This window comes from Bradyrhizobium sp. USDA 4503, from assembly GCF_054055815.1.
This window is the reverse complement of sequence record NZ_JBSRXS010000001.1, coordinates 7,008,030-7,119,268: the sequence shown is the minus strand read 5'-3', so window position 1 is coordinate 7,119,268 and position 111,239 is coordinate 7,008,030. Positions and strand designations below refer to the sequence as shown.

Annotated in this window: 105 protein-coding genes and 1 pseudogene (2 of these 106 cut by a window edge); 54 read left to right on the top strand and 52 right to left on the bottom strand. The window is 64.9% G+C overall.

Translation table 11 applies throughout. From position 1 onward, the window contains the following. Positions 1 to 427: the 5' portion of a metallopeptidase TldD-related protein gene (locus tag ACVMIH_RS33930; RefSeq protein WP_168856546.1), read on the bottom strand. 962 nt of this gene lie to the left of the window's left edge; 427 of the gene's 1,389 nt are visible here — the first part of the coding sequence; its start codon is at positions 425 to 427; the stop codon falls past the left edge of the window. 275 nt (positions 428 to 702) lie between these two features. On the opposite strand from ACVMIH_RS33930, the gene ACVMIH_RS33925 reads away from it, so the two are divergent. Then, positions 703 to 1,227 carry a DUF6101 family protein gene (locus ACVMIH_RS33925; protein ID WP_057016649.1) on the top strand — a complete coding sequence of 175 codons (525 nt, stop codon included), beginning with the start codon at positions 703 to 705 and terminating at the stop codon, positions 1,225 to 1,227. A 225-nt stretch (positions 1,228 to 1,452) separates the two neighbouring features. Here ACVMIH_RS33925 and ubiA read toward each other — a convergent pair whose 3' ends face one another. After that, positions 1,453 to 2,385, bottom strand: a complete 933-nt coding sequence (ubiA, locus tag ACVMIH_RS33920; protein ID WP_057016651.1) for a 4-hydroxybenzoate octaprenyltransferase — start codon at positions 2,383 to 2,385, stop codon at positions 1,453 to 1,455. Positions 2,386 to 2,395: 10 nt separating this feature from the next. Further along, a complete protein-coding gene (locus ACVMIH_RS33915) occupies positions 2,396 to 3,130 on the bottom strand; it encodes a hypothetical protein (protein WP_057016652.1) in 735 nt (244 codons plus the stop codon). Between the two features lie 450 nt (positions 3,131 to 3,580). Between ACVMIH_RS33915 and ACVMIH_RS33910 the strand changes: the two genes are divergently transcribed. From ACVMIH_RS33910 to ACVMIH_RS33885, 6 genes are all read left to right on the top strand, one after another. Beyond that, entirely contained in the window at positions 3,581 to 4,357 is a 777-nt protein-coding gene (locus tag ACVMIH_RS33910; protein ID WP_310879645.1) for a 16S rRNA (uracil(1498)-N(3))-methyltransferase, read from the top strand. A gap of 322 nt (positions 4,358 to 4,679) precedes the next feature. Further along, complete coding sequence (locus ACVMIH_RS33905; RefSeq protein WP_316395503.1) at positions 4,680 to 5,846, top strand: ATP phosphoribosyltransferase regulatory subunit; 1,167 nt, start codon at positions 4,680 to 4,682, stop codon at positions 5,844 to 5,846. Beyond that, entirely contained in the window at positions 5,843 to 6,820 is a 978-nt protein-coding gene (hisG, locus tag ACVMIH_RS33900; RefSeq protein ID WP_057016654.1) for an ATP phosphoribosyltransferase, read from the top strand. Before ACVMIH_RS33905 ends, hisG begins: the two co-directional genes overlap by 4 nt. A 141-nt stretch (positions 6,821 to 6,961) precedes the next feature. After that, positions 6,962 to 8,008 carry a glycosyltransferase family 2 protein gene (locus ACVMIH_RS33895; protein ID WP_057016655.1) on the top strand — a complete coding sequence of 349 codons (1,047 nt, stop codon included), beginning with the start codon at positions 6,962 to 6,964 and terminating at the stop codon, positions 8,006 to 8,008. Beyond that, positions 8,005 to 8,847, top strand: coding sequence for a ChbG/HpnK family deacetylase (locus ACVMIH_RS33890; protein WP_456853183.1), 843 nt, complete (start codon positions 8,005 to 8,007; stop codon positions 8,845 to 8,847). The genes ACVMIH_RS33895 and ACVMIH_RS33890 overlap by 4 nt, the downstream gene beginning before the upstream one ends. 129 nt (positions 8,848 to 8,976) lie before the next feature. Beyond that, complete coding sequence (locus ACVMIH_RS33885; protein ID WP_168856542.1) at positions 8,977 to 9,828, top strand: DUF2076 domain-containing protein; 852 nt, start codon at positions 8,977 to 8,979, stop codon at positions 9,826 to 9,828. Positions 9,829 to 10,095: 267 nt separating this feature from the next. Here ACVMIH_RS33885 and ACVMIH_RS33880 read toward each other — a convergent pair whose 3' ends face one another. Further along, positions 10,096 to 10,899: a L,D-transpeptidase gene (locus ACVMIH_RS33880; RefSeq protein ID WP_057018084.1), complete on the bottom strand. Its 804-nt coding sequence runs from the start codon at positions 10,897 to 10,899 to the stop codon at positions 10,096 to 10,098. Between the two features lie 310 nt (positions 10,900 to 11,209). Here ACVMIH_RS33880 and ACVMIH_RS33875 point away from each other — a divergent pair, with 310 nt between their 5' ends. Together ACVMIH_RS33875 and ACVMIH_RS33870 are read left to right on the top strand one after the other, a co-directional pair. Continuing rightward, positions 11,210 to 11,986, top strand: a complete 777-nt coding sequence (locus tag ACVMIH_RS33875) for a protein phosphatase CheZ (RefSeq protein ID WP_076827745.1) — start codon at positions 11,210 to 11,212, stop codon at positions 11,984 to 11,986. A gap of 374 nt (positions 11,987 to 12,360) precedes the next feature. Next, positions 12,361 to 12,675 (top strand): potassium channel family protein, encoded by a 315-nt coding sequence (locus tag ACVMIH_RS33870; RefSeq protein WP_456856683.1) that lies wholly within the window; start codon positions 12,361 to 12,363, stop codon positions 12,673 to 12,675. Between the two features lie 791 nt (positions 12,676 to 13,466). Here ACVMIH_RS33870 and ACVMIH_RS33865 read toward each other — a convergent pair. Then, complete coding sequence (locus ACVMIH_RS33865) at positions 13,467 to 13,910, bottom strand: hypothetical protein (protein WP_456853185.1); 444 nt, start codon at positions 13,908 to 13,910, stop codon at positions 13,467 to 13,469. 314 nt (positions 13,911 to 14,224) lie between these two features. On the opposite strand from ACVMIH_RS33865, the gene ACVMIH_RS33860 reads away from it, so the two are divergent. From ACVMIH_RS33860 to ACVMIH_RS33850, 3 genes are all read left to right on the top strand, one after another. Continuing rightward, positions 14,225 to 14,410, top strand: coding sequence for a hypothetical protein (locus tag ACVMIH_RS33860; protein WP_456853187.1), 186 nt, complete (start codon positions 14,225 to 14,227; stop codon positions 14,408 to 14,410). A 215-nt stretch (positions 14,411 to 14,625) separates the two neighbouring features. Continuing rightward, on the top strand, positions 14,626 to 15,105 hold the full coding sequence (locus tag ACVMIH_RS33855; RefSeq protein ID WP_244558799.1) for a hypothetical protein: 480 nt from the start codon (positions 14,626 to 14,628) through the stop codon (positions 15,103 to 15,105). 189 nt (positions 15,106 to 15,294) lie between these two features. After that, the gene (locus tag ACVMIH_RS33850) at positions 15,295 to 15,573 is read left to right on the top strand and encodes a hypothetical protein (RefSeq protein ID WP_141339615.1); all 279 of its coding nucleotides are present in this window, start codon (positions 15,295 to 15,297) and stop codon (positions 15,571 to 15,573) included. Positions 15,574 to 15,790: 217 nt separating this feature from the next. On the opposite strand, the gene ACVMIH_RS33845 is transcribed toward ACVMIH_RS33850, so the two are convergent. Beyond that, on the bottom strand, positions 15,791 to 16,309 hold the full coding sequence (locus ACVMIH_RS33845; RefSeq protein WP_026192247.1) for a hypothetical protein: 519 nt from the start codon (positions 16,307 to 16,309) through the stop codon (positions 15,791 to 15,793). Between the two features lie 318 nt (positions 16,310 to 16,627). On the opposite strand from ACVMIH_RS33845, the gene ACVMIH_RS33840 reads away from it, so the two are divergent. The 3 genes from ACVMIH_RS33840 to ACVMIH_RS33830 all read left to right on the top strand — a co-directional run bounded on the left by ACVMIH_RS33840 (position 16,628) and on the right by ACVMIH_RS33830 (position 19,127). Then, positions 16,628 to 16,924: a co-chaperone GroES gene (locus ACVMIH_RS33840; protein WP_018269780.1), complete on the top strand. Its 297-nt coding sequence runs from the start codon at positions 16,628 to 16,630 to the stop codon at positions 16,922 to 16,924. Between the two features lie 175 nt (positions 16,925 to 17,099). Beyond that, complete coding sequence (gene groL / locus ACVMIH_RS33835; RefSeq protein ID WP_038388056.1) at positions 17,100 to 18,746, top strand: chaperonin GroEL; 1,647 nt, start codon at positions 17,100 to 17,102, stop codon at positions 18,744 to 18,746. 90 nt (positions 18,747 to 18,836) lie between these two features. After that, a complete protein-coding gene (locus ACVMIH_RS33830) occupies positions 18,837 to 19,127 on the top strand; it encodes a hypothetical protein (RefSeq protein ID WP_456853189.1) in 291 nt (96 codons plus the stop codon). A 31-nt stretch (positions 19,128 to 19,158) separates the two neighbouring features. Here the strand turns inward: ACVMIH_RS33830 and ACVMIH_RS33825 are convergent, their stop codons facing one another. Further along, positions 19,159 to 19,527: an antibiotic biosynthesis monooxygenase family protein gene (locus tag ACVMIH_RS33825; RefSeq protein WP_076827529.1), complete on the bottom strand. Its 369-nt coding sequence runs from the start codon at positions 19,525 to 19,527 to the stop codon at positions 19,159 to 19,161. Between the two features lie 98 nt (positions 19,528 to 19,625). Here ACVMIH_RS33825 and ACVMIH_RS33820 point away from each other — a divergent pair, with 98 nt between their 5' ends. Continuing rightward, entirely contained in the window at positions 19,626 to 20,102 is a 477-nt protein-coding gene (locus tag ACVMIH_RS33820) for a MarR family winged helix-turn-helix transcriptional regulator (RefSeq protein ID WP_057018090.1), read from the top strand. A 108-nt stretch (positions 20,103 to 20,210) separates the two neighbouring features. Further along, entirely contained in the window at positions 20,211 to 21,410 is a 1,200-nt protein-coding gene (locus ACVMIH_RS33815) for a hypothetical protein (protein ID WP_229192773.1), read from the top strand. A gap of 18 nt (positions 21,411 to 21,428) precedes the next feature. On the opposite strand, the gene ACVMIH_RS33810 is transcribed toward ACVMIH_RS33815, so the two are convergent. Then, positions 21,429 to 21,626: a hypothetical protein gene (locus ACVMIH_RS33810; RefSeq protein ID WP_456853193.1), complete on the bottom strand. Its 198-nt coding sequence runs from the start codon at positions 21,624 to 21,626 to the stop codon at positions 21,429 to 21,431. Positions 21,627 to 21,874: 248 nt separating this feature from the next. Between ACVMIH_RS33810 and ACVMIH_RS33805 the strand changes: the two genes are divergently transcribed. Further along, positions 21,875 to 22,402, top strand: coding sequence for an ester cyclase (locus ACVMIH_RS33805; protein WP_456864759.1), 528 nt, complete (start codon positions 21,875 to 21,877; stop codon positions 22,400 to 22,402). Positions 22,403 to 22,606: 204 nt separating this feature from the next. Here ACVMIH_RS33805 and ACVMIH_RS33800 read toward each other — a convergent pair whose 3' ends face one another. Next, positions 22,607 to 23,074, bottom strand: a complete 468-nt coding sequence (locus ACVMIH_RS33800) for a PaaI family thioesterase (protein WP_316395496.1) — start codon at positions 23,072 to 23,074, stop codon at positions 22,607 to 22,609. Further along, entirely contained in the window at positions 23,031 to 23,669 is a 639-nt protein-coding gene (locus ACVMIH_RS33795) for a bifunctional transcriptional activator/DNA repair enzyme AdaA (RefSeq protein ID WP_456856685.1), read from the bottom strand. The genes ACVMIH_RS33800 and ACVMIH_RS33795 overlap by 44 nt, the downstream gene beginning before the upstream one ends. Before the next feature lie 206 nt (positions 23,670 to 23,875). Here ACVMIH_RS33795 and ACVMIH_RS33790 point away from each other — a divergent pair, with 206 nt between their 5' ends. Continuing rightward, entirely contained in the window at positions 23,876 to 24,553 is a 678-nt protein-coding gene (locus tag ACVMIH_RS33790) for a hypothetical protein (protein ID WP_253624925.1), read from the top strand. 58 nt (positions 24,554 to 24,611) lie between these two features. Here the strand turns inward: ACVMIH_RS33790 and ACVMIH_RS33785 are convergent, their stop codons facing one another. Beyond that, positions 24,612 to 25,028: an META domain-containing protein gene (locus tag ACVMIH_RS33785; RefSeq protein ID WP_253624926.1), complete on the bottom strand. Its 417-nt coding sequence runs from the start codon at positions 25,026 to 25,028 to the stop codon at positions 24,612 to 24,614. 156 nt (positions 25,029 to 25,184) lie between these two features. After that, the gene (locus ACVMIH_RS33780) at positions 25,185 to 26,855 is read right to left on the bottom strand and encodes an L-lactate permease (RefSeq protein WP_038380167.1); all 1,671 of its coding nucleotides are present in this window, start codon (positions 26,853 to 26,855) and stop codon (positions 25,185 to 25,187) included. A 310-nt stretch (positions 26,856 to 27,165) separates the two neighbouring features. On the opposite strand from ACVMIH_RS33780, the gene ACVMIH_RS33775 reads away from it, so the two are divergent. Continuing rightward, complete coding sequence (locus tag ACVMIH_RS33775) at positions 27,166 to 28,911, top strand: ABC transporter ATP-binding protein/permease (protein ID WP_456853198.1); 1,746 nt, start codon at positions 27,166 to 27,168, stop codon at positions 28,909 to 28,911. A 172-nt stretch (positions 28,912 to 29,083) separates the two neighbouring features. Here the strand turns inward: ACVMIH_RS33775 and ACVMIH_RS33770 are convergent, their stop codons facing one another. From ACVMIH_RS33770 to ACVMIH_RS33750, 5 genes are all read right to left on the bottom strand, one after another. After that, positions 29,084 to 30,079 (bottom strand): TorF family putative porin, encoded by a 996-nt coding sequence (locus tag ACVMIH_RS33770; RefSeq protein ID WP_057018099.1) that lies wholly within the window; start codon positions 30,077 to 30,079, stop codon positions 29,084 to 29,086. A 498-nt stretch (positions 30,080 to 30,577) separates the two neighbouring features. Continuing rightward, positions 30,578 to 30,976, bottom strand: a complete 399-nt coding sequence (locus tag ACVMIH_RS33765; RefSeq protein WP_456853200.1) for a histone — start codon at positions 30,974 to 30,976, stop codon at positions 30,578 to 30,580. A 214-nt stretch (positions 30,977 to 31,190) separates the two neighbouring features. Further along, positions 31,191 to 32,507, bottom strand: coding sequence for a glycolate oxidase subunit GlcF (glcF, locus tag ACVMIH_RS33760; RefSeq protein ID WP_225162244.1), 1,317 nt, complete (start codon positions 32,505 to 32,507; stop codon positions 31,191 to 31,193). Continuing rightward, entirely contained in the window at positions 32,504 to 33,742 is a 1,239-nt protein-coding gene (locus ACVMIH_RS33755) for an FAD-binding protein (RefSeq protein ID WP_076827749.1), read from the bottom strand. Before ACVMIH_RS33755 ends, glcF begins: the two co-directional genes overlap by 4 nt. Before the next feature lie 32 nt (positions 33,743 to 33,774). Next, entirely contained in the window at positions 33,775 to 34,464 is a 690-nt protein-coding gene (locus ACVMIH_RS33750; protein WP_456853204.1) for an ArsR/SmtB family transcription factor, read from the bottom strand. Positions 34,465 to 34,660: 196 nt separating this feature from the next. On the opposite strand from ACVMIH_RS33750, the gene ACVMIH_RS33745 reads away from it, so the two are divergent. After that, entirely contained in the window at positions 34,661 to 35,143 is a 483-nt protein-coding gene (locus tag ACVMIH_RS33745; protein ID WP_225162242.1) for a putative quinol monooxygenase, read from the top strand. A 143-nt stretch (positions 35,144 to 35,286) separates the two neighbouring features. Here ACVMIH_RS33745 and ACVMIH_RS33740 read toward each other — a convergent pair whose 3' ends face one another. After that, on the bottom strand, positions 35,287 to 36,432 hold the full coding sequence (locus tag ACVMIH_RS33740; RefSeq protein WP_456864756.1) for an acyltransferase family protein: 1,146 nt from the start codon (positions 36,430 to 36,432) through the stop codon (positions 35,287 to 35,289). A 320-nt stretch (positions 36,433 to 36,752) separates the two neighbouring features. On the opposite strand from ACVMIH_RS33740, the gene ACVMIH_RS33735 reads away from it, so the two are divergent. Next, a complete protein-coding gene (locus ACVMIH_RS33735) occupies positions 36,753 to 37,166 on the top strand; it encodes a hypothetical protein (RefSeq protein ID WP_456856687.1) in 414 nt (137 codons plus the stop codon). Between the two features lie 285 nt (positions 37,167 to 37,451). On the opposite strand, the gene ACVMIH_RS33730 is transcribed toward ACVMIH_RS33735, so the two are convergent. Further along, positions 37,452 to 38,945 (bottom strand): FAD-linked oxidase C-terminal domain-containing protein, encoded by a 1,494-nt coding sequence (locus tag ACVMIH_RS33730; RefSeq protein ID WP_057018105.1) that lies wholly within the window; start codon positions 38,943 to 38,945, stop codon positions 37,452 to 37,454. Positions 38,946 to 39,180: 235 nt separating this feature from the next. Between ACVMIH_RS33730 and cycA the strand changes: the two genes are divergently transcribed. Then, positions 39,181 to 39,573 (top strand): cytochrome c-550 CycA, encoded by a 393-nt coding sequence (gene cycA / locus ACVMIH_RS33725; protein WP_456853208.1) that lies wholly within the window; start codon positions 39,181 to 39,183, stop codon positions 39,571 to 39,573. 90 nt (positions 39,574 to 39,663) lie between these two features. Here cycA and poxB read toward each other — a convergent pair whose 3' ends face one another. Together poxB and ACVMIH_RS33715 are read right to left on the bottom strand one after the other, a co-directional pair. Beyond that, positions 39,664 to 41,400 carry a ubiquinone-dependent pyruvate dehydrogenase gene (poxB, locus tag ACVMIH_RS33720; protein ID WP_057018106.1) on the bottom strand — a complete coding sequence of 579 codons (1,737 nt, stop codon included), beginning with the start codon at positions 41,398 to 41,400 and terminating at the stop codon, positions 39,664 to 39,666. A gap of 111 nt (positions 41,401 to 41,511) precedes the next feature. After that, positions 41,512 to 42,474 (bottom strand): annotated as a pseudogene (locus ACVMIH_RS33715) (alpha/beta fold hydrolase). 359 nt (positions 42,475 to 42,833) lie between these two features. Here ACVMIH_RS33715 and ACVMIH_RS33710 point away from each other — a divergent pair. Then, positions 42,834 to 43,010 (top strand): hypothetical protein, encoded by a 177-nt coding sequence (locus tag ACVMIH_RS33710; protein ID WP_018269760.1) that lies wholly within the window; start codon positions 42,834 to 42,836, stop codon positions 43,008 to 43,010. Between the two features lie 97 nt (positions 43,011 to 43,107). Here ACVMIH_RS33710 and ACVMIH_RS33705 read toward each other — a convergent pair whose 3' ends face one another. Next, positions 43,108 to 43,776, bottom strand: coding sequence for a tetratricopeptide repeat protein (locus ACVMIH_RS33705; RefSeq protein WP_253588104.1), 669 nt, complete (start codon positions 43,774 to 43,776; stop codon positions 43,108 to 43,110). Positions 43,777 to 43,899: 123 nt separating this feature from the next. Next, positions 43,900 to 44,025 carry a type B 50S ribosomal protein L36 gene (ykgO, locus tag ACVMIH_RS33700; RefSeq protein WP_002718645.1) on the bottom strand — a complete coding sequence of 42 codons (126 nt, stop codon included), beginning with the start codon at positions 44,023 to 44,025 and terminating at the stop codon, positions 43,900 to 43,902. 465 nt (positions 44,026 to 44,490) lie between these two features. Between ykgO and ACVMIH_RS33695 the strand changes: the two genes are divergently transcribed. Genes ACVMIH_RS33695 through ACVMIH_RS33680 form a run of 4 tightly spaced genes read left to right on the top strand, consistent with a single transcriptional unit; the run spans position 44,491 to position 47,470 of the window. Then, positions 44,491 to 45,375, top strand: a complete 885-nt coding sequence (locus ACVMIH_RS33695; RefSeq protein ID WP_229193054.1) for an amidohydrolase family protein — start codon at positions 44,491 to 44,493, stop codon at positions 45,373 to 45,375. A 36-nt stretch (positions 45,376 to 45,411) separates the two neighbouring features. Next, the gene (locus tag ACVMIH_RS33690) at positions 45,412 to 46,251 is read left to right on the top strand and encodes a dienelactone hydrolase family protein (protein ID WP_253588105.1); all 840 of its coding nucleotides are present in this window, start codon (positions 45,412 to 45,414) and stop codon (positions 46,249 to 46,251) included. Further along, positions 46,248 to 46,991, top strand: coding sequence for a haloacid dehalogenase type II (locus ACVMIH_RS33685; RefSeq protein WP_168856522.1), 744 nt, complete (start codon positions 46,248 to 46,250; stop codon positions 46,989 to 46,991). The genes ACVMIH_RS33690 and ACVMIH_RS33685 overlap by 4 nt, the downstream gene beginning before the upstream one ends. Positions 46,992 to 46,996: 5 nt before the next feature. Further along, on the top strand, positions 46,997 to 47,470 hold the full coding sequence (locus tag ACVMIH_RS33680; protein WP_050384246.1) for a YbaK/EbsC family protein: 474 nt from the start codon (positions 46,997 to 46,999) through the stop codon (positions 47,468 to 47,470). Here ACVMIH_RS33680 and ACVMIH_RS33675 read toward each other — a convergent pair. The 4 genes from ACVMIH_RS33675 to ACVMIH_RS33660 form a co-directional block, all read right to left on the bottom strand. Beyond that, positions 47,467 to 47,847 carry a hypothetical protein gene (locus ACVMIH_RS33675; protein ID WP_168856521.1) on the bottom strand — a complete coding sequence of 127 codons (381 nt, stop codon included), beginning with the start codon at positions 47,845 to 47,847 and terminating at the stop codon, positions 47,467 to 47,469. The genes ACVMIH_RS33680 and ACVMIH_RS33675 overlap by 4 nt on opposite strands. A 141-nt stretch (positions 47,848 to 47,988) precedes the next feature. Continuing rightward, entirely contained in the window at positions 47,989 to 48,978 is a 990-nt protein-coding gene (locus ACVMIH_RS33670; RefSeq protein ID WP_168856520.1) for a tripartite tricarboxylate transporter substrate binding protein, read from the bottom strand. Positions 48,979 to 49,427: 449 nt separating this feature from the next. After that, positions 49,428 to 51,863: a Nal1-like putative serine protease gene (locus ACVMIH_RS33665; protein WP_456864754.1), complete on the bottom strand. Its 2,436-nt coding sequence runs from the start codon at positions 51,861 to 51,863 to the stop codon at positions 49,428 to 49,430. Between the two features lie 172 nt (positions 51,864 to 52,035). After that, on the bottom strand, positions 52,036 to 52,950 hold the full coding sequence (locus ACVMIH_RS33660; RefSeq protein ID WP_016846155.1) for a LysR family transcriptional regulator: 915 nt from the start codon (positions 52,948 to 52,950) through the stop codon (positions 52,036 to 52,038). Between the two features lie 116 nt (positions 52,951 to 53,066). Between ACVMIH_RS33660 and ACVMIH_RS33655 the strand changes: the two genes are divergently transcribed. The 7 genes from ACVMIH_RS33655 to ACVMIH_RS33625 all read left to right on the top strand — a co-directional run bounded on the left by ACVMIH_RS33655 (position 53,067) and on the right by ACVMIH_RS33625 (position 61,387). Further along, positions 53,067 to 53,819, top strand: a complete 753-nt coding sequence (locus tag ACVMIH_RS33655; RefSeq protein WP_253588107.1) for an SDR family NAD(P)-dependent oxidoreductase — start codon at positions 53,067 to 53,069, stop codon at positions 53,817 to 53,819. A gap of 75 nt (positions 53,820 to 53,894) precedes the next feature. Beyond that, entirely contained in the window at positions 53,895 to 54,593 is a 699-nt protein-coding gene (locus ACVMIH_RS33650) for a pirin family protein (RefSeq protein WP_456864752.1), read from the top strand. Positions 54,594 to 54,742: 149 nt separating this feature from the next. Beyond that, positions 54,743 to 55,342 (top strand): NAD(P)H:quinone oxidoreductase, encoded by a 600-nt coding sequence (gene wrbA / locus ACVMIH_RS33645; protein WP_456853212.1) that lies wholly within the window; start codon positions 54,743 to 54,745, stop codon positions 55,340 to 55,342. A gap of 238 nt (positions 55,343 to 55,580) precedes the next feature. After that, positions 55,581 to 57,197 (top strand): B12-binding domain-containing radical SAM protein, encoded by a 1,617-nt coding sequence (locus ACVMIH_RS33640; protein ID WP_168856517.1) that lies wholly within the window; start codon positions 55,581 to 55,583, stop codon positions 57,195 to 57,197. Positions 57,198 to 57,329: 132 nt separating this feature from the next. After that, complete coding sequence (locus ACVMIH_RS33635; RefSeq protein ID WP_456853214.1) at positions 57,330 to 58,277, top strand: DUF5996 family protein; 948 nt, start codon at positions 57,330 to 57,332, stop codon at positions 58,275 to 58,277. Positions 58,278 to 58,508: 231 nt separating this feature from the next. Next, positions 58,509 to 59,615, top strand: coding sequence for a glycoside hydrolase family 5 protein (locus ACVMIH_RS33630; protein WP_057015455.1), 1,107 nt, complete (start codon positions 58,509 to 58,511; stop codon positions 59,613 to 59,615). A 284-nt stretch (positions 59,616 to 59,899) separates the two neighbouring features. Beyond that, complete coding sequence (locus ACVMIH_RS33625) at positions 59,900 to 61,387, top strand: hypothetical protein (protein ID WP_057015456.1); 1,488 nt, start codon at positions 59,900 to 59,902, stop codon at positions 61,385 to 61,387. 48 nt (positions 61,388 to 61,435) lie between these two features. On the opposite strand, the gene ACVMIH_RS33620 is transcribed toward ACVMIH_RS33625, so the two are convergent. Next, positions 61,436 to 62,035: a 3-keto-disaccharide hydrolase gene (locus ACVMIH_RS33620; protein ID WP_057015457.1), complete on the bottom strand. Its 600-nt coding sequence runs from the start codon at positions 62,033 to 62,035 to the stop codon at positions 61,436 to 61,438. Positions 62,036 to 62,287: 252 nt separating this feature from the next. On the opposite strand from ACVMIH_RS33620, the gene ACVMIH_RS33615 reads away from it, so the two are divergent. The 3 genes from ACVMIH_RS33615 to ACVMIH_RS33605 all read left to right on the top strand — a co-directional run bounded on the left by ACVMIH_RS33615 (position 62,288) and on the right by ACVMIH_RS33605 (position 63,435). After that, entirely contained in the window at positions 62,288 to 62,725 is a 438-nt protein-coding gene (locus ACVMIH_RS33615) for a cupin domain-containing protein (RefSeq protein WP_057015484.1), read from the top strand. Between the two features lie 72 nt (positions 62,726 to 62,797). Further along, positions 62,798 to 63,037: a DUF2171 domain-containing protein gene (locus tag ACVMIH_RS33610; RefSeq protein WP_456793727.1), complete on the top strand. Its 240-nt coding sequence runs from the start codon at positions 62,798 to 62,800 to the stop codon at positions 63,035 to 63,037. 56 nt (positions 63,038 to 63,093) lie between these two features. Further along, a complete protein-coding gene (locus ACVMIH_RS33605; RefSeq protein WP_057015459.1) occupies positions 63,094 to 63,435 on the top strand; it encodes a hypothetical protein in 342 nt (113 codons plus the stop codon). On the opposite strand, the gene ACVMIH_RS33600 is transcribed toward ACVMIH_RS33605, so the two are convergent. Then, positions 63,409 to 67,524 carry a bifunctional diguanylate cyclase/phosphodiesterase gene (locus ACVMIH_RS33600; protein WP_057015460.1) on the bottom strand — a complete coding sequence of 1,372 codons (4,116 nt, stop codon included), beginning with the start codon at positions 67,522 to 67,524 and terminating at the stop codon, positions 63,409 to 63,411. The two genes, ACVMIH_RS33605 and ACVMIH_RS33600, sit on opposite strands and share 27 nt — an antisense overlap. A 403-nt stretch (positions 67,525 to 67,927) precedes the next feature. Between ACVMIH_RS33600 and ACVMIH_RS33595 the strand changes: the two genes are divergently transcribed. From ACVMIH_RS33595 to ACVMIH_RS33580, 4 genes are all read left to right on the top strand, one after another. Continuing rightward, entirely contained in the window at positions 67,928 to 68,980 is a 1,053-nt protein-coding gene (locus ACVMIH_RS33595; protein ID WP_057015461.1) for an Ldh family oxidoreductase, read from the top strand. Positions 68,981 to 69,004: 24 nt separating this feature from the next. Beyond that, complete coding sequence (locus tag ACVMIH_RS33590; protein ID WP_253588116.1) at positions 69,005 to 70,369, top strand: LLM class flavin-dependent oxidoreductase; 1,365 nt, start codon at positions 69,005 to 69,007, stop codon at positions 70,367 to 70,369. Positions 70,370 to 70,381: 12 nt separating this feature from the next. After that, positions 70,382 to 71,167, top strand: coding sequence for a fumarylacetoacetate hydrolase family protein (locus ACVMIH_RS33585; protein ID WP_057015462.1), 786 nt, complete (start codon positions 70,382 to 70,384; stop codon positions 71,165 to 71,167). Positions 71,168 to 71,650: 483 nt separating this feature from the next. After that, entirely contained in the window at positions 71,651 to 72,706 is a 1,056-nt protein-coding gene (locus ACVMIH_RS33580) for a serine hydrolase domain-containing protein (protein ID WP_245311279.1), read from the top strand. 54 nt (positions 72,707 to 72,760) lie between these two features. On the opposite strand, the gene ACVMIH_RS33575 is transcribed toward ACVMIH_RS33580, so the two are convergent. Further along, entirely contained in the window at positions 72,761 to 73,681 is a 921-nt protein-coding gene (locus ACVMIH_RS33575) for a LysR family transcriptional regulator (RefSeq protein ID WP_057015464.1), read from the bottom strand. A gap of 191 nt (positions 73,682 to 73,872) precedes the next feature. On the opposite strand from ACVMIH_RS33575, the gene ACVMIH_RS33570 reads away from it, so the two are divergent. After that, positions 73,873 to 74,226: a hypothetical protein gene (locus ACVMIH_RS33570; RefSeq protein WP_456864750.1), complete on the top strand. Its 354-nt coding sequence runs from the start codon at positions 73,873 to 73,875 to the stop codon at positions 74,224 to 74,226. 57 nt (positions 74,227 to 74,283) lie between these two features. Next, positions 74,284 to 74,784 (top strand): hypothetical protein, encoded by a 501-nt coding sequence (locus ACVMIH_RS33565; protein ID WP_456864748.1) that lies wholly within the window; start codon positions 74,284 to 74,286, stop codon positions 74,782 to 74,784. Between the two features lie 309 nt (positions 74,785 to 75,093). On the opposite strand, the gene ACVMIH_RS33560 is transcribed toward ACVMIH_RS33565, so the two are convergent. Continuing rightward, on the bottom strand, positions 75,094 to 75,549 hold the full coding sequence (locus ACVMIH_RS33560) for an Lrp/AsnC family transcriptional regulator (RefSeq protein WP_057015467.1): 456 nt from the start codon (positions 75,547 to 75,549) through the stop codon (positions 75,094 to 75,096). Positions 75,550 to 75,706: 157 nt separating this feature from the next. On the opposite strand from ACVMIH_RS33560, the gene ACVMIH_RS33555 reads away from it, so the two are divergent. Beyond that, entirely contained in the window at positions 75,707 to 79,183 is a 3,477-nt protein-coding gene (locus ACVMIH_RS33555; RefSeq protein WP_057015468.1) for an indolepyruvate ferredoxin oxidoreductase family protein, read from the top strand. On the opposite strand, the gene mctP is transcribed toward ACVMIH_RS33555, so the two are convergent. The 4 genes from mctP to ACVMIH_RS33535 all read right to left on the bottom strand — a co-directional run bounded on the left by mctP (position 79,154) and on the right by ACVMIH_RS33535 (position 83,169). After that, positions 79,154 to 80,644 carry a monocarboxylate uptake permease MctP gene (mctP, locus tag ACVMIH_RS33550; protein WP_057015469.1) on the bottom strand — a complete coding sequence of 497 codons (1,491 nt, stop codon included), beginning with the start codon at positions 80,642 to 80,644 and terminating at the stop codon, positions 79,154 to 79,156. The genes ACVMIH_RS33555 and mctP overlap by 30 nt on opposite strands. Positions 80,645 to 80,654: 10 nt before the next feature. After that, positions 80,655 to 80,840 carry a DUF3311 domain-containing protein gene (locus ACVMIH_RS33545; RefSeq protein WP_057015470.1) on the bottom strand — a complete coding sequence of 62 codons (186 nt, stop codon included), beginning with the start codon at positions 80,838 to 80,840 and terminating at the stop codon, positions 80,655 to 80,657. 144 nt (positions 80,841 to 80,984) lie between these two features. Continuing rightward, positions 80,985 to 81,956: a tripartite tricarboxylate transporter substrate binding protein gene (locus ACVMIH_RS33540; protein WP_456864746.1), complete on the bottom strand. Its 972-nt coding sequence runs from the start codon at positions 81,954 to 81,956 to the stop codon at positions 80,985 to 80,987. Between the two features lie 301 nt (positions 81,957 to 82,257). Continuing rightward, a complete protein-coding gene (locus ACVMIH_RS33535) occupies positions 82,258 to 83,169 on the bottom strand; it encodes a LysR family transcriptional regulator (protein WP_057015472.1) in 912 nt (303 codons plus the stop codon). A 143-nt stretch (positions 83,170 to 83,312) separates the two neighbouring features. Between ACVMIH_RS33535 and ACVMIH_RS33530 the strand changes: the two genes are divergently transcribed. The 3 genes from ACVMIH_RS33530 to ACVMIH_RS33520 all read left to right on the top strand — a co-directional run bounded on the left by ACVMIH_RS33530 (position 83,313) and on the right by ACVMIH_RS33520 (position 86,913). Further along, the gene (locus tag ACVMIH_RS33530; RefSeq protein ID WP_057015485.1) at positions 83,313 to 84,461 is read left to right on the top strand and encodes an HlyD family secretion protein; all 1,149 of its coding nucleotides are present in this window, start codon (positions 83,313 to 83,315) and stop codon (positions 84,459 to 84,461) included. Between the two features lie 349 nt (positions 84,462 to 84,810). Continuing rightward, positions 84,811 to 86,427: an MDR family MFS transporter gene (locus ACVMIH_RS33525; RefSeq protein WP_456864744.1), complete on the top strand. Its 1,617-nt coding sequence runs from the start codon at positions 84,811 to 84,813 to the stop codon at positions 86,425 to 86,427. Positions 86,428 to 86,454: 27 nt separating this feature from the next. Continuing rightward, a complete protein-coding gene (locus tag ACVMIH_RS33520) occupies positions 86,455 to 86,913 on the top strand; it encodes a carboxymuconolactone decarboxylase family protein (RefSeq protein ID WP_057015474.1) in 459 nt (152 codons plus the stop codon). A gap of 242 nt (positions 86,914 to 87,155) precedes the next feature. On the opposite strand, the gene ACVMIH_RS33515 is transcribed toward ACVMIH_RS33520, so the two are convergent. The 7 genes from ACVMIH_RS33515 to ACVMIH_RS33485 form a co-directional block, all read right to left on the bottom strand. Beyond that, positions 87,156 to 88,016: a D-amino-acid transaminase gene (locus tag ACVMIH_RS33515; protein WP_057015475.1), complete on the bottom strand. Its 861-nt coding sequence runs from the start codon at positions 88,014 to 88,016 to the stop codon at positions 87,156 to 87,158. Positions 88,017 to 88,182: 166 nt separating this feature from the next. After that, complete coding sequence (locus ACVMIH_RS33510; RefSeq protein ID WP_057015476.1) at positions 88,183 to 88,914, bottom strand: amino acid ABC transporter ATP-binding protein; 732 nt, start codon at positions 88,912 to 88,914, stop codon at positions 88,183 to 88,185. 191 nt (positions 88,915 to 89,105) lie between these two features. Continuing rightward, positions 89,106 to 89,798, bottom strand: a complete 693-nt coding sequence (locus ACVMIH_RS33505) for an amino acid ABC transporter permease (RefSeq protein WP_057015486.1) — start codon at positions 89,796 to 89,798, stop codon at positions 89,106 to 89,108. Positions 89,799 to 89,800: 2 nt separating this feature from the next. Then, a complete protein-coding gene (locus ACVMIH_RS33500) occupies positions 89,801 to 90,532 on the bottom strand; it encodes an amino acid ABC transporter permease (protein WP_225162204.1) in 732 nt (243 codons plus the stop codon). Between the two features lie 151 nt (positions 90,533 to 90,683). Then, positions 90,684 to 91,601, bottom strand: a complete 918-nt coding sequence (locus ACVMIH_RS33495) for an amino acid ABC transporter substrate-binding protein (protein ID WP_456864742.1) — start codon at positions 91,599 to 91,601, stop codon at positions 90,684 to 90,686. Positions 91,602 to 91,631: 30 nt separating this feature from the next. Continuing rightward, a complete protein-coding gene (locus tag ACVMIH_RS33490) occupies positions 91,632 to 92,495 on the bottom strand; it encodes an alpha/beta fold hydrolase (RefSeq protein WP_456777677.1) in 864 nt (287 codons plus the stop codon). Then, positions 92,492 to 92,908, bottom strand: coding sequence for a hypothetical protein (locus tag ACVMIH_RS33485; protein ID WP_310883303.1), 417 nt, complete (start codon positions 92,906 to 92,908; stop codon positions 92,492 to 92,494). The genes ACVMIH_RS33490 and ACVMIH_RS33485 overlap by 4 nt, the downstream gene beginning before the upstream one ends. Positions 92,909 to 93,295: 387 nt before the next feature. On the opposite strand from ACVMIH_RS33485, the gene ACVMIH_RS33480 reads away from it, so the two are divergent. The 3 genes from ACVMIH_RS33480 to ACVMIH_RS33470 all read left to right on the top strand — a co-directional run bounded on the left by ACVMIH_RS33480 (position 93,296) and on the right by ACVMIH_RS33470 (position 96,417). Continuing rightward, entirely contained in the window at positions 93,296 to 94,261 is a 966-nt protein-coding gene (locus ACVMIH_RS33480) for a Bug family tripartite tricarboxylate transporter substrate binding protein (protein WP_316398419.1), read from the top strand. Between the two features lie 155 nt (positions 94,262 to 94,416). Further along, entirely contained in the window at positions 94,417 to 94,902 is a 486-nt protein-coding gene (locus ACVMIH_RS33475) for a tripartite tricarboxylate transporter TctB family protein (protein ID WP_028332964.1), read from the top strand. A 6-nt stretch (positions 94,903 to 94,908) separates the two neighbouring features. After that, the gene (locus tag ACVMIH_RS33470; protein WP_028341157.1) at positions 94,909 to 96,417 is read left to right on the top strand and encodes a tripartite tricarboxylate transporter permease; all 1,509 of its coding nucleotides are present in this window, start codon (positions 94,909 to 94,911) and stop codon (positions 96,415 to 96,417) included. A gap of 200 nt (positions 96,418 to 96,617) precedes the next feature. Here ACVMIH_RS33470 and ACVMIH_RS33465 read toward each other — a convergent pair whose 3' ends face one another. The 3 genes from ACVMIH_RS33465 to ACVMIH_RS33455 all read right to left on the bottom strand — a co-directional run bounded on the left by ACVMIH_RS33465 (position 96,618) and on the right by ACVMIH_RS33455 (position 100,616). Beyond that, a complete protein-coding gene (locus ACVMIH_RS33465; RefSeq protein ID WP_438077647.1) occupies positions 96,618 to 97,463 on the bottom strand; it encodes an IclR family transcriptional regulator domain-containing protein in 846 nt (281 codons plus the stop codon). A gap of 247 nt (positions 97,464 to 97,710) precedes the next feature. Next, positions 97,711 to 98,997, bottom strand: coding sequence for an MFS transporter (locus ACVMIH_RS33460; protein WP_456864740.1), 1,287 nt, complete (start codon positions 98,995 to 98,997; stop codon positions 97,711 to 97,713). Between the two features lie 233 nt (positions 98,998 to 99,230). After that, positions 99,231 to 100,616 (bottom strand): M20 family metallopeptidase, encoded by a 1,386-nt coding sequence (locus tag ACVMIH_RS33455; RefSeq protein WP_283064702.1) that lies wholly within the window; start codon positions 100,614 to 100,616, stop codon positions 99,231 to 99,233. A gap of 238 nt (positions 100,617 to 100,854) precedes the next feature. On the opposite strand from ACVMIH_RS33455, the gene ACVMIH_RS33450 reads away from it, so the two are divergent. Then, positions 100,855 to 102,240, top strand: coding sequence for an LLM class flavin-dependent oxidoreductase (locus ACVMIH_RS33450; RefSeq protein ID WP_456864737.1), 1,386 nt, complete (start codon positions 100,855 to 100,857; stop codon positions 102,238 to 102,240). Positions 102,241 to 102,485: 245 nt separating this feature from the next. Here ACVMIH_RS33450 and ACVMIH_RS33445 read toward each other — a convergent pair whose 3' ends face one another. The 3 genes from ACVMIH_RS33445 to ACVMIH_RS33435 form a co-directional block, all read right to left on the bottom strand. After that, positions 102,486 to 104,150 (bottom strand): thiamine pyrophosphate-binding protein, encoded by a 1,665-nt coding sequence (locus ACVMIH_RS33445; protein WP_456864735.1) that lies wholly within the window; start codon positions 104,148 to 104,150, stop codon positions 102,486 to 102,488. A gap of 130 nt (positions 104,151 to 104,280) precedes the next feature. Next, positions 104,281 to 104,796 (bottom strand): GFA family protein, encoded by a 516-nt coding sequence (locus ACVMIH_RS33440; protein WP_456864733.1) that lies wholly within the window; start codon positions 104,794 to 104,796, stop codon positions 104,281 to 104,283. 62 nt (positions 104,797 to 104,858) lie between these two features. Beyond that, a complete protein-coding gene (locus tag ACVMIH_RS33435; protein ID WP_456864731.1) occupies positions 104,859 to 105,986 on the bottom strand; it encodes an alkene reductase in 1,128 nt (375 codons plus the stop codon). A gap of 161 nt (positions 105,987 to 106,147) precedes the next feature. Between ACVMIH_RS33435 and ACVMIH_RS33430 the strand changes: the two genes are divergently transcribed. Next, a complete protein-coding gene (locus tag ACVMIH_RS33430) occupies positions 106,148 to 106,531 on the top strand; it encodes a winged helix-turn-helix domain-containing protein (RefSeq protein WP_057017887.1) in 384 nt (127 codons plus the stop codon). A 271-nt stretch (positions 106,532 to 106,802) separates the two neighbouring features. On the opposite strand, the gene ACVMIH_RS33425 is transcribed toward ACVMIH_RS33430, so the two are convergent. After that, entirely contained in the window at positions 106,803 to 108,299 is a 1,497-nt protein-coding gene (locus ACVMIH_RS33425) for an aldehyde dehydrogenase family protein (RefSeq protein ID WP_253590513.1), read from the bottom strand. Between the two features lie 192 nt (positions 108,300 to 108,491). Between ACVMIH_RS33425 and ACVMIH_RS33420 the strand changes: the two genes are divergently transcribed. Next, complete coding sequence (locus ACVMIH_RS33420; RefSeq protein WP_456864729.1) at positions 108,492 to 109,343, top strand: SDR family NAD(P)-dependent oxidoreductase; 852 nt, start codon at positions 108,492 to 108,494, stop codon at positions 109,341 to 109,343. Between the two features lie 277 nt (positions 109,344 to 109,620). Here the strand turns inward: ACVMIH_RS33420 and ACVMIH_RS33415 are convergent, their stop codons facing one another. From ACVMIH_RS33415 to ACVMIH_RS33405, 3 genes are all read right to left on the bottom strand, one after another. Next, positions 109,621 to 109,827, bottom strand: coding sequence for a hypothetical protein (locus ACVMIH_RS33415; RefSeq protein WP_024581255.1), 207 nt, complete (start codon positions 109,825 to 109,827; stop codon positions 109,621 to 109,623). Positions 109,828 to 109,909: 82 nt separating this feature from the next. After that, a complete protein-coding gene (locus tag ACVMIH_RS33410) occupies positions 109,910 to 110,905 on the bottom strand; it encodes a nitroreductase family protein (protein WP_253588138.1) in 996 nt (331 codons plus the stop codon). Continuing rightward, positions 110,902 to 111,239, bottom strand: partial view of a GNAT family N-acetyltransferase gene (locus ACVMIH_RS33405; RefSeq protein ID WP_076827623.1) — the end only. The gene runs 784 nt beyond the window's last position; 338 of the gene's 1,122 nt are visible here — the last part of the coding sequence; its start codon lies off the right edge, out of view; the stop codon is at positions 110,902 to 110,904. The genes ACVMIH_RS33410 and ACVMIH_RS33405 overlap by 4 nt, the downstream gene beginning before the upstream one ends.

The window sequence follows — 111,239 nt, the reverse complement described above, 5'->3', positions numbered from 1 at the left end:
CGAGTTCGGCCGTGCTCGGAACCTTGCGATCGAGCAGATCGAGGTCGGGGAAATCGTGGGCGTGGAGCGCCGGATCGGCGAGACCGACATATTTGTCGTCCGGCGCCACGCGCGCCATCGCGACGGCACGCTCGGCAAGCTTGGCGACCCCGTCGCCGCTGACGTCATTGGTCGACACCACCGCCTGGCGGTGGCCGACGAACACCCGCAGGCCGACGTCATCGCCTTCGGAGCGCTCGGTTTCCTCGACGCGGCCGTCGCGCACCTCGACGCCCTGCGAGACGCCGCGCACCGCGATGGCATCGGCCGCATCGGCGCCCGCGCGCCTGGCGGCATCGACCAGGCGCTGCGCAAGGTCGCTCAGGCCCGATTGGTCGAACAGATCGGAGCTATCGCCGTGTCGCGATGCAGATGGTGAAGAGTTCACGAACGAATTCCTGCGGATTGAGGGGGGGCCCGGAACGAGGTCGACAGACCCACCAGATGTGCCGGTTTCACAGGGATTTCAAGCACTTTGCGCCGGCAGGCAACAAAGATTTGAGTGATCGGGGCAAGGCTTCGTCAATCATGCGGGCCAACCTCTTGTCAATCATGGCACGAGGTGAGGAGGGGTTAACCAGGCTTTTTAAGGGGGAACGGACATCGCTCGGCTAGGCTCTCACCCAACGACCGGGAACAAAATCCCGGCGGGGAGACAGAGCTTTGAGGCGTCAAACACCAACAAGCGGAATCAATTCCGCCGGGTCGAGCTGCGCGTTGCGGCTCGACCCTCTTTCCCTTCCGCTCAGCTTCCACGCGCAGGACGCGCGCGCGGATGGCGGCATGCGGCAGGTCGAGCTTCATCGCGAACACGTCGTGCTGCGCCGTGCCGTTCTCGGCATGCGGATGGCGGTCAATGTTCGCGTCAGCGACTTTCTCGGCGTCGCGGTGCGCGGCATCGACGACGCGCAGATGCTGGTGCTGGTTCACCGCGATCCCGCGCTCAGCGTTCCGCTCGGCTCCAGTTCGGATGCCGAGGAGATCAGCTCCGCCTGGCAGATGTGGAGCGACATCTTCCGTCTCCCGCAACTGACCGAGCCTGCGCCGCGGACGCCCTCCCCGCGCCGCCGTCGCCGCAACGCGATCCGCGCGCGGAGACCGAAATTCCTGGTCCGCCGCCGCGCCGGTGTCAGCCTCAACGGCACCAGCATACATCGCGGCGAACGCGAGATCATCGCGCGGGATTAATCTGACCGTCTCGCTCCATTTGCCTCACAATCGGTGTCGTCCCGGCGAAGGCCGGGACCCATACGCCGCAGCAGATGTCGTTGACGGGACTCGTCGTTCCAGCGTCGCACAACAAGAAGCATTGGTGGTTATGGGTCCCGGCCTTCGCCGGGACGACGGCGAGTTTGTGGCGCGGCCGCCGAATCATGGGTTTGTACGCTTCGCTCCGCCCATCCTGCGAAGTCATCACGCCGCGCGCAGCACCGCGTCGACGACGAGGCTCGCGAACAGGATCAAGCCGGCGTCGCGGTTGGACTTGAAGATGCGCAGGCAGAGCGCGCCATCGCTGATGTCGAGCCGCCGGACCTGCCAGGCGAGATGCAACGCAAACGCCGCCAGCCCGATCCAGGCTGGCCAGCGCGCCCCTGCGAGTGCGAACGCCACGCCGATCAAGAGCACGGCGAGACCATAGAAGATCACGAGCGCACGATGGGTGCGTGCACCGAACAGGCGCGCGGTGGATTTGACGCCGATCAGCGCATCATCCTCGGCGTCCTGATGGGCGTAGATGGTGTCGTAGGCGATCACCCAGGCGATCGATCCGGCGTAGAGCGCAATCGCGGCCAGATCGATGCGCTCGAGCGTCACCGCAAATCCCATCAGCGCGCCGTAGGAGAAGGCAAGGCCGAGCACGACCTGCGGCCACCAGGTGATCCGCTTCATGAACGGGTAGATCGCGACGATCAGAAGCGAGGCGATGCCGGTCATCACCGCGAAGCGGTTGAACTGCAGCAGCACGAGAAGCCCGATCAGCGCCTGCAGGACCATGAAGACCACCGCCTGCGTCACCGTGACCTGCCCGGCCGGGATCGGCCGCGACCGCGTGCGTTCGACCTTGGCGTCGAGATCGCGATCGGTGATGTCGTTCCAGGTGCAGCCGGCACCGCGCATCACAAAGGCGCCGATGAAGAACAGCAGGACCACGAGCGGCAGCGAACGCACATCATGCGCGACGCCGGCGGCAAGCGCCGCCGACCACCAGCACGGCATCAACAATAGCCAGGAGCCGATCGGCCGGTCGTAGCGCGCAAGCCGCAGATAGGGCCGCGTCCAGACCGGCGCATGGGTATCCACCCAGTTGCCTGTGGAGTCGGCAACGCGGGTGGAGACATCGCTCATGGGTGATCCCTCAACGGGTGAGGACGTTGCCGTTCAGCGTATCGAAGGTGCTGCCGCCCTTCTTGGTCGGCGTCGCTTCCGGCAGCGAGGCGGACGAACCGAGTACGTCGCTCAAGCTCGGCCCCGCTGGCCCACGCGGCTGCGCCGCCGCCTGCTCCGCGACATTGCAGACCTTCTTCAGCAGCGCTTCGGTATTCTTGTGTCCGGCCTTGAGCTGGTCGGCGATCTGCGGCGGAATTCCGCACTTCTGTGCGTTGGTGTCGACATATTTGATCATCTTGATCTCGGCCTGGCTGTAATTGCCGATCAGCTTGCAGGCCTCCTGGGGGCTGGCGTGGCGATCGCTCGCCGCCTTGATCGCCTTGCCGCGCTTCTCCGCATCCTCGCGCAGCGGCGTGAAATTCTTCATGCAGGCGTCGGCGGCACCACCACCACCCGCACCCGGCGGGGGCGGCGACGACAGCCCGCCGCCGGCGATGGGGGCCGCGCCACTGCTCGGAAATGCCGACGGCGTGGCACCGACCCTGGCCGCCGGCGCGCCGTTGACCGGCGGGAATGCGGAATCCGAGGCGGTTCCGGCCTGGCTTGGACGCATGCCATTGACCGGCGGAAACGCGGGGTCGGACGCGGTGCCGGCCTTACCGGCCTGATTGGGCAACGGGGCCGGAAAAGCGCTCTGGGCAGCAGCTTGCCCCGCGGACAGGGCGGTCGCAGCAACGGTCAGCACGATCAGACGGCGGATCATCGAGGGTGTTTCTCCGGCAAAAGGTCCAGGCAACCCCAGCGCAACAAAAACGAAGCAACGAATTTTGGGGGCGTTTTACGATTCCTGTGAGGCCTTAACAACCCGTGGATTTGGGCGACAGCGCGGCGTAGGGCCACACCGGCCATATTAAATTGTTCCCCGATTCTAAGCCTTTAGGCTACGAACGGCGGTAAAAATGGACCATCAAATTTGCCTGAACAGGATTTTCGGTAAGGCCCCGGTTTGGATTCATGGGCCGACGCCGCGGGCGACCGAACAGCAAAAGGGACCGCGTGCAAGCGGCCCCTTGGACTAAAGAAATGACTTGGTGACAGAAGCAATATATCGACGCTCAATATTACCTGGCTGGCGAGTTCCTGAGGAGTCCGCGGGATTACGGTGTCGCGCAGTTTGGTAAACTGGCCACACCGCACTGAAGCCGCCTCGGATATGCCTGAACTCGATTTCCGCAGCCCCCGCCTGTTTGTCGACGCCCCGCTCGGCGCCGGCGCAACCGTTCCGCTCGAACGCGATCAGAGCAACTATCTCGGCAACGTGCTGCGGCTCGGCGCCGGCGACAGCGTGCTGGTGTTCAACGGGCGTGACGGCGAATGGCGCGCTGAGATTTCCGGCCGCAAGCGGGCCGACATGCTGACGGTCGCGGCACAGACCCGCGCACAGGACCGCCTGCCCGACGTCACCTATGTGTTCGCGCCGCTGAAGCATGCGCGGCTCGACTACATGGTGCAGAAGGCGGTCGAGATGGGCGCCGCGCGGCTGGTGCCGGTGCTGACACGCTTCACCCAGGTGTCGCGGGTCAACGGCGAGCGGATGCGCGCCAATGCGGTCGAGGCCGCCGAGCAATGCGGGATCATCTCGCTCGCCGAAGTCGCCGATCCCCTGCCCCTCGAACGTTTCCTGGCGGGCCGCGATCCGGCGCGGCTGCTGGTGTTCTGCGACGAGGCGGCCGAGGTCGAAAGCCCGGTGCAGGCGCTGGCGGCGGCAACGGCTGCGAATGCCGGGATCGATGTCCTGATCGGTCCGGAAGGCGGCTTTGCCGAGGAGGAGCGCGCGCTGCTGCTGCGCCAGCCCGCCATCCTCCGCCTCGCCCTCGGCCCGCGCATCCTGCGCGCCGACACCGCCGCGGTCGCCGCGCTGGCGCTGGTACAGGCGGCACTGGGGGACTGGCGAGGAAATGGGCCACGCACTCCCTCCCCGTCATCCTGAGGTGCGAGCCTCTTCGGCGAGCCTCGAAGGATGCACAGCCCGGCTGGTGGCCGTCGATCCTTCGAGGCTCGCTGCGCTCGCGCCTCCAGCGACAAAGGCGAAGCCTTTGCGCCGGGATGACGGAACCTGCAGCTCGCTTACCCGATGAAAGCCGAGGACAACATCTGCCCCTAGCCAAGTCGTCGCAAAATCGTTAACGAACCCAATCATTAAGCCACTTGGCCGATCCCTGTCGAAACCCCGATCCGGCCATGGTAAGGGCTGCCCCGAACCACCCTTGGAACCCGCGCCGGAACCTGGTCCGGACCTATTGGACGTCGAGATGACCGAAGCTGCCGCACCACGATCCGCCGCCGGATCCGCCGTTTGGGCGGATGCGCTGCTGGCCTCGTTCGCGCAGGCCGGCTATCAGAGGTCCGAGCCCGCGATCCTGCAGCCGGCCGAGCCGTTCCTCGATCTCTCCGGCGAGGACATCCGCAAGAGCCTGTATCTGACGACGGACCCGAGCGGCGAGGAGCTCTGCCTGCGCCCGGACCTCACGATCCCGGTGGCGCGCGACTACCTCGCCTCCGCCCGCGCCGGCCAGCCCGCCGGCTTCAGCTATCTCGGCCCCGTGTTCCGCTATCGCGGCGGCGCGCCGAGCCAGTTCCTGCAGGCCGGCATCGAATCGTTCGGGCGGCAGGATCGCGCCGCGGCGGATGCCGAGATGCTGGCGCTGGCACTGGAGGCGACCACGGCGTTCGGGTTGAAGGACGTCGAAATCCGCACCGGCGACGTCGCGCTGTTCAACGCGCTGATCGATGCGCTCGACCTCTATCCGGTGTGGCGGCGCCGGCTGATCAAGGACTTCAACCGCAAGGTCTCGCTGACCGACGACATCGAGCAGCTGACGCTCAAGACCGCGCCGGGCCGCAACGAATATGAGGGCGTGCTCGCCGCGCTGGCCGGCTCCGACCGCAAGGCGGCGCTGGCGCTGGTCACCGATCTGATGTCGATCGCCGGCACCACCAATGTCGGCGGCCGCACGGTGGCCGAGATCGCCGACCGTTTCCTCGAGCAATCGACGCTGAAGGGCGGCGCACTGCCGCGCGATGCGGTCGCGACCATCAAGCGCTTCCTGGCGATTGCGGGCGATCCCGACGACGCGGTCGCGCAATTGCGCGCGCTGGCTGGCGAGGCCAAGCTGAACCTTGCCGCTGCGATCGACCAGCTCGAGAGCCGGATCGGCTTCATGGCCGCGCGCGGCATCGACATCCGAAAGACCCGGTTCTCCACCGCCTTCGGCCGCGGCCTCGACTATTACACCGGCTTCGAGTTCGAGCTGCACGCCAAGGGCAACGGCGCCGAACCGCTGGTCGCCGGCGGGCGCTATGACGGGCTGATGACGCAGCTCGGCTCGGCGGCTCCGATCCCCGCGGTCGGCTTCTCGGTCTGGATCGAGGCGATGACCCGGCATGGCCAGGCCACCTCCTTCGGAGCCGCCCAATGAGCACGCCCTTCGTCGTCGCCGTGCCCTCCAAGGGGCGGCTGCAGGAAAACGCCGAAAGCTTCTTCGCCCGCGCCGGGCTGACCTTGTCGAAGGCCGGCGGCGCCCGCGACTATCGCGGCACCATAGCCGGCGTCGACAATGTCGAGATCGCCTATCTCTCGGCGAGCGAGATCGCGGCCAATCTGGCTCGCGGCTCAGTGCATCTCGGTGTCACCGGCGAGGACCTGGTGCGCGAGAGCATTCCCGATGCCGACAAGCGCGTGCTGATGATCGAAGGCCTCGGCTTCGGCTTTGCCAATGTCGTGGTCGCGGTGCCGCAGGCGTGGATCGACGTCCGCACCATGGCCGATCTCGACGACGTCGCAAGCGGCTTCCGCGAGCAGCACAATCACCGCATGCGGGTGGCGACCAAATACATCAATCTGACGCGCGGCTTCTTTGCCAAACACGGCGTCGGCGACTACCGCATCGTCGAAAGCGCCGGCGCCACCGAGGGCGCGCCCGCCGCCGGAACCGCCGAACTGATCGTCGATATCACGACAACCGGGGCGACGCTTGCCGCCAACGGGCTCAAGGTGCTCGACGACGGCGTCATGCTGCGCAGCCAGGCCAATCTGGTGGCGTCCAAGGATGCCGACTGGTCGAAGGGCGCCCGCGAGACCGCGCGCGTGATCCTCGACCATATCGCTGCGCGCGCCCGCGCCAGCAAGTATCGCGAGGTCCGCACCCGCTTCGCCGGCTGCAACGATGCGCTGCTGTCGGAGGCGCATAACCGCTTCGGCGTGGTCACCCCGTTCGGCGGCCCGACCTCGTCGGGCATGCTTACGCTGCACTGCCCACCGGGCAAGCTTTACGCGCTCGGCAGCTTCCTGCGCGAGCACGGCGCCGAAACCGTGTCGGTGGTGTCGCTGGACTATGTGTTCGACCGCGAGAACCCGCTGTTCGCCAGGCTCGAGGCGTTCCTGCGACAGTGAGGCGGCCACGCCGTTCATGTTGGCGACAGCTACCCTGCGGTACCATATTGTGTTCGAGGGATCTCTCGTTTTGACGCGGTTTCTTCGTGCGAGGCGGAAGGCCATTTCGCTCGAAAACGCTCTAGTTCTGGAACCTGACCGATGATGCTGGGCTCTGACGTTTCCAGCCTGACCACGACCGCCAAGACCGCCGCCGGGCAGGGTCTGTCGATCGTCGTGCCCGTCTACAACGAGGCGGCCGGGCTTGCTGCGTTGCATGAGCGGCTGATCAACCTCGCCAGGACGCTGCGCGCCCGCTATGGCCTCGCCTGCGAGGTGATCTATGTCGATGACGGCAGCGCGGACAACACGCTGATGATCGCGCGCGGCCTGCCCGCCGACGGGCTCGACCTGCAGGTGGTGTCGCTGTCGCGCAATTTCGGCAAGGAGGCGGCGCTGATGGCCGGCCTCGACCACGCCCGCCGCGGCGCGGTGCTGTTCATGGATGGCGACGGCCAGCATCCGCCGACGCTGGTGGAGCAACTGGTCGCGCACTGGATCGATGACGGCTACGACGTGGTCTACACGGCGAAGGCGCATCGCGACAATGAATCGGCCGCGCGGCGGCTGGCCGTGCGCGGCTTCTACGCGCTGATCAACTGGGGCGCCCGGCAGCAGATCCCGGAGGATGCCGGCGACTTCCGTCTGCTGTCGCCGCGCGCGGCCGCGGCGCTGCGGCAATTGCCGGAGCGCAACCGCTTCTTCAAGGGCCTCGCCAGCTGGATCGGCTTCCGGCAGATCCGCGTCGATTACGAGCCGGCGCCGCGCGCGCATGGCGTCACCACCTTCAATGCCGGCCGGCTGATCGGCCTGTCGATCGAGGGCCTGACCTCGTTCTCGGTGGCGCCGCTGCGCTTCGCCAGCCTGCTCGGCGCGCTGCTCGCCGGCGTGGCGTTCCTGTTCGGCCTCTCGATCCTGTGGGAAGTGCTGACCACCGGCAAGCAGGTCCCCGGCTATCCGTCGCTGATGATCGGCATGATGACGATCGGCGGCGTGCAGCTGATCATGATCGGCATCGTCGGCGAATATATCGGCAAGATCCTCTCCGAGCTGAAGGCGCGGCCGATCTACTTCGTCGCCGAGCACACCGAGAAGCACGCCGACGGCGGCGCGGCGCAAAATGCCTCCGAGCGGACCGCCGCGGAATGAACACCGATACGCCGCGCCGGATCTGGCTGTGTGCTGACGATTATGGCTTGAGCGACGGCGTCAACCGCGCGATCCGCGACCTGATCGAGCGCGGCCGCCTCAATGCGACGTCGGTGATGACGGTGACGCCGGCGATCGGCCGGGAGGCGGCGGCCGCGCTCGCGGCATCGGTGGCGGACAGCCCGCGCTGCGCGATCGGGCTGCATGTGACGCTGACCGCGCCGTTCCGGCCGCTGACGATGCATTTCCGCCCGCTCGACGGCGACATGTTCCTGCCCTTCCCGCGGCTGCTGCGCGCCGGGCTGATGCATCGGCTCGACGCCGAACTGGTCCATGCCGAGGTGCTGGCGCAGCTCGACGCCTTCCATGATCTGTTCGGCCGCGCACCCGACTTCGTCGACGGTCACCAGCACGCGCAGCTGTTCCCGCAGGTGCGCGACGGCTTCCTGCGCGCCGTGAAGGAGCGCGCGCCGGGCGCCTGGGTGCGGCAGTGCGGCCGCGAAGGCCCGCTGGCGCGCCAGCTGGCGGCGCCGAAGGCGCTGGTGCTGAACGTGCTCAGCACGCAATTCCGGATCAAGGCGCAGCGAGCAGGCCTGCGGTTCAATCCGGCCTTCGCCGGCGCCTATGATTTTACGCGCGGCAATGATTTCGCGGCGCTGATGCAGGGCTTCCTCGACGGCATGCCGGAGGACGGGCTCGTGATGTGCCATCCCGGTTTCGTCGATGAAACGCTGAAGAGCCTCGACCCGCTGACGACGCAGCGCGAGACCGAACATGCCTATCTGGCAGGCGTCAATTTCCCCGCGCTGCTGGCCCTGAATAAAGTTACACTGGCCTGATAGGGTTCACGAAAAGCGGCCGGTCGTATTGTCGCATACATAAATTTAATTCTGGCCCCCACTCCTTGCGCCACAAACCCCGTCCTACATCTCGGACGCGCCGATTCGATCGACGCGATGGAGAACGCCATGACACCGCAAGAACGCCAACTGATCGACGATCTCTTCGACCGGCTCGCCAAGCTGGAGAATGCCCCGCGCGACGGCGAGGCCATGTCCGCGATCATGCAGGGCCTGCGCAGCGCGCCGAATGCGGTCTACGTGCTGGTGCAGACCGCGCTGGTGCAGGACGAGGCGCTGAAGCGCGCCCACGACCGGATCCAGGAACTCGAGGCCGCGGTCGGCCAGCAGCAGGGAGCCCAGCAGCAGGGCGGCGGTTTCCTCGATTCGATGCGCGATGCGATCTTCGGCGGACAGGGCCAGCAACATGGTTCGGTGCCGCCGGTGCGGGCACCCGACATGGGCGGCCGCGATCCGGGCAGCCGCCCGGTCTGGAACTCGGGCCAGGCGATGCAGCAGGCCGGCGGCGGCTATGGCCAGCCTTACGGCCAGCCCGCGCAACCCTACGGCCAGGGCTATGGCGGCCCGCAGCCGCCGGCGCTCGGCGGCGCGCCGGGTGGCGGTGGCGGCTCGTTCCTCGGCACGGCGGCGGCGGCCGCGGCCGGCGTGGTCGGCGGCGGACTGTTGCTCTCCAGCATCCGCGGCATGATGGGTGGCGGCAGCCACCAGTCGATGGCCGATGCCGGCGGCCTCGGCGGCGGTTCGCGTCCCTGGGGCGGCGACCAGTCGTCGAGCGACCTCGCGCGCGACGCCGGGGTCAACGACATCGGCTCCAACCGCGACAGCGGCTCGCGCGCTGGCGCGTTCGACCAAGCGCAGGCCGACCGGGACAGTGACGATGATCAAGACGCCGACGACTTCGACAATGATGACGACGGCTTCGATGGTGGCGGCGACGGCGACGACAGCAATTACGCGTAAGCGTCTCACCTGAAACACAAACGGCCGCTCCATCGAGCGGCCGTTTTCATTTGATCAGTCGTAGCCTGGGCAGAAGCTGTTCTCCTTCCCCCTGAAAGGGGGAAGGTCGGGATGGGGGTCAGCCACAAACGCCGCTGCTCGTGGAGAGAGATGATCCCCACCCGCTTTGCTCTGTTGAGCAAAGCGACCTCCCCTTTTCAAGGGGAGGTTGACGCATCGTGCGGCTCGCTGTCCCGGATTTCGCTTCGCTCCATCCGGGCTACAACTTCACATCACAACGACCCTGGCCCCGACATTGACGCGGCCGTAGAGGTCGATGACGTCCTCGTTGCGCATCCGGATGCAGCCGGATGAGACGTTGGTGCCGATCGTCCAGGGCTCGTTGGAGCCGTGGATGCGATAGAGCGAGGAGCCAAGATACATCGCGCGGGCGCCGAGCGGATTTTCCGGGCCGCCTTCCATGTGCCGCGGCAGATCGGGACGGCGCGCCAGCATTTCCGGCGGCGGCGTCCAGGCCGGCCACTCCTTCTTCGCCGAGATCGTCTTGACGCCGGCCCAGGTGAAGCCGGGCCGGCCGACGCCGATGCCGTAGCGCAGCGCGCGGCCGTCGCCCTGCACCAGATAGAGAAACTTGTTCGGCGTATCGACGACGATGGTGCCGGCGCTTTCCTTGCCGCTATAGTCGACCAGTTGCTTCTCGTATCTCGGATCGAACGGACGCTGCGCCGGATCGCCCGCGGCCTCTTCCTGCTGCCGGAGCATCTGCTGCTGCGGATCCATCGGCGGCAGCTGACGGTTGCCGTAATAGCCAGGCTGCTGCTGATACGGCTGTGGCGAATAACCCTGCGACGACGGCGCATCGCCGAACAGGAATTCGATGAAGCCGCCGCCCATGTTGGAGCGCTGCGGCTGCACATAGGCGGTGCGCATCGGCGGCTGCGGAGCGCCCTGATTGGCATAGATGACGGCGGGCCCGGCGGGCGCTGCCGCGTCGATCGCCATGGCGCGATGGGGAACGGCAATAAGAGAAGACGCGCCGGCGAGCAGCGCAAGCGTGGTTTTCCTGAACATCGACGTACTCTGTACTGGTTTCGTCGTGACGTGATGCGCGCGGCGCCGACTTTGCGCCGTTGCACGTGGTCAATAAGCAATGAAAACCGCATCGGTTTGGTAAACGGAGCGGTCGTTTCGATTCACCACATCGGCAATGGAGCGCGGTTTTCCCCGACAGCGTTTATTTTGCGTGAACGGCGCGGCAGCATGGTTAATCGCAGGTAGCGCCGCGCTTGCGCGCTATCCGCGCAAACAGTTCCGGCGTGAACCTGACGTTAAATCCGCTCTGTCTAGAACGGACTTCAGTGAAGGGGCGGGAATGAAAATCATGTCAGTGAAGCGCAAGCGTTTTCGTGTCGAGCAGGCGATGGGTGAGGTTGTGATGCCGGAGCCGGATGTTACGGGCGGCGCCGATCTCGGTCCGATGCATCGCGAGATCATGGCCGAGCTTCGCTCGATCCGCGCCCAGATGGCCGCAGCCCCGGCACAGCGCACCGGCGACAGCGTCGATGCGGCGGTCGCCCGCGAAGTCGCCGAGACCCACGCGCTGCTCGAGACCTACCGTGCGCAGGTCGAACAGTGCGAGAAGCTCAAGGTCGAGCTCGACCTGATCCACGACGCGATCAGCCGCACCAAGCGCGAGATCGCCGTGCTGCACGGCAAGAGCTTCAACGGCGAGGAGATGGCCAAGGTCAATGGCGAGCTCGGCGCCGTGGTCGGCGGCACCGAACAGGCCACCCAGCAGATCCTCGAGGCGGTGGAGGCGATCGACCAGGCCGCGTCCGCGCTCGCCAACAACGTCACGCCCGACCAGCAGAAGCGGCTCAGCGAAGATATTCAGGAGCGCGTGGTCTCGATCTTCGAGGCCTGCAACTTCCAGGACCTCACCGGCCAGCGCATCAGCAAGGTGATGCAGACGATGAAGTTCATCGAACAGCACATCAACGAGATGATGAACATCTGGGGCGGCGTCGACGCCATCAAGTCGCACGTCCCGGCGATCGTCGACACCCGCGAGGGCGATGCCCGCCTGCTCAACGGTCCGAAGCTCGACGGCGACGCCGGCCACGCCTCGCAGGACGACATCGACGCGATGTTCAACTGAGGTTCGTCAGATCAACACGAAAAACGCCGGCCCTCGGGCCGGCGTTTTGTTTGAGCGATGGTGCAACTCCCGCGAGGATCGCCGCCTCGCCCTCCGCGCAAGCCGATGGTCGCAACGCGTCGGATCGGTCAAGGCGACTTACCAATCGCAGCATTCTTTATCCTCCGTCGCCATACAACATCGCCATACTGGCTGCCGGCTGGCTCGCCATCTCGCTCACGCTCGGAGCGGTGGTTGCGCACGCCGTATTCCGGCGCGGTCGCGTCGCCTATCATCGGATCATCGGCGCGGCCCTGCTGTATCTGCTGATCGGGCTCGGCTTCGGGACGCTATTCGTCTTCCTCGGGTTGTGGTTTCCGGATGCATTCAAGGGAATGAATTTCGAGGATGACTCAGCCCCTGCGAGCTCGGTCTATTATCTCAGCTTCGTCACGCTCACTTCTACCGGCTACGGGGACATCATCCCTGTGCACCCGCTAGCGCGCATTGTGCAATGTCGAGAGCGTGATCGGCCAGCTTTACCCGGCCACGCTGCTGGCGAGGCTCGTTACGCTCGAACTGAGAGACCAGGGCTCATAAGGCTTGTATTTCACGCTGCGAACCCGGCTCGCGCTACTTCGGGCTTCGGGCGACCGAGCCTCGCTCCCTTGGCACAAACCGCCCTATCGCCTTCAAGTTTTCCGACGTAGATTAGGTGCCCGATAGAAGGGATCGTTCATGGCACCCGGGTGCTTAAAACCGAACCCGTCAAATCACGTCCTCTATGACGAGAAGAGCTTGCTGCGACATCGAGCCGCGGCACCTCCCATCGGCGCTGCAAAAGTCGGATCGGCTCGCCAACCACAACGCGCATTTCAATCGAGCAAATTGCCTCGTCAGCTCAGGCGTCGATGGGTCGAACCATCGAGCGGTGACGTGGTGCTCCGCATCACTCTGGCCGCGAGCGCGCTCTGGCCGATCCTGCTGTTGACCGTCCTGTGGCTCGAAGCTCAGTAAGGCACGGCAGGCCCGACGGATTGTCGCCGCTGATTGTCATGGATGATTTAGAAGCGGCATTCGACCGGATGCACTACAGTACTGGCGCCCAGTCGCGACCTGAACGCCAGTAGAGTCGTTCATTCATACAAGGCGCAGACCCCTCCCTGCCAGCGCACGCATCTGCGAACGGCTCGGCGAGTTTGACGGACGGTCGTCCTTGCTACGCATACACCATTGATACGCGTCCGGCCCGGACCGCAGCCGACGGCCACCGGTATTGCCATTGTTTCCGTCTGGGGGAGCGGCGCGGGTGTCATGGCTTGCGCAGGTGCTCCAACACACAAAGCGAAGATAAAGACAGCAAACAAGCGGATCATTGTGTTCCTCCATTTAATCCTTTGAGGCACCACAGCTCCACTCCATAGCGATGGAAAGGCCCGGCCTTGACTTGCGTCAAGGCTCGCAGGCATGCGTCCCCTCACCGCAGGCATATGCTACCTGATCACCAGATGAAGTTGCCGAACCACCCATATCGCGGACGTCGCTCCGCAAAATGCGCATAAGGTGACGGCGCGTATCTCCTGGCATGGGCATACTTCCGAGGCGGCTTGGCTTCCCTCGCCTTGCGGCCCGACGATTTTGGCCGCTCGATTTCGGATTTCTGCATCTGGGCAAACGCTTCCCGCTCGCGAACGATCGGGGAAGGCCCGACAGTTTCGGCCGCGGCTGGAGCAGGAATTTCCGCGACCTGTTCAGGAACGATAGTCGGGAGACTGGTGTCGTAAACGACAAGGTCAGGCAGCTTTTGCATCGAACGGATGCGAATGGTCGGACGACTCGAGTCGGGCTGCTTTGCCAGTGGAGAATTGGGGATGGTGGCATCCAGAAGGAATAGCAGCGCGAGCAGCACTCCGCCGATATACAGGAAATACCGCGCCACTGGCATGGATCGCTCCATCCGCCATTGTGCACATCGCCAGGCTTCTTTGCCCAAGGGCACGCATCTGCGCTGAAGCATGACTCAGCACAGCGTCAGGCGGCTACCGGCCGACGAGACCGCATTGACGTGCGCGTGGTCGACACCAGCGTCCCATTCAAGAACTTCAGGACCTTTGACATAGATCAACAGTATCGCGACAAGTGATGAATCAGTCCGATCCTCCGTCTCGACAACATGCATCTTGTGCCAGCGTCGACGGTTGCAAATCCGCTGGCAGGTTTGTTGTCGCGGGTGCATATTACTGCGTAAGGGAAATTGTCATGCGTATGCCGGGAGCCAACATTGGGTGCCGGTTGCATGGGACTTCCGGAATCATTCCGGTCGCCCAGCGCGAGGATTCGCATTTTCGTCCAGCGCCGGATCATACATTCGCGGCCGGCTCGCTGCGTGTGACCAACGTGCAGAGCCTCCTATTAAAAATTGGCAAGCAGTTCGTATCGCAATAGCAATCGCCGCAAGTGCAACAAGCGGCGCGTGGTGGAAGCGAGCGTTTGAGCTTGTGGTGAGGACAGCCAACCGCCGGTAAGCACAGCGCGAGGTCGTCTTTGAAGGTGCGACGATGAGCGCCGGGCTTCTTTCAATCGCGCTGATGGCGTGCGCCTTGCTACCGGATCACTGATTGGGGCGGAGCCACTGGAGTACTCAACACTGGAGATTGAACATGACGCAAAGAATTGTCCGAAATACTGCAATTGCGCTTTCGACTATCGCTTGTGCGACACTGTTCTCCATCACCTGGTCCGAGCGGGGCGGTCTTTCGGCGTCGGTCGAAAGTGCCCAGGCGCGTGTGGGCCGGCCGCTGACGCCCGTGAGCGTCGCCGGCGTCGCGCGTCGTCAGACCCGGCGCGCCGCGTACGGGTACGGGGTGGGCGCGGGTGTCGCCGCTACGGCAGCGGTCGCTGCGGCCGCCGCTACCGCGCCGGCCTATTCCGGCTGGGGCACAAACGATTGGACCAATTCGTATGCCGCCCAGACGGATCCCTACTTCGGCCAGCCCTACTATCCGGCACGAGCCTACCAGAGGATCAGTCCGTACTACGGATATGCCGGATGGACGGAGTACAAGGCAGCCAATGGTATCGGCTGCGAGCCCGGCACGATGACCAAGATGGCTGACGGCCGCATGTACGTCTGTCAGTGAAGCCGGCGCAACGGCAGCGAAAGAGGGCGGCTCCCTGAGCCGCCCTCTTTCACGATGAAGCAGATCAATCCCACGCGGCGACGGGTCGCGCGCGGCGTTGATCTACGTCAACATCGCCTCCCCCTTTTGCCACTGACGATACCTTGGGCCGCATCTGAAGCGGGCTCCATCACCTTCAGTTCACGTGCGATGAGGAGGATCACCATGCGTCGGACGAACATTTTTCCAACCAAGTCAGTGACGGTTGCGGGAATAGCGGCGAGCCTGATGTTGGGGTTTGCAGGCGCCGCTCTCAGTCCAGCACCGGCCAACGCCGTGATTTACTGCACGTATGTCGGTTATCCGGCAGGCTGCGTGGCGCGGGCAGGCGTTGTGCTCAGGCCTCGTCCGGTGGCGCGCGCTGCGGTCCGCCACAATGCGGGCGGCAATTTGAATGGCGGCGTCAATCGGGTTGGCGTGCGGCGATAAGGCCGTGTTTGCGGGTCTCCTTCCCTTCTCCCCTTGTGGGAGAAGGTGGCGCGGATGCAATCCGCGCCGGATATGGGGTTCTATCCGCTAGCCAGAAGAGGGGCTCACTCGCGGTGAGAGACCCCTCGCCTGGATTTCATCTGGCGATGCAATCCGGCCTCTCCCACAAGGGGAGAGGCGAACCGGCAAAGATCGGTGGAAAACTGATCGCCGGCCTTTACGCCCTCGGAGCGCAGCGGACGTAGACCATGTTGCCGTAGCGGACCCCGGCGTCCTTGTCGACGAAGCGGGTGATCATGACGCGGCCGTCGAACGAGACGATCTCGCGGTCCTGCTCGCCGGGCGTCGGTCCAGGCGGGCCGATATAGTTCTTGCCACTCGGGGAACCCTTCAGCCGCAGTTCCTGCGGGGTGGCCTGGTCGGCCAGATGCATGATGACGCCGCCGTTCTGGCCGGCGCCGATCACGTAAGGCTGCTTGCACTGGCCGCGCGCGGCGGCCTCGGTGCGGGCGCGATCGGCGGGATTCTGGAACGAGGCGAGACCCCAGCGGCCGACGATCTCATCGGCGCGGATGCTTGCGGGCATTTCGGGGGCGACCCCCGGCTCGGCTGGCGCCGGCTCAGGGTTCGACGACAACGACGGCAGGCTCATGCTGCCGCACGCCCCCAAGAGTGTCGTCAGCGCCGAAACAGCCGCGAACCGTGCGACCAATCGCGCGTTGAATGACCTGATCATATGCATCCCCCGACTATGTCCCGGCCGCACCCGTCCTGCAGCCAAGCGTAAAACTTAAGACGGAGCAATGACGTCTGACAAAATTACGTCATCGCTACGATTTGGTTTCTGGTCCACCATCCTATATTGGCCTCACCAAGGCCTTAACCCGTTTGCTTGACAGAAACTGCGCCAAGCCATATTTCCCGGCCCACAATTAGCACTCTCGCACCACGATTGCTAAGAGCGTCGGGCGTCCTGCCCAGCGCCGACCGGGCCGGCATCCAACACCGGTCCCGATGAACCGGACCTGAAACCGAGCCTCCAAGAGGGAACGTCATGGCTAAATCCACCTTCCGCCCCCTGCACGACCGCGTCGTGGTCAAGCGTATCGATGCCGAGGAGAAATCCAAGGGCGGCATCATCATTCCGGACTCGGCGAAGGAGAAGCCGTCCCAGGGCGAGATCGTCGCCGTCGGCCCGGGTGGCCGCGACGAGGCCGGCAAGCTGATCCCGATCGACCTCAAGGTCGGCGACCGCGTGCTGTTCGGCAAATGGTCGGGCACCGAGGTCAAGCTCGACAACCAGGAGCTCCTGATCATGAAGGAGTCCGACATCATGGGCGTGCTGGCCTGATCGCCATTCAACCGCGCGACCGCACCACTCGCATCGTCATGCCCGGACTTGATCCGGGCATCCATCACGCTTCCCAAGAGTTCTTACCAAGGCGATGGATCGCCGGGTCAAGCCCGGCGATGACGAGCGCGGAAACGGCAAGCGCGTCTCTCAAAACTGACAGGAGTTCAAACCAATGGCTGCCAAGGACGTAAAATTCGCCGGAGAGGCCCGCGACCGCATGCTGCGCGGTGTCGACGTGCTCGCCAACGCCGTGAAGGTGACGCTCGGCCCCAAGGGCCGCAACGTCGTCATCGAGAAGAGCTTCGGCGCTCCCCGCATCACCAAGGACGGCGTCACCGTCGCCAAGGAGATCGAGCTCGACGACAAGTTCGAGAACATGGGCGCGCAGATGCTGCGCGAGGTCGCTTCCAAGACCAACGATACCGCCGGTGACGGCACCACCACCGCGACCGTGCTGGCGCAGGCCATCGTCCGCGAGGGCGCCAAGTCGGTCGCCGCCGGCATGAACCCGATGGACCTCAAGCGCGGTATCGACACCGCGGTCGCGGCCGTGATCAAGGACATCGAGAAGCGCGCCAAGCCGGTCGCCTCCTCGTCCGAAGTCGCCCAGGTCGGCACCATCTCGGCCAATGGCGATGCCGCGATCGGCAAGATGATCGCGCAGGCGATGCAGAAGGTCGGCAACGAGGGCGTGATCACCGTCGAGGAGAACAAGTCGCTCGAGACCGAGGTCGATATCGTCGAGGGGATGAAGTTCGACCGCGGCTACCTCAGCCCCTACTTCATCACCAACGCCGAGAAGATGACCGCCGAGCTCGAGGATGCCTACATCCTGCTGCACGAGAAGAAGCTGTCCGGCCTGCAGTCCATGCTGCCGGTGCTGGAAGCCGTGGTGCAGTCGGGCCGTCCGCTCTTGATCCTCGCCGAGGACGTCGAGGGCGAGGCGCTGGCGACCCTGGTCGTCAACCGCCTGCGCGGCGGGCTCAAGGTCGCCGCCGTCAAGGCGCCGGGCTTCGGCGATCGCCGCAAGGCGATGCTGGAGGACATCGCGATCCTGACCGGCGGTCAGCTGATCTCCGACGACCTCGGCATGAAGCTCGAGAGCGTCACGATCAACATGCTCGGCCGCGCCGGCAAGATCGTGATCGACAAGGAGAACACCACGATCGTCAAGGGCGCCGGCAAGAAGAAGGACATCGACGCCCGCGTTGGCCAGATCAAGGCGCAGATCGAGGAGACCACCTCGGACTACGACCGTGAGAAGCTGCAGGAGCGCCTCGCCAAGCTCGCCGGCGGCGTTGCCGTCATCAAGGTCGGCGGTGCGACCGAGGTCGAGGTCAAGGAGAAGAAGGACCGTGTCGAGGACGCGCTGAACGCGACCCGCGCCGCGGTGCAGGAAGGCATCGTGCCGGGCGGCGGCGTCGCGCTGCTGCGCGCCAAGAAGGCGGTCGGCCGGCTCACCAACCCGAATGCCGACGTCCAGGCCGGCATCAACATCGTGCTCAAGGCGCTCGAAGCTCCGGTCCGCCAGATCTCGGAGAACGCCGGTGTCGAGGGCTCGATCGTGGTCGGCAAGATCCTCGAGAACAAGTCGGAGACCTTCGGCTTCGACGCCCAGACCGAGGACTATGTCGACATGGTCGACAAGGGCATCATCGACCCCGCCAAGGTGGTGCGCACCGCCTTGCAGGACGCCTCCTCCGTGGCCGGTCTGCTCGTGACCACCGAAGCCATGGTCGCCGAACTGCCAAAGGACGCGGCGCCGGCAATGCCGGGCGGCGGCGGCATGGGTGGAATGGGCGGCATGGGCGGCTTCTAAGCCTCCCCCATCCCTATCGAGATCGAAGGCCGCCTCCGGGCGGCCTTCTTTTTTGCAGTTTGATTACGATCGGGATGCAAGGATCATCTGATGTCCCGCGACGCCAAATCACTGACGTCAACGCTCGTGCTGTTCTACGCGATCGGCACGTTGCTCGCGGTCGGCGCCTATGCCCTGGACAGCATCGATGATCTTGCGGTCGTCTTGACGTTCTGGCTCAGGCAAACGCTGACGTTTGTCGTCCTCGGCGCGGGTTATGGCGTCTATTACGTCATTTCGGGTTCTGCCGGTCATCGTCCAAAAGCGCCGTTGCGATTTCTGGACATCTCGTTTCTGGCCGCTGCTTCCACGCTTGGGGTTGGCATCCTCGTGCACAGCTGAGCGATCCTTGACGCGACGGCCTGACAGTCCGTTACGCCACGCAGATGTCCGGCACCGCCACCTTCTGGAACAGGTGCGGCGAGGCTACCGCCGAGGCCGGATAGGCCGAGAGCTTGGCCCTGAACTCGGGGTTCATGAAGGCGGCGCGGAAGGCGGCGGTCGATTCCCAGACCGCGTAGTTCAGATAGGCCGGGCTCTCGCCGAGCGCGCGGTGCAGCTGGGTCGAGATGAAGCCCGGCTGCCGCTTCATGATGGCGGCGTCGTCCTGCCAGGCCTTGAGAAACGTGTCCTCGTCGGCCGCATCGAGCGTGAAGAGGTTGACGAGCACGACGTTGCTGGCATCGACCGCGAGCTGGCGGTCGATCGGGAAAGCGGGGTCCAGGGGGCGCATCTGCGGCATGGTTGGCTCCGTTCGATATGGTGTTATGATGTCATTCCGGACTGACGGATACATACAGAAATTGACATCATGGTGTCAATACGTTTATATGATGACAAATGCCGAATGCAAAACGAACGCCGGCGGGCGAAGCCCTGAGCACCCTGATTCCCGACCTGTTCAGGCTCAACAGCCTGCTGTTCACATCAGGCGACCGGCTGGTGGCCGGGCTCGGGCTGACCAGCGCGCGCTGGCAGATCCTCGGCGCCATCGTCGCCACAGAGCGCCCGCAACCGGTCGCATGGCTGGCGCGCGACCTCGGCGCTGCCCGACAGAACGTGCAGCGGATCGTCAACGACCTCGAACGGGACGGGCTCGTCGCCTTCGAAACCAACCCGCATCACCGCCGCGCCCAGCTCGTCGTGCTGACCGCCAAGGGGCGGCAAAGCTTCGACGCGGCCATGCGCCTGCAGCTGCCTTGGGTGAACGGCCTCGCCGACGGGCTGTCGATGAAGGACCTCGAAACCGTGAGCCGGGTCGTGACGGTGCTGCGCGGCCGACTGGAGGGCGGCGAGGAACCTGACGAACGCACATGACCGCGATCGCGGCGCGCGGCCGCCGTTAGGCGGCCTTCTTTTTTGGCCAATGACATGGAGGTTTGCTAGTTACGACGGAACCGATTCTGCCCTTCGAGGACTTATCGTATGCGCGCGCTCCCGCTCCTGCTGCTCGGTCTTGCCGTCACCTCGGCGCCTGCCCTCGCCCAGATGAAGCTGCAATCGAAGGCGGCTCCCGCCAATGGCCCCGAGACGCGCTATTTCACCTCGATCGACGGCCTGATGGACGGCAATGCCGACGTCGTGCTGAAGGAAACCCGCCAGGGCAAGACCGTGACCGCGGCCGTGCTCGACGTCTGCTATCCCGCCGACAAGAGCTCCGACCGCAAGGACCGCTTCGTCGCCAACCTGACCGTCAGCGGCCAGACGCTTTCCGGCACCGCCCAGAGCGTCGCCGACAAGCAGCCGGTCACCGTCAAACTGAACCGCAAGCAAACCGGCGACGGTTTTGAGTTCCGCGGCCAGATCACGATCGGCCAGACCGTGACCGAGGTCGCCTCGACGGACAATTCCGATCTCAGCGAGAAGGAATTCCAGGACAACCAGGCCACCGAGGACGGCATCACGCCGCAGCCGAAGGATTTCACTGACGTTTCGCCGGAATCGATCGGTGTGCGGGTGAAGCTCGATGCGGCGGCGGATTTCCTCAAGAGCCTGAAAGGCGAGGCCGTCGAGATCGGCACCTCCAGCCTTGCGGTGACCTGCGATGCGATGCGCTCCGGCGAGCAGACCATCAACCTCACCGTCGATCCCGAGCACGCCGGCGCGCTGCTCGCCAAGGCGAAATCCGCGCCCGGCGTGACCGCGGCCGGCTGGACCAGCGGGGTGGTCGAGATGGACCGCACCATCCGCTTTGCTGCCGCCGATTGGCGCGAGGGCGACAAACTCAACCATGACAAGCTGGCAACCGCGATCGCGGGCGTGCTGGCGAAGACGCTTGCCGCAAAGCCCGCCTCGGCGACGTGGAACGCGAACACCGGCAAGCTCAAGCTGGTGCTGAAGCGGCCCAGCGCGATTTACCCGGCACTCGGCCTCACCCAGAATTACGAGATCACTGCCCTGGTCTCGCCCGACAAGCCCGGCAGCTCTGACCGGCTGATGCTGTGGGTCTCGAGCCCCACCGTTTCGACATCGGACGACAGCGCCGGCGCCAAGCTCAATCTGTCCGACGATTCCAGCAGCGACGAGGAAGGCAGCGAGACCAGGGACGACAACGGCGCGATCGACGCGCTGCTCAAGGAGTTCAAGGGCCAGCGCTGGGACGCCGACAAGTCGGTGTGGCGGTAAGGCCGCCGCTGTCCTGAGTTAAGCCGCCTTCGTCTTCAGCGGCACGACGTTGTCGCGCACCGCCTTCGGGGTGGCGTCCGGACCGGACTGAAGCATCCCGTCGCTTCTGGCGAACAATTCGGAACGAGGCTCGATCGCAGCGCGATCGAGCAGCGCCCGCAGCTCGTTACGAAGTCCGTCGCCGCGCAGCGCGGCGATCGCATCGAAGTTGCGCATGATGTTCTCCTGCGTGATCGCAATCAGATTCTCGCATTCGTCTTTCGCGAGCCACCCGCTTCCCGATTCCGCGACGACGCTCGAGAAGCCGTGCTAAGCGCCATATCGACACAGCGGAATCTCGTCTGAAACTCGATCGCTCGCCCGATCTGAAATCGGGTGGTGCGAGACACGCCTCCAAATGTTCACTGCGCGCATCGAGAGAGCGCCGGTCGCGATACTGGCAACGCGCAAATGGAGACGAAGAGATGTCAGAGGAAAACAAGAACGTCGTCGGCCGGTGGTTCAAGGAGTTCTGGGGCAACCCCTGGAATCCGCGCATCATCAACGAGCTCGCCACAGCAGACATTGTCGTGCACTACCCGATGCACGAACCGAAGAAGGGCCGCGCCGCGGTCACGCAGTTCATGACCGAATTTCGCGAAGCCTTTCCGGATCTCAATTTCTGGGGCGTCGGCGATCTCGTCGCGGAAGGTGATCTCGTCGTCGGCCGCTGGGAAGGCGGCGGTACGCACACGGGACCTGCGTTCAGCGACTTCCGCCTCGGCTCGTTGCCCGCGGCCTCCGGCCGCAAGATGACGTTCGCCGGCACCACCGTGCTGCGCGTGCAGGACGGACGGATCGCCGAAGAGTTCGGACAGGAAGATGCGATCACCGCCATGCTGCAGCTCGGCCTCATTCGTTTGCCCGAAAGCGACGGAGCCGCGTCGCGGCCGGGCGGCGAGCTGCCCGCCGGCTGGAGCAACATGCCGGGATATCCGGAAGGGCCGCGCTGAGCACGGCCAGAGTGCATGGCTCCATCGACGATCGCATCATGACTACCCGAACGCGCTTGATGCGCGTTCGGGTAACGCAATCGATCGGCACGGTGAACTTGAAGGTCTCTAAGCCGCAGGCTTGCTGGAGGCATTCCAATATTGCTGCGCCGGCATCGTATCTCCCGATGCAGCGCCGGCGCGGTCTCGCGGCCGCAATTTGCGTCAAGACGGGAAGATCAGGCACGTCGTCGTGCCGTGCGCGAGCAATCTTCCCTGCTCGTCGGTGACCTTGCCTTCGGCGGTGCCGATGCGACGGCCGCAATTGAGCACATTGCCTTCCGCCCTGATCGGACCGGTGTCGGGCGTGATCGGACGCACCAGCGAGATCTTGAACTCGAGCGTGGTCTGGCTGGTGCCGGCATCGAGCGTCGACTGCACCGCAAGCCCCATGCAGCTGTCGAGCAGCGTCGCGGTGAGGCCGCCATGCACGGTGCCCGCCGGATTGAGATGCGCGTCGGTCGGTACCAGCGTGACGACGACGCGGCCGCGCTCGGCTTCGGCGACGTCATAACCGAGTGTCCGCGCGATGGTGTTGAGCGGCAATGCGCCGCTGGCGAGACCCTGCACGAATGCGAGGCCGCTCATCTTAAGCTTCTGTTCCGCACTGACGGTGCCGTAGCTCTTGGCCATTGCCGATCTCCATCGGGGTTGATTGCATCGTGACGGCTGGCCGCTTGCCCCGCAGCGACGCGGCGGAGCGGCCGTAGAGTTTTGCGAATGCGGCATTCATGCGCCGCGCGCTGGAGAAGCCGGCGTGCTGCGCCACCAACGCAAGCGGCAGCTCGCTGCCGTCGATCAGGCGCTTGGCGCGCTGCACGCGCAGCGACAGCGCGACCTGGAGCGGCGAGGCATCGAGATGCTCGGCGAACAGACGCGACAGATGCCGCGCGCCGACGCCGAGCCGCCCCGCCAACGCCTCGACATTGCCGCGGTCGAGCGCGCCCTCCTCGATCAGCGCCAGGGCGCGCTCGACCGTGGTCCTGGTGCCCTTCCAGGCCGGGCAGAACGGCGCCGCCTCGGGACGGCAGCGCAGGCAGGGCCTGAAGCCAGCACGCTCGGCCGACGCCGCGCTGCCATAGAACCGCACGTTGCGCGCGAGCGGCGTGCGCGCCCGGCAGACCGGGCGGCAATACACGCCGGTGGTCTTGACCGCGACGAACACGACGCCGTCCCAGGCCGGGTCGCGGCGCTGAAAGGCTGCATATTGTGCGGCGAAATCGAGCATGCGACCGCTATAGCCCCGCCCGCGCGCCGCGACGACCCGCTTTGCGGGGACGACGTCCGGAAACGACCGCTGGTGCGGAAGATACCCGGGCATCTACGGGGGCCTGCGACCAAAAGACTTCGTGCCGCCGCAGTTCGGTCACCGAAAATTAAGGCTCGATTTAGTTTCGAGGATCATGCTTCGCGCCATCGAACACAGGTCACGCCATGCAAGACCGCGAGCCGATCAACGCTGCGAACATCTGGCCGACGGATGTGCCGGAGGGTCATTCGCCGGCACAGACGGCGGACCTCTGGGATGTCACCGGCGAGAACCACGACGCCGCCCTGCTGCTGCGGGAGCCGTTTGCCGACCGCATCGGCACCGCGCTCTTGGCAGCGACCGCACTCGCTGCAAGCTTCGTGCTGGGATGGACCGGCGGAGCCAACTGGCACGACCTTGCAGCTCCCGCCCCGGTCCCGGTGGCCCAGAAGGAAGCGCCGGCCCCGCACATTGCGGAGGTGGCGCCGAGCCGAAAGAACGAGGGCCCGCGCCGGGCCGCGTCCAACGCCGACCCCGTCGTCACCGGCAGCATTCCCAAAACCACACCGGCCAGCCCGCGCCCGCTCGCCTTGGGCGCCGCGCCGACGACCTTGAATGCACAGGCCGCCGCATTGGGGCCGAAGCAGGCGCCGGCGGCGGCGCCGGAGACGCGGCCGAGCACCATCCCGGGATGGTCGGTGGTCGAAGTCCGCGACGGCACCGCCGTGCTCGAGGGGCCCGAGGGCGTCAAGATGGCCGCGCGCGGCGACGTCGTGCCCGGCCTCGGACGGGTCGATTCCATCGTGCGCTGGGGCAACCGCTGGATCGTCGCCACCGCAAGCGGACTGATCGCAACGCCCTGAGCGTTTTGTCTTGACGCGTTTCCTTGAACGCGAACCGCCGTCCGCTTCGCTTAACGCTTTAGTTGCTGTTGATCACGAAACGCAACGACTTGCTGCCGGTGAAGGTCACCTCGTCACCGTGCCGCCGCCAGCCCGTCATGTCGCCGAGCGCCGCCAGCAGATCCTTGTCCGCCTGCGCCCGCTCCGGCGTGCAGGTGCGGTTCTCCATCGCGCCGGGAACGAAGACGATGGTGTTGCCGGCCACCGAAAACTGGCCCTTGCCGCCGTCGCACCACAGCTCGAGGATCACCTCGCCATTGTCGCCGACCTCGATCGAGGGAATCCGCTTGGAGCCCGGCATGCGCGCGGCGTCGAGCGTCATCACGAAGCCGAACGGGAACTCCTCCTGGGCCCGCGCCGGACCCGCGCCGAGAGCCGCGGCAACCAGCGCCAACGCGGCGATGCCGCCGTTCAAACCTCGCCTCATCGAAACCATGCCAATCCTCGAAATGCGACGCGCAACTGCGGGCCCCTTCTATGGGAGCAGAACGCGATTGGCCAGATTGGCAACGCCGGAAAATGTGCTGGAAAAGCAAATCCCCGCGAGCTGTCCGCTCGCGGGGATTCCTGGTTCGCCAAATGCGTCGTGGCGCTATTTCAGCACCAGCATCGTGAACGGATAGACATAGGCCTGCAGGGTCACGAACAGACCGACCAGACACGCCAGCACGATCGAGTGCAGGAACACGTAGCGCAGGATCGAGCCCTCGTGGCCGTACCAGTTGGTCGCGGTCGAGGCGACCACGATCGATTGCGCGTCGATCATCTTGCCCATCACACCGCCCGAGGAGTTCGCCGCCGCCATCAGGATCGGCGACAGGCCGAGCTGCTCGGAGGTGATCTTCTGCAGATTGCCGAACAGCACGTTCGACGCGGTATCCGATCCGGTCAGCGCCACGCCCAGCCAGCCGAGCAAGGTGCCGAAGAAGGGATAGAGCACGCCGGTCGCCGCGAAGGCGAGGCCGAGCGTGGCGTCGACGCCGGACAGCCGGGTCAGCGTGCCGATCGCCAGCATCGCCGAGATCGTGATCAGCGAGATCGCGCAGATGCGGATGGTGCGGCCATACTCGGCGATCAGCTTGAGCGGCGAGAAGCCCATCAACAGACCCGAGATGATCGCGGCGATCAGCATGCCGGTGCCGGTGAACGACAGGTAGGTGAAGCCGAACACGGCGCCTTCCGGCGTCGGCTTGGCGGCCACCGGCGGCACCTTGAAGATCAGCTTGTCGAGCTCGGGGACCGGATAGTTCCAGACGAAGTTGGCGTTCGCCCAGGCCTTGAAGGCACCGTTGCCCCAGATCAGCATCAGGATGCAGACGATGATCCACGGCAGCAGCGCGCTCCACATTTCGCCCTGGGTCAGCGGCGTCTTGTCGAGCGGAGGTGCGGCGGCCATCGTCGCCGCCGATTCATCGCGGCCGCGCAGCGCCGGCGACAGCCAGAGCTGCCGCGGCTGCCAGACCTTCAGGAACAGGATCAGGGCGCCCATCGAAATCAGCGAGGCGCCGATGTCGACGATCCAGGGATTGATGTAGTTCGAGATCACGAATTGCGGGACCGCAAACGACACGCCGGTGACCAGGATCGCTGGCCATACCTCCTTCATGCCGCGCCAGCCGGCAAACGCCCACACCACCCAGAACGGCACGATCAGCGAGAACAGCGGCAGCTGACGGCCGACCATTGCGCCGAGGATATACGGGTCGAGCCCGGTGACCGAGGCGAGGCCCTGGATCGGCGTGCCGAGCGCACCGTAGGCAACGGGTGCCGTGTTGGCGATCAGCGACAGGCCGGACGCAGCGAGCGGCGAGAAGCCGAGCCCGATCAGCACCGCGCCGGTGATCGCGACCGGCGTGCCGAACCCGGAGGCGCCCTCGAAGAAGGCGCCGAACGAGAACGCGATCAACAGCAGCTGCAACCGCCGGTCCTCGGTGACGCCGCCGACCGCGCGCTTGAGCAGCTCGAACTTCCCGCACCTCACCGTGACCTGGTAGAGGAAGATGACGTTGAGCACGATCCAGCCGATCGGGAAGAACCCGGTGATCACGCCGAGCAGGGTGGCGCGGATCGACATGTTGGCCGGCATGGTGAAGACGAAGATCGTGATCAGGTTGGTCACGATCACGGCGATGATGGCCGCAATGTGCGCCTTCACCTTGCCGCTGGCGATCAGGACCAGCAGCGTGACCACGGGAATGGCGGCCGCGACCGTCGACAGCGCCGCATTGCCCAGCGGGTTGTAAATTTGATTCCAGGTGTTCATCTCGGGATCCTTCCCACATTTTTATGCAGCGCGCCGGCCTGCATGCGGGCAGGCGCGACTGGTGCGATTGCGGGAGTCCGTCGGAAAAGCTGCAGCCCCGGCTCGCGAATGAACGATCGGTAAGGATCGCTCACATCCTCGCGAAAAATCGAAGGTCCCCCGCCCCTCGCCGTTGTCCTCATGCTAGGATTGACTCGATTGCCGGGACAAGCCAACGCTTGCATGCCAGAACTACGACTTTAGTCGAGGACTACCCCGATTGTCCCGATTCTTCAGGCCTTTGCGGCCCCTTCCCCGGAGACGATAATCTGTGAACAACATTCGCTCGACGCTCGCGACGGTGTGGCGCATCGCCTCGCCCTACTTCAACTCCGAGGACAAATGGGCCGGCCGGGGGCTGCTTGCGGCGGTCATCGCGATCGAACTGGCGATCGTGGGCATCAACGTTCTGATCACGCAGTGGAACAACCGCTTCTACAACGCGCTGCAGGAACGCAATTGGGATTCCTTCGTCAGCGAGATCATCTATTTCTGCGTCGTCGTCGCGTTCTTCATCCTGCTGGCGGTCTACCAGCTCTACCTCAATCAATGGCTGCAGATCCGCTGGCGGCAATGGATGACCACACACTATCTCGGGGACTGGCTGCATCAGGCCAATCACTACAGGATGCAGCTGCAGGGCGACGCGGCCGACAACCCCGACCAGCGCATGACCGACGACGTCAAGCTGTTCGTCGACCGCACGCTCACGCTCGGCCTCGGCCTGTTGAGCTCGGTCGTCACGCTGGCGTCTTTTCTCACCCTGCTGTGGGGCCTTTCCAATGAGGCACCGCTGCACCTGTTCGGTACGGAATATTCAATTCCCGGCTACCTTGTCTGGTGCGCGCTGATCTACTCGGTGCTCGGCACCGTGCTGACCCATCTGATCGGCTGGCCGCTGGTCGGCATCGATTTCAAGCAGCAGCAATATGAAGCCGATTTCCGCTTCAACCTGGTGCGCGTGCGGGAAAACTCCGAGCAGATCGCGCTGCTGCAGGGCGAACCGGCCGAGCGCGAGCGCCTGCGCGTTCGCTTCGGACGCGTGGTGGAGAACTGGATCGCCCTCATGAACCGGACCAAGAAGATCACCGCGTTCACGGCGAGCTATAATCAGGCCTCGGTGATCTTCCCCTATGTGCTGGTGGCGCCGGCCTACTTTGCGCAAAAGATCCAGCTCGGCGGCATGATGCAGACCGCATCGGCGTTTTCGAACGTCCAGGGCGCGTTCTCGTACTTCGTCAGCATCTATCGTCAACTGGCCGAATGGCAGGCCGTGGTGAACCGGCTCGATGGATTCGAGGCAGGGATCGCGGCGGCATCGAACCTCGCCAAGCGCGACGACCGAATTCATGTCACGGCGACGCCGGGCGACGGCGCCGTCAGCCTAGAAAACCTAGTGCTGCGGCTGCCGGACGGCACGCCGCTGCTGGACGCGGACCGGTTCGGCTTCCGCAAGGGCGAGCGCACGCTGATGACCGGCCCCTCCGGCGCCGGCAAGTCGACGCTATTCCGCGCGATCGCCGGCATCTGGCCGTTCGGCGACGGCGCGGTCGAGATCCCGGCCAATGCCAGCCTGATGATGCTGCCGCAACGTCCCTATCTGCCGATCGGCTCGCTGCATGACGCCGTCGTCTATCCGGGCGAGGCCAGGCAATTCGATGCGGGACGGGTCCGCGAGGTTCTCACCGCCGTCGGACTGCCGCAGCTTGCGTCGCGGCTCGAGGAACAGGCGCACTGGAACCGGATGCTGTCGCTCGGCGAGCAGCAGCGGCTCGGCATCGCGCGGGCGCTGCTGCATGCGCCGCAGTTCCTGTTCCTCGACGAGGCGACGGCCTCGCTCGACGAACCGGCGGAAGCCGCGCTGTACAGGCTGGTTGCCGAGAAGCTGCCCGGCACCACGGTGGTTTCGATCGGCCACCGCTCGACGCTCGACACCTTCCATCAGCGCAATGTCACGCTGGTCCGCGACGGCGACCGCTTCATCCTGCGCGACGCGGTCAAGGTCGCCGCGTCGTAAACGGCATTAGGGGTCAGCCGCGGCCACGGCTTGCCGCTGACCCCGGCGGGGGCAGCCCACAGGTCTCGCGAGCGCCTTTAGCTATTGTCCGCCTTGTGCCGATCAGACCTGGCCGGCCAAAAACAAAAGGGCGGCAGATTGCTCTGCCGCCCCTCGATCCCCGGAGGAGAGATTACTTCAGGTTGGACATCGCGGTCAGGTCGACCGAGAGCTTGGCGATGCCGGCCGCGCCGCACCAGTTGGAGCTCGTGCCACCCGGATTGATCGGGGTGACGGCAGTGGTTCCGCCCGCGGTAAAGTCGCTGGTGAAGGCGCTGCAATCACCCTTCGACATGTCGGTGTCGGAGTAGCGCAGATCGAGCGTGAACACCTTGTAGGTGAAGCCGATGCCGATGTTCCAGGTGTTGTAGTCGGCATACTTGATGCCGTTCGGAAACGCCGGGACGCCGTAGAAGCTGTCGGAGGTGCCGAGCCACTGCCGGCCGAACTCACCCGACACGTACATGCCGACGCCGCTGCTGCCGAACACGGTGCTCGGCGCAGTGTACTTGCCGATGATCGAGGAGTAGTTGCCCCAGGCGCCGGTGTTGAGGAAGTTCGGCGAGTAGTATTCGTTGATGGTGAACGCCCAGTTGTCGTTGATGGTCCAGGTCGCCTTGCCATAGACTTCGAAGAACGAGACGTCCTTCTTCATGACGGCGAGGTTGGTGAGGGTGTTGGCCTGGCAGTCGGCGCTCAGCGGATTGCCGGCGAAGTCGGCCACCGCACCGCCGCCGTAGTAGCAGGTCCCGCCCGGATACAGGTAACCCCAGACACCGATGTCGAAGGCGAAGGCGCCGAAGGTCGGGCGGATACCGCCGTAGACGTCGACTTCAGCCGCGGCGCGGTTGGCGAAGGAGATGCTTTCGGTCGAAGTACCGACGTAGAGCTGCAGGTCCTTGCTGACGTTGTAGCGCGGCTCGAAATAGGCGGTGACCGACGGATTGTGGTTGGACTGGGTGACGCCGCGGAAGATGTAGTCGCTCATGATGCCGGCGCCAAAGGCGATGTCCCAAGGATCGAAGGGAGCCGGCGGCGGCGCCTTGACGGCCTTCACCGCCATGTCAGCTGCCATTGCCGAGCTCGAAATCATTGCTAGCGCCGTTGCTAACAAAGCCAGTTTCTTCATGACGATCCCCATCTACCTGTTCAGACAGCCCAGCTCCGGTGGCCCCCCAGGGCGCGCGATAACGGACTGCAACTAAATCGCGTGTGGCCAATCTGAGGCTCATGCACGGTACCGTGAAGCCAAAAAGACATGCATGTGCCGCCTTTTTAGGCGTTCTAGCCATCTTGCCGCATGTTGACTTGCGGGTGTTGCATTTGCACCACAATACCGCTGCTCTCGCACCGGTTGAACGTGTCCATCCGGACCGGGAAACGGCAACAGCCGGCTCGGCGGAAGAGCATCGGCGCGAATCGCCGTGCCCGTAAAAGCACGGATTGTCGTCGCACCTACGGAAGAAGCCGCAGCGTGGCGCGCTGCGGCTTCGATCAGTTGAACCTCGGCAATGTGGCAGCGGCCTAGAGCATTTTTGGTTCTGATTGAATCAGAACCGAAGCTCTAGATTCTTGTTTTGACGCGTTTTCTTCACGCGAACCGGTGCCCACTTCGCTCGAAAACGCTCTAGTGGTGCTCGCCCCCGTCGGCCGACCCGGCAATCCAGCCCGGCGCCGGTTCGTGGCTCGGTGTGGCCCAGCTCGGTGCCGGCTGCGGCTCGGGCGCCGGAGGTGCTGCGACCGGAGCGGCCGGCTTCGGCGCGGCAGCCTTCTTCGGAGCAGCGGCCTTCTTCGGCGCGCTCTTCTTGGCAGCGGCCTTCTTCGGCGCAGCCTTCTTGGCGGCTTTCTTTGCCGTTTTCTTTGCAGCTTTCTTGGCCGACTTCTTCGCCGATTTCTTTGCAGCCTTCTTGGCGGATTTCTTCGCAGCCTTCTTGGCCGACTTCTTCGCGGACCTCTTCTTCGCCGCTACCACCTTCTTGGCCTTTTTGGCCTTCTTGCTTTTCTTCGCCTTCTTCGACTTCGCCATCGTGGTCCTCCTGTTGCCGCTATCTGAGTCCACCGGGCGTATTGAAGTGATCGCTTGCCGGACGTTGGCTGCACCTCGAAGAGAGGCACCCTCCACTTCGCTTGTCGGGCATGATGGCCGCGCGATCGCTTCGCGTCTGTGGCAAGGAAGCGCCGGTCCTTCACGTTGCGTCAGGGCAAGGCTGGGGTCCGGATCATGCTCGAGTGGCAGTCGATCAATTCAATCCTGGCCGGGGACCTCCTGTCGCCCAATCGAGAAGCTCAATCGTGTGCACCACAGGAACTGACGTACCGCCGGCAATCTGAACCATGCAGCCGATATTGCCCGCAGCGATCATGTCCGGTTTGACAAGCGCAATATTGGCGACCTTCCGATCGCGCAATCTGCTCGCAATGTCGGGCTGGAGAATGTTGTAGGTCCCCGCCGAACCGCAACACAAATGGCTCTCGGGCACATCTTTCACCACGAATCCATTCTTGGAAAGCAATTCTTTCGGAAGTTGAGTGATTTTCTGTCCATGCTGCAACGAACAAGCGGAGTGATAGGCGACGGTGACGTCGCCTTTCTGTGTTGAAGGCGCGAGCTCGAGGCCAGCGAGATACTCGGTGATATCCTTTGCCAGCGCAGAGATTCGCTTGGCCGGCTCCGCGAATGTTTTGTCCTCGCGCAGCAGGTAGCCGTAGTCTTTGACAACTGTCCCACAGCCCGAGGTCGTCACCAGGATGGCGTCGAGCCCGTTCTGGTCCGCTTCCCTTTGCCACACTGTGATGTTGGCCCGCGCGCGTGCCAGCGCGTCGCCGTCCTGTCCCATGTGATGGGTCAACGCGCCGCAGCATTGCTCGTCCTTGACCAGCACCACCTCGACGCCGTGCCTGGTCAGGACATTGATCGCGGCCTGATTGATGCGTGGCGCCAGCACCTGCTGGGCGCAGCCCTGCAGCAGCGCGACCCGGCCGCGCCGCCGGCCGATCGGCGCAAACACGGTTCCCGCAGCCGGCCCCGGTTGCGGCAGGCCGCGCGGCGCGAGCGCCAGCATCGCCTTGATCCGCCGCAGCAGACCCGGGCTCGACGCACCGACCGATGGCGTCGGCAGCAATGCGGCGAACGGACGGGCGAGCCCGGCCAGGATCATGCTGATCCGGAATAGGCCCGGCCGCGGCAGCACGAGGGCGAGTACCCACCGCAGCAGCCGCTCGGTCAGCGGTCTCTGGTAATCCCGCTCGATCCGGACCCGGGCCTGGTCGACGAGGTGCATGTAGTTCACGCCCGACGGACAGGTGGTCATGCAGGCGAGGCACGACAGGCAGCGGTCGATATGCTTGACCACGTCGGCCGTCGGCGGCTTGTCTTTCTCCAGCATCTCCTTGATCAGGTAGATGCGGCCGCGCGGGCTATCGAGCTCGTCGCCGAGCAGCACATAGGTCGGGCAGGTCGCGGTGCAGAAGCCGCAATGCACGCAGGCGCGCAGGATCTTGTCGGCTTCCTTGATGTCGGGATCGGCAAGCTGCGCCAGTGAAAACTCGGTCTTCATGCAGCCCCGCCTCGCATCATCCGGCCGCGGTTGAGGACGGACCTCGGATCGAAGCTCGCCCGGACCCGTTCACCGAGCGCGGCAAGCCCGGCCGCCTGCGGCTGGAACACATCGACCGCCCGGCGCACATCCTCGGTGGCGCGGATCAGGGTGGCGTGTCCGCCAATCGCCTCGACCTGGCCGCGGACCAGCGTGGCCTGGGCGTCGGCGCCCGGCGGCACCGCGGCCCAGATCAGCCCCCCGCCCCAGTCGTAGATCACGTCGCCGCCGGTGGCGCGCGACAACGCCTGGCCCAGCGCGCCGCCAGAGGCCGGCGGGCAAACGATACGCCACACCGGCCAGGCCCCGAGCGCGCCGTTCGCCGCGAACGGCACCACGTCGCGCAGCGCACTCCAGATTGCGGCCGACCCGTCGTCGGCGAGGCTGTCGACCGTTCCATAGGACGAGAGCGTCTGGCTCAGCGAGGCCGCCCGATGTGCCGCCGACGCCGAAATCCCCTCGAGCCGCACCAGCGTGACCGGCTGGCCGGAGGCTGCGAGGCCGGCGAGCGCACCGCCCCCGGTCCGCAACGCCGAACCCGGCAGATGCGCGGCGCCGGAGACGTCGAAGGGCGAACCCAGCGCCGCCGTCATCGCCTTGTTGGCGGTGACGTCATCCAGCCCGCGCAGCAGCAGCGTCCGTTCGGCTTCCGGCTTCGGCATGACCTTAAGCGTGACCTCGGTCATGACCGCGAGCGTGCCCCAGGAGCCGGTCAGCAGCTTGCACAGATCGTAGCCGGTGACGTTCTTCACCACCCGCCCGCCGGTCTTGAAGCTGTCGCCGAACCCGGACACCGCGTGCGCCCCAAGCAGATGATCCCTGATACCGCCGGCCTTGATGCGGCGGGGACCGGCCAGTCCGGCGCCGATCATGCCGCCGATCGTGCCGGCGCCCGCGGTGCCGAGCAGCACAGAGGTGTCCATCGGCTCGAAGGCGAATTGCTGGTTCTTGGCGTCGATCAGGGATTGCACGTCGGCGAGCGGCGCGCCGGCCTGCACGGTGATGATCAGTTCGTTCGGCTCATAGGAGGTGACCGCATTCAGCGCCGAGACGTCGAGCAGCGCATTGGTCGCCATCGGATGGCCGATGGCGCGCTTCGATCCATGTCCAATGACCTCAAGCGGCTGCTCGCTGGCAACCGCCGCGCGCACCACTTCCTCGACGTCTTTTGCGTCTCTGACCTTGAGCGTATCCACGCCATAGCCGGTAGCCAAATTCGGCTCCGAAATCAAATGCGCGCGCCGAACAAATTTCTGAATGCGAGGAGTCCGGCGTCGGTGATTTCGACGGAGCGGCCCTGCGGCCGGCGCCGGATCCAGTCCCGTTGCAATGCAAGGTCGGCAACCGCAGCCCCCGCCCGCCCGGCCAGATGCGGACGCCGCTCGCTCCAGTCGAGACAGGGCCGGCACAAGATCCGCCGGCTCCGCGCCGGCGAACGCAGGTCGATGCCGAGATCGCCGAGAAAAGCACGGCCGCAAGCAGTCAGCTCGCCGGCCTCATGGTCGAGATTGAGATGGCCACGATCCCGCATCGCGTCGGTGACGGCGACGCCGAGCTCGCCGGCAAGGTGGTCGTAGCAGGTCCGAGCCCGGCGCATCTCGGGATCGATGCGCGGCGGCGGCTGGGACGGGTGCGGATCGATCGCGGCAACCGTCATCATGCCCTCGAGCATCTGCGCAACCAGCGGCGTAGCCAGCCGGTAGAAGCGGCGCGGACCACGCCGCTCGACCTTGAGCAGCGCCCGCTCGACCATGCGCGAAAGGTGCCAGCTCGCGGTCTGGGGCGTCACGCCCGCGACCAGCGCCAGTTCGCTCGCAGTCTGCGGGCGTCCGTCCATCAGCCGCGACAGGATGCTGGCACGGCCGGGATCGGCGATCAGCCCGGCGAGTTCGGCAAGCTCCGGTGCGATGGTCTGCATGGCCGGCTCCGCATCGATCGAAATATGCCCCTTGCGCTTGTCGCACGTCATGCCGCTGCAACGCTTCGATCATGATCGAAATGTTCACGACATCGACAATTCGACCATCACCGAACTGGGACGCCGAACGATCGACTATCTCTCGCGTTGCGGTTCGGCCGGCAGGACGCTTGGCGCGAATCATCTGGAGGCGAACATGAAACGTTCGGAAGTTTCGACCACGACGATGATCCTCACCCGACGATCGGCCATCGGCTCGTTCGCGATCATGGCGATCGCCGGCGTCTCGCCCTGGGCCGGATCGCAAGCTCGATCGGAGCACAGCAACGGAGGAATGCCAATGAAGCACTATGCGATGAGCACGAGAACCATCAGCGACGCGATCAACACGTCAGGCCTTCTGGTTGTGGCGCAATGGGAAGCCAAGGAGGGACAGGCCGACAAGGTGGCGGAAATCCTCGACGGCTTCCTGCCCGAGGCGCAGAAGGACCCCGGCACCAAGCTGTTCCTGATCGGCCGCGGCAAGGATAATCCGGCGCAATTCCTGTTCTACGAATTGTTCCAGGACGAAGCCGCGTTCAAGGCACACCAGGACAGCGCGGCTTTCAAAACCTACATCGCGGAGCAGGCGCTGCCGCTGCTCGCCAAGCGCGAGCGGTCGCAATACGCGCTGCTGTGAAGAAAAGCGCGGCGGGGAGGATGCTAGAGCGTTTTCGAACGAAGTGGACCCGGTTCGCGTGAAGAAAACGCGTCAAAACAAGAAGCGAGAGCTTCGGTTCTGATTCAATCAGAACCGAAGCTCGTCCTTCCCGCCGGCGCGGGTCAGATCGACGCGCCGCTGTTGCCGAGCGTTGCGCGCAAGCCGGCCCGCTCGGGCGGCCTGCGCCAGAAGCCGACGATCGAGATCCGCGACAGCACCGCCGCCTCGAGGCTCTCGACCTGGGTTCGGAGCCGAAGCGCGCGTTTCTCGACGAGATGCCAGGACACGACGGCGACGCCGAAGGCGAGCGGCAGGCTGATCAGGAGGTTCAGATACCAGTGCTGGACCGGCGGGCCGAAGGTGGCGACGCATTGCTGGATGACGAAGCCGTAGAGATAAAGCCCGTAGGAGTAATCGCCTGACGAGACGATCCAGCTCCGCCGCGGATTCATCAGGCCGAGATAGCAGGCGACATAGGCGGCCGGCACGGGAGCCAGCGCGTCACCGCGCCCGGTCGCCATGCCGGCGGCGCACAGCACCAGCGCCAGCAGGCACAGCGTGCGGTTGAACGGCACCTTGTCGCGCCAGAGGTAGAAGCCGACGCCGGCAAGGAAGCAGAACACCAGAAGGTGCGGGCGAAGCTGGATCGGCACCTCGTCCCAGCGCCAGATGTCGTAGGCGATGAGTCCGATCTGGACGATTACCATGAACGCCAGGAACGCCGGCCGGTTGAAGCAGATCGTGAGCACGGCGAGCAGCGCCAGGATGACGTAGCACCACAGCTCGTACGGCACGGTCCAGAGCTGGGCGTTCACCAGATCGGGCAGCGGATTGTGCAGGAACACGCCCGGCAGCTCGTAATGGATGTCGCCGACGATATTGAGAAAATAGGCGTGGAATTTCGGATCGGCGACATATTGCGCCAACGGCAGCTCGGTGAAGACCGAGCCGATGATGATTGCCGATAGCGTGGTTTCGACCGCGAGCGCCGGTCCGATCCGCAGCACGCGCAGGCCGAGGAAGGAAATCAGGCTCTTGCACCGGAGCAGGCTTGCGGTCACCAGGAAGCCGCTCAGAGCAAAGAACAGCGCAAGGATCATCGCGACGCCGATGCGCAGCGTGCTCTGGATTTCCAGCGCGCGGCCGAGCCCGAGCGTCACGTTCGTGCTGTGCAGGCCAATGATCGACGCCGCCAGCGCGATCCGCATGTAGTCGAAACCCGCGGGCCGATTGCGCGAAAGCGCCAGCTGATCGGCCAGGCTGGGCATCGATGTGCTCCCGAAGACGTGCATCTGCGGAAAATACCGAGCAACAGTCTAAGGCCGTGTAAATGGGTCCGCGCTGTAATTGCAGCGACGCACGGGCGCCGGCCACCGCGCAAGGATCGGTTAAGGTTATCGGCCGGCTAGGGCGGTCTGTCGAATTGTATCGACCGGCCCTCGCGCGTTGGTGGCTCTGGGCGCACGCTCACGCATGTTGGCCTCGGGGCCAATAGCTGACGTGGCTCCTGATGCCCTGGAAGCAGACTTGTTATCGTCATTCGGCAACCATTGATTTGATCGCGGCTCCGCCGGGAGAAACCACCACGATGCACATCAAACTGACAGCCATCGCGCTGCTCGCGATCATCGCGCCGGGACAGGCGGGTGCTGCCATGCTCACGGACGCCGAGGCGACGTTCCTCGACCAGCTCGCTACCGCAGCCGCGGTGCTCGAACAACGATGCACCGGCTATGAGGCCAATGGTGCCGGCGGCGTTCAGACGGGCGCCAGACTTCTCGGCAGCCCCGACGCCGCGATGGCCCTGATCAATGCGTTCGACGCGGCCATCAAGGCTCACGACGGCAATGACTACGATCCGCGCAAATTCCGCCCCGAGGTGTCCGAAGCGGCCGGCAAGACTTTCAAGCGAGTCCGGGCGGCGTTGATCACAGACCCGGAAGGGGCCTGCGCCGCCTATGGCGATAGCGGCGCGGCGTCGGGGCTACTCAGACGGTACTAAAGCGCGATGAGATTGGGTTGAATCGTCATCGCGCTTTAGCTCTTTGTTTGACCATGATCTCCGCGCAAACGCGTTCCGCGGTTGTCGCGAGGGAAAACCGCTTCGCACTTTTCCGGATCATGCTCTAGTGTGCTGAAGGCGAAGTTCGTGCGATTTCGCGGCAGCCACTTTCACGAACTTCGCATTCACAAAGCACACTAGAATCAGAAGTTTGCTAGTGTCCTTATCGAATCCGAAGTTCGCTCCGAAGGTGCGGCAAATGATACGAACTTCGGATTCGGGACACTAGAACCGCGGGATATCCGGGAAGGCCAGCTTGCCGGCGTGGACATGGACACGGCCGAGCTCGGCGCAGCGGTGCAGGGTCGGAAACACCTTGCCGGGGTTGAGCAGACCCTCGGCATCGAAGGCGCATTTCAGCCGCTGCTGCTGGTTGAGGTCGATCTCGGTGAACATGTCCGGCATCAGGTCGCGCTTCTCGATGCCGACGCCGTGCTCGCCGGTGAGCACGCCGCCGAGCTCGACGCAGCAGCGCAGGATGTCGGCGCCGAACGCCTCCGCCTTTTCGATCTCGCCCGGCTTGTTGGCATCGTAGAGGATCAAGGGGTGCAGATTGCCGTCGCCGGCGTGGAACACGTTGGCGACGCCGAGGCCGTATTTCTCCGAGAGGTCGCGGATCCGCGCCAGGGCCTTCGGCAAGGCGCCGCGCGGGATGGTGCCGTCCATGCAGAGGTAGTCCGGCGAGATGCGCCCGACCGCGGGGAACGCCGCCTTGCGGCCGGCCCAGAACAGATTGCGCTCGGCCTCCGAGGTCGAGATCTGGCAGGAGGTCGAGCCGCAGCCTTGCGCGATCGCCTCGACCCGCTCGATCAGCTCGTCGACCTCGACCTGAGGGCCGTCGAGCTCGATGATCAACAGCGCCTCGACGTCCAGCGGATAACCGGCGTGAACGAACGCCTCCGCGGCGTGGATCGCGGGCTTGTCCATCATCTCCATGCCGCCCGGGATGATGCCGGCGCCGATGATCCGCGCGACGCATTCGCCGGCCGCCTCGACCTCGGCGAAGCCGACCATCAGCGCACGCGCCGTCTCCGGCTTCTGCAGGATGCGCACGGTGATCTCGGTGATGACGCCGAGCAACCCTTCCGAGCCGGTGATGATTCCCATCAAATCATAGCCGGCATTCTCGGCCGACTTGCCGCCGATGCGCAGGATCTCGCCACTCATCAGCACGATCTCGCAGCCGAGCACGTTGTTGGTGGTCATGCCGTATTTCAGGCAGTGCACGCCGCCGGAATTTTCCGCGACATTGCCGCCGATCGAGCAGGCGATCTGCGACGACGGATCGGGCGCGTAATAAAAGCCGGCATGCGCGACCGCCTGGCTGATCGCGAGGTTGGTGACGCCGGGCTCGGTGACCACGACGCGGTTGTCGAAGTCGATCTCGCGAATCCGCTTGAACTTGCCGAGCCCGAGCAGCACGCCGTCGGCAAGCGGCAGCGCGCCGCCGGACAGCGAGGTGCCGGAGCCGCGCGGCACCACCTTGATGCCCTGGCCCTGGCAATATTTGAGCACCTTCGACACCTGCTCGGTGGTATCGGGCAGCACCACGACCATCGGCGGCTGCCGATAGGCGGTCAGGCCGTCGGATTCATAGGCCAGCATCTCGGCGGCGCTGTCGATCACGCCCTCGCCCGGGACGATTGCGCGCAAGGCGGCCACGATTTCGGCGCGGCGAGCGAGGACGGCCTGGTCGGCCGCCGGCATCATGATGGACATCGTTGTTCCCTCGGCTGGGCTTTTGCCCTTCGCCGATTTGTTACGACAAATCAATCACGTCTGCACCTGTTTCAGTGCACCGGCCGAAGGTCGGATTGCCCCACCCCGCAATGGCGAGTTCTCTCTCGGACAAGCGGGCGGCCGCGAAACCTGTCAAAGTTTCGTGGCTTGTCCTGTCCAAGCCGGACATGCCACAAACGATCACTACCTCCCGGGACGAAACGAAGAGAACCCCATGAACCTAAAGACCTTGAGCGTGCTGGCGGTCGTCACGTCGCTGGCTTCCGCATCCTCCGCGCTGGCGCAGGATGCCGCCGCCGGCAAGACCTCGTTCAATAAATGCCTCGCCTGCCACGCAATCGGCGAAGGCGCCAAGAACAAGGTCGGCCCCGAGCTCAACGGCCTCGACGGCCGCCATTCCGGCTCCGCGCCCGACTACAATTATTCCGATGCCAACAAGAATTCCGGCATCACCTGGAACAAGGAAACCTTCCTCGAATACATCAAGGACCCGAAGGCCAAGATTCCCGGCACCAAGATGGCATTCGCCGGCATCAAGAACGAGAACGAGGCCAACAACCTCTGGGCCTACGTCTCCTCGTTCGACAAGGACGGCAAGCAGAAGTAATCGGCGGTATCGGTCGCGCCGTCCGCCCGGCGCCTATGCCGGGGCGGACGTTAGAACGGGGATGGCCTTTCTTCGAAACGCCATCCCCTTTCAGCGCGGCAACAGATTGGTCTTGGCGAGATCGACCACCTCGTCGCCGCGGCCGCTCATCACCGCGCGCAGCACCCACAGGCTGAATCCCTTCACCTGCTCCAGCGTAATGGTCGGCGGCATCGACAGCTCCTGCGTCGCGGTCACGACGTCGAGCACCGCCGGGCCGTCATGCGCGAGCACGTCGCGGATCGCGCCCTCGAGCTCGCCGGGATCCTCCACCCTGACGCCGTGAATGCCCATGGCGCGGGCCATCGCCGCAAAATCCGGATTCTTCAGATCGACCCCGGTCTCGATGAAGCCGGCGGCCTTCATCTCCAGCGCGACGAAGCCGAGCACGCTGTTGTTGAAGATCACGACCTTCACCGGCAGCTTGGCCTGGGTCAGCGTGATCAAATCGCCCATCAGCATGGCGAAGCCGCCATCGCCGGACATCGACACCACCTGCCGTCCGGGCTGCGCCGCCTGCGCGCCGATCGCATGCGCCATCGCATTGGCCATCGAGCCATGGACCCAGGAGCCCACCAGACGGCGGCGGCCGTTCATTTTCAGATAACGCGCGGCCCAGATCGTCGGCGTGCCGACGTCGGCGGTGAACACCGCATCCTCGCTCGCCTGCTCGCTGAGCAGGCGCGCCAGATATTGCGGATGGATCGGCTTCTGGCCCGGCTTGCCGCGGGCGAGATCGTCGAGCCCGGCGCGGGCGTCCTTGTAATGCGCGAGGCTGGCATCGAGATGCTTGCGGTCGGTCTTCACATGGAGCTTCGGCAGCAGCGCGGCGATGGTCTCGCCGACCTCGCCGACGATGCCGAGATCGAGCTTGCAGCGGCGGCCGAGATTTTCGGGGCGGATATCGACCTGCGCGATGTTGATGCCGGTCGGGAAGAACTGCTTGTAGGGAAAATCGGTGCCCAGCATCAGCAGCACGTCGCAGCCGTGCATGGCGGCATAGCCGGAGGAAAAGCCGATGAAGCCGGTCATGCCGACGTCGTAGGGGTTGTCGTATTCGACATATTCCTTGCCGCCGAGCGCGTGCACGATCGGGCTCTTCAGCGTCTCGGCAAGCTTGATCAAGCCGTCATGCGCGCCGGCGCAGCCGCGGCCGCAGAACAGCGTGACACGTCGCGCGCCGTTGAGCAGTGCCGCCAGCGCGTTCAACTCGGTGTCGGCCGGACGCACCACCGGCGCCGGCGGCAGCAAGCCGGCATTCGGCGCGATGTCGCGCTTCGGCGCCGTCCGCATCGCGACGTCGCCCGGCAGCACCAATACGGCGACGCCGCGCTTGCCGACCGCGGCGCGGATCGCGTTCTCCAGCATGTAGGGCAGTTGCGCCGGATCCGACACCAGTTCGCAATAATGGCTGCATTCGCGAAACAGGTCCTGCGGATGCGTCTCCTGGAAATATCCGCCGCCGATCTCGGCCGACGGGATCTGCGCCGCGATCGCCAGCACCGGCGTGCGGCTGCGATGCGCGTCGAACAGGCCGTTGATGAGATGCAGATTGCCCGGACCGCAAGAGCCCGCGCACACCGCGAGCGCGCCCGTGATCTGGGATTCGGCGGCGGCGGCGAACGCGGCCACCTCCTCGTGACGCACATGCAGCCAATCGATCGTGCCGCGCTTGCGCAACGCCTCGGTCAGGCCGTTGAGGCTGTCGCCGACGACACCGTAGATGCGTTTGACGCCGGCCTGGGCAAGGGTTTCAGCGATGAGGTCGGCAATGTTGTCGATCCGCATGAGAGGTGTCCTTTGCTGCAATCCGAAACCGCGTGGGCTGCATGATGTTCGGCGCCACGCGGCGGCGCAAGCCTTGCCGGATCACATTCGCGCGGCGCAAAGGCGCGGCAGCTATTGCGCCGTCACCGCGTCCCGCACCATCAGGCCGGCCATCGTCTCGATCTCGGACGCCACGAGATCGGGCACGACGTACTGCACCATGTGGCCTGTGTCCGGCAGCACGGTCAGCTTCGCGTTCGGCGCCGATGCGGCGAGCGGCCGCGAGTGGATGCCGGTCGAGACCGTCTTGTCGACGTCGCCCGAAATGATTGACAGCGGCGCCCTGATCTCGGCATAGCGCGGGGCCTATTCGACAACGGCCGCCTTCAGCGTGACGAGGTCGCGCGCATTGGCGATGAACTCGCGCGGACGCAGCAGGAGCAACGACTGGCTGTCGCGGACGAAATCAGCCGGCACCGGCTGCGGCGCGAACACGCCGCGCGTAGCCGAATTGGCGACGAGGAAACCGAGCGGCAGCGTGATCGTGTGCGCAAGCAATGGTCCGATCAAAGGTGTCGAGATCGCATCATTGTAGCGTCCGGCGCCGCCGCGCCACGGATAGGCGACAGGGGCGAGCAGCACGAGGCCGGCGACGCGGTCCGGATGATCCAGCGCAATGCGCAAGGCGAGTGCGCCGGCCCAGGAATGCGCCACCACGATCGCCCGCTCGACGCCGAGCCTGGTCAGCGCCTCCACGATCATCCGGGCCTGGATCGCGGGCGTCGAATCCGCGACGCGCGCGCGGGTGCTCCAGCCGTGACCCGGCCGATCGATCAGGATCACCCGGCGCGCTTTGGCAACGCGATCGCCGAGCGGCTGCATCGCGCGGAGATTGGAGCTTGCACCATGCAGCATCACGACCGGCGGCCCGACCGCATCGCGCGGGCCGAGTTCGACCACATGCAGCCGCGCCCCGGCCACATCGATCATTCGCCCCTGCGGCGGGAAGGCCCGCTGGATCAGCAGGGCGCCGAGCTGTGTCACCAGCGCCAGGGCCAGCCCTGCGGCCGCCAGCGCAATGATTGCGGTCAACATCGAGGGGATCCGAAAGGTCTTAGGCACCTGATTGGGCACCTGACAATTACGACGAAGCCGAAATCAGGTTTCGCGCGGATGTGCCCCCTGCCAGGGCATGCTCTTGTTCGGAAAGCCAATTGTCGATTATCCGGCTCGCGCCCCGGCGCGGAGTTGTCCACAATGCGCCCAGCCTGTGGATAGCGGGTTCATACCTGCGTCATTAGTCATTTCATAGATTGGCGGTGGCAATTTCGCCATCAGACGCGAGGCTTCATCGAAACCGGGACGCCATTGGAACGCTTCCTGGTTTGTACACGGTATCCACAGGAACCGGCGTCCGCATGACGAGTTCAACGGGAAGTAATCGGAGGAGTACCATGATTTCCGACCCTAGCGATGCGGCCATCGATCAGATCGTGGCGAGCTGCAATGGCGACCTGCGCGGCGCCCTGAAGGCACTGTTGCTGGTGAATGAGCACCTGGAGGCGGAGCTTCAGCAATTCTATGCTGCCGTAGCCCAGGACACCGCGTCCCGCGGCAAGTTCTTGCACTAGCCTCCTGCGCCGGACCGGACCGCGAGCAAGCATCAAGCTCGCGAGCAACGTGTCCATTCGCGGCCATCGCCCCACGATCGCGATCAATCGCACGCAATCAGATATCGCGGCCTTCGACCTTTTCGGTCAGCTGCTTGACGATCTGCGGCACCTTCTCGAGGTAGGGATCGACAGCCAGCGCCTTGCGGAAGGCGTCGAGCGCACGCTTGTCGTCGCCCATGTCCTGCATGATCATGCCGACGCCCGCCAGCGCGCCGAAATGGCGGGGTTCGCGGGTCAGCACCTGCTGCAGGTCTCCAAGCGAACGAACGTAATCGTTCTTCAAGTAGTAGATCGTCGCACGCCGGTTCCAGGCCTCGACATAGTCGGGCCGGAGCTTGATCACCGCGTCCAGCAGCTTCAGCGCGACATCGACATTCTGGGCGTCGATTGCCGCCTTGGCACGCACCATCAACAGCGCCGCGGTATCGCTCGGGGTTTGCAGCCACAGCGCCCAGATCCGCGCCTCGACATGGCGGGCACTGTCCTCGTCGGGCGCGGCCTTCAGCGCGCCGAACAGGAAATCCAGCCCGCGGGCCCGGTCGGCCGGCACCTTCGGCAGCTTGGTTGGAGCTTCAGGTAGTTTTTTCTGGGCCCTGGGCGGCGGGACCACCCGCGGATCGTCCTGCGCGACGGCCGCAACGGGCATGGCCAGAAGCGCGGCAATCAGGATCGCCAGCCGGCGGTTGGTGGGCCCCAGGAACTTCAATCCGAGCTTTAATCCCATCGCCGAAGTCTAGACGCACAACGCCGCGCTGCAAAGCAGCGCGGCGTCAAAGACCTGTGAAGGAAGGATCGGAATCGGCCGGCGATCCGGGCGGGATCAGCCTTGTCGATCAGATTTGGCGTATCAACCCTGGCGCGCCTTGAAGCGGCGCTGGACCTTGTTGATCACATAGACGCGGCCCTTGCGGCGAACCAGACGGTTGTTGCGATGGCGGCCGCGCAGCGACTTGAGCGAGTTACGGACCTTCATGGGACAATCCTGTTACTTCGAAAGGCCCGTGTTGGAGGCCGTACCTGATCAATGCCAATAATTGGCAAAATGGGATTTATCCCGACAAGCGGCCTGCCGCCCGGGACGGCCGGGTTCTAAGCCATCGGACCGTTAAATGTCAACCGAGATGGGCCGATTTTCGGGCCTGTCCCGGCCGGGAACCCGCGCCAGGCACCGCGCCACGCCATTGAGATCGCTTCGGAAACGGCGACGGCCACAATTATCCGGACCACGACGGACCCGCCGTCGCCTTTTGACGATGGCGCCACAGCCGCCGAATCGAGTTTTCGTCCTCCTCGCGCCCGCCCCCCGGCCGAACCGGACCTCGCGCCGGGCCGAGCTCGGCCCGCGGTCATATTCCTTCAACCACCACGGCGCTTGCGAAAATCATTATAACATATAATTATTTTCCATCACCAATGAACACGCCGCCGGGGAAACCGAATGCCCAAACTCAAACTGCCCGACATCGAAAAGGTCACCGCGATCGACATCCACACCCATGCCGAGGAGCCGTGCGGCATGCATGGCGACGACGGCTATGACGACTTCCAGGCGCAGATGGCCGACTACTTCAAGTCGCCGCACAAACATCCGCCGACCGTGCCGGAGACCGCGGCCTACTACCGCGCCAAGAACATCGCCGCGGTGATCTTCCCGGTCGACGCCGAGCGCGAGACCGGCTTCCGCCGCTACAACAATTACGAAATGCTCGAGGTCGCCTCCGACCATCTCGACGTGCTGATCCCGTTCGTCTCGATCGACCCGCACAAGGGCAAGCTCGGCGTCCGCGAGGCCCGCAAGCTGATCGAGGAATACGGCGTCCGCGGCTTCAAATTCCACCCGACCATGCAGGGCTTCTACGCCAACGACCGCATGGCCTATCCGCTCTATGAAGCCATCAATGACGGCGGCGCGATTGCGCTGTTCCACACCGGCCAGACCGGCGTCGGCTCCGGCATGCCGGGCGGCATGGGGATGCGGCTGAAATATTCCAACCCGATGTACATGGACGACGTCGCGGCCGATTTCCCCGACCTCAAGATCATCCTCGCGCATCCCTCCTTCCCCTGGCAGGAAGAGGCGCTGTCGGTCGCGACCCACAAGCCGAACGTCTATATCGACCTGTCCGGCTGGTCGCCGAAATACTTCCCGCCGGTCCTGGTCCGCTACATCAACTCGATCCTGCAGGACAAGATGCTGTTCGGCTCCGACTGGCCGGTGATCACGCCGGACCGCTGGCTCGCCGACTTCGCCAAGCTCGACATCCGCGAGGAGATCCGGCCGAAGGTCCTGAAGGCCAACGCGCGGAAGATTTTGGGAATCTAAGGGAGTATTGTCGGCGGCAAGCTTCGGAGGTGGTTCATGACGAACTTCACCGGACTTGCCACCCTCTTCGCACTCCTGATCGGAAGCGCAGGGCTCTGCTGCGCGGAACGCGGCGGGCAGCCGCCCGCGTTCGTCGAATTCGAGAGCCCGCTTGTAAGTGCGCAGCCGCTGCAAGGCTATCTGCGAACACCCGATGGACCGGGCCCCTCGCCCGCCGTGGTGCTGCTGCACGGCTGCGGCGGCTTCTTCAAGCAACTCGACGAGCGCTGGGGCAAGCGGCTGGCGGCCTGGGGCTATGTCACGCTCACGGTCGACCGGTTCGGGCCGCGCGGCATCAGCAGCGCCTGCACGGGCGGAGCGCCGGCCGCAACCGTCCATGACGCCTATCGTGCGCTGAGCTATCTCGCGCGGCAATCGGCGGTCGATCCCGGTCGCGTCGCGGTGGTGGGGTTCTCGCAAGGCGCCTGGCTCGCCCTGCTCTCGGTCGAGCGTGGCGCGATCGAACATAACGCGGCAGAGAAATTCCGCGCAGCCGTTGCATTCTACCCGCCCTGCCTCAGCATCAAGGGCGACATGACGGTGCCGACGCTGATCATGGTCGGCGAGCTCGACGACTGGACGCCGGCCAAGGAGTGCCGGACCTTGGCCGAAGGCCGCGACGACTACGGCATCTCCCGGCAGAATCATGCGGGACATCCGATCGAGCTGATTGTCTATCCCGGCGCCTATCACGGTTTCGACGTGCCGCATTACAGCACGCCGGTGCAGCTGCTCGGTCATCACCTCGAATTCAACGAGGTGGCCAGGGATCAATCCATCGACGCACTCAGGAAATTCCTGTATGCGACAATCGGCGGGCAAGAGAGATCACAATGACCATCAAGGCAATCGTCTTCGACGCCTACGGCACGCTCTACGACGTCCAGTCGGTGGCCGACGTCACCGAGGATGCGTTTCCCGGCTATGGCGACATCATCACGCAGATCTGGCGCATCAAGCAGCTCGAATACTCCTGGCTGCGTTCGCTGATGCGGCGCTACCAGGATTTCGCCGTCGTAACCCGCGACTCCCTCGCCTACACGCTGCGCTGCCTCGGCCTGCAATATGACGCCGCGACCTTCGCCCGCATCATCGACAAATATCAGCATCTGGCGCTGTATCCGGATGCGCTCGCCGCGCTCGAGGCGATGAAGGACAAGAAGCTCGCGATCCTGTCCAACGGCAGCCCTGACATGCTGAATGCGCTGGTGCGCAATTCAGGCCTCGACCGCGTGCTCGATGCCACCATCAGCGTCGACGCCCACAAGGTGTTCAAGCCGGCGCCCGAGGCCTACACGCTGATCGAGGAGGTGCTGAAAGTACCGCCGGCGGAGGTGCTGTTCATCTCCTCCAATCCGTGGGACGCCTGCGGTGCCAAGTCGTTCGGCCTCAACGTCGCATGGATCGAGCGGGTGACGCCGCAAGCGATGGCGCTGGCCTGCGTCGAAAGCGAGACGGTCGCCCCATTGACGATGTTCAAGGCTCTGCGTACCCAGATGGACGAGCTCGGCGTCGCACCCGATCACCGGATCCACGGTCTCTCCGAACTTCCCGCACTGGTGTCTGCAAGGTCCTGAACAACATGAGCCTCGAGTCTGTCCGCGCCTTCTTCGCCGAGAAGGCGCCCGAAATTTCCGTGATCGAATCTACCACGAGCTCCGCGACGGTCGTGCTGGCGGCGGAGGCCTATGGCGTCGAGCCGGCGCGGATCGCCAAGACGCTGAGCCTGCGGGTCGGCGACCGCGTGGTGCTGATCGTCGCCGCCGGGACGTCGCGGATGGACAACAAGAAGGTGAAGGCGGCGTTCGGCGGCAAGCCGAAGATGCTCGGCCTCGACGAGGTCGCCGACATCACAGGCCACGAGGTCGGTGGCGTCTGCCCGTTCGGGCTGAAGACGCCGCTGCCAGTTTATTGCGACGTATCGCTGAAGGCATTCGATGTCGTGGTGCCGGCGGCAGGCTCGACCCACAGCGCGGTCCGCATCACGCCCGACAGGATGGCGGAGCTGACTGCGGCCGAATGGGTCGACGTCTGCGAAGTCAGACCTGGGGACTAGTCCTCATCGTCGAACGGCGGCCGCGATGGCGCCGGCTGCATCGGCTGTGGTGCGCGCGGCCGCTGCTGCATCTGCGGCTGCTGCGGCGCACGGCCCTGCGCTTGCGGCTGTTGGGCCCGCCCCTGGGTCTGCGACTGTTGCGCGTTTGATTCGAACACGGCGCGACAACTGTTGGAAAGTTGCGGCGTGTTCTGCCGCAGGCAAGCCACGATGCGCTGCACGTCGGGCACCTGGTCGCTGCAGAGCCGCCACACGTCCGGTGTGCACGCCATCTGCTGTTCCCAGGTTCCCCGATACTCCTCGGCGACGGCGGCCGTTGCCGTGACAGCTCCGCCGATCGCTATGGCAAGGCTCAGGACGATCCGCTGCGATCGCATGTCGGGCTCCCGTTGTTCCAGATACTGGCCCGCGCGCGCATGTTCCCGCGCCGCGATTTGCTCCAAAGCTGCCCAATGAATGCGGCCAAGGATCGTTCGCGCGGACAACTAAAAGTGAAGAGAGTTTGTCCCGGGAGTTCCCTATTCGACCTTGCCGATCTTCTTCACCGCCGCGATCAACCGCGCGCTGTCGTCTGCAACAAATTTTGAGAACGTCGGCGCGTCCATATAGGCGACCGGACTGCCCGCAGTCTCGAAAGTCTTGATCACCTCCGGCGCCTTCACGGCATCAGCCATCGCCGCGCGCAGCCGCTCCATGATCGGCGCCGGCAGCGCTGACTGCGCGAACAGTCCCGCCCAGATGTAGAACTCGACGTCCTTGTAGCCGAGTTCCTTGAAGGTCGGCAGATCGGGGAAGCTCGCGATCCGCTCGGCGCCCCAATTGGCGAGCACGCGCATCTTGCCGTCCTCGACCTGCTGCTTGAGCGTGCCCGGCGCCGACGCCAATGCCTGCACGGTGCCGGAAAGCAGTGCGGTGAGCGCCGGGCCTGCGCCGCGGAACGGCACATGCAGCAGCTTGATTCCTGCGCTCGCCGCGAACATCTCCATCGCGACATGCAGCGTGCCGTACGGACCGGACGAGCCGTAGGGAATCTGTCCCGGGCGTTTCTTCGCATCGTCGACGAATTCCTGCAGCGTCTTCCACGGCGCCGAGGCCGGCACCGCCAGCAGCGTCGGGTCGGCAAGCACACGCGCGATCGGCGCGAACTGCGACACCTCGTAGGCAACCGGACGATCGAACAGCCGGTCGGCCTCCGGCAGCACCGCGAGCGAGGACAGCGTCATCAACAGCGTATAGCCATCGGGCTCGGCGCGCGCGGCCTGCGCATTGCCGATCGATCCGCCCGCTCCGCCGGCGCGATTGTCGACGATCACGGGCTTGCCGAGGATACGCTCCAGCGCGAGCGCCACCGGTCGCGCCGCAAGGTCGGCCTGGCCGCCGGCCGGAAACGGCACGATCATCGTGATATTGCGGTTGGGATAGGCGGCTTGCGCAAACGCGGAGTTGGCGAGCGCAGCCTGCGCAAGCGGCAATGCGGCAGCGGCGCGCAGGAGTTCGCGGCGGTTCATCGAGAGTTTCTCCCCAATCATCTTTTTTGGCGATCGCAACCGATCGCGATGCCGCAGTCAGAGCCGCGGCTTGGTCGCATCGTGCAGGACCGGAGCGCTGATCTCAAGCGTCCCGCGCGTCGCACCTGACGCCGACTGACCGATGGGGAAGATCGAGCCTGGTCGGCCGAGTGCATGTTGAGATTCGATCGAATAACGACGGCGCTGTGCTCCCTCTCCCCGTTCTTACGGGGAGAGGGTCGGGGTGAGGGGCTGCCTCAGCGTAAACGGCGACAGTTGGACTTGTGGAGGCTCCCCCTCACCCCGGAACGCATCTAACGATGCGTCATAGCCGAAGCTCCGCTTCGGCGTTCTTGAGAACGGCCGCCAAAGGCGGCCTATACCTCTCCCCGCACGCGGGGCGAGGTAAAGCTGAATCCGCTGCGCGATGTGATGCAAGTCATCTTGCTCTAGCGCTTGCGCGCCGCCCTGCGGGTCTTTCCGACCGACCGCTTGCTGGCCGCGCCGCGCTTGGTCGCGGTCTTCTTGCTGGCGGCCGCGCGTCGGACCGGAGCAGCCGCGGCCGGCCGCTTGCGCGCCACCGCCTTCTTCGGCGCCTTCCTGGCCGTTTCCCTCGCAGCTTTCTTGGCGGCCTTCTTCGCTGCTTGCGGACGCGCGCGTCGCGCGGTTGTCGCGCCGCGGCGCCGCGTGCTGCTGCCTCCGATCGGAACGAGGTGGTCGTCGGCGTCCAGTGTGAGTTGCTGGAGCGGAAACGCCGGCAGGAAGCTCGGGTCGTTGTAGAGCTTGCTCAAACTGTCCTGATCGAACTTGCCGCCCTGCCCGCGGTCCTCGCCCGCGCCGGCGCGCCAGGCCGCTTCCCAGACCCGGGCCAGGGTCTTGGCACCATCCTGCATGCAGGCTGCGGTGGCGTCCTTCAGCTTCGACCACAGCGCCTCGACCTGGCCGCTGCCCATGTGGGAGTTGAACAGGTTGACGATGGTCATCGGCGGCAGTCGCTTCACGGTCCGCTGCATCAGCGCGACCACGGCGACCGCAGCGTCGCGCCCGGTCGGCGTGCCGCCCGGAGCAATCTCCGCGACGTCGCTGGTCCGGGCGTCAGGAATCATCTTGATGAGATCCTTGCCGTGGCGGCCGATCATCGTGGTCTCGTACACGCTGTGCACCTTGGCATGCGCCTTGTCGCTCGGATCGAGGCCATGGTGGAATTGCGAGATGTGCAGCGGCTGGCAGGCATCGCCGATGTAATGCGCGACGATGCCCGCGGCGCAGACGAATTCCAGCTTCCTGTTGGCGGCGGCGTACTCGACCATCTCGTCGAAAATCTGCCAGACCCGGAACGGCAGCGCGCCGCGCCGGTCCTCGCCGATCCCTTCGTAATAGTCGTTCCAGACCTTCGGATCGACGTTGCGCGTCGACTCCGCGCAAAGATCGAGCAGCGTCTTGCCGTCCCTGCCCGGCTTGTCCATGTCGGCGAAGTGGTTGCTTTCGTCGGTGTGCCGGGTGAAGCGCCAGACCAGGTCGGCGACATCGGCCAGCGGCGAGAATGTGCCTCGCTGATGCGGCTTGAGGTCGACGAGCAGCTTGTCGTCGAGGCCGATATTGTCGGAATTGGCGTCCATCATGGTGGCGAGCTTGGGTAACTTCGCATCGATCAGACCGGTCGCGTAGGCGCCGATCTTGACGTGGCCCCATTCGCCCCAATACTCGGTATGGCCCGCGTTCCAGTCGCCGATCAGTTCGACATCGAGCTCACGGCACAGCGTCGACATGCAGATCCCGAGCGCGACCTGCATCGGGACCTTGCCGCTCGATCCGAACAATTCCTGGCCGCCCCATTCGAGCGCCAGGGGACTGAGGATCCGCGCGCCGCTGGCGTTCTTCTTGGCGTCCGGATCGTCGACAAACCAGACCGTGCCGGAGTCGCCCGGATAATTGTTGAGCGGCGTGTCGCCGTCGCGCGGGCCGATCACGAAATCGCTGACATATTCCACGCCGCCGACGGTCTTGTAGCGATAGAACAGGCCGAGGATCTTGCCCTTCATCAATCCGCTGGTCGCACCGAACGCGATCAGCGGCTGGTTGATGATGTCGAGACGGAAGGTGCCGACATTGAGGTCGACGACGTCGCCGACCTGGCCGACGCCGTAAACCTGTGCGGTCCAGCCCTTAACGTCATCGATGCGGACCAGGCCGGCATCGAGATTGGCCACCACGCGCGAGCCGGGCCAGCCGGGATAGACCTCGCTGAAGGCGCGCTTGCCGAGTTGCAGCGCATCGCTGATGCCGAGGCGGCGGTCGGTGTTCTTGAAGCCGGCGAAGATCTCGCGGCCGGCGGCGCCGACCACGTGACGGTTGGAGAGCGCAAACACCGTCTCGCCATTGGTGACGAGACAGCCGATCGAGCCGCGGTGGATCTTGCCCTGTATCATGGTCTGCACCGGAAAGCCGCCGCCGACCAGATCGCTCTTGAACACCGGCGGATCGACGGTGCCGGGACTGCCCTCGTTCGGATCGACCTTGACGACGCAGGTGGGCACGACGCGACCATCCGGCAGATAGAGGAACGGAGGCACCAGCTGGTCCTGCTTCTCGGGATGGTTCTTCAGCTCGGAGCGCTTCATCCAGTCGCGGACGAAGACGAGGATGCAGGGCCACGACCAGTCCTTGACCGACGAATTGAACAGCGTGCGCGGTCCGAGTGCCTGCGGCTTGGAGTGCGCCTTTCTTTCCGTCGCGTTGCGGTCGTTGTCCCGGATCAGATAGCGGCCGATCGCCGTGGCGTAGACCGATTGCAGATGTGCCAGATGCACGTGATAGGCCTCGCGGGCATCGAGCAGATCCTTCACCGACAATGACGTGAAGTCATGCTTGGTCAGATCAATCATCTGGTTCCTCCGAAAATGCGCTTTGCGGCAACACCGGTGCAGGACGCAGAAATAGACGATCGCGGCAGCCCTCGATCGTGGGTTAGTTCACATAAGCAATACAATTTAAAAGGGATGACACGAATGTGACGGGGCGGGCCGGATGTCCCTCCACCGCTCCGCGTGCGGATTTCTATTTCCGCTGCGCACGCCCTTTGGCGAAATGCTTCGCCAGGAAATCCGCCAGCACCTCGACGCGCGCGGGCCGCGGGCCGCCGGGCGGGGTGACGAGATGCACGGCGCCCTCGGGCTGCTTCCAGCCTTTCAGGATCACCTCGACCTCGCCCCGCGCGATCGCGTCGCCGACGATGAAGTCGGGCAGATCGGCGATGCCGAGACCGGCGAGCAGCGCGGGCATCACAGCCTCGCCATTATTGACCCGGAGCTGGCCGGCGGGACGCACGCTCGCCTGCTCGCCCGACGCGTTGGTGTAGTGCCAGACGCCCTGAGTCGAGAGATAGGCGTAGCCGAAGCATTTGTGCTCGGCGAGATGCATCGGATGGGTCGGCCGGCCGTGGCGCTTCAGATAGGACGGCGCGGCCACCGTGTAGCGCGGCATGCCGCACAGCCGCCGCGCGATCAGTGAGGAATCCGGCAACCGCGCGATGCGCAGGCCAGCATCAAAGCCCTCGCCGATCAGGTCGACCGTGGCATCGCTCAAGTGCAGGTCGATCGAAACCTCCGGATAGGCCTCCATGAATTCCGGCAGCAGCGGCGCCACCGTCTTGATGCCGAAGCTCATCGGCACCGCGAGCCGCACCAGGCCGCGCGGCGTGGTCGATTGCGCCAGCGCCTCATTCTCAGCCGCCTCGCCGTCGGCGAGCAGCCGCGCGGCGCGCTCCGACAATTTCTGGCCGGCATCAGTCAGCGCCAGCCGCCGCGAGGTGCGGTTGAACAGCCGGGCGCCGAGCCGCTCCTCCAGCCGGCTGACCGCCTTGGACACCGTCGCCTTGGACAGCGAGAGCTCGGTCGCGGCCGCCGCAAACGACCGTAATTCCACGACTTTTGCGAAGATCGCGAGCGCCTCGAAGTCCGGCAGTTTCGACATGGGCCGCTGTCCTGATTGCTCAATACTGGAAACAATGAGTTTCAATAGTTTCTATTTATATACCACAGCCGGAGGCATATCCAAGTGCCATCAAATTCAACCGATGGAGAAATCCAATGACAAAGAAGCTCTCAGGCAAGGTTGCCCTCGTCACCGGCGGCTCGCGCGGCATCGGCGCGGCCAGCGCCCGTGCACTCGCCGCGGAAGGTGCGAGCGTCGCGATCAGCTACGTCGCCTCTCCCGAGAAGGCCGAGGCCGTGGTCGCCGAATTGAAGGGCAAGGGCGTCAACGCCCGCGCCTACAAGGCTGACCAGGCCTCGTCATCCGATGTCGATCAGCTGGTGAAGACCGTCGCCAAGGATTTTGGCCGGCTCGACATCCTGGTCAACAATGCCGGTGTCGCATCGGGCGGCGCGGTCGACGACCCCAAGGCCGACACCGCGACGCTCGCCCGCCAGGAGGCGATCAACATCAACGGCGTGATCACCGCGATCCGCGCCGCCTCCAAGCTGATGGGCGAAGGCGGCCGCATCGTCACCGTCGGCTCCATGCTGGCGGACCGCGCCTCATTCCCGGGCCTTGCCGACTACGTCGCTACCAAGGCGGCCGTCGTCGGCTACACCAAGGGCGCGGCGCGCGACCTCGGACCGCGCGGCATCACGGTGAACGTGGTGCAGCCCGGCTCGATCGACACCGACATGAACCCGAAGGACGGTGGCGAGTTTGCCGAGACGCAACGCTTGCAGCACGCGCTGCAACGCTTCGGCCGCCCGGAGGAAGTCGCAGCGGGCGTCGTGTTCCTGGCAAGCCCGGAAGCCTCGTTCGTGACCGGCACCGTGCTCAACGTCGACGGCGGCTTCGGCGCCTGATCGCAAAATTTTCTGGAGACGCCGGGCGCGGTGCGCCCGGCCTGCTCCTCAACATCGACATCAAGGGGAATGACCATGATCGAACTCAGACCATTCGCAAAGCTTGGCGGCGCCGACCACGGCTGGCTGAAGGCCAAGCACCACTTCTCGTTCGCGAGCTACTACGATCCCGATAATGTCAGCCACGGCGCGCTGCGCGTCTGGAACGACGATGAGATCGCGCCCAACTCCGGCTTCCCGGCACATCCGCACGCCAACATGGAGATCATCACCTATGTTCGCGAGGGCGCAATCACGCACCAGGACTCGCTCGGCAATAAGGGACGCACCGAAGCCGGCGACGTGCAGGTGATGAGCGCCGGCAGCGGCATCCGTCACTCCGAGTACAATCTGGAGCCGGCGAAGACCAAGATCTTCCAGATCTGGATCGAGCCGACGACGAAGGGCGGCCACCCGACCTGGGGCTCGAAGCCGTTCCCGAAGGCGGACCGTTCGGGCAAGCTCGTCACCATCGCCTCGGGTATCGACGGCGACAATGACGCGCTGCCGATCCGCGCCGATGCGCGGGTGCTCGCCACCACGCTGAAGGCCGGCGAGAGTGCGGAATACGCCGCCGACAAGGCCCGTCACCTCTATCTGGTGCCGGCGGCCGGCAGCATCGAGGTCAACGGCGTGCGCGTCAATGCCCGCGACGGCGCCGCGATCCGCGACGAGGCCAAGCTGAAGATCATCGCGCTCGAGGATGCTGAGCTCGTGCTCGTCGACGCGGCCTGATCACCACATCCACACTCGTCATGCCCGGGCTTGACCCGGGCATCCATCGGGCTTCGCAAAGGTTCTCCGTTTGATGGATTGCCGGGTCAAGCCCGGCAATGACGGGGTTCCTTAACCTCACCCTACTGCCAAACCACAAGGAGGCCATCATGGCCAAGGTTCTCGTTCTCTATTACTCCGCCTACGGTCACATCGAAGCGATGGCGAATGCCGTCGCGGAAGGCGCGCGCGAAGCCGGCGCCATCGTCGACGTCAAGCGCGTCCCCGAGCTGGTGCCGGCCGAAGTCGCCAAGGCCTCGTACTACAAGCTCGACCAGGCCGCGCCGATCGCCAAGATCGACGATCTCGCCGACTACGATGCGATCATCGTCGGCACCGGCACCCGGTTCGGCCGCATGGCCTCGCAGATGGCCAACTTCCTCGACCAGGCCGGCGGCCTCTGGGCCAAGGGCGCGCTGCACGGCAAGGTCGGCGGCGCCTTCACCTCGAGCGCGACCCAGCATGGCGGCCAGGAGACCACGCTGTTCTCGATCATCACCAACCTCCTGCATTTCGGCATGACGGTGGTCGGCCTGAACTATGGCTTTGCCGGACAGATGAAGCTCGACGAGGTCACCGGCGGCGCGCCCTACGGCGCAACCACGATCACCGGCGGCGACGGCAGCCGCCAGCCGAGCGAGAACGAACTCGCCGGCGCCCGCTATCAGGGCCGCGCGATCGCGGAAACCGCGAGAAAACTTCACGGCTGATGCGATGGGGGCGGCATTCTCGTTCACGATTGCCGCCCCTGCCTAAGTCGCGACGTCGTTCCCGGACAACGGCGCAAGAGCGATCGCTGCTGGAACGCCAACAGACGCCAAGAAAGGCCGATAATCGACGTAATAGGCGTCCATGCCCAGGATTGCCTGACAATTGGCCGCGAATTGAACCCTTGAGCGGCGACAAGCCGCGTGTCATCGTGCCCGTCAATATCCAGGCCGGAGCAACATGACGGTTCCCTGTCGCGTCCTAATGATCTATCCGAAGTTCGTTCAGGACTCCTTCTGGAACTATACGGAAGCTTGTGAACTCGTCGATGCGAAGTATCCGGCGGCGCCGCTCGGACTGATCACCGTCGCCGCCATGCTGCCGAAGCATTGGGATATTCGCCTCATCAACCGTAACACCGAGCCCTTGACGGACGCCGATCTCGACTCGGCCGATCTTGTCATGATCGGCGGCATGCTCAACCAGCAGCCTGATTTTCTCCACCTGATCGATCTCGCACACCGGCACGGCAAGCCGGTATGTGTCGGCGGACCTGACGTCTCCTCCAGCCCGCATCTTTACGCCGACGCGGACTTCCAGGTGATCGGTGAGGCAGAGCAAATCATTCAGCAATTTGTCGCCGCCTGGGAAAGTGGAGAGCGCAAGGGCGTGTTCATCGCCGAGAAATTCAAGATCGACGTCACGCTAAGCCCGATGCCCCGCTATGACCTGATCAAGTTCGAGCACTATCTCTTCATTGGCGTGCAATATTCGCGTGGCTGCCCGTTCACCTGCGAGTTCTGCGATATTATCGAGCTGTATGGTCGTGTGCCGCGCACCAAGACCCCCGATCAAATTCTCGCTGAGTTGCAAGCGCTCTACGATCACGGTTATCGCGGACATGTCGATTTCGTCGACGATAACTTCATCGGGAACAAGAAAAACCTCCGCATCCTGCTGCCGCAGCTCAAAGCCTGGCTGGAGGAGCGAGATTATCCGTTCGAGTTTTCGACGGAAGCCTCGATCAATATCGCTGACGACAGCGAGCTGTTGCAGGCGATGAAGGACGCGAACTTCTTCGGGATTTTCGTCGGCATTGAGAGCCCGGATCCGGAGACCCTCGTGCAGATGAAGAAGAAGCAGAACACCCGGCGCGACATCGCCGAATGCATTCACAAGATCTATGGCTACGGCATGTTCGTCACCGCGGGTTTCATCGTCGGGTTCGATACCGAGAAAGCCTCGATGGGGCACGCGATGATCGACTTCATCGAGGAGGCGAGCATTCCAGTCTGCATGGTTGGACTGCTCTATGCACTGCCGGGCACACAGCTGACGCGGCGGCTGGCGAAGGAAGGCCGCCTGCACGAAGGCCACGATCTCATGAAAGTCGAGCAGGCGGGCGACCAATGCACGCTCGGCTGCAATTTCGACACCATACGTCCGCTGCGTGACATCCTTGAGGACTACAAGGCCGTGATCGGGCACGTGTTCGACCCGACGGCCTATGCAGGACGGCTGTCGCGGCTCGCCGCCATGCTCGACCGGTCCGACCGGCGTCGCGACCTGCCGGATGGCGACATACGCAAGAGGCTTGGCGGCATCGAGGGCGTGCACACGATCATGCGTGCCCTGCCGGAGGTCCGCGAACCGTTCTGGAAGACCTTCGTCGAGGTCGCCAAGTCCAATCCGGGCGCGCTTCGCTACATCGTGATGCTGATGGCGCTGTATTTGCATTTCGGGCCATTCTCGAAACACGTGATCCGTGAGATTGACCGCCGGATTGCCGCCCTCGACGATATGCCGCCGGTGAGGGCCACGGAGCTTGGGCCGCGAACTAACCTACGTGCGGTTTGACGGCAAAGCGCGTTCGTGCGCTTCGCCGACCAGAGCACGTCGCGCGGAACGAGAGGATCGGTTCCCCCGAGGTCATCGCGACCAATTCGCAATAGCCGAAACACTGTACGTTGCGCAGCCCAGAGGTTTGTCATGACCAACACACAGAAGACCCGCTGGCCGGAACTGCCGACCGCGGCGTGGCGCGACAGCTGTGCCACGCTCCAGCTCTTCACCCAGATCGCCGGCAAGATCCGGCTGGCGAAGTCGCCCTGGCTCAATCACTCCTGGCACGTCACGCTCTATGTCACGGCGCGCGGGCTGACGACCTCGCCGATCCCCGACGGCGATCGCACGTTCCAGATCGACTTCGATTTCATCGATCACGTGCTCCGCATCTCGACCAGCGACGGCACCGAACGGCAATTCGCGCTGGCCGGTCAATCGGTCGCAAGCTTCTACGCGGCGGTCATAAGCAATCTGAAGGACCTCGGCATCGACGTCGCCATTGACGAGATACCGAACGAAGTCGCCGATCCGATCCGCTTTTCGCAGGATACGCAGCATGCGTCGTACGACGCGGATGCCGTGCGCCGGTTTCACCAGATCCTCGTGAACTGCGATCGCGTGTTCAAGCAATTCCGGACCGGCTTCCTCGGCAAGGCGAGCCCGGTGCATTTCTTCTGGGGCAGCTTCGATCTCGCGGTGACGCGGTTTTCCGGCAGAACCGCGCCGCGGCATCCCGGCGGCGTGCCCCATTTGCCCGACGAGGTGGCACACGAGGCCTATTCGCACGAGGTCAGCAGCGCCGGCTTCTGGCCGGGCGGCGGCGCGATCGATTATCCTGCGTTCTATTCCTACGCCTATCCGGAACCCGCGGGCTATCGCAGCACGCCGGTGCGACCCGATGCTGCGTTCTTCAGCGAAGCGCTTGGCGAATTCATCCTGCCCTACGACGCCGTGCGGACGGCTGCCGACCCGGACAAGGCGCTGCTCGAATTCCTGCAATCGAGCTATGAGGCCGCGGCCATCAACGCGAACTGGGACCGTGCTGCGCTGGAATGCGCACCGGGCCAGCCGGGCGTGGTCCGAGGGGTCTAGCGGCGCGCCGCACCGGCGGCTCAATCCTCTTCGCGACGGGTCGCCTTGGACAGTCGACGAAGGCGCATGGGTTAAATTTCGTGTTACGTCTTTACCGCATCGTTGCTTGGCCGAGCTGTCTTTCGGACGACGCCCCGCGACCCCGGCCGGCTCGAACACAACAGGCAGTATATTCGTGAGCGCCCCGCAACCCGTCACGATCCCGCGACAACCATCGCACGCTGATCGGTCATGACGCGGCCATCGATCCTTGCCCTCGCGGTCAGCGCGTCGATTCTGCTGTCGGTCGCCGCGCGGGCCTGTCCCGCCTTGATCGAAGGCGTCCCGGCCGAGCGGCTCGAGGCGCTGTCACGCGGCGTCAATGCCGACGGCTGGATCGCCGATCCGCGGTCGGCGCCACCCCGCGCCCTGCTGCGCGAGCTGCGCAAGGCCGGCATGACCCACATCCGGCTGCCGGTGCCCGCCGACTTCGTCATGCCGCGCTTCGCCGCGAAAGCCGAGATCGACGGCCGCCTGCGCACCGTCGATGCGGCGCTCAAGACCCTGCTCGCGCTCGGCTATGCGGTGTCGATCGACTTGCACTCCGGCGAGCGCTTCAACGCGCTACACAAGGACGATCCGCCCAATGCGATGACCGAAATGAAGCGCGCCTGGACCGAGCTCGCACGGGTCATGCAGCGCTATCCGTCCGACCGTGTGTTTGCGGAACTGTTGAACGAGCCGGATGTCGAGGCCGCGCAATGGCAGGGCGAAGTCCGGGAGCTGGCCGGCTTCATTCGCGGCCTGCTGCCGCAGACCACACTGGTCACCGGGCCGGTCAACTGGCAGCGCGCGGATTCGCTGCCGGATTTCACTCCGCTCGACGATCCGAACGTCGTCTATGCCATCCACTTCTACGATCCGATGGTGTTCACCCATCAGGCCCATTGGGATCCGAATGAACCGCTGCACGACGTCACCGGATTGCCCTATCCGGTCCGCTCCGACGATCCCAAGGTTCAGCAGCTGCGGGAGCAACTCACCGCGCTGGACAGGCGCAAGGCGCTCGCGATGGTGGACCGTGCCATTCCCGACCGCGGCATTGACAAATGGCTCGAACCGGCGGCCGTCTGGCAACGGCAATATTCGCGGCCGATCATCATCAATGAATTCGGTGTGCTCAAGGCCGGCGCGCCGCGCGATAGCCGGCTGCGCTGGCTCGCCGGCGTGACCGCCTACGCCCGGCAACAATGCTGGGGCTGGACCCATTGGGAGCTGTCGCAAGGCTTCGGCCTCGCCGACCCGGTCACCGGCAAGGTCGACCGCGAGGCGCTGAGGGCCCTGCTCGGGACCCGCTGACCCATCTGGTTAACCGGTTCTTACACAATGCGCGGCTAGTGTGCTGAATGCGAAGTTCGTGCGATTTCGCGGCAGCCATTTTCACGAACTTCGCATTCATAAAGCACACTAGAATCATAAGTTTGCTAGTGTCCTTATCGAATCCGAAGTTCGCTCCGAAGGTGCGGCAAATGATGCGAACTTCGGATTCGGGACACTAGATCGACGATGCGGTGTGGCACGCCCACACGTCCGGTCACATTAGGTCAGAGCCTGTGCGAGCAGAGATAGCCCCGCGGCCGCTGTTGGCCGGCGATCTGATTCCTGCACTCAGCATCGCCGTGGCATCGATCGCATTCGCGCCGATCATCCAGGTGGCCAACGCCGGGCTCGCGATCGTCGTCGAAAGTCTGATCGGCTGCGCCATCGTGCTCGCGGTGCCGGCCTACGCGCCGTCGATCGCCATCTTCATCATCTTCTTCCAGAACCTCTTCGTCTCGATCCTGTCGTCCTATATGACGACCGAGCAGGAGATGGATTTCGTCAAGGGCTACAATTTCCTGGTCATCGCGGTGATGTGGCTGGTCACGCTGGCGCTCTACGCGCTGCACGAGCGGAAACATTCCGCCGAGATCGACCGGATCATGAAATGGGGGTTGATCACCCTCGCAACCGTAACGGCGTATTTCCTGCTCGGCGCCACGCAGGACTCGCACGCGGCCCTCGTCTATCTGCGCAACATTGCGCTGCCGCTGTTTCTGTTTCAGCTATCGCTGCTGACGGCCGCAACCTTCGAGATCCGCATCACGCCGTTCCTGGTGACGGTTGCCGCGCTGCTGATCGTCTGCGGATATGTCGAACTGCTGTTCCGCGATTTCTGGCTCTCCATCACCAACGGCTACACGTTCTGGCATTTCGACGAGCTGAAGGCGACCCGCTCCGGATCCTGGGAAGCCGAGATGCGCGCAACCGGCAGGGTGCCGGTAGATCTGATCGATCGCTTCCGTTTCAGCTTTCTCAACAGCCCGTTGTTCGAGGACCTCGGCCTTTCGTCGTTGCTGCGCATCTTCGGACCGAATATGAGCCCGATCAGCTTCGGTTACGGGATCGCCTTCTCCATCCTGTTCCTGTTCGCGGTCGGATATCGCTGGCTGGCCTTGGCCGCGATCCCGCTGCTGATTTGCTGTAGCGTAAAAGGCGCGCTCATCCTGGTCATCTTCGTGGCCCTGGCCTGGACGGCAACCTGGCTGCTCGGCGCCACCATCACCCTTGCCGTCGCGCTGGTCGGGCTCGTGCTGTACGCCATCGCGGCGATCTATATTGGACTCCAGATCGGCGACTTCCATGTGATCGGCTTCATGGGCGGGTGGGACGGCTTTCGGCAGAATCCGATCGGCCGCGGACTTGGCGTCGGCGGCAATCTCTCCGAAGGTTATTTCTCGATCGACTGGAACGCAGCGCAGGCGGCCGGCACGATGGACGGCGCGGTGGAGAGCGCCGTCGGCGTGCTGCTCTACCAGATGGGGATCGGCTCACTGGTGCCGCTTGGCTACTTCCTGGCGATGGCGCTGAAGGCCTGGCGCCTCTACGCCTCGTCGGGAATCCTCATCCAGGGGCTCGCCGCTTTCGGCACGATGGTCGTGCTGGTGAACGGCATCTTCCAGGAAGAGGCGCTGTTTGCGCCGCCGGCACTTGGGCTGTTGCTGTGCCTGACCGGGCTCGTGATCGGCCATCATCTGCGCACGCAGAGTGACGATCGGAAGGTCTCTGCGACCGACAGTGCTCCTCAATGAGGAGGGGCCCCGTCGGAGTGCGACCGAGGCCCCGCTCAACCCGCGCCGTCAGAGCGGCTTGATCTGCACCTTGCGGAACTTGACCACGCCCGAACCATACTGGAGCGCGATATAGCCGTTGGCGTGCTTGGAATCCTGGGCGTCGACGGTCTTCTGGCCGTTCAGCGTCACGACGAAATGCGGCCCCTGCGCCGTGATCTCGTAGACGTTCCATTTGCCGGCCGCCTTCGGCATCGGATCGACCTTGCCGACGTCGACAATCGCGCCGGTGCCGTAGGTCGGGTCCGGCCGCTTGTCGAAGATGTTGACCTCGTAGCAGACCTTGGAGTCGATCACCTTGTTGCCTTCGCAGCGGATGAAGATGCCGCTGTTGGCATCCTCGTCGGTCCAGAACTCCGCCCTGATCTGGAAATCCTTGTATTGGGTCTTGCTGACGAGATAGGAGAGATCCTTGCCGTCGAGCTTGTCGGCGACCAGCGCGCCGTCCTTCATCGCCCAATTGGCCTTGCCGACCTCGTCCCAGTCACCCTTCTTGGAGCTGTCGAGCAGCGTGACCCAGCCGTCGTCCCCCGAGGCGGCGGTGGAAAATTGCAGCGCGGCCGCACCGATCACAAGTCCCGCCGCCAGTATCGACAGATGCTTCTTCAAGGTTATCCTCCCGTCTTTTGGTTGGCGCGCAACCTATCATCGTCTGCGGCGGCGTAAATGCTTTTTCATATTGCAACTGCGTTGTGTCACGGATCGTTGCCGCAATCCTGAGATCAGACATGCACGGCGGCGTCTTGCCGGGCGGAAGCGAGGACGACTAGCATCGCGCGACGTATGGGCGCGGCAGTCGCCCGAGTAATCCGATCTGGGAGCATACCGATGACGGCGTCAAACCGACCTTGGCGATATCTGATGATGCCGTTGGCTTTTGCCGCGACGCTGAGCGTCAGTTCCGCGGCCGAGCTCAATCCGGCCGCCGTGACCTACAAGCTGCCTGATCAGATTCCCTGGAGCCCGGCTGACGCGCGCGGCGCGCAGAATGCGGTCGTGGTCGGCGATCCCTCGAAGCCCGGCTTCTACATGGTCTACACCAAATGGACCAAGGGCAATCACTTCAGCCGTCCGCATTTCCATCCCAACGACCGCTACATCGTGGTGCTCAAGGGCACCTGGTGGGTGGGCTCGGGTCCGAAATTCGATCCCGATCACGGCACCGTGGCGATGCCGGCCGGCAGCTTCGTCACCCATTTCGGCAAGCAGGTGCACTGGGACGGCGCCAAGGACGAGGACGCCGTGCTGCTGATCATGGGCGAAGGCCCGGCCACCGCGACCGAGGTCGAGCAGAAGTAGCCGGAACCGGCTAGCAACCTTTGCATCCAGGCGGCGTTTCATCCCCTCATCATCATGACGAGGAAATGACGCATGGCAAACGCCGCTGATATTCGGGAACATATGGATGTGATCTCGTCGGACAAGAAAACGGTCGGCAAGGTGGACCACATGGAAGGCACCGACCAGATCAAGCTGACCAAGCAAAGCTCGCCTGACGGTCGGCACCATCACTTCATTCCGCTGTCCTGGGTCGACCATGTCGACCAGCACGTCCACCTCAACAAATCGGGCTCCGACGTGACGGCGCATTGGCAGCACGGCCGCCAATAGCCGCGTTGCGCGGGGTGGGAGCGATGCTATCATCCCGGCCCAAGGAAGGGCCTTCGATGCATCCCGCCGCCAAGCTGCAATTTGCCCGCATCGTCGACGAGTTCGCGCGCTGGCGCGCCATTGCGGAACCGGAACGGCCGCCCGCGCCGGCCTGGTGGTGGGGGCCGGCATTCGAGATGCGCGATGCCGCCGAACCGCTGCCATCCGCCTGGAGCCGCCAGCTCCGCCTTGCCGACGGCGCGAGCTTTGCGGAGGCTGCCGTTGTGTTGCGCCAGACGTTGGCCGGCCAGGACATCCTGCCGTGGCCCTATGATTTCTCGCGCAAGGTCGAATCAACCGATTCCGACGTTCGCGACCTGCCCGTGCAGCCGTCAGACGACAGCGCGTTTCCGCCCTAGATCCGGCCCGGCCACGCTGGTCGCCTCGCCATCCAGCGACGGCTGCAACGGCGGCGACGCCTCTGCCTGCGACGGCTTCAACAATTCGGCGAGATCGCGCGGCGGCAGCGGCCGGCTGAACAGGAAGCCCTGCATCTCGTCGCAGGCATGGGCGCGCAGGAACTCCTGCTGCTCGGAGGTCTCGACGCCCTCGGCGACGATGGTCATGCCAAGCGCCTTGCCCAGCGAGATGATCGCCTGCGCGATCGCGACGTCCTCGGAATCATTGGGCAGGTCGCGTACGAAAGAGCGGTCGATCTTGATGGTGTCGATCGGGAACTGCTTCATCAGCGACATCGATGAATAGCCGGTGCCGAAATCGTCGATCGCCAGCCGAATGCCGCGATTCTGGATCGCGTCGAGCACGCGCACCGCACGCGTCACGTTGCGCATCACCATGCTCTCGGTGACCTCGAGCTGGAGCAACGCCGGCGACATGCCGCTCTCCTCCAGCGCCGCGTCGATGTCGTCGAGCAAGTTCGGATCGCCGAACTGCCGCGGTGAAAGGTTGACCGCCATCGTCACGGCCCTGAGGCCGCAGCGCTGCCACGCCATGTTCTGCCCGCAGGCTTCCTTCAACACCCAGCGGCCGATCGGCACGATCAGGCCGGTCTCCTCGGCAAGCGGGATGAACTGCCCCGGCGATACCTTGCCAAGCTCGGGATGGGTCCAGCGCAGCAGCGCCTCGACGCCGCTGATCTGCCCGCTCGCCATGTCCACCTTGGGCTGATAGTCGAGCGAGAATTGCTTGCGCTCGAGTGCGCGGCGCAATGCGCTCTCCATCGTCAAGCGCTCGATCGACTGCGCCCTGATCTCGTTGGAGAAGAAGCGGAAGCCATTCTTGCCGTCTTCCTTGGCGAGATACATCGCCATGTCGGCATTCTTGGTCAGCGTCTGCACGTCCGAGCCATCGGCCGGATACATCGCGATGCCGATCGAGGCCGTGGTGTGGCACTCATGCCCGCTGAGCTGCAGCGGCTGGCTGAGCGAAACCAGAAGATCGCCGGCGATGCGCTCGACGTCGTCGCGTTCGGCGGTTTCCTCGAGGATGACCACGAACTCGTCGCCGCCGAGCCGCGCCACCACGTCGCTCGCGCGCAACGATCCACGCAGCCGCTCGGCGATCGCCACCAGCAGCATGTCGCCTGCGTCGTGGCCGAGCGAGTCGTTGATCACCTTGAAGCGGTCGAGATCGATGAACAGCACCGCGAGCTGCCGGCGATGGCGATCCGCCGCCGAGATCGCGTGATGCAGCATCTCGTTGAACGTCTCGCGGTTGGGCAGATTGGTCAGGCTGTCGTGCGAGGCAAGATATTCGATGCGCTCGTCGGCCTTGTGTTTCTCATCGGCGCGATCGAAGCTCTCGAGCGCAAACGCCAGATTGTCGGCGAGGCGCTGCAGCAATTCGGCGAACTCCGGCGTGAACGTGTCCTTGTCGATCGCGACGAAGATCATGACCCCGACCACCTGCCCGCTGACAACAAGCGGAAACGAGGCGCTGGACTGCGTTCCATCGAGCCGCGCGCGCTCATGGAAAGCGGCGGTCTCGGGATCGGCAAAATAGTCGTTGATGATGCACGCCTTGCCGGAGCGGAACGCCCGACCGCAGGCGCCGCGCCCCTCGGGGTGCGCCTCGCTGGTCGAGAGCGTCACCTGGCGCGCGCCCTCCGCCGCCGGCCCCGCAATCGCGACGATCCGCAGATAGTCGCTTCCGGTCTGCGCCAGCGCGATCGTGGTCGAGGTGAACTTGCCGCCGGTCGCCGCCGCCGCGCAGACCAGTCGATACAATTCTGCGCGGGACTTCGCCCGCATGATCGCCTCATTGGTCGCGCTCAGCGCCGCGAACATCCGCGACAGCCGCTCCTTCTGCTCGTCGTCCCGCGCCTTCTCGTCGGCGCGATCGAAATTGGCAAGCGCGAACGACACGTTCTCGGCAAGCCGCTGCAACAGCGCCATCATCTCCGGGCTGAAGGTGCCGAACTCGCTGGAGAGAAACACCAGCGCGCCGATCGCCTCGCCGTTCTTGAGCAGCGGCAGGGCTGCGCCCGATTTGCTGCCGCTGTCGCGCACCGCCGGATAGACGTGCGATTCGGGGCCGAAATCGCTGAGATAGTCGTTGCTGATGCAGGGCCTGCGCGTGCGGATCGCAACGCCGGTCAGCGTCTGTCCCTCCGGACGCGTCGCGTCGGCCGACAGCTGAACCTCTCGGGCCCGCACCCGGTCCGGGCCCGAGGCGGCCACATTGTCCAGGAAGACCTCGCCCGGCCGCACCAGCCTGATCGTGGCCGAGACGAACTGGCCGCCGACCGCCGCGGCATCGCAGACCAGATCGAACAGTTCGCTGCGGGATTTCGCCCGCATGATCGCCTCGTTGGTCGCGCTCAGCGCCGCGAACATCCGCCGCAGCCGCTCCTTCTGCTCCTCGGTCCGCGCCTTCTCGTCGGCACGGTCGAAGCTGCCGAGCGCATAGGAGACGTTGTCGGCGAGCCGCTGCAGCAGCTCGGCGAATTCAGCCGAGAAGGTGTTGCGCTTGGCGGAGATGAACAGCATCACGCCGACCGGCTCGTCGTCGACGATCAACGGGAACGCCGCGCCCGATCGCGCATCCTCGCGGTCGATGACGTCGCGGAACGGATTGCTGGCGACGTCGCCCAGAAAATCGTTGTTGATGCAGGCGCGCCGCGAGCGGAACGCCCGGCCGCAGACGCCGCGCCCTTCGGGGCGAGCCTCGCTGCGCGAGACGTTGAGGCGGCGCGCATTTGCCGCGGTAGGCCCCGCGACCGCCATCATCTCCAGGAAATCGTCGCCGGGCTTCGCGATCAGGATGCTGGTGGAGTTGAATCCGCCGCCATGCGCCGCCGCCGCGCAGACCAGCTCGAACATCTCGAGCCGCGACCTCGCGCGCATGATCGCCTCGTTGGTCGCGCTCAGCGCCGCGAACATCCGCGACAGCCGCTCGCGCTCGGCGTCGGCCTTGGCCTTTTCGGTGGCACGGCCGAAATTGTCGAGCGCGACCGAGACATTCTCGGCGATCCCCGCGAGCAGCGCGATGATCTCCTCGTCACGCGCCCAGGAATTGCCGGTGAAGAAAATCAGGACGCCGACGCTCTTGCCGAACCGGGTGAGCGGCAGCGCCACGCAGGCCATCAGGCCGCTGCCGCCGATCGGCATATGCGACGGGCCCATCGATATCGGGATGTCGTGCTCGACGCAGGGCCGCTGGGTCCGGAACGCCTCGCCGCAAATCCCCTTGCCGTAGACGTTGTCCGGATCGGTCGAGAAGCGCGTCTGGGTGATCAGGTCGAGCGCCTCGCCGGTGCCGGCGACAGGCTCGAACCAGTGCGTGTCGGGTTCGGCCAGCAGCACCACCGTCGCGAAGGACTTTCCGCTGAACACCGCGGCATCGCAGACCCGCTGATAGAGATCGTGCTCGGTCTTGGCGCGAAGGATCGCCTCGTTGGTTGCGCTGATCGCACCGAACATGCGGTTGAGCCGACGCATCGCCCGCTCGCCGCTCTTGCGCGAGGCCTCGTGGTCGAAATTATCGAGCGCGAAGGACACGTTCGCGGCCATGCGCTCCAGCAGCGAAACGGCCTCGTCGCTGAGCGAATTGATCTCGCGCCGCGTCACCATGAAGACGCCGACGCTGCGCCGGTTGCAAACCAGCGGCACCGCGGCGGCCGCCCCGACGCCGGCCGCTGCCGCGCCGCTGCGCCAAGCCGCCGAAACAGCGTCGTTGACATAGTCGTTGCGGACGCAGGCCTTCTGGTCGCGGAACGCGCGGCCGGCCACGCCTTCGCCCTCCGGGGTGTTGGCGATCGCGGAAATGGTGATGCTGCATAGTCGCGCGACATCGTCGCCGTAGCCAGCCGCGAACCTCAAGAGACCGGTATCCGGCTCCAGCAAAAACACGGTCGCGGCCAGGAAGCTCCCGCTCGAGAACGCGGCTTCGCAGACCTTGCCGTACAATTCTTCTGGTGATTTCGCGTACAGGATCGCTTCGTTGGTGGCACTCAACGCCGCGAAGGTACGCCCGATGCTCGACTGCACGATTCCTGAAGGCCCGGGGGCCAACCCCTCCAATCTGGCAGGGAACATTGCCCGCGAGAGGCCTAAGTGGTGGTTAGCGTATCCGGCAAGTTGCACGACAAAGTAAACGGCTGACGAACGCCGGCGGCGGTTTTCCGGGATATTACGGACACCGGTGTGCCAGCCTGAGGCGGAGGGTGGCGAGGCGCGGATGGACGTCCTGCTCGCGCCGCCCGAGCAGCCAAATTCCGCATCGCGACCGCGCCCGTTCCACTCCGTGAAATCGCGGCGGCGAGCACCCTGCTGGCGGTATGGCCGCCCGGATTTTTCTGCCCTTGCTCGCCCCTCGGCGCTTTGAGAGCATGACGTCGACAACAGCAAGCACGACCCGCGCATCACGCGGGCAGACCGCGAGGAAAATCCCATGCCGATCGTCCAGGCCGACCGTCTCACGCGCATCGGCGCGGCACTCCTCAAGGGTGCCGGCGCATCGGAGGAGGAAGCCAGCGCAGTCGCCTCCGGCTGCGTCAACGCCAACCTCGCCGGCCACGACTCCCACGGCGTGATCGCAATCCCGACCTATATCGACCGCATCAAGGCCGGCCACATCGTGCCCGGCGCGAAATGGACCATCGTGCAGGAGACCCCGACCACGACCGTGATCGACGGTCATTGGGGCTTCGGCTTCCACGTCAACGCCAAGGCGATGGAGATGACCATCAACAAGGCGAAGACCGCCAATGTCGCGGCCTGCACGGTGTTCCGCCAAAGCCACGTCGGACGGCTGGCGCACTACCCGATGATGGCGATGCGCGAGGGGATGATCGGGATTGCGGCCGCCGATTCCGGCCGCTCGCCGAAGCACGTGGCGCCGTTCGGCGGCCGCGAGGCCCGGCTCGGCACCAACCCGCTCTCGATCGCGGTGCCCTCCGACCTCGAGGCGCCATTCTATCTCGATATGGCGACCTCGGCAGTCGCCGCCGGCAAGATCCAGCTCGCGGTGGCGCGTGGCGAGAGCATCCCGAAGGGTTGGATCATCGATGCCGAGGGGCGCGACACCACTGACCCGAAAGACTACCGCAAGGGCGGCGCGCTGCTGCCGCTCGGCGGCAGCGAAGGCTACAAGGGCTCGGGCCTTGCCGCGATGATCGAGGTGCTGTGCGGCCTCCTGACCGGGCTCGGCTTCGGCGTCGAGCCGACCGGCCGACACAACGACGGCTGCTTCATGGCGGTGTTCAACGTCGCCGCATTCCGTCCGCTCATGGACTTCAGGAAGGAGGTCGCCGACTTCGCCCGCTATTTGAAATCGACGCCGCCCTCGGAAGGGAGCCGCGGCGTGTTCTATCCCGGCGAGATCGAATATCTGCGCGAGCAGCAGCGGCGCAAGGACGGCATCGAGATCGAGGATGCGACCTGGGACAAGCTCAAGGCGCTCGCCGCCGATTACAAGCTCACCGATGAGCTCGACCTTCGCTGATAGTTGCGGACACAGGAGAACGACATGACACGGCAAATGGCGCTGGTTGGCTTTTTGCAGGCGCAGAACTGCACCAACCTGCCGAGCTCCTGGCGTCACCCGGAATCGCGCGACGATTCGATGTCGGCGGACTACTATCAGGAGATCGCGCGCATCCTGGAGCGCGGCAAGTTCCACATGGCGTTCTTCGACGATCGCCTCGCAATGCCCGATCGCTACGGCAACGATCACGCCCACACCGTCGAATACGGCATCCGCTGCGTGAAGATGGACCCGATCGTGGTGCTGACCACGATGGGCATGGTCACCACCAAGCTCGGCCTCGCCTCGACCGCCTCCACCACCTATTTCGAGCCGTTCGACGTCGCCCGCCGTTTCGCCACGCTCGACCTGATGACGGGTGGCCGCGCCGCCTGGAACGTGGTGACGTCGGTCAATGACGGCGAAGCGCTCAACATGGGCCGCGAGCAGCATCTCGAGCACGACCATCGCTATGACCGCGCCGACGAGTTCATGGAGGTGGTGCTCGGCCACTGGGACGCCTGGGAAGACGGTTCGCTGCTGATCGACAAGAAGAGCGGCCGCTTCGCCGATCCGACCAAGGTGAAGCGGCTCGACCACAAGGGCACATTCTTCACCTCGCGCGGCCCGTTCACGGTGCCGCGCTCGCCGCAGGGCCATCCCGTCGTGATCCAGGCCGGCGCCTCCGGCCGCGGCCAGCGCTTTGCCGGGCGTTGGGGTGAGGTGATCTTCACCGCGGCGCGCAACCTCGCCAATGCCAGGCAGGGCTATGACGCGATCCGGGGCGAAGCCGCCAAGGCCGGGCGCGATCCCGACCAGATGTTCCTCTGCAATCTGATCACGCCGGTCACCGGCGCGACCAAGGCCGAGGCCGAGGACCGGATGGCGGTGATCCAGAAGCTGCCGCTCGAGATCGACGCGTTGTCGCTGCTCGCCGAAGGCCTCAACTTCGATTTCGGCGCCAAACCGATCGACGAGCCGCTAACCACCGAGGAGTTGCAGGGCATGCAAGGCATGCTCGGCATCCGCGACGGCGTGCTGCGCACCTCCGGCAAGACCAATCCCTCGACCCGCGACTTCATCACCTTCTCCGGCCGCGGCCAGGTGCAGGACGCGATGGTCGGCGGCCCGAAGGAGATCGCCGACCGGCTGGAGGAGATGTTTGTCAATCGCGGCTGCGACGGCTTCGTCGTCGCGGCGAGCTACGTGCCGGGCTCCTATGCCGACTTCGTCAACCACGTGGTGCCCGAACTGCAGAAGCGCGGGCTGTTCCACAAGGATTACGCCGGCACGACGCTGCGCGAGAATCTCGGACTGAAGCGCCCGGCCGCGGGCGCCTGGAAGACCCGCGCGCAGGCCGCGGAATAGAGGGACATCATCATGCGCTGGCTGAAATTTACTGCCGCAGGCACTACGTCTTGGGGCCTCGTCGAGGGCGACGCCGTCACCACCGTCAATGGCGATCCCTTCGGTGAATGGAGCAAGACGTCGAAGACGCATGCGTTGAAGGACGTCAAGATCGAGCTGCCGCTGATCCCGCGCACCTTCTACTGCGTCGGGCTGAATTATTTGAAACACCTCAAAGAAGCCGCCGACAAGGCCGGCACGGTGCCGAACGTTCCCGATCGTCCCGAGATCGGCTACCGCGCGCAGAACGCGCTGATCGCCCATGACGAGAACGTCGTGATCCCCGCGAGCGCGACCGAGAAGATCCATTACGAGGGCGAGCTCGTCGTCGTGATCGGCAAGACCGCCAAGCACCTGACCGAGGCCAACGCGATGGACTGCGTGTTCGGCTACACCATCGGCAACGACGTCTCCGAACGCAGCTGGCAGAAGGCCGATCGCGGACTGTGGCGTGCCAAGAACGCCGATACCTTCAAGCCGATGGGTCCGTGGATCGAGACCGATGTCGACCTCGACCGCATGGAGACCGCGATCCGCGTCAACGGCAAGGAAACCGGCCGCTTCCACACCAACGAGATGATCTTCGGCATCGTCCCGTTCCTCGTCGAACTGACCAAATATTTCACGCTGTCGCCCGGCGACGTGATCTGGATGGGCACCGACGGCGCCTCGCCGGACCTGAAGGACGGCGACGTGGTCGAGATCGACATCACCGGCATCGGCACGCTGCGGAACAGGTTCGTGAGGGAGAAGGTGTGAGGCGGCTTGCACCACTTTAGAGCCGTCATCCTGAGGTGCTCGCGAAGCGAGCCTCGAAGGATGCACGGCCGCCGCTCCATCCTTGCGTCGAGAGCCGGGCCGTCGTGCTTCGAGGCTCGCTGCGCTCGCACCTCAGCATGACGGTGATGGACCGGGTCGCTTCTCTCTCCATTTGTCGTCCCGGCTTTCGCCGGCACGACGGCGAGTTTGTGGCGCCGCTGGTGGATCACACACTCGCATTCTCGCGACATCATTTGCCCGACGGGCCATCGTGACGTGATCACATAGCCGTTCGCATCGTGACAACACAGGGCGAAGCGCAATAAGGTCCGCGCGCACTCATCAGACAAGTCAGCCATGCCACTTTCACGCCGAACGTTGCTTCAGGGCTCCCTGCTATCGGCCGCAGGGATCGTTTGCGGGCCGTCGACCGCCCTTGCCGGGCAGCCCGCGGAGCTTCCGACGTCGGAGCAACGCAAGCAGATGGCTGACCTGGCCGCCGACTTCATGAAGGACTACGATGTACCGGGTCTTTCGATCGCGATCGCAATCAAGGGAAAGCCGGCTTATGTCGAGGCGTTCGGGGTTGCGGATCGGGAGACCGGCGAAGCATTGACCCCGCAACACCGCTTCCGGATCGCGAGCATATCGAAGCCTGTGACCTCGACCGGGATCTTCACCCTGATCGAGGCCGGCAAATTGCGGCTCGGCGACTATGTGTTCGGCGCAAGCTCCATTCTCGGCAAGGACTATCCGACGACACCCACGCTGCCAAGCTTGATGCCACCCGGCTCGTCTCGCTCCCATGTCGAGCAGATCACGGTCGAGCATCTCTTGACCCACACCACCGGGACCTGGGGAAACCAGTCTCGCGATCCGATGTTCATGAACCAGAACCTGAAGCATCGCGAACTGATCGGCTGGACGCTGGAGCATATGCCGCTCACCAGTCCGCCAGGCGAAGCCTATGCCTATTCGAACTTCGGCTATTGCATCCTCGGCCGCGTGATCGAAAAGCTGAGCGGCCAGAGCTACGAGCAATACATCAAGGACGCCGTCCTGAAGCGATGCGGCATCACCGACATGCAGATTGCCGGCAATACGCTGGGCGAGCGCGCAAGCAACGAAGTGAAATACTACAGCCAGACCGGCGATCCGTACCGGATGAACGTCGCCCGGATGGATTCGCACGGCGGCTGGATTGCGACGCCGGGCGATTTGACGACGCTGTTCGTCCATATCGACGGCTTCAAGGACACTGAGCAGCTGCTGACCGACGACAGCCTCCGCGTCATGAGCACCCCCAGCGCCATCAACCCCCGCTACGCCAAGGGCCTGTTCGTCACCGCGAACAATAATTGGTGGCACAGCGGCCTCCTGGACGGAACGACGACGATCTCGGTGCGAACCAGCGGCGATTTCTGCTGGTCGGCGTTCACCAACACCAGGTCGCGGGAAGGCATGACCCGCGCCCTCGACCTGCTGGTCTGGCACATGGTCAAGACGGTGCCTGACTGGCATCCTCAGAAGCGCGCCTAGACCCTCCCGTCATTCCGAGATGACGTGAACGAGCAATGCAAATCCGGGCTCTCCTCACCGCGCGGCCCGCGGCCTGCTCTTCACGTGATCGATGAAGGCGCGCAGCTTCGGCATGATCTGGCGATGGCCGGGATAGTAGAGGAACACGCCCGGCGTCGTCGGCGCGAATGGCTCCAGCACGCGGACGAGCTTCTTCTCCTTGACGGCGCCTGATATCAGCGGTGCGGGGACTTGCGCGAGGCCCACGCCTTCGATGGCGGCGCCGACCAGCGTCGGAAAATCATGGCCGATGAAGGATCCCGACACGGCAAGCTCGATCGAACGGCCATTGTCGTTCAGCGACCACGGCGCGAGCCCTCCGTTCGACCGCCGGAGCCGCAGGCACGCGTGTTCGCGCAGATCGTCCGGGCGCTTGGGGCGGCCGCGGCGCGCGAGATAGTCCGGGCTGCCGACGATGGCGAACGGGAACGGCTTGGTCAGGCGCACCGCGACCATGTCCGGATTGATGAACTGGCCCATCCGGATGCCGGCATCGAAGCCGCCGGCGGCGAGGTCGACCAATTCCTCGCTGGCGGCGAGCTCGACCTCGATCTCGGGATAGGCCTTGCAGAACGAGGCGATCAGCGGCTCGAGCAGGATCGGCACCACCGAGCGCGGCACGGTGAGACGCAACAGTCCGGCGGGCTTCTGCCCGAGCTCGCGCGCCGCCCCGCTCGCTGCGACCAGCTCCTCGAATGCCGGTCTTGCGCGCGCCAGAAACCGTTCGCCGGCGTCGGTCAGTCCGACGCTGCGGGTGGTGCGGATGAACAGCACTGCGCCGAGGCGCGCCTCGAGGGCGCGCACCGCCTGGCTGATCGCCGATGGCGTGACGCCGAGCTCGGCCGCCGCGCGGCGAAAACTGCGGTGCTGAGCGACGGCAAGGAATGCCTCGACGCCGTCGAGCGCGCCCTGCCGGACTGTGAAGTTCTGCTTCATGGCCCGTGAACATTATCGCGAATAGTCGCTCGCGGAAAGCTGCCTTACATCGGAGCCACAAGCAGCAGCAACGCGACGCGCGCTGCTCACGCGACATCACGACATCCGTCGTGAACGGAGACATGCGACCGATGCAAGCAATCCGTCACACAATCCTGGCTCTCACCCTCACTCTGACAGGCGCCACCATCATGACCGCTCCCTCCCCTGCTCAAGCCCAAGTACAGGCACAAGCCGCCTCCACCATCACCGCAGGCGTGATGGTCATCCTCACTGCGAAAGCCGGCGTCACCCGCGATCAGGTGATGGCCGTGATGCCGGACGAAATCCGGCAGACCGTGCAGCTCTATCTCAACGGCAAGATTCGCGAATGGTATTCGCGCTCCGACGGGCGCGGCGTGGTCTTTCTGCTCGACGCCAAGGATGTATCCGAGGCGCACGCGATCATGGAAGGGCTGCCGTTGTCCAAGCTCGATCTGATGGATCACGAGTACATCGGGGTCGGCCCGCTGCTGCCGCTCCGCCTGCTCGTCGCCAAGCCCTGAGCGTCAAGGTCCTGAACGCAAGCCAACCGAACCGATCGACAACAAGGGAATCCGCCGATGCCCCCGGGCTTCAATCTTCCATTCGTCCTCAGCGTCGCCGGCGGGCTTCTGACAAGTGCCGTCGTGGCCGTCACCTACGTCTGGCCGGCGCTCCGCGCGATGCCGCGTGACAACGCGCTCCGGCTGCTCGCAGCGTTCCATGCGTTCAGGTTCCTGGGCATGAACTTCATGGTGGCCGGGTTCGTGTCGCCGCAATTGAGCGCGGATTTCGCCAGCGAGGTCGGATGGGGCGATCTCGTCGCCGCCGTTCTCGCGCTGCTTGCGATGGCTGCGCTGTCTTGGCGGTGGGCGATCGCGATTCCGATCGTCTGGGTCTTCAACGTCTGGGGCACGCTGGATCTGCTCAATGCCTATTACAACGGCGTGAAGATCGGCGATCCCGGCCTGTTCGGCGCCGGCATCTACATTCCGGCGCTCTATGTGCCGCTGCTGCTGGTCAGCCATGTCATGGTGTTCATGATTCTGTTGAAGACCAAGTCGACAGAACAGGCAGCATGACCGGTATCCTCGTAGGATGGGTAGAGCGCAGCGAAACCCATCGCTTCCAACCCGCGGCACCATGATGGGTTTCGCTTCGCTCTACCGATCCTACCGACTACTTCGACCGTCATCCCCGCGCAAAGGCTTCGCCTTTGTCGCTGGAGGCGCGAGCCTCGCGGCGCACTTGCGCCGCTGGGCGAGCCTCGAAGGATGCACGGCCCGGCTGGTGGCCGTTCGCCCTTCGAGACGGCCGCTACGCGGCCTCCTCAGGGTGACGGGACAGAAAATTGAGCGCGCGGCCCCATCATCGTCGTCAGACACATCACTTCAAAACGGCAACGCCACGCCGGTCTTGATCTCCTTCAGGATCACGTTGGTACGGACGTGGCGGATGCCTGGGATGCGGAACATGAACTCGTCGAGGAATTTGTTGTAGGCGTCCATGTCGCGCACCACGACGCGCAGGTGATAATCGGCGTCGCCGGTGGTCGCGAAGCATTCCAGCACTTCGCGGCGCTTCATCACCCGCGCGACGAACTCGTCGACGAATTTGACGTCGTGGCGCTCGAGCGAAACGTGCAGGATCGCCGAGGTCGCAAAGCCTGCGCGCTCGCGCGCGACCAGCGCCGAATAGCCCGAGATGACACCGGACTCTTCCAGCGCACGGACCCGGCGCCAGCACGCCGAGGTCGACATCCCGACGGTTTCCGCAAGCTGCTGGTTGGTGGCGCGGCCGTCCTTCTGCAGTTCGGCGAGGATTTTCTCGTCCTGCTCTTCGACCATTGCGAGGCCCTCGATTTGGTAGATCCTACCGAACTACATCGTTCTCAGCAATATCCTGCCGATTTTTCCGCGACAAATGAATGGATAGGTAAGACCTACCACGCCCACAGGCATAGCCTTGTCGGATCAGACATCGCGAATCCCGGAGAGGTAAGTCATGGGCCAGATGCCGTTGCTCGACGCCTATCAGCTGTCCGAGCGCTACAGCCGCGACCGCGGCCGCGTCTTCCTCACCGGCACGCAAGCGATCGTCCGCATCGTGCTCGACCAGGCGCGGCGCGACCGCGCTGCCGGTCTCAACACCGCGGGCTTCATCTCCGGCTATCGCGGCTCGCCGCTCGGCGGCGTCGATCTCGAACTGTGGAAGATCGGCGAGCAGCTCAAGGACAGCCGCATCGAATTCCTGCCCGCGGTGAATGAGGACCTCGCGGCGACCGCCGTACTCGGCTCGCAGCAGGTCGAGACGCAAAGAGATCGCGAGGTCGATGGCGTGTTCGCCCTTTGGTACGGCAAGGGCCCCGGCGTCGACCGTTCCGGCGATGCGCTGAAGCACGGCAATGCCTATGGCTCCTCGCCGCGTGGCGGCGTGCTCGTCGTCGCGGGCGACGACCATGGCTGCGTGTCGTCCTCGATGCCTCATCAGTCCGACGTCGCCTTCATGAGCTGGTTCATGCCGACGCTGCATCCGGCCGATATCGGCGAATATCTCGCATTCGGCGAGTATGGGTACGCGCTGAGCCGGTTCTCCGGCATGTGGGTCGGCTTCAAGGCGATCTCGGAGATCGTGGAGTCCGGCGCCTCGGTCGAGCTGCGGCCGCCGCGCCGTTTCGTGCAACCGGATTTCGTGCCGCCGCCCGGCGGCCTGCATTATCGCTGGCCGGATCTGCCGGGCCCGCAGATCGAGGAACGGCTGGAGGCGAAGAAGCACGCGGTCTACGCCTTCGCGAAAGCCAATCCGATCGATCGCCACATCTACGACATCAAGGATGCGAGCTACGGCATCGTCACCACGGGCAAGGCGCATCTCGATCTGATGGAGGCGCTGCGGCTAGTCGGGCTGGATGAAGCCGCGTGCCGCCGCTTCGGCATCGACATCTACAAGGTCGGCATGGTGTGGCCGCTGGCGCTGCACGATGCGATGGAGTTCGTGAAAGGCAAGCGCGAGATCCTCGTGGTCGAGGAGAAGCGCGGCATCATCGAGAGCCAGTTCAAGGAGTATTTCTACGACTATCCCGGCGCCAAGCCGGACCGGATGGTCGGCAAACATGACGAGAGCGGCGCGCGGCTGATCTCCTGGACCGGCGAATTGTCGCCGCGCATGCTCGCCGACGTGCTGGCGCGCCGGCTCGACCCGATGTTTCCGGAATTGCAACTCGCTCGCCGCGTTGCCGCGCTGGTGCCCGAACAGGACCGCATGATCGCGGTGCCGGGCGCGACCCGTACGCCGTATTTCTGCTCGGGCTGCCCGCATAACACCTCGACGAAAGTGCCCGAGGGCTCCAAGGCGCTGGCCGGCATCGGCTGCCATTTCATGGCAAGCTGGATGGACCGCGAGACCTCGTCGCTGATCCAGATGGGCGGCGAAGGCGTCAACTGGGCGGCGTCATCGAAATTCACCGGCAACAGCCACGTCTTCCAGAATCTCGGCGAAGGCACCTACTATCACTCCGGCTCGATGGCGATCCGGCAGGCGATCTCTGCGAAAGCCAACATCACCTACAAGATCCTGTTCAATGACGCGGTGGCGATGACCGGCGGCCAGCCGGTCGACGGCCCGGTCAGCGTGCAGGCGATCGCGCACTCTGTCCGCGCCGAGGGCGTCGCGCGGATCGCGCTGGTGTCGGACGATCCCGCGCATTTCTCGCCGGCGGATCTGCCCGCCGGCGTCACCATCCATCCGCGCGAGGCGATGGATGCCGTGCAGCGCGAGCTGCGCGCAATTCCCGGCGTCACCGTGCTGATCTATCAGCAGACCTGCGCCACCGAGAAGCGGCGGCGGCGCAAGCGCGGCACGATCGAGGATCCCGCGCGCTTCGCCTACATCAACGACCTCGTCTGCGAGGGCTGCGGCGACTGCTCGGTGGAATCCAACTGCCTCAGCGTCGAGCCGAAGGAAACGCCGTTCGGCCGCAGGCGCCGGATCAACCTCTCAACCTGCAACAAGGACTTTTCCTGTCTCAACGGCTTCTGCCCGAGCTTCGTCACCATCGAGGGCGGCAAGCGGCGGGCGAAGAGCGCGAGCGCGATCGATCCGCTGGCGCGCGCAGCCGCGCTGCCGGTACCGGAGCTTGCGGGACTGGAGCGGCCCTATGATCTCCTTGTCACCGGCGTCGGCGGCACCGGCGTCATTACAGTCGGCGCATTGATCGCGATGGCCGCGCATCTCGAGGGCCGCGGCGTCTCGGTGCTCGACTTCACCGGTTTTGCGCAGAAGTTCGGCCCCGTGCTGAGCTACCTGCGGCTGGCGGTTACGCCCGACGCGCTGCATCAGGTGCGGATCGACCAGGGCGCGGCTGACGCGCTGATCGGTTGCGACCTCGTGGTGAGCTCGTCGGCAAAAGCATCCGGCACCTATCGCAAGGGAATGCGCGCCGCGGTCAATATCGCCGAGATGCCGACCGGCGACGTGGTGCGCTTTCGCGATGCCGACCTCGCCTCGCCGGTTCGCTTGCGCGCGATCGAGCGAGTGATCGGGTCGGGCAACCTCACCATGATCGACGCCAACGCGCTGGCCGAGCGGCTGCTCGGCGACAGCGTCTTTGCCAACATCATGATGCTCGGCTTCGCCTGGCAGCAGGGCCTGGTGCCGGTCTCGCTGGAGGCGCTGACGCGCGCGATCGAATTGAACGGCGTCGCCATCGAGCGCAACAGGCAGGCGCTGGCCTGGGGCCGGATCGCCTTCGCCGATCCGGAGTTCTTGCCGAAGGCCGACGGTGCTGCGGCCGATGACCCGGAGACGCTGGAGCAGGTGATCGCGAGGCGCGCCGATTTCCTCAGGGCGTATCAGGACGAGGCCTATGCCGCGCGCTATCGGGCGACAATCTACCGCGTGCGTCGCGCCGAAGTGGCGCTCAGCAGCGAGACCTTGACCGACGCCGTGGCCCGGTCGCTGTTCAAGCTGATGGCCTACAAGGACGAATACGAAGTGGCGCGGCTGCATATGCAGAGCGGCTTCCTCGACGAGCTCAGCCAGGAATTCGACGGCGACTTCACGGTGCAATATCACCTTGCGCCGCCGTTCCTGCCAGCGCGGCGCGATGCACGGGGACGGCCGAGGAAGCGCGCGTTCGGACAGTGGATCCAGACGCCGCTGCGGTTGCTCGCGAGCCTGAAAGGGCTGCGCGGCACACCCTTCGACCTGTTCGGCTACGCCGCGGAGCGCCGCACCGAGCGCGAGCTGATTACCTGGTATGAGGCGCTGATCGAGACCATGCTCGGCAAGCTCGACGAGGCACGGCTGCCCGATCTCGTCGCGCTGGCAAAGGCGCCGATGGAGATCCGCGGCTATGGGTCGGTGAAAGACGCCGCGATCGAAAAGACCAGGGCGGAGGTTGCGCGGCTCACCGCGCGACTTGCCTCCGCCCCGTCAGACCAAGGCGACGGCTCAGGCCGCCGCGCGGCGCTTGGCGGGTGATATCAGGCCGACCACGACAGTCGCGAGCACCGCCACGACGATGTTGAGCAGCAACGCGCCGAGGCCGACATAGAAGCTGTAGCTGGCATCGCCGAGCGAGATGCTGGCGAGCGGCTTCAGCCCGTTGCTCCACGCCGTATACGTGCCCCAGCCGATGCCGACCGCCCAGCCGAGCAGCAGCCCTTCGGCGCGGAACCAGACGGTGAACAGCCCGAACACCAGCGCCGGCAGCGTCTGCACGATCCAGAGGCCGCCAAGCAGTTGCAGGTCGAGCGCATATTGCGTCGGCAGGAACAAGATGAAGGCGAGCGCACCGACCTTGACCACCAGCGATGTGATCTTCGCCACCGACGCCTCACCGGCGTGCGAGATGTCCGGGTTGACGTAGGACTTCCAGACATTGCGCGTGAACAGGTTGGCGGCGCCGATGCTCATCACCGCCGCCGGCACCAGCGCGCCGATCGCGATCGCCGAGAACGCAAAGCCCGCGAACCATTCCGGGAACAGCGTCTTGAACAGCATCGGCACCACGTCGTTCGGCGAGGTCACCTTGATGCCGGCGGCATAGGCCATGTAGCCGAGCAGCGCGATCAGGCCGAGCAAGAGCGTATAGGCCGGCAGCAGGATCGCATTCTTGCGGATGGTATCCGCCGACTTCGAGGCGAAGATGCCGGTCAGCGTGTGCGGATACATGAAGGCGGCGAGCGCCGAGCCCAGCGCCAGCGTCGCATAGGGCAGATACTGTCCGGGCTTCAACGTCAGGCCGGTGGCGCCGCCCTTGGCCGTGAAGGCGTCGTTGGCGGCCGCGAACACCGCGCCGTAGCCGCCGAGCTTTGCCGGCACCACGACCACGGCGGTCAGCACCACGATGTAGATCATGATGTCCTTGACGAAGGCGATCAGCGCCGGCGCCCGCAGGCCGGAGCTATAGGTATAGAGCGCGAGGATGACGAAGGCGGCGATGATCGGCAGCTCTCCTGATAGCCCCATCGCCTTGATCACGACCTCCATGCCGATCAGCTGCAGCGCGATGTAGGGCATGGTCGCGACGAGGCCGGTCAGCGCCACCGCGAGCTCGAGCGCGCGCGAGCCATAGGCGCCGTGGACGACATCGGCGGCAGTGACGTAGCCGTTCGCATGCGCCTTCTTCCACAGCACCGGCATGACCGCGAATACGAAGGGATAGACGATGATGGTGTAGGGCAGCGCGAAGAAGCCGTAGGCACCGACCGCGTAGGCCAGCGCCGGCACCGCGATCACGGTGTAGGCGGTGTAGAAATCGCCACCGACCAGGAACCAGGTGATCCAGGTGCCGAACTGGCGACCGCCGAGGCCCCATTCGTCGAGATGCTCGCTGACCGGGCCGGATTTCCAGCGCGCCGCGAAGAAGCCCATCACGGTGACGAGCGCGAAAAAGAAGATGAAGACGGAGAGCGCCACCCAGGCGATGTGATCGGTCATGGCTGTCCCCTCACCGCGGCTCGTCGGTATCGGGCCGACGGCTGCGATAGACCAGCCAGATCAAGAGCGAGGAGATCGGCACCCAGGCGAGCTGGTACCAGTAGAAGAAGGGAAAGCCGAACAGGGAAGGCTCGACGAAATTATAGAACGGCACCCACAGCAAGCCGATGAACGGCAGCAGCAACAGAATCCACATGGCCTACTCTTCAACGCAAGACATAGCTCAAGGCGGAGGTTCCGCTGATCATGGCAACGATCCAGGAACCGGTCCGTTGCGTCTAGAATCACGGTTACGGCAATGCGACGCAAAAAGATGTGATCGTCACCTGGCGCATGCCGCCTATTCGGCCTTGATGCCGGCGTCCTTTATCACCTTGCGCCAGCGCGCCTCCTCGCCGGCAAAGTAGCGGTCGAGCTCGGCCGGAGGAGAGGCCACCATCACGAGGCCCTCATTGACGCTGAGCTTCTTGAAGGCCTCCGCCTGCACGGCCTTGGCCGCCGATCTGTTGAGGCGGTCGATGATGTCGGTCGGCGTATTCGCCGGCACGTAGAGGCCGTACCAGGATTCGGCGACATAGCCGGAGGCGCCGGCTTCCGAGACCGTCGGCAATTGCGGGAACGCAGGCGAGCGTTCGGCCGACGTCACTCCGATCGCGCGCAGCTGCCCGGCCTCGACCAGCGAGGCGCAGCTTGCCACCGTGGTGAACATTACCTGGATCTGGCCACCCAAGAGGTCGGTGATGGCAGGCGCCGCGCCCTTGTAGGGAACGGTGGTGAGATTGACCCCGGCCATGTACTTGAACAGTTCGCCGGCGAGATGCGCCGAGGTGCCGGTGCCATAGGTGCCGTAGGACAGCTTTTCCGGATCGGCCTTCGCGGCCGCGATCAGATCGGCAATCGACTTGATCGGCGAAGCGGGATTGACCACAACGACGTTGAAGGAGCGCGCCACCAGCGCCACGGGCACAAAATCCTTGTGCGCATCATAAGGCAGCTTGCTGTAGAGGCTCGGATTGACCGCGTTGGCGAAGGTCGCCATCAGCAGCGTGTAGCCGTCGGATGGGCTCGCCGCGACGCTCTGCGTGCCGATGATGGTGCCCGCCCCCGGCTTGTTCTCGATGATGACGGTGACGCCGAGATCCTTCTGCATCTCCTGCGCCAGCGTCCGCGCCACGACATCGGTGCCGCCGCCCGGCGCGAACGGCACCACGATCTTGACGATGTGGTCGGGATAGGCGGCGCGCGCCGGCAGTTGCAGCAGCAGGTTTGCTGCGAGCGCGAACAGGAGTGATGCGAGGAGACGAAACGGCATGACGGACCCCGGCAGGTGAGGCGATCTTCATACACGCAACGGCTATGCAACGGCTGCCGGGTGGTCATGACGCGGAAGGAACGTCGTACTATTAGTCCCGTCATCCCCGCGCAAAGGCTTCGCCTTTGTCGCTGGAGGTGCGAGCGGAGCGAGCCTCGAAGGATGAACGGCCAGCAGCCGGGCCGTGCATCCTTCGAGACGCCGCTGCGCGGCTCCTCCAGCGACAAAGGCGAAGCCTTTGCGCGGGGATGACGGTGGATAAAGGGCGCACGCGTGCCATCATCGCAAGCGCCCGCGCCGCTCACGAATACGGATTGATCAGCTTCTGCTGCTCGGTGGCGTGATGGACCAGCAGGTCGATGAAGGTGCGGACCTTCGCCGAGAGATGATGGCGATGCGGATAGACAGCATTCATGGTGAGCTCGACCGGCCGGTATTCGGGCAGCAGGCGGACCAGTTGTCCCGACTCCAGCTCGTCGCGAACCAGGAAGCCGGCCGCGAGGAAGACGCCGACGCCGGCCAGCGCCGCGAGCTTCAGGGTTTCGCCGCTGTTGGAGATCAGATTTCCGGAGACGCGCACTGCGGCCGGCGTGCCCTTGCGGTCGGCGAAGCGCCACTCGTCGCCATAGGGATAGTTGGCGTGGCGCATGCAGTTGCGCGCGGAGAGGTCGGCCAGCAGCGTTGGCTTGCCGTGCTGTTCGATATAGCCGTGCGAGCAGCACAGCACGTGGCGCCAGGTCGCGATGGTGCGTACGATCAGGCTGGAGTCCGGCGGCGGCACCATGCGCACGGCGAGATCGTAGTTCTCGTCGATCAGATCGGCATTGCGCTCGCCGATCGTGAGATCGACCTTGACCTCGGGATAGGTGGCGAGGAACTCGGCCACCGCGGGCGACAGGAACTGGACGAGATGGGTGTTGGTGAAGATGCGCAGGGTGCCGCGCGGCACCGATTGCTGGGCGCCCGCGATGTCGTCGGCCTGCTCGATGTCGGCGAGGATCTGGACGCAGCGGTCGTAATAGGCCTGGCCGACCTCGGTGAGGCTGACCTTGCGCGTGGTGCGGTTGAGCAGCCGGGCGCCGAGCCGGTCCTCCAGCGACTGCACGTGGTTGCTCACCATGGTGGTGGACATGTTGAGCTTGCGGCCGGCCGCGGAAAAGCCGCCGGTGTCCACGACCCGGACGAAGGCGGTCAGGCTGGTCAGGCGATCCATGCGGCAAGGTCCGGATTATCAGCGCTGGCTTGATAATGCTTCCAGTTTTATCGGGATTATCACAGCGGGGAGGACATTGCATCTAAGGGGGCGTACTGGGCGCCCTTTCTGGAAGGACGCGAATGTTCGACCCGGAGGATGCCATGTCGACCACTACTTATGTCCCTGAACAAGCAACAAAAATCGGCCTCCGCCCATCGCGGAAAGCGGTCAAGCGGGTGGCGCTCGGGGTCGCCGCGATCATCGGCGCCGCCGTGGCAGCCGACTTTGGCTACGACTACGTCACCACCGGCCGCTACCTCGAGACCACTGACGACGCCTACGTGAAGGCGGACTCCACGATCATCGCCCCGAAAGTCTCGGGCTACATCGCCAAAGTGCTGGTCACCGACAACCAGCCGGTGAAGGCCGGCCAGTTGCTGGCCGAGATCGACGACCGCGATTACCGCACCGCGCTCGGCCAGGCCAAGGCCGATGTCGACGCCGCCAGCGCCTCGGTGCGCAACCTCGATGCCCAGCTCGAGCTGCAGCAGCCGATCATCGACCAGAGCACGGCCGACGTCACCGCCGCCGAGGCAAACCTGAAATTCGCGCAGGAAGAGCAGACCCGCTACGACGGGCTGATGAAGTCCGGCTCCGGCACCATTCAGCGTGCGCAACAGACCGACGCGGCGCTGCGCGCCAACACCGCGCAATTGCAGCACGCGAAGTCGGCGCTGTCGGCGGCCCAGCGCAAGGTCGACGTGCTGACCACGCAGCGCGCCCAGGCCGCAGCGCAGGTGGACCGCGCTCGCGCGGTCGAGCAGCAGGCCGAGCTCAACCTGTCCTACGCCCGGATCACCGCGCCGGTCGACGGCACGGTCGGCGCCCGCACGCTGCGCGTCGGGCAATATGTGCAGGCCGGCACCCAGCTGATGGCGGTGGTGCCGCTGGACGCGGTCTATGTGATCGCCAATTTCAAGGAGACGCAGCTGACCCATGTGCGCAACGGCCAGCCGGTCGAGCTCACGGTCGACAGTTTTCGCGGCACCACGCTGAAGGGTCATGTCGACAGCCTGTCGCCGGCCAGCGGCCTCGAATTCGCGCTGCTGCCGCCCGACAACGCCACCGGCAATTTCACCAAGATCGTGCAGCGCGTGCCGGTCAAGATCGTGCTCGACGATCAGAGCCTCACCGGCCTCTTGCGCCCGGGCATGTCGGCGATCCCGACCGTCAACACCAAGGCGACGGTGCTGGCCGAGCGCGAGGAGAAGCGGCGGCTGGCATCGGCGACGCGGGCGAACGGCGGATAGGCCCAAACGCTTCTTCGGCTGGCTCCGCGCGATCGATCACCCATCGGTGGTCGATCGCGTTTTGCTGTCTACGCCCTCTTCGCCTCTCCCGCTTGCGGGTGGGGGCTCTCTCCGCGAGTCATCTTGTGGAGCCCCCGCAAGCGGGAGAGGGAGCTTGAGAGGCGTGCTCACCTCACTAGTCGACGGCACGCAGGCCAAACGCAGCCGTCGTGCCGTGGCCATAACCGCAGTCGCTCTCTCAGCCGCAGCCGTTGATTATCAACCTCTACCGGACAATCCTTCCAGTCTTTCTCGGATTATCGAAACGGGCCGCCTAATACATCTTGTGTGGGTAGCAAGGACGACCTCGATGACCGCACTTCAGCCCACAGCCGACGCAGCGAACGCCGCCGCGCTCCCCGCCCCCGCAGCGCCGGCGGCGCCGGCGATCCCCACGAAAACCTGGATCGCGGTGATCGGGGCGACGCTCGGCGCGTTCATGGCGGTGCTGAACATCCAGATCGTCAACGCCTCGCTCGCCGATGTGCAGGGCGCGATCGGCGCCGGGATCGACGACGGCGGCTGGATCTCGACCTCCTATCTGATCGCCGAGATCGTGGTGATCCCGCTCTCCGGCTGGCTCGCGCAGGTGTTCTCGGTGCGCATCTATCTGCTCACCAATGCGTTCCTGTTCCTGGTGTTCTCGGCGGCGTGCGCGCTGGCGCAGGACCTGCCGCAGATGATCGCGCTGCGCGCGGTGCAAGGCTTCACCGGCGGCGTGCTGATCCCGATGGCATTCACGCTGATCATCACGCTGCTGCCGAAAGCCAAGCAGCCGATCGGGCTCGCGCTGTTCGCGCTGTCGGCGACGTTCGCGCCGGCGATCGGCCCGACCATCGGCGGCTATCTCACCGAGAACTGGGGCTGGCAGTACATCTTCTATGTCAATCTAGTGCCGGGCGCCGTGATGATCGCGATGCTCTACGTCTCGCTCGATCCGAGCCCGATGAAGCTGTCGCTGATCCGCCAAGGCGACTGGCTCGGCATCATCACCATGGCGGTCGGCCTCGCCGCGCTGCAGACCGTGCTGGAGGAAGGCAACAAGGACGACTGGTTCGGCTCGCCCTTCATCGTCCGCCTGTCTGTCATCGCGGCGGTCGCGCTGGTCGCCTTCCTGATCGTCGAATTCACCGTCGAGAAGCCGCTGCTCAATCTGCGCCTGCTCGCCCGCCGCAATTTCGGCTTCGGCATGCTGGCCAACTTCCTGCTTGGCATCGCGCTGTACGGCTCGGTGTTCATCCTGCCGCAGTACCTCGCGCGCATCCAGGGCTACAATGCCGAGCAGATCGGCATGGTGCTGGCCTGGACCGGGCTGCCGCAGCTCGCGCTGATCCCGCTGGTACCGCGGCTGATGCAGCGCTTCGACCCGCGCCTCATCATCGGCGTCGGCTTCGCGCTGTTCGCCGGCTCCAACTTCATGAACATCTTCATGACCAACGACTACGCCACCGACCAGCTGTTCTGGCCCAACATCGTCCGCGCCATCGGCCAGGCGCTGGTGATGGCGCCGCTGTCGGCGGTTGCGACCGCGGGCATCGAGCTGGAGAATGCGGGCTCGGCCTCCGCGCTGTTCAATATGATGCGCAACCTCGGTGGCGCGGTCGGCATCGCCGTGCTGCAGACGCTGCTGACCAAACGCGAGCAATATCACTCCAACGTGCTGATGCAGTCGGTCTCGCTGCTGGAACAGGCCACGCGGAGCCGGATTGAGCAGCTGACGCAGTATTTCTTGAACCACGGCGTCGCCGACCAGGCCGCGGCCGCCCACCGCGCAATCGCGGCGATCGGCAAGGTCGTGCAGAAGCAGGCCTACATCCTCGCCTTCAGTGATACCTTCTACCTGCTCGGCGTCGCGCTGATCATCGCACTCGCGGCGACACTATTCCTGAAGAAGCCGGGCCAGCTCGCTGGCGGCGGTGCGCACTAACCCAAGCCACAACCACGGAGAACGACCATGAAGCCCCGCATGAACTTCTACCAGGCCGCACCCGAGACCATCAAAGCGCTGGTCGCGGTCGAAAACCAGATTGCTGCGAGCGGCCTCGAGCAATCGCTGATCGAGCTGGTCAAGACCCGCGCCTCGCAGATCAACGGCTGTGCCTACTGCATCAACATGCACACCGAGGACGCCCGCAAGCATGGCGAGACCGAGCAGCGGCTCTATCTGCTCAACGCCTGGCGCGAATCCCCGCTCTACAGCGAGCGCGAGCGCGCGGCGCTAGCCTGGACCGAAGCGCTGACGCTGGTGTCCGAGACGCATGCGCCCGACGCCGACTATGAAGCCGTGCGCGCCCAGTTCTCGGACAGCGAGCTGGTCAACCTGACCACGCTGATCGGCGCGATCAACGCCTGGAACCGGATCGCCATCGGCTTCCGCGCGGTGCATCCGGTGAAGGCGAAGGCGGCGGCGTGAGCAGCGCGGACGATCCATCCCCGTCATCCTGAGGAGCCTGCGCAGCAGGCGTCTCGAAGGATGCACGGCCAAAGTCGGGCCGTCGATCCTTCGAGGGCCGCTGAAGAAGCGGCCACCTCAGGGTGACGGTGCCAAGGCGATGCGCAGACCGTAGGGTGGGTTAGCCGAAGGCGTAACCCACCATTCTCTCCGTGGTGAGCAAAGTCGGTGGGTTACGCTGCGCTAACCCACCCCACCCAGTGTCAAACCGCCGTCGCCTTGGCGAACTCGACATAGATCTCGCGCAGGCGGTCGGTGATCGGACCCACCTTGCCGCCTCCGACCTTCTTGCCGTCGATCGCGACCACCCCCTGCACGAACACGGAAGCGCTGGTGATGAAGGCTTCCTTGGCGGCGAGCGCTTCCTCGATCGTGAAGGCGCGCTCCTCGATGCGCAGCTGGCGTTCCTCGGCGAGCTTGACCACCGCCTTGCGGGTGCAGCCGGGCAGGATCTCGTTGCCGTTCTGCCGGGTCACGATGACATCGTCCTGGGTGACGATGAAGGACGAGGACGAGCCGCCCTCGGTGACCTTGCCGTCCTCGATCATCCAAGCTTCGCCGGCGCCGGCCGCGGCCGCCGCCTGCTTGGCCAGCACCTGCGCCAGCAGCGCCACGCTCTTGATGTCGCGCCGTTCCCAGCGGATGTCGGGCACCGTGATGACGTTGATGCCGGTCTTGGCCGAGGGCGCGTTGATGATGTCCTTTTCCGAGGTGAACATCACGAGCGTCGGCTTGACGTCGGCCTTCGGGAAGGCGAAGTCGCGACCCTTGTCGGCGCCGCGGGTGACCTCGAGATAGACCATGCCGTTGACGAGGTCGTTGCGCGCAACCAGCTCCTTCTGGATCTCCTCGATCCGCTCCAGCGTCTCCGGCAGCGCGAGCTGGATCTCGCCGACCGAACGCTTGAGCCGCGCCAGGTGTGAGGCGTTGTCGATCAGCTTGCCCTCGAGCACCGCCGCCACCTCGTAGATGCCGTCGGCGAACAGGAATCCGCGGTCGAACACCGAGACCTTGGCCTCCGAATGCGGCACGAACGAGCCGTTGACATAAGCGATCTTTTCCACGCGAGTTCTCCTGCGGACGAAGGGGGGTTCAGGCCTTCGTATACGCAAATTGTTAACGGGGGAAAACCCTGTAGCAGCCGTCATTCCGGGGCGATGCGCAGCATCGAACCCTCAGGTGCGCCTCTTCGAGGCGCCCCGGAATGACAGGCGGAGAGGCTCCCTAAGCTCAGTGCTGCAGGATCTTCGACAGGAACTTCTGCGCGCGGTCGCTGCGCGGCGTGCCGAAGAAGTCGGCCTTCTTGGCGTCCTCGACGATCTCGCCGCGGTCCATGAAGATGACGCGGTCGGCGACCTTGTTGGCAAAGCCCATTTCGTGGGTCACGACCATCATGGTCATGCCCTCGCGGGCGAGGTCGACCATCACGTCGAGCACTTCGCTGATCATCTCCGGGTCGAGCGCCGAGGTCGGCTCGTCGAACAGCATCGCGATCGGGTCCATCGCCAGCGCGCGGGCGATCGCGACGCGCTGCTGCTGGCCACCGGACAACTCCGCCGGAAACTTTTTGGCATGATCCTTCAGCCCGACGCGCTCCAGAAGCTTCATGCCCTTGGCGGTGGCGTCCTCAGACTTGCGGCCGAGCACCTTCTCCTGCGCGAGGCGGAGATTGTCGATGATGCGCAGATGCGGAAACAGCTCGAAATGCTGGAACACCATGCCGACGCGCGAACGCAGCTTCGGCAGGTCGGTCTTGGGATCGTTGACCTTGACGCCGTCGAGCGTGATGTCGCCGCCCTGGATCGGCTCCAGCGCATTGACGCATTTGATCAGGGTCGACTTGCCCGAGCCGGACGGGCCGCAGACCACCACCACCTCGCCCTTGGCGACGCTGGTGGTGCAGTCCTTCAGCACCTGGAAGCTCGGCCCGTACCATTTGTTGACGTGGTTGATCTCGATCATGCGTGACTCAGGCGTTGCAGCGAGCGCGCTTCCACCTCTCCCATCGGGAGAGGTCGGCGCGCAGCGCCGGGTGAGGGATTGCGGTCTATCGATGGAGCAAAACCCCTCACCCGGATCGCTGACGCGATCCGACCTCTCCCGATGGGAGAGGTGAAGGGGGCCGTGTCTTGAATGTTCGAAAGCATGACTGGCTACCGGACAATCGCGATGCGCGACTGCAGGCGGCGAACGCCATAGGACGCGACACAGGAAATGACGAAGTAGACCAGCGCGGCGAACAGGTACATTTCGACCAGGCGGCCGTCGCGCTGCGCGACCTTGCTGGCGGCGCCGAGGAAATCCGGGATCGACAGCACGTAGACCAGCGAGGTGTCCTGGAACAGCACGATGGTCTGCGTCAGCAGCACCGGCAGCATGTTGCGAAACGCCTGCGGCAGCACGACGTAGCGCATCGACTGCGCGTAGGTCAGGCCGAGCGCGCTGGCCGCGGCCGGCTGGCCCTTCGAGATCGACTGGATGCCGGCGCGCATGATCTCGGAGAAATACGCCGCCTCGAACGCGATGAAGGTGATCAGCGAGGAGGCGAAGGCGCCGACCGTGATCGGCCGCGACGCGCCGGTCAGCCACTGCCCGATATACGGCACCAGGAAGTAGAACCAGAAGATCACCAGCACCAGCGGCAGCGAGCGGATGAAGTCGACATAGAAGCCCGCGATGCGCCCGAGCACCTTGTAGCTCGACAGCCGCATCAGGGCGATCAGGGTGCCGAACACCAGGCCGCCGAACGCTGCGAGCGCGGTCAAGGTCAGCGTGAAGCGCATGCCCTCCAGGAACAGGTAGGGCAGCGAGCGGCGGATGACGTCGAAATCGAAACTGCCGATCATCGTCATTTACCCGTGATGTAGCCGGGGATCGCGACATAGCGCTCGAGGAAGCGCATCGCGGTCACCACGACGAAATTGAGGAGCAGGTAGAGCACGGTTGCCGCCGTGAACGCCTCGAACACCTGGAACGAGAACTCCTGCATCGAGCGGGCCTGGCCGGTCAGTTCGATCAGGCCGATGGTGATGGCGACCGCGCTGTTCTTGATGGTGTTGAGGAATTCGGAGGTCAGCGGCGGCAGGATGATGCGGAATGCCATCGGCAGCAGCACGTAGCGATAGGTCTGCAGCGTGGTGAGGCCGAGCGCGGTCGAGGCCTGCTTCTGCCCGCGCGGCAGCGAGGTAATGCCGGCCTGCAATTGCACGGCGACGCGCGCCGACATGAAGAAGCCGACGCCGATCGCGGCGGTCCAGAACGGCGCATTCGGCAGTTGCTTCAGCCACAGCCCGGCCGACCGCGGCAACAATTCGGGCAGCACGAAGAACCACAGGAACAACTGCACCAGCAGCGGCATGTTGCGGAAGAACTCGACCCAGCAGAAGCCGATCCACGACGCGGCCCGCGACGGCAGCGTGCGCAGCACGCCGATCACCGAGCCGGACACCAGCGCGATGATCCAGGCCAGCACCGACACCTTGACGGTGACCACCAGCCCCGACAGCAACAGGTCGAGATAGGTGCCGGTCCCCATCGGGTTCGGCTCAAGGAAGATGTGCCAGTTCCAATTGTAGTTCACAGGTCCCCCACGCGGCCGTGCCGGTCACGGCATTACGCCGGCATCGCGCGCGGCGTCTATGCAAATGTCCGGCCATTCTCCTCCAAAAATGGCCGGACATGCTAACTTTCAGGACCCGCTCCCAAAAGGGACGACGGGTCATACACAGCGGTCAGTTGACCAGATAGGCATCCGGATCCGGAGAGTCCGACGGCTTCGCAAACTGCTTCTTCATCTCCGGTCCAGCCGGCGAGTTGAGATTAAGGCCCTTCGGCGGGATCTTTTGGGTGAACCACTTGTCATAGATCTTCTGGCCCTCGCCGCTGGTGTAGAGCGCGGCGGTTGCGGCGTCGACGACCTTCTTGAACGGCGCGTCGTCCTTGCGCAGCATGATGCCGTAGGGCTCGGGCTTGGAGAACGCGTCCTTGGAGATCACGTAGTCATCCGGCGACTTCGAGCCGGCGACGAGGCTCGCGAGCAGGATGTCGTCCATCACGAAGGCGACCGCGCGATCGGTCTCGACCATCAGGAAGGCCTCGGCATGGTCCTTGGCCGGGATGATATTGACGCTCAGCCCGCGCGCGAGGTTGGCCTCGGTCAGCTGCTTGATGTTGGTGGTGCCGGCGGTCGAGACCACCGTCTTGCCCTTCAGATCGTCGATCGAATTGATCTTGCTCGCCTTCTTGGTGATGTAGCGGCTGGCGGTCAGGAAGTGGCTGTTGGTGAAGGAGACCTGCTTCTGGCGCTCGGCATTGTTGGTGGTCGAGCCGCATTCGAGGTCGACGGTGCCGTTGGCCATCAGCGGAATACGCGTCGCCGAGGTCACCGGGTTGAGCTTGACCTCGAGCTTGTCGAGCTTCAGCTCCTTCTTCACGGCATCGACGATCTTGTAGCAGATGTCCATGGCGTAGCCGACCGGCTTCTGGTTGTCGTCGAGATAGGAGAACGGGATCGAGGAGTCGCGGTAGCCGAGCGTGATCGCGCCGGTGTCCTTGATGTTCTTCAGCGTGCCGGTCAGCTCCTGGGCTTGCGCCTGGCTCGCGCCCAGCGCGGCGGCGAGCGCGAAGCCGATCAGATAGTTGCGTGTCATACGTCTACTCCTTGCGTGGAAACGGTCGTTCTAGTGCGTGAGAATATCAGCGAGGACGGGTGCGATATAGCGGCGAAACTGTTCCGGATTCTCGCTCATCGGAAAATGACCGAGCTGCTCCATGATCGTGACGCTGGCGCCCCCTATTGCCGCTGCGGTCCGCCTCGTATCCTCGGGCGTGCAGGAGAAATCATACTCGCCCGTAAGCAGATAGAGGTTGCATACTTTAGTCTCGATTGACGCGACCCGGCCGCGCAGGTCGCCGTCGACACGGTAGAAATACAGGTCGCCCTTGAACACGCCGGGGCCGCCCTGCTTGTAGGCCCACAGCGTTTCCATCCGCGCAGGCTCCGGGCTTTGCGGGGCGATCAGCCCGGACACCAGCGCGGCGCAGACTTCGCCGCCGTGAACGTCCGGCCGGTTCAGCCAGTTGGTGTCATACCACGGCGCCTGGAAATCGGCAGCCTCGAGCCCGATCAGCGCGCGGAACTCGGCGGCATATTCGATCGCAAGGTTAAGCACGATGCGGCCGCCGATCGAGCAGCCCATCACGACAGGCTTCTCCAGCCGCAGCGCACGGCAGAAAGCGCGGATGGTCTCGGTGTAGCGCGCAGTGGTGAGTTGGTATTCATCCCCGGTCCAGCTCATCGGCGGATTCGACTTGCCATGCCAGGGCATATCGAAGGCAATGATGCGGAAATTTTCGGCAAATTGCGTATCCGCGAGCAGATGGCGCCACTGCCGCGCATCCGATCCCGCGGTGTGCAGGCAGACCAGCGGAATGCCCGTGCCGTTCTCCTCGAAATAGATCCGGTGCAGCTCGCCGCCGATCTCGACGTGAACGTAGCGGCCGACCATCGGCTCGATGTGGCCGTCCATGATCTTGCCGCTCATGATACGGCCGCCGCGAAATGCTGCCGCGGCAGCGCCAGCAGGTCCTTGAAGTATTGCAGATGCGCCATGAAGGGATGCAGGTCGCCTTCCAGCACGGCCTCGCCGCGCTTGGTCAACGCCAGCAGATCGTGCCAGCCGGGCTTCGGCTCGGCCTGCCAATAGGCGGACCAGGCCTGCGGCGTCGCGCGATAGGAAAAGCGCCAGGAGCGCATCAGGACCGGCGAAGGCGCAAGTTCGACGATGCGCCCGGCCCGGATCGCGGCATGAAACGGCCGCGCCATCGGGCCGATCAGGCAGTCGCAATCAAGCAGCCGCCCGCGCGCAAGCAGCCGAGGGGCCTCGTCGAGCAACGCGGGAAGGCCGGCAAACGCCCTCGTCACAGCGTCGTCGGTGGCGTCAGGCGATGGCGTCATCTGTCGGGCGGCGTTCCTGCAGCGGGCGGCGCCATGATGACGGCAAGCGCGCAATCCCGCAAGGCGCCGATGCCTTTGGGTTCCCTTGATTATTCGCTTGACCAAACCCGGCTTGCCGGTCAGGCGCGCACACCCCGCGCCCTCCCGGCACAGTGCCAGGAACGGCCAATCCGTCCGACCAAAGGCCGATTGAATTCCGCGGCTCGGCAGGTCGCGCCAAATCGCGGCAGACCAATTGTCGCAGCCGGCGCTTCGAGCGCAATTCGCGCTTCCGTTGCCCGCCCCGTTCTGTCCAATGCGCTCGGTCCCAGCATGACAGGGACAATCATTGCCAACACCGAACAAGACGCGGCCGCGATCGAACGCGGTCATAAGGGAGAGATCGAGATGTCGCACCGCAATCGCTTGATGGTCCTGCTCGCCGCCGCCGGCATGCTGGTGTCAACAGCGGCGCTCGCGCAGGACTATCCGACCAAGCCGATCACGCTGATCGTGCCATGGCCGGCGGGCGGCTCGACCGATATCTCGATGCGCGCGATCGCCGAGAGCGCCTCGAAGGTGCTGGGCCAACCGATCGCGGTCGACAACAAGGCGGGCGGCGGCGGCACCGTGGGCCCCGCCACGATGGCCGCCGGCGCCAAGCCCGACGGCTACACCATCGCCCAGATCCCGATCACCGTGTTCCGCCTGCCCCTGATGCAGGAAGTGTCGTGGGATCCGGCGAAGGATTTCTCCTACATCATTCACCTCACCGGCTACACCTTCGGCGTCACCACCAACGCGGAGTCGCAGTTCAAGACCTGGCAGGACGTAGTCGATTTCGCCAAGAAGAACCCGAGCAAGGTGACCTATGCGACGCCCGGCACCGGCACCTCGCTGCATGTCGGCATGGAGCAGATCGCCCTGATGGCCGGGATCAAGCTGACCCAGGTGCCGTTCAAGGGCGGCGCCGAGACCAATGCGGCCGTGCTCGGCCAGCACACCATGCTGCAGGCGGATTCCACCGGCTGGCGGCCGCTGGTCGATGCCGGCAAGCTCCGCCTGTTGATGGTGTGGACCGGCGCGCGCTCGCCGAACTATCCGGACGTACCGACGCTGAAGGAGCTCGGCTACCCCATGGTCTATGACTCGCCGTTCGGCATCGCCGGCCCCAAGGGCATGGACCCCAAGATCGTCGCCAAGCTGCACGATGCCTTCAAGAAGGCGATCGAGGACCCGGCGGTGATCGCAACGCTGGCCAAATACGACATGGTGCCGAACTACAAGAACACCGAGGACTACAAGAAGTTCGTGGGGGAGGTCACCGAGTCCGAGCGCAAGGTGATCGACACGCTGGGGCTGGCGAAGAAGTAAGGACTGGCCGCGAAGTCTCCGTCCGTCATTGCGAGGAGCGAAGCGACGAAGCAATCCATCCCTCCGCACATGCGGTGAAGTGGATTGCTTCGCTTCTCTCGCAATGACGGGGATAGGTCGATGCCCCACCTTGCGACTTGACGAGAGCACATCCCATGACAGACCAAACCAACGTCAAATTCCGCCTCAACAACTCCGAGCTCTGGGGCGGGCTGATCGGGCTCGGGCTCGGCGCCTTCGTGATCTGGTCGGGCCTCAAGCTGAAGCTCGGCACCATCAACGATCCCGGCTCCGGCTACGTGCTGTTCTACACCGGCATCCTGATGTGCGTGTTCGCGGCCTCGATCATGATCGCGGCGGTCACCGAGGGCGGCCCGACCTTCGCCTCGCGCTGGGAGAATGCGCGCTGGGGCAAGCCGGTGCTGGTCATCGTCTGCCTCACGGCGTTCGCCTTTGCGCTGGAGCCGCTCGGCTTCCTGCTGTCGGCGATTCCGCTGATGCTGTTGCTGCTCCGCGTGATCGATCCGGTGCGCTGGTCGCTGGCGATCCCGCTGTCCATCCTTGCCCCGCTCGGGATGTGGTGGGTGCTGAAGCACCTGCTCGCGATCCAGCTGCCGAGCGGCATGTTCGAGATCGGTTGAGCGCCCATGGATACTCTCGTCAACGTCGCCCACGGCCTCGGCGTCGCGCTGCTGCCGATCAACCTGCTCTACTGCTTCATCGGCGTGTTCATCGGCACGCTGGTCGGCGTGCTGCCCGGCATCGGCCCGATCTCGGCGATGTCGCTGCTGCTGCCGGTGACGCTGTCCGGCACGCCGGAATCCGGCATCATCATGATGGCCGGCATCTATTACGGCTCGATGTATGGCGGATCGACCACCTCGATCCTGGTCAATATCCCCGGCGAAGCGGCTTCCGTCGTCACCTGCATCGACGGCCACCAGATGGCCAAGCAGGGCCGCGCCGGCCCCGCGCTCGGCATCTCCGCCTTCGGCTCGTTCATCGCCGGCACCTTCGCGCTGATCGCCCTGATGCTGGTGGCGCCGTCGCTCGCCAGCGTCGCGATCGCGTTCGGGCCGGCCGAATATTTCAGCCTGATGGTGCTCGGCCTCGTGGTGCTGACCTTCCTCACCCAGGGCTCGATGGCCAAGGCGCTGTTGATGGCCTGCATCGGCGTCGTGCTCGGCCTGGTCGGGCTCGACAGCATCACGGCGCAGCCGCGGCTGACCTTCGGCCGCCTCGAGCTGATCGACGGCATCGGCCTGGTGCCGGTCGTGATGGGCCTGTTCGGCGTCGCCGAGGTGCTGCTCAACACCGAGCAGGCGATCAAGCGCGACATCATCAAGACCAGGATCAACCAGTTGCTGCCGAGCAAGGAGGACTGGAAGGCCAGCGCCGGACCGGTGGCGCGCGGCACGGTGCTCGGCTTCTTCCTCGGCATCCTGCCCGGCGGCGGCGCCGTGGTGGCATCGTTCGCCTCCTACGCGCTGGAGAAGCGGCTCTCGAAGCATCCGGAGCGCTTCGGCCACGGCGCGATCGAGGGCGTCGCGGGGCCGGAATCGGCCAACAATTCCGCGGCCGGCGGCGCCTTCATTCCGCTGATGACGCTCGGCATCCCACCGAACGTGGTGATGGCGCTGCTGCTCGGCGCCTTCGTGATCCACGGCCTGCAGCCGGGGCCGCTGATGATCTCGCAAAACCCGACGCTGTTCTGGGGCATCGTCGCCAGCATGTATATCGGCAATTTGATGCTCTTGGTGCTCAACCTGCCGATGATCGGCATGTGGGTGCAGCTGCTGCGGCTGCCCTACAACGTGCTGTTCCCGCTGATCATCCTGTTCACGATCATCGGCGTCTACTGCTCCAGCAACAACGTGTTCGACGTCCACGTCATGATCGCGTTCGGCGTGATCGGCTATTTCATGCGCAAGCTCGGCTACGAGCCGGCGCCGCTGGTGCTCGCCTTCGTGCTCGGGCCGATGCTGGAGAACAATCTGCGCAAGTCGCTGATCCTCTCGCAGGGCGACCTCATGACCTTCGTGGAGCGGCCGATCTCGGCGATCTGCCTCGCCTTCGCGCTGGTGCTGCTGGTCGGCCCGCTGCTGCCCTCGCTGCGCAAGAAGCGCGAGCTGGTGGCGCTGGATGAGGGGGCGTAGCGGAGGTCGCGCCGCACCGGCGGTCAGCTCCCTCGCCCCGTTCTTACGGGGAGAGGGTTGGGGTGAGGGGCTGCTTCGACGAGTTCAGAACGCGGTGAGACCTGTACCCCTCACCCGGATCGCATCTGGCGATGCGATCCGACCTCTCCCCGCAAGCGGGGCGAGGTGAAGCGGAGCCGGCGCTCACACCTCGGGCCGATCTAGCCCACCTTCGCCGCACGCCCGTTCTTCGGCGCCTGGGCCAGCGCGCGGGCCAGCACCTGGGCTTCCTTCTTCAGCATGTCGGCGAGCTCGCCTTCGCGGCGACGGATGCGGTCGGACGCGGCGCCGATCGAGAGCGCGGCGACCACCTCGCCGGCATCGTCGCGCACCGGCACGCCGACGCCGCCCATGCCGGGGAACGCGGCGTCGATCAACACGGTGTGGCCGGCCTTGCGCGCCATGGCGATCCGCTCGCGCAGGAACTTTGGCGTGATGCGCGGCGATTTCGCCAGCCGCGGCACGATCACCTCGATCACAGCCTCGATCTCGGCATCCGGCAGCCAGACCAGCAGCGCCAGCGCGCCGGCGCCGACGCCGAGCGGACGGCGGCTGCCGATCTGCAAATAGTTCGGTTGCAGCGGATGGTTGCCGACCGAGCGCGCCAGATAAAGCGCCTCGACGCCGGATCGCACCGACAGCAGCGCGGTATCGGCCGAGCGCTCCGACAGCCGCAGCAGGCTCGGCTGCGCCAGCTCGGCGATGTCGACCGAACGGCGCGCGCCGACCGCCATCACCCGCGCCTCCTGGCCGAGCTCATAGGTCTTGGCGCCGGCGACGCGGCTGACGAAGCCTTCCTCGATCAGCGAGTTGAGGATGCGCAGCGCCGTCGCCTTGTTCAGCGAGGTGGTGTCGGCGATGTCGGTGAGCCGGAGCGGCGAGCGCTGCGCCAGCACGCGCAGGATCGCGCAGACCTTCTGGATCGCGTTGAACTTGTCGGGTTGGCCCGGCTCCGGCAGTGGCCTCTTGCGGCTGGTCCGTGCGGTCGCAGTCGTGGAGGCGTTCATGCCCTGGCCTTCCTTGCCGTCAATTCCAAATCCTGAACCGGGCAGGACGAAGATGCGCGCCCGGCCGACATCATCCTAGGACGGATGACGTGCGCCGGACACCGTATACTTTCGTCAGATGAAACTTTGATTTCGACTATCTACGCTGCTGTGCAACAATGAGGATATTTGAATTTCGCATCACGAAATCTGATGCGGTTAGCATGATCCTTTCGAAAAACCGCTTCGCACTTTTTCGGATCATGCGCTACGCCAGCCGCAGCCTGCGGATCGTGAACAGCGCGCAGAGGCTGAGGATGCAGACGGCGGTGAGATAGTAACCCGGCGCGAGCTCGCCGATCGTCGCGAAGCCGCCCATCCAGGTCATGATCGCCGGCCCCATGCCGCCGAACAAGGTGACGCCGATATTGTAGCTGAGACCGAGCCCGGTCGCACGCGTCGCCGCCGGAAACAGTTCCGACATCAGCGCGGCGAGCGGCCCGTAATACAGCGACTTGAGGACGCCGAGCCAGAGCACGCCGATCAGGATGATCATCGGCGTCGGCTTGCCGGTGAGCAGGAGGAAGGCCGGGAAGATCGATACCAAGAGCAGCAGCGCGAACAGGATCATGTGGGTGGTGCGTCCGATCTTGTCGGAGACCATGCCTGCGATCGGCGCCAGCAGCGCAACCGCGGTCTGCGCGGCGAACGAGGCGATGAAGCCGACCGATGGCGCGAGGTTGAGCGTCTTCACCACATAGGTCGGCATGTAGACGATCAAATAGTTGACCGCGGTCGACACCGCGAGCGCGCCGATCGCGAGCATCGTGGCGAGCTTCTGCCGCGCGAACACTTCCCTGACCGGCGATTCCTTCTTCGCCGCCGGCGGCGGGGTCGCATCGTCGACGTGGTTGCGGATGTAGATGCCGACCGGGCCGATCAGGACGCCGAACAGGAACGGCAGCCGCCAGCCCCAGGACTGCAAATCCTCCGGGCTCATCAGCGAGGTCAGCAGTGCACCGAAGCCCGCGCCCAGCAGCCCGCTGACGCCCTGGCTCGCGAACTGCCAGCTCGCCACGAAGCCGCGCCGCTCCGGCATGTGCTCGACCAGGAACGCAGTCGAGGAGCCGAACTCGCCGCCGGCGGAAAAGCCCTGCACCAGCCGTGCCAGCAGCACCGCGATCGGCGCCAGGATGCCGATGGTCTGATAGGTCGGCATCAGCGCCAGCACCAGCGTGCCCAGCGTCATCAGCACGATCGACAGCATCAGCGAGGCCTTGCGGCCGTGCCGGTCGGCATAGGCGCCGAGCACGACGCCGCCGATCGGGCGGATCAGAAACGACAGGCCGAAGCTGCCGAAGGTCAACAGCAGCGAGGTGGTCGGATCATTGGCCGGGAAGAACGCCTTGGAGAGATACACCGCGAAGTAGGCGTAGACCGAGATGTCGTACCATTCGAGCGCATTGCCGACCGAGGTCGCGACGATCAGGCGGGTGATGTTTTTCTTGTCGACCGCTGTTGCGCGCTGAGCGTCCGCCGAAGTTGATAGTGTCATTACATTTTCCTTGCCGGTGAAGGCACCAGCTTTTCAACTCGAAATGGCCGGCTTGACCCGGCCATCCACGTCTTCCCCGTCATCCGCGCGCAAAGGCTACGCCTTTGTCGCTGGAGGTGCGAGCTCTTGCGAGCCTCGAAGGATGCACGGCCCCACTGGTGGCCGTCGATCCTTCGAGGGCCGCTGAAGAAGCGGCCACCTCAGAATGACGGGGAACAAGCGAGCCCAGCTCCTTATCCCTTGTGCTTTGCCTCGCCGAGGTCCCAGAACAGGCCGGCCATGATGGTCAGCGCCTCCTCGGTCACCGGCAGCAGGATGTGCTCGTCGGGGGCGTGCTGCGAGCAGCCCGGATAGGAATGCGGCACCCAGATCGTCGGCAGGCCGAGGCCTTCGGAGAACACGTCGTTCGGCAGCGAGCCGCCGAAGTTCGGCAGCACCGCCGGCGCCTTGCCGGTGGTGGCGCGGATCGAGTTCGCCGCCCAGTCGATCCACGGGCTGTCCATGTCGGTGCGCGAGGCGGCAAAGCGCTGCGTGCCCGAGACCTCGACCATCGGAAAACCGTTGTTGTGCAGATAGTCCCGCACCGCGTCGATCACCTCGAGATGCCGGGTGCCGACGACGAAGCGGAGCTGCAGCACCGCGTTGGCCTTGCCGGGGATCGCGTTGGCGGGCTTTTCGATATTGCCCGACGACATCGCCAGCACCTCCAGCGTGTTCCAGGCATAGAGCCGCTCCGCCGCGGTCAGGCCCTCCTCGCCCCAGTCTTCCGCCAGCGCCGGTTCGTCCGCCGTCGGCTTGACCTCGACGTCGGCGAGCGCGGCGCGGACGCGGTTGGAGATCGGCGGCGGTTTCAGGATCTCGAGCTTCATGCGGCCCTTGCCGTCGACCAGGCTCGCGATCGCGCTCGCCAGGATCGTGGCGGGGTTGGCGAGCACGCCGCCCCAATTGCCGGAATGGTTGCCGCCCTCGCGCAGATTGACGTCGAGATGGATGCGGTTGCCGCCGCGGCAGCCGAGGAAGATGGTCGGCCGCTCCGCCGACAGCCGCGGCCCGTCGGAGGCAATGAACAGGTCGGCCTTCAGCTCCTCGCGATGCGCCTCGCAGACCTCGCGCAGATCGGGCGAGCCGATCTCCTCGCCGGTCTCGATGATGAATTTGGCATTGAAGCCGAGCTTGCCGCCGCGCGCCTGCTTCACCGCGCGCAGCGCCGCCATGTTGATCGAATGCTGGCCCTTGTTGTCGGCGGTGCCGCGGCCATAGACGCGCTCGCCCTTGACCGTGGTCTGCCAGGGATTGAGCCCGTCGCGCCATTCGCCGACCATGCCGTCGACGACGTCGCCATGGCCGTAGGTCAGCACGGTCGGCCGCGAAGCGTCTTCCTGGTAGTCGGCAATCAGATAGGGCCCGCGGCCGGTCGGCGACTCGATCAGGTGGGTCTTGAAATCGAGCTCGGCGAAGGCCGGTTGCAGATTCTCCACCAGATAGGCGCGCAGCGCATCGGCCTTGTCGGCATTCAGGCTCTCGGTCTGGTAGCCGACCCTGCGGTCCAGTTCCTTCAAGAACTCTCCCGATTGAAAATGCTCTCGCACCTTTGCGATTGCGTCGGCCCGTGTCGCCATGATTGTTCCTTCGTCCGGTCGCGTCGTGGCATGATCGCACCGGAACGCCATGGCTTGGCGTCCCGATCATGCTTCTGGAGGGGCGCAACCTATCGGGATCGGCTCGCGACCGGAAGGGCGCGAAATGCGAATGGGCCTTGCCAAAACGTGGGAAGTCGCAACAAGTTGAAGCGGGACGCCCGGCATCACCGGGCAGCATTCGAAGCGGCGCGCAAGGTTTCGACCAAGGTTTTCTACAATGACAAAACAAATCCGGCTCAACGCCTTTGCCATGAACTGCGTGGCGCATCAGTCGCCGGGTCTGTGGACCCATCCGCGCGACCGCACCAAGGACTACAACAAGCTGTCCTACTGGATCGATCTGGCGAAGACGCTGGAGCGCGGCCGGTTCGACGGCCTGTTCCTCGCCGATGTGCTCGGCGTCTACGACGTCTATGCCGGCAATCCGGATGCGGCGCTGCGCAACGCGGCGCAGACCCCGGCCAACGAACCGTTGATGCTGATCCCGGCGATGGCCGCGGTGACCGAAAATCTCGGCTTCGGCGTCACCAGCAATCTCTCCTTCGAGCCGCCCTACCCGTTCGCGCGGCGGATGTCGACGCTCGATCACCTCACCGGCGGTCGGGTCGGCTGGAACGTGGTGACCGGCTATCTCGATTCCGCCGCGCGCGGCGCCGGCAAGGACAAGCAGACCGCGCATGACGACCGCTACGAGCTCGCCGACGAATATATGGAGCTGGTCTACAAGCTCTGGGAAGGCAGCTGGGAGGACGACGCCGCGATCCGCGACGTCGCGCGCGGCATCTTCACCGATCCGAGCAAGGTGCATCCGGTACGCCATGACGGCAACAACTACCGGCTCAACGCGATCCACCTGTCGGAGCCGTCGCCGCAGCGCACGCCGGTGCTCTACCAGGCCGGCACTTCGCCGCGCGGCCGGCAGTTCGCCGCCGAGCACGCCGAATGCGTGTTCATGTCGGGACCGTCGGCGCAGGTGATCGGTCCGCGGGTGTCGGCGATCCGCGAGCTCGCCGCCGCGAAGGGCCGCAACCCGGCCGAGATCCTGATGTTCTCGATGATGTGCGTCGTGGTGGCGCCGACCGAGGCGGAGGCGAAAGCGAAGTACGCCGAGTATCGCAGCCATATCAGCCATGAAGGCGCACTGGCGCTGATGTCGGGCTGGACCGGAGTCGACTTCTCGACCTATTCGCTCGACCAGGAGGTCCGCCACGTGCAGAACGACGCCGGCCGCTCCGCGATGGACAACGTCACCCGCGCCGATCCCGACCGGGTCTGGACCGTGCGCGAGGTCGCCGAGCATGTCGGCATCGGCGGCGCCGGCCCCGTGGTGGTCGGCTCGCCGGAGCAGGTCGCCGACAAGATCGAGCAATGGTTCGAGGACACCGACGTCGACGGCCTCAATGTCGCGTTTGCGATCTCACCCGGCGATTTCGAGGACATCGCCGACATGCTGGTGCCGGAGCTCGTCAAGCGCGGCCGCTACAAGCGGGAGTATGCGAAGGGCACCTTGCGGGAGAAGCTGTTCGGCGCAGGGCGTGCGAGGCTGGACGCGACGCATCCGGCGACACGGTATCGGGTGAAGCGGAGTGCTGCGGCGGAATGATCCGCGCCGTCATTGCGAGGGAAGCGAAGCAATCCATCGTTCCGCATATGCGGGATCATGGATTGCTTCGTCGCTTCGTGCCTCGCAATGACGCGGCACACACATCTGCCCATCCCGTCATCCTGAGGAGCGCGCTCTTGCGCGCGTCTCGAAGGATCGACGGCCACCAGGCGGGCCGTACATCCTTCGAGGCTCGCTTCGCTCGCACCTCAGGATGACGGGGAGGCAGCAAGCGCGCGGCTTGCTCAATTCACCGCATTGCTCACCACCACCTCGATCAGCTTCGCACCCGGGCGGCTGAACGCCGACTTCATCACGCTCTTCAGCTCTTGCGGGTCGGTGATCCTGATCGCCTCGAGCCCAAGCGAGCGTGCGACGCCGGTGAAATCGACCGGCGGGTCGATGAAATCCATGCCGACATAGTTGTCGTCGCCGTGGAAGGCGAGCAGGCGCTGCTTGATGATGCGGTAGCCGCCATTGTTGACGATGACGAAGGTCAGCGGCAGCTTGTGATTGGCGGCGGTCCACAGCGACTGGATCGAATACATCGACGAGCCGTCGCCGGAATAGCACACCACCGGCCGCTCTGGATTGGCGAGGCTGACGCCGACCGCGGCCGGCAGGCCCCAGCCGATGCCGCCGGATGCCAGCGCGTGATAGCCGTAGCGGTCGCGATGCGGCCGCAAGCCAATGATCTGACGCGACGAGGTCAGGCCCTCGTCGACCAGGATCGCGTTGTCGGGCATCGCCTCCACGACCTGCAACGCCAGCCAGTCCGGATCGATCGGCGAGGTCTGACTCGCCTTCGAGATCTGTTCGACCAGCGCCTTGCGCTTCGCCGCCCAGTTCTTCGTCGACAAGGCCGCGAGTCCCTGCCTGGCACGCGTCTCCAGCGCGCCGCCGCCGGCCTCCTTCAACGCCGGCACCAGCGCGCGCAGCGTTTCCTTGACGTCCGCCTTCACCGCGATCTCGGCGCCATAGTTCCTGGCGAGGTCGCTGTCGACCAGGCCGACCTGCACGATCGAGAGCCCGTCCGGCAACGGATCGACCTCGCTGTAAACGGACATCCGCAGCGGATCGCCGCCGAGCGCGATCAACAGATCATGCGGTGCCAGCACGTCGCGCGCGACCTTCTGCAGCCGCGCGATCGCGCCCATGAAGCTCGGGCTTTCGGAGAGGAAGTGCGAACCATAAGGAGTCGACGATTGCCAGGCCGGGCAGCCCAGCGTCTCGGCGAGATCGGCCGCCTCGCGCAGCGCATCGCTTTTCACGATCTCGTCGCCGACGACGATCACCGGTCGCTCCGCTTTCAGGATGCGCGCGGCCAGCGCCTTGAGCGAATCCTCCGACGGCCTCACCCGCGTGTCGATCCGGGTGGAGCGGCCGAGCTCGATGCCGGCTTCGGAATTGAGGATGTCGCCGGGCAGCGAGATGAACACCGGCCCGGTCGGCGGCGTGGTCGCGATCTTGGCGGCGCGGCGCACGATGCGCGGCAGGTCTTCGAGCCGCGTCACCTCGACCGCCCATTTCACCAGCGGCGTCGCCATCTGCACCAGCGGACCGTAGAGCACCGGTTCGGTCAGACCATGGCCCTGTTCCTGCTGACCGGCGGTGAGGATCAGCGGCGTGCCGGTGAAGCTGGCATTGTAGAGCGAGCCCATCGCGTTGCCGAGGCCCGGCGCAACATGAACATTGCAGGCGACCAGCTTGCCGGAGGCGCGGCTGAAGCCGTCGGCCATCGCGACCACCAGGCTCTCCTGCATCGCCATCACATAGGTGAGATCGGGATGATCCTTCAGCGCGTGCATGATCGGCAATTCGGTGGTGCCGGGATTGCCGAACAGATGGGTGACGCCCTCATCCTTCAGCAGCGCCAAAAATGCCGAGCGGCCGGTAATGCGATTCTTCATGTTCCCTCCAGGCCTGTCGGCGCGTTGGCCGACGGGGATCAAGGGAGATGATCAAACTTGCGCGCGAGGGGCAATCGAGCGAGCGGTCATGGCCGCATTCCGCAGGCGCGCGCCTGAGGTGAAGCACTCGCTAGAACATCCCCTCACGCTCGCTGCGCTTCCTCTTTTTCGAGCGCTGCCAGACCACGCCGGGATAGCCCTTCAGCGGCACCAGCGGCTCGCCGGTGTAGGCCCATTCCTGCAGTTCCTCGATCGCGATGTGATAGAGCGGCTGCCGGCCGGTGCGCCCCGAGAACAACGCGCGCGGGATGTTGACCATGTGCGGCGACCGCGCGCGTTCGTAGATGATGGGCGTGCCGCAATTGGCGCAGAAGCTGCGCGCGGTCTTGCTTTTCGCGTCCTCGTAACGCGACAGCTCGCTTTCGCCTTGCGTGATGCGGAAGCGCTTCTTCCAGCTGCCGACATAGGTCGCGTAAACCGCGCCGTGCGCACGACGGCTGGCGGCGGTGTGATCATGCCAGGCCCAGCGCGCCGGCACGTCGATCTCGAACCGCACCTTGCCGCACAGGCATTGGCCGGCCGCGGGCTTCGCCAGCGCCACCGGCTTTGGCTTTTTGGTCGGCTCGAACTCGTCGTCCGGAAACATCACGGTCTCCCATCAAGGCATCGTAGCCCGGACGAGCGAAGCGATATCCGGGCTACGAAGAGTTACGCCTGCGCCAATTCGTCGTGCACCGGATAATCCGTGTAGCCCTTCTCCTCGCCGGCATAGAAGGTGGCGCGGTTGTACTTGGTCAAGGGATAGCCGCGCTGCAGACGGCGCGGCAGATCCGGGTTGGAGATGAAGTAGCGGCCGAACGCGATCGCATCGGCATGACCTTCGGCGACCGCGCTCTGCGCGGTTTCGCCGACGAAATTGCCGGCCGTGATCAGCACGCCGCTCCACATCGGGCGGTACAGCACCATCGCGGACGGCACGTTCTGCCAATCGACCTCGGCGCGGCCGGTGCCCGAGGCGCGCGGCTCGATGAAATGCAGATAGGCGAGCCCGAGCTTGTCCAGCGCCGTGATGGCGTGGCTGTAGAGCGGCATCGGGTCGGCCTCGCCACTGCCATTGGCGATGCCGTAGGGCGAGAGCCGGACGCCGACGCGGCTGGCGCCCCAGACCTCGGTCACCGCCTGCGTCACCTCCATCAGGAAGCGGACGCGGTTCTCGATCGAGCCGCCATACCGGTCGGTGCGCAGGTTGCTGCGCGATTGCAGGAACTGCTCGATCAGATAGCCATTGGCGCCGTGAACCTCGACGCCGTCGAAGCCGGCGGCGAGCGCGTTTTTCGCGCCTTGCCGGTAGGCCTCGACCATCAGGGCGACCTCGTCGGTCTCGAGCGCGCGCGGCGTCTCGTAATCGACCACCTTGCCGTCCGCCGTCATGCACTTGAACTCGGAGGGGATCGCGACCGCCGACGGCGCCACCGGCAGCGCGCCGCCCGGCTGGAACGAGGAATGCGAGACGCGACCGACGTGCCAGAGTTGCAGGAAGATCAAGCCGCCCTTGGCGTGCACGGCATCCACCACCTCGCGCCAGCCCGCGATCTGAGCCTCGCTATAGATGCCGGGAACACCGGGATTGCCGAAGCCGGTCGCGACCACCGGCGAGGCCTCCGCGATCAGCAAGCCGCCCGGGGTGGCGCGCTGCGCGTAGTATTCCGCGTTGATCGGCCGCGGCGCGAGGCTCGGCCGCGCCGCCCGCATCCGCGTCAGCGGCGCCATCACGACGCGATGTTCGAGCTGGTAGGGACCGATCTTGAGCGGAGAGAACAGCGACGGAGGATTCATGCCTGCCCCAATTAATCTTGTGTCATTTCCCATTGTCGTCTGGGCATGATCCGCCCGGAAAACCGGTACCCACTTTTCCGGATCATGCCCGTTATCTAACGGGTTCATCTTGTTCATGAAAGCGGGTAGTGGCAATCTGTTGCCACGAGAACAGGTCTCCCATGTCGAAATCGAGCGCCTCATCGCTCCCCTCCCTCAGCGTCCGCATCGACCTCGATGCCGAGGACCGGATCGGGCCGGGCAAGATCCTGCTGCTTGAGCGGATCAAGGAATGCGGCTCGATCTCCGCCGCCGGTCGCGCCATGGACATGAGCTACAAGCGCGCCTGGGACCTGGTCGACGAGATCAACCGCATCTGCCGGCAGGCGGCGGTGGAACGGCAGACCGGCGGCAAGAATGGCGGCGGCGCGGTGCTGACCCCGTTCGGCCTCTCCTTGGTGGCGCGCTACCGCAAGATCGAGCGCGACGCGGCAAGCGCCGTGCGCAGGGATCTCGAGGCGCTGCGCAGCGACATCGGCAAGCCGAAGAAGGCTGCCGGGCGGTGAACGCAGGAACCGGCGGCTGTCGCTGGGGCGCTTACGAAAATATCGAAAACAACCCCATGCAAAGGAGCCGGCGACGGCCGGCGTTCGACAACCCAACTTGACGCGTCGGGCAAATCAGGGGTATTATTCTAATATTCCGAAATCATGCGGGGCGTTGGAGCGGAGAGCTCCCCTCGGCGAACACGCCGAGCGTTGAGTACCCCTCACCCGGATTGCATCTGGCGATGCAATCCGACCTCTCCCCGCAGGCGAGGAGAGGTAAGAAGCGGCGCTAGCCCGTCTTGATCCAGACCGCCTTGACGTTGAGATATTCCTCGACGTGCTGCTTGCCGGACTCGCGGCCGTAGCCGCTCATCTTGTAGCCGCCGAACGGCACCGCCGGGTCCATCGCCTGGTAGCAATTGACCCAGACCGAACCGGCGCGCAGCGCCTTGGCGACCTGGTGCGCCTTGCTGACATTGGTGGTCCAGACGCCCGAGCCGAGGCCGAAGGTGGTGGCGTTGGCGCGCTTGATCAGTTCGTCCGGATCCCTAAACGAGATCGCCGAGATCACCGGGCCGAAGATCTCCTCCTGCGCGATACGCATGTTGTCCTGCACGTTGGCGAACACGGTCGGCTGCACGAAATAGCCCTTCGACAGCGCGCCCTCGGTGAGGCGGCCGCCGCCGGCAAGCGCCTTGGCGCCCTCCTTCTGGCCGATGTCGAGATAGCCCGACACGCGGTCCATCTGCTGCTGCGACACCAAAGGGCCGATCTGGGTGTTGGGATCGAGGCCGTTGCCGACCTGCAGCTTCCTGCCGAACTCGGCGACGCGGCCGACGAATTCGTCATAGACCTTCTGCTCGACGAACAGCCGCGTGCCGGCGCTGCAGATCTGGCCGGAATTGGCGAACACCGCCATCGCCGCACCGGGCACCGCGGCGTCGAGATCGGCGTCGGCGAACACGATGTCCGGCGACTTGCCGCCGAGTTCGAGCGAGACGCGCTTGAGGTTGCCGGCCGAGGCGCGGATGATCGACTGGCCCGTGACGTGCGATCCGGTGAAGGCGACCTTGTCGACATCCGGATGCGAGGCAAGCGCGGCGCCCGCGGTCTCGCCATAGCCCGGCACGACGTTGACGACGCCGGGCGGAATGCCGGCCTCCATGCAGAGTTCGCCGATGCGCAGCGAGGTCAGCGGCGATTCCTCGGCCGGCTTCAGCACCACGGTGCAGCCGGTCGCGATCGCCGGGCCGATCTTCCAGATCGAGGCGGTCAGCGGCCCGTTCCAGGGGATGATCGCGCCGACCACGCCGATCGGCTCCTTCAGCGTGTAGGAGAAGATCTCACCGGGCAGCGAGTTCTCGATGGTCTCGCCGTGGATCGCGGTCGCCTGGCCGGCATAGTAGCGCAGCATGCCGAGCGCGCGCAGGCGGTTGCCGCGGGTCCGGCTGATCGGTGCGCCCATGTCGAGCGTGTCGAGCTGAGACAGTTCCTCGAAATTGGCTTCGACCAGTTCGGCCAGCTTGAGCAGCATGTTCTGCCGCTCGAACGGCTTCACCTTGCTCCAGGGCCCTTCGAACGCGCGGCGCGCCGCCGCGACCGCACGGTTGATGTCCTCGGCATCGCCCTCGGCGACCGACGCGAGCAATTCACCGGTCGCGGGATTGTGCGTCTCGAACTTCTTGCCGGAGGCGGCGTCGACCCATTTGCCGTCGATCAGCATCTTCTTGTAGGAGCCATCGGCATAAGGATGGCGCGTGATCGGAACAGCCTGCGAAACAGCCATGTTTGCACTCCCTGTAAAATGTCGGCTGAGGTCTTTTGGAAGCGTTATATCCCGAATTCTACAGCGCGAACGCGAAACCGTAAAGCCGAGCCGGCGTTGATCAGGGCGGCACGCACGAAAACCTCCCATGCGCGTGCGTGCATGGTACGATAGCGACCGCACCTCAGCCACACATGTGTCCGGAGACCGCAGATGCCCCACCCCGTGATATCAGCCAATCATGTTGCCGTGATCACCGGCGGCGCCTCCGGCATCGGACTTGCCGCCGCATTGCGGTTCGCGCAGGCCGGCATGAAGGTCTGCATCGCCGACCTCGACGACGACCGGCTGAAGGATGCTGCGACAAAGCTGTCATCTGCGGCGCCGGGCGGCGCTGATGACATTATGACGGCGGCTGTCGACGTCAGCCGCGCCGACGCGGTCGCAAGCCTGGAGGCCGCGGTCGCGAAAAAGTTCGGCGGCACCGACATCCTGATGAACAATGCCGGCATCCAGCCCGGCAGTGCGATGTTCGGGCCCGCGGACAATTGGCAGCGCATCCTTGGCGTCAATCTGTGGGGCGTGATCAACGGCACCCAGGCGTTCGCGCCCAACATGATCAAGCGCGGCCGGCCGGGATTGATCATCAACACCGGATCCAAGCAGGGCATCACCACGCCGCCGGGCGATCCCGCCTACAACGTTTCCAAGGCCGGCGTGAAGGCATTCACCGAAGCGCTGCAGCACGAGCTGCGCAACACCGCCGGCTGCAAGATCACGGCGCATCTCTTGATCCCCGGCTTCGTCTTTACCGGGCTGACCGCGCGCGGCCGCACCGAGAAGCCGGCCGGCGCCTGGACAGCGGAGCAGACCATCGACTTCATGATCGAACGCCTCGATGCCGGCGATTTCTATATCCTCTGCCCCGACAACGACGTGCCGCGCGCACTCGACGAACGCCGCATCCTGTGGGCCGCCGGCGACATCGTCGAGAACCGCCCGCCGCTGTCGCGCTGGCATCCGGATTACGGCGATGCTTTCGCCACGTTCGTGAAGGGGAGGTAGGGCCACCCGTCATTGCGAGGAGTTCGCGACAAAATTGCAAAGCAATTTTGCGCTGAAGCGACGAAGCAATCCATGGCACCGCATACGCGGAAGGATGGATTGCTTCGCGGAAGCCCGTCATCCGGCGGCGCTTCGCGCCGACCGGGTGGCTCGCAATGACGTGGAAGCGTCGTCGAGAATTGTAGCGAGCGGCCTCCGCACGCCGTCGTCCTGGCGAAAGCCAGGACGACGCTGAATACATTCACATTCTGTCAGGATGACGGGAGCGCGGCCCCGCTCACAGCGTTTCCTGCTTGTGGTCGCAGTTCTTGCAGGTGAACTTGACGCGGGACTGGCCCTTTTCCGCCTGCACCCGGTTCGGCGCACCGCATTTGCCGCAAACGGCCTCGATCCGGGTCGTGCCCTGCTTGATGACCAAGTTCCGCTTTTCCATGGTCTCGCGGATGAGGCGTTCGGCCTCCTCGCGCAGCGATTGCTTCGACATCATCTCCACCGGTCGTTGGTTAGCGGGCGGCGTCATAGCACGACCGCGTGAAGTTTTGACAGCGGGGATTGCAGCTTAATTTTCAGACAATGAGCCGGTCAACCGGCAACCGGAAATGCCGCGGTTTGATCGGTTTTGACGGCCGGCCGATGCGGAACACATTGACGAGGCGCAGATCGGCGCCAATTTTGCCGAGCTTTCGCAGCCGGTCGTTGAAGTCAGGATGATCTGATAGCGCCGAAATCGGGCACGCCGCGAAACCGGCGCGATCGATCTCCAGCCAGGCGCGGTAGAAATGGCGTCCGGTCGTGAGTGGATCCTCACCGACGGGACGGCAAAACAGCACGATCGCCGATGCCGACGCGGTCTTGGCGCCGTCGGCAAGCAACGACGCGGCGAGGCCGAGACGATCGAGCGGCTTGAACAGGCTGCCGAGCACGTAACGCGCGGCGGTGGCCTCGACCACATTCATGGCCAGCGCATCACGGTTGAGGCCATCGAGCAGATAGTGCGGATGGCCGGGCGACAGCCGCATCCATGCGAGCAGCTCGGCCCGGTAGTCGTCACCGCGGACAAAGGAGAATTCGGCCCGATCGGCCCAGCCGGCGATATCGGCAATCGCCCGGCGATCGCCAATGCAGATCACATCGTCGCGCGCGGCAACCAGCTGCGCCAGCGCCGCCGCATCATCAAGCGACGCCGCGAACTTGCCGCGCCACGACATGCGGCGCGCCACGAGGTCCGCCAGCAGATCGGGCTCGGCTCCTTGCTTGATCGCAAAGGAGCAGAGCACGGTAAGTTGCGGCGACAGCGGCTGCTCGAGCGTGGTGATGCCCGTGATTGCGAAGCCACGGCGGTTAAGCGCGAGACTCATACCCTCCAGCGCCGCGCCGTGCGACACCAGAACATCATGCCCCGCGGGATCGGCGACCGGGGCGCGGACGCGGGTCGCATCGACCAGCGCCAGCCGCCCGTCGCCGAGCAGGCGCCAGCGGGTCGGCTGGATGTTGTGGACGCTCGGCGCCAGCCGCGCCTCCGCGACCAGCTCGCGCAGCAGATCCGGCGTCAGCGCGCTCATGCTGCGGCCAGCCGCTTGGTGAACAGATGCAGCCGGTGCAGCGGCCTTGCGCCGACCTTCTCGACCTGGCGCAGCGACGGACCGTTGATATCGGCGATCCAGGTGCCGCCCAGCGTGCGGTAGCCCGCCTCCTGCAACGCCAGCGCGGTGCGGTAGAGCATCGCGCCGTTGAGGCCGCGATTGTGCAGGTCGCGGCAGACCGACTGATAGATCAGCACCGCGCGCCTGTTCATCACGCGGTGCTGCACGAATTTGAACGGCGCTGACAGCCCGACCCGGCCATCGATCGCCTTGATCAGCGGATTGAGGTCAGGGATCGCGATGATCGCGCCGG

What these genes read in the sequence shown, in the direction of transcription:
- ubiA (WP_057016651.1), bottom strand. Translation starts at nt 2,385, where the DNA reads ATGAGCGATGTCTCCACCCGCGTTGCCGACTCCACAGGCAACTGGGTG.
- ACVMIH_RS33915 (WP_057016652.1), bottom strand. Translation starts at nt 3,130, where the DNA reads ATGATCCGCCGTCTGATCGTGCTGACCGTTGCTGCGACCGCCCTGTCC.
- ACVMIH_RS33910 (WP_310879645.1), top strand. Translation starts at nt 3,581, where the DNA reads ATGCCTGAACTCGATTTCCGCAGCCCCCGCCTGTTTGTCGACGCCCCG.
- ACVMIH_RS33905 (WP_316395503.1), top strand. Translation starts at nt 4,680, where the DNA reads ATGACCGAAGCTGCCGCACCACGATCCGCCGCCGGATCCGCCGTTTGG.
- hisG (WP_057016654.1), top strand. Translation starts at nt 5,843, where the DNA reads ATGAGCACGCCCTTCGTCGTCGCCGTGCCCTCCAAGGGGCGGCTGCAG.
- ACVMIH_RS33895 (WP_057016655.1), top strand. Translation starts at nt 6,962, where the DNA reads ATGATGCTGGGCTCTGACGTTTCCAGCCTGACCACGACCGCCAAGACC.
- ACVMIH_RS33890 (WP_456853183.1), top strand. Translation starts at nt 8,005, where the DNA reads ATGAACACCGATACGCCGCGCCGGATCTGGCTGTGTGCTGACGATTAT.
- ACVMIH_RS33885 (WP_168856542.1), top strand. Translation starts at nt 8,977, where the DNA reads ATGACACCGCAAGAACGCCAACTGATCGACGATCTCTTCGACCGGCTC.
- ACVMIH_RS33880 (WP_057018084.1), bottom strand. Translation starts at nt 10,899, where the DNA reads ATGTTCAGGAAAACCACGCTTGCGCTGCTCGCCGGCGCGTCTTCTCTT.
- ACVMIH_RS33875 (WP_076827745.1), top strand. Translation starts at nt 11,210, where the DNA reads ATGTCAGTGAAGCGCAAGCGTTTTCGTGTCGAGCAGGCGATGGGTGAG.
- ACVMIH_RS33870 (WP_456856683.1), top strand. Translation starts at nt 12,361, where the DNA reads ATGAATTTCGAGGATGACTCAGCCCCTGCGAGCTCGGTCTATTATCTC.
- ACVMIH_RS33865 (WP_456853185.1), bottom strand. Translation starts at nt 13,910, where the DNA reads ATGCCAGTGGCGCGGTATTTCCTGTATATCGGCGGAGTGCTGCTCGCG.
- ACVMIH_RS33860 (WP_456853187.1), top strand. Translation starts at nt 14,225, where the DNA reads ATGCGTATGCCGGGAGCCAACATTGGGTGCCGGTTGCATGGGACTTCC.
- ACVMIH_RS33855 (WP_244558799.1), top strand. Translation starts at nt 14,626, where the DNA reads ATGACGCAAAGAATTGTCCGAAATACTGCAATTGCGCTTTCGACTATC.
- ACVMIH_RS33850 (WP_141339615.1), top strand. Translation starts at nt 15,295, where the DNA reads ATGAGGAGGATCACCATGCGTCGGACGAACATTTTTCCAACCAAGTCA.
- ACVMIH_RS33845 (WP_026192247.1), bottom strand. Translation starts at nt 16,309, where the DNA reads ATGATCAGGTCATTCAACGCGCGATTGGTCGCACGGTTCGCGGCTGTT.
- ACVMIH_RS33840 (WP_018269780.1), top strand. Translation starts at nt 16,628, where the DNA reads ATGGCTAAATCCACCTTCCGCCCCCTGCACGACCGCGTCGTGGTCAAG.
- groL (WP_038388056.1), top strand. Translation starts at nt 17,100, where the DNA reads ATGGCTGCCAAGGACGTAAAATTCGCCGGAGAGGCCCGCGACCGCATG.
- ACVMIH_RS33830 (WP_456853189.1), top strand. Translation starts at nt 18,837, where the DNA reads ATGTCCCGCGACGCCAAATCACTGACGTCAACGCTCGTGCTGTTCTAC.
- ACVMIH_RS33825 (WP_076827529.1), bottom strand. Translation starts at nt 19,527, where the DNA reads ATGCCGCAGATGCGCCCCCTGGACCCCGCTTTCCCGATCGACCGCCAG.
- ACVMIH_RS33820 (WP_057018090.1), top strand. Translation starts at nt 19,626, where the DNA reads ATGCCGAATGCAAAACGAACGCCGGCGGGCGAAGCCCTGAGCACCCTG.
- ACVMIH_RS33815 (WP_229192773.1), top strand. Translation starts at nt 20,211, where the DNA reads ATGCGCGCGCTCCCGCTCCTGCTGCTCGGTCTTGCCGTCACCTCGGCG.
- ACVMIH_RS33810 (WP_456853193.1), bottom strand. Translation starts at nt 21,626, where the DNA reads ATGCGCAACTTCGATGCGATCGCCGCGCTGCGCGGCGACGGACTTCGT.
- ACVMIH_RS33805 (WP_456864759.1), top strand. Translation starts at nt 21,875, where the DNA reads ATGTCAGAGGAAAACAAGAACGTCGTCGGCCGGTGGTTCAAGGAGTTC.
- ACVMIH_RS33800 (WP_316395496.1), bottom strand. Translation starts at nt 23,074, where the DNA reads ATGGCCAAGAGCTACGGCACCGTCAGTGCGGAACAGAAGCTTAAGATG.
- ACVMIH_RS33795 (WP_456856685.1), bottom strand. Translation starts at nt 23,669, where the DNA reads ATGCTCGATTTCGCCGCACAATATGCAGCCTTTCAGCGCCGCGACCCG.
- ACVMIH_RS33790 (WP_253624925.1), top strand. Translation starts at nt 23,876, where the DNA reads ATGCAAGACCGCGAGCCGATCAACGCTGCGAACATCTGGCCGACGGAT.
- ACVMIH_RS33785 (WP_253624926.1), bottom strand. Translation starts at nt 25,028, where the DNA reads ATGGTTTCGATGAGGCGAGGTTTGAACGGCGGCATCGCCGCGTTGGCG.
- ACVMIH_RS33780 (WP_038380167.1), bottom strand. Translation starts at nt 26,855, where the DNA reads ATGAACACCTGGAATCAAATTTACAACCCGCTGGGCAATGCGGCGCTG.
- ACVMIH_RS33770 (WP_057018099.1), bottom strand. Translation starts at nt 30,079, where the DNA reads ATGAAGAAACTGGCTTTGTTAGCAACGGCGCTAGCAATGATTTCGAGC.
- ACVMIH_RS33765 (WP_456853200.1), bottom strand. Translation starts at nt 30,976, where the DNA reads ATGGCGAAGTCGAAGAAGGCGAAGAAAAGCAAGAAGGCCAAAAAGGCC.
- glcF (WP_225162244.1), bottom strand. Translation starts at nt 32,507, where the DNA reads ATGAAGACCGAGTTTTCACTGGCGCAGCTTGCCGATCCCGACATCAAG.
- ACVMIH_RS33750 (WP_456853204.1), bottom strand. Translation starts at nt 34,464, where the DNA reads ATGCAGACCATCGCACCGGAGCTTGCCGAACTCGCCGGGCTGATCGCC.
- ACVMIH_RS33745 (WP_225162242.1), top strand. Translation starts at nt 34,661, where the DNA reads ATGAAACGTTCGGAAGTTTCGACCACGACGATGATCCTCACCCGACGA.
- ACVMIH_RS33740 (WP_456864756.1), bottom strand. Translation starts at nt 36,432, where the DNA reads ATGCCCAGCCTGGCCGATCAGCTGGCGCTTTCGCGCAATCGGCCCGCG.
- ACVMIH_RS33735 (WP_456856687.1), top strand. Translation starts at nt 36,753, where the DNA reads ATGCACATCAAACTGACAGCCATCGCGCTGCTCGCGATCATCGCGCCG.
- ACVMIH_RS33730 (WP_057018105.1), bottom strand. Translation starts at nt 38,945, where the DNA reads ATGTCCATCATGATGCCGGCGGCCGACCAGGCCGTCCTCGCTCGCCGC.
- cycA (WP_456853208.1), top strand. Translation starts at nt 39,181, where the DNA reads ATGAACCTAAAGACCTTGAGCGTGCTGGCGGTCGTCACGTCGCTGGCT.
- poxB (WP_057018106.1), bottom strand. Translation starts at nt 41,400, where the DNA reads ATGCGGATCGACAACATTGCCGACCTCATCGCTGAAACCCTTGCCCAG.
- ACVMIH_RS33710 (WP_018269760.1), top strand. Translation starts at nt 42,834, where the DNA reads ATGATTTCCGACCCTAGCGATGCGGCCATCGATCAGATCGTGGCGAGC.
- ACVMIH_RS33705 (WP_253588104.1), bottom strand. Translation starts at nt 43,776, where the DNA reads ATGGGATTAAAGCTCGGATTGAAGTTCCTGGGGCCCACCAACCGCCGG.
- ykgO (WP_002718645.1), bottom strand. Translation starts at nt 44,025, where the DNA reads ATGAAGGTCCGTAACTCGCTCAAGTCGCTGCGCGGCCGCCATCGCAAC.
- ACVMIH_RS33695 (WP_229193054.1), top strand. Translation starts at nt 44,491, where the DNA reads ATGCCCAAACTCAAACTGCCCGACATCGAAAAGGTCACCGCGATCGAC.
- ACVMIH_RS33690 (WP_253588105.1), top strand. Translation starts at nt 45,412, where the DNA reads ATGACGAACTTCACCGGACTTGCCACCCTCTTCGCACTCCTGATCGGA.
- ACVMIH_RS33685 (WP_168856522.1), top strand. Translation starts at nt 46,248, where the DNA reads ATGACCATCAAGGCAATCGTCTTCGACGCCTACGGCACGCTCTACGAC.
- ACVMIH_RS33680 (WP_050384246.1), top strand. Translation starts at nt 46,997, where the DNA reads ATGAGCCTCGAGTCTGTCCGCGCCTTCTTCGCCGAGAAGGCGCCCGAA.
- ACVMIH_RS33675 (WP_168856521.1), bottom strand. Translation starts at nt 47,847, where the DNA reads ATGCGATCGCAGCGGATCGTCCTGAGCCTTGCCATAGCGATCGGCGGA.
- ACVMIH_RS33670 (WP_168856520.1), bottom strand. Translation starts at nt 48,978, where the DNA reads ATGAACCGCCGCGAACTCCTGCGCGCCGCTGCCGCATTGCCGCTTGCG.
- ACVMIH_RS33665 (WP_456864754.1), bottom strand. Translation starts at nt 51,863, where the DNA reads ATGATTGATCTGACCAAGCATGACTTCACGTCATTGTCGGTGAAGGAT.
- ACVMIH_RS33660 (WP_016846155.1), bottom strand. Translation starts at nt 52,950, where the DNA reads ATGTCGAAACTGCCGGACTTCGAGGCGCTCGCGATCTTCGCAAAAGTC.
- ACVMIH_RS33655 (WP_253588107.1), top strand. Translation starts at nt 53,067, where the DNA reads ATGACAAAGAAGCTCTCAGGCAAGGTTGCCCTCGTCACCGGCGGCTCG.
- ACVMIH_RS33650 (WP_456864752.1), top strand. Translation starts at nt 53,895, where the DNA reads ATGATCGAACTCAGACCATTCGCAAAGCTTGGCGGCGCCGACCACGGC.
- wrbA (WP_456853212.1), top strand. Translation starts at nt 54,743, where the DNA reads ATGGCCAAGGTTCTCGTTCTCTATTACTCCGCCTACGGTCACATCGAA.
- ACVMIH_RS33640 (WP_168856517.1), top strand. Translation starts at nt 55,581, where the DNA reads ATGACGGTTCCCTGTCGCGTCCTAATGATCTATCCGAAGTTCGTTCAG.
- ACVMIH_RS33635 (WP_456853214.1), top strand. Translation starts at nt 57,330, where the DNA reads ATGACCAACACACAGAAGACCCGCTGGCCGGAACTGCCGACCGCGGCG.
- ACVMIH_RS33630 (WP_057015455.1), top strand. Translation starts at nt 58,509, where the DNA reads ATGACGCGGCCATCGATCCTTGCCCTCGCGGTCAGCGCGTCGATTCTG.
- ACVMIH_RS33615 (WP_057015484.1), top strand. Translation starts at nt 62,288, where the DNA reads ATGATGCCGTTGGCTTTTGCCGCGACGCTGAGCGTCAGTTCCGCGGCC.
- ACVMIH_RS33610 (WP_456793727.1), top strand. Translation starts at nt 62,798, where the DNA reads ATGGCAAACGCCGCTGATATTCGGGAACATATGGATGTGATCTCGTCG.
- ACVMIH_RS33605 (WP_057015459.1), top strand. Translation starts at nt 63,094, where the DNA reads ATGCATCCCGCCGCCAAGCTGCAATTTGCCCGCATCGTCGACGAGTTC.
- ACVMIH_RS33595 (WP_057015461.1), top strand. Translation starts at nt 67,928, where the DNA reads ATGCCGATCGTCCAGGCCGACCGTCTCACGCGCATCGGCGCGGCACTC.
- ACVMIH_RS33590 (WP_253588116.1), top strand. Translation starts at nt 69,005, where the DNA reads ATGACACGGCAAATGGCGCTGGTTGGCTTTTTGCAGGCGCAGAACTGC.
- ACVMIH_RS33585 (WP_057015462.1), top strand. Translation starts at nt 70,382, where the DNA reads ATGCGCTGGCTGAAATTTACTGCCGCAGGCACTACGTCTTGGGGCCTC.
- ACVMIH_RS33580 (WP_245311279.1), top strand. Translation starts at nt 71,651, where the DNA reads ATGGCTGACCTGGCCGCCGACTTCATGAAGGACTACGATGTACCGGGT.
- ACVMIH_RS33575 (WP_057015464.1), bottom strand. Translation starts at nt 73,681, where the DNA reads ATGAAGCAGAACTTCACAGTCCGGCAGGGCGCGCTCGACGGCGTCGAG.
- ACVMIH_RS33570 (WP_456864750.1), top strand. Translation starts at nt 73,873, where the DNA reads ATGACCGCTCCCTCCCCTGCTCAAGCCCAAGTACAGGCACAAGCCGCC.
- ACVMIH_RS33565 (WP_456864748.1), top strand. Translation starts at nt 74,284, where the DNA reads ATGCCCCCGGGCTTCAATCTTCCATTCGTCCTCAGCGTCGCCGGCGGG.
- ACVMIH_RS33560 (WP_057015467.1), bottom strand. Translation starts at nt 75,549, where the DNA reads ATGGTCGAAGAGCAGGACGAGAAAATCCTCGCCGAACTGCAGAAGGAC.
- ACVMIH_RS33555 (WP_057015468.1), top strand. Translation starts at nt 75,707, where the DNA reads ATGGGCCAGATGCCGTTGCTCGACGCCTATCAGCTGTCCGAGCGCTAC.
- mctP (WP_057015469.1), bottom strand. Translation starts at nt 80,644, where the DNA reads ATGACCGATCACATCGCCTGGGTGGCGCTCTCCGTCTTCATCTTCTTT.
- ACVMIH_RS33545 (WP_057015470.1), bottom strand. Translation starts at nt 80,840, where the DNA reads ATGTGGATTCTGTTGCTGCTGCCGTTCATCGGCTTGCTGTGGGTGCCG.
- ACVMIH_RS33540 (WP_456864746.1), bottom strand. Translation starts at nt 81,956, where the DNA reads ATGCCGTTTCGTCTCCTCGCATCACTCCTGTTCGCGCTCGCAGCAAAC.
- ACVMIH_RS33535 (WP_057015472.1), bottom strand. Translation starts at nt 83,169, where the DNA reads ATGGATCGCCTGACCAGCCTGACCGCCTTCGTCCGGGTCGTGGACACC.
- ACVMIH_RS33530 (WP_057015485.1), top strand. Translation starts at nt 83,313, where the DNA reads ATGTCGACCACTACTTATGTCCCTGAACAAGCAACAAAAATCGGCCTC.
- ACVMIH_RS33525 (WP_456864744.1), top strand. Translation starts at nt 84,811, where the DNA reads ATGACCGCACTTCAGCCCACAGCCGACGCAGCGAACGCCGCCGCGCTC.
- ACVMIH_RS33520 (WP_057015474.1), top strand. Translation starts at nt 86,455, where the DNA reads ATGAAGCCCCGCATGAACTTCTACCAGGCCGCACCCGAGACCATCAAA.
- ACVMIH_RS33510 (WP_057015476.1), bottom strand. Translation starts at nt 88,914, where the DNA reads ATGATCGAGATCAACCACGTCAACAAATGGTACGGGCCGAGCTTCCAG.
- ACVMIH_RS33505 (WP_057015486.1), bottom strand. Translation starts at nt 89,798, where the DNA reads ATGATCGGCAGTTTCGATTTCGACGTCATCCGCCGCTCGCTGCCCTAC.
- ACVMIH_RS33495 (WP_456864742.1), bottom strand. Translation starts at nt 91,601, where the DNA reads ATGACACGCAACTATCTGATCGGCTTCGCGCTCGCCGCCGCGCTGGGC.
- ACVMIH_RS33490 (WP_456777677.1), bottom strand. Translation starts at nt 92,495, where the DNA reads ATGAGCGGCAAGATCATGGACGGCCACATCGAGCCGATGGTCGGCCGC.
- ACVMIH_RS33485 (WP_310883303.1), bottom strand. Translation starts at nt 92,908, where the DNA reads ATGACGCCATCGCCTGACGCCACCGACGACGCTGTGACGAGGGCGTTT.
- ACVMIH_RS33480 (WP_316398419.1), top strand. Translation starts at nt 93,296, where the DNA reads ATGTCGCACCGCAATCGCTTGATGGTCCTGCTCGCCGCCGCCGGCATG.
- ACVMIH_RS33475 (WP_028332964.1), top strand. Translation starts at nt 94,417, where the DNA reads ATGACAGACCAAACCAACGTCAAATTCCGCCTCAACAACTCCGAGCTC.
- ACVMIH_RS33470 (WP_028341157.1), top strand. Translation starts at nt 94,909, where the DNA reads ATGGATACTCTCGTCAACGTCGCCCACGGCCTCGGCGTCGCGCTGCTG.
- ACVMIH_RS33465 (WP_438077647.1), bottom strand. Translation starts at nt 97,463, where the DNA reads ATGAACGCCTCCACGACTGCGACCGCACGGACCAGCCGCAAGAGGCCA.
- ACVMIH_RS33460 (WP_456864740.1), bottom strand. Translation starts at nt 98,997, where the DNA reads ATGACACTATCAACTTCGGCGGACGCTCAGCGCGCAACAGCGGTCGAC.
- ACVMIH_RS33455 (WP_283064702.1), bottom strand. Translation starts at nt 100,616, where the DNA reads ATGGCGACACGGGCCGACGCAATCGCAAAGGTGCGAGAGCATTTTCAA.
- ACVMIH_RS33450 (WP_456864737.1), top strand. Translation starts at nt 100,855, where the DNA reads ATGACAAAACAAATCCGGCTCAACGCCTTTGCCATGAACTGCGTGGCG.
- ACVMIH_RS33445 (WP_456864735.1), bottom strand. Translation starts at nt 104,150, where the DNA reads ATGAAGAATCGCATTACCGGCCGCTCGGCATTTTTGGCGCTGCTGAAG.
- ACVMIH_RS33440 (WP_456864733.1), bottom strand. Translation starts at nt 104,796, where the DNA reads ATGTTTCCGGACGACGAGTTCGAGCCGACCAAAAAGCCAAAGCCGGTG.
- ACVMIH_RS33435 (WP_456864731.1), bottom strand. Translation starts at nt 105,986, where the DNA reads ATGAATCCTCCGTCGCTGTTCTCTCCGCTCAAGATCGGTCCCTACCAG.
- ACVMIH_RS33430 (WP_057017887.1), top strand. Translation starts at nt 106,148, where the DNA reads ATGTCGAAATCGAGCGCCTCATCGCTCCCCTCCCTCAGCGTCCGCATC.
- ACVMIH_RS33425 (WP_253590513.1), bottom strand. Translation starts at nt 108,299, where the DNA reads ATGGCTGTTTCGCAGGCTGTTCCGATCACGCGCCATCCTTATGCCGAT.
- ACVMIH_RS33420 (WP_456864729.1), top strand. Translation starts at nt 108,492, where the DNA reads ATGCCCCACCCCGTGATATCAGCCAATCATGTTGCCGTGATCACCGGC.
- ACVMIH_RS33415 (WP_024581255.1), bottom strand. Translation starts at nt 109,827, where the DNA reads ATGTCGAAGCAATCGCTGCGCGAGGAGGCCGAACGCCTCATCCGCGAG.
- ACVMIH_RS33410 (WP_253588138.1), bottom strand. Translation starts at nt 110,905, where the DNA reads ATGAGCGCGCTGACGCCGGATCTGCTGCGCGAGCTGGTCGCGGAGGCG.